Origin of the sequence: Paenibacillus jiangxiensis, assembly GCF_046098255.1 — a bacterium.
Lineage (GTDB): Bacteria > Bacillota > Bacilli > Paenibacillales > Paenibacillaceae > Paenibacillus > Paenibacillus jiagnxiensis.
Map to the genome: position 1 here is coordinate 1 of NZ_JBJURI010000020.1, position 115343 is coordinate 115343.

The window sequence follows — 115343 nt, forward strand, 5'->3', positions numbered from 1 at the left end:
CCTTTAAGTTTTTTTGTTGTTAATAACGATAGGCTTATCTTGTTATCAGAGGCAACTATTTTTGAGCTTAAAAAAATGACTGAGTGAATGAATTAAGGTTATGTAATAAGTTCTGTGCTAATAGAATAGAAAATATCCAGGAAGGTAAAGATATCCTATAAGCGACTCTGAAAATGCCTGTGATATAATTTTTTAAACAAGAAAGGTCAACCTTTAGGCTGACCTTTCTTGTTTATGTCTAAAACGATTAAACTATAGTGTATATACTGGATATTTGTGAGTATACACACGGCCTTTACAAAATAAAGTTGCTTCTTCATTTCTTCTTTTTTGCAAATTTCTATCATATGAAAATGCTTTGCTGACTAGTTTTGAACAATTATCAATTTGACTTTGCGTAAGTGGGCCAACAAAAGTTGAATATATTGGACCATAGTCAAGCATAGCTTCTACATCTTTGGTTGTTAGCACCCCAGGACCTCCATTATAAGTGAGCGAAACAAGTGCATCAAACTGAGATTGTGATAATTTATGACCTGTAGGAATATCTAATCCATTTACAGCCGATACAGCCTTTGCAGTATCACTAGAAAAAAATGTATTTGCCTGAGACTGAGTAATTGGTGAAGTATAACCTAGATTTAAAGATTTTGATAGAGCATCAGCTTGTGCTTGGGTTAGAAGAGAATCATTTGGATTACCTGTTGTATTTTTAGTATATGTTTTAGTCCTTGTAATCAAATGTCCCCATCCAACTGTTGGATACCCAGCAGGATCTCCATAAAATTTCAAGGAAAATCCCTCATGTTTTTTGATAAGGTTTGCTCCATCTGTGCCCAAATTTGCCATATTAAAAACCTCCAATGAATAATAGTTTAAATTAAACGGTCATACGTTATAGTGTTATATAACGCATCGTTACGAATCATTTACGGTCAAGATGATGCAGGGATATGAAAACTAGTGCATCGAATCCCATCGACGTATAGTTCTCTACATCAGAGGACCGTAAACCAATAATATCATATTGCGTATCGTTACGCAATATTAAAATGCGACTTTTTTCTCCCTTGCGTTCTTACATATATACCAAAACTTACAAGGAGGATTCAACTTAATGAAAAATCTCGCCCGCGGTATTTTATCTCTATGTTTAATCGGAGCATTACTTCTCTCTGCATGCGGGAAATCAGATGACACTGACACTCTTTCCAATAGCGAAGAACCTACCAACACAACAAGCCCAGCACCTTCAACCAACAATACACCAATAAACACAGAAAGTCTGATCGACCCAGCCGAGCAAGAAGCAATTAAGGACATCACAGCAGCCGATTTTAAGGAAGGTGTCTCTATTGACTTTGACAAATATAAAGGCAGATTCTTTGACGAAAACATTATCTCCAAGTTAAAGAACAATCTTGAATCGGTTGTGGAGAACAACAAAGAAAAGTTTAAAGAGAATTTGAATAAGGAGTCTTTAGAATCTATAAGAGAAGGCTTCTTTTACACAAACGAAAGCGATCAATTTATGTTCTATGATTTGGATCTTATAGAAAAAGTCGATGAACAAATTAGAGTAGGCGTGCGCTTTGCAAAAAAATCCTCAGACGGCAGTATTGAAAATCAAGGTATTACCTACTTCTTTACTAAGAACGAAGCAGGCGAATGGGGGATTGAAAATATAGATTAAAACCTAATAGAGGCGGCTCCCTCGTAAGGAGCCGCCTTGTTGTTGCTTAAGGGTCTGTCAATATTTTTGTGTAAACTCATTTAAAGTAGTCCCCCGAGGGGAATGCATCCTTATTTTTATTCAACTACTGTAATCGCAGTATGCCGGTTGATAGAGGTATCCATCAGGATATTTTTAAACCCTTTATTTTTTAATTTAACTGGTGAGTTCAAGTCGTTATGCAATTTTAAGCTGGTGAAGCAATCGATTAAGTAGATAAATGGAGTACCTTGTTAGCGGTCCAGTGACTGGAAGCATTATCGTTGCCATGAGTAAAGCATAGGGGATTAAGTCTTGCGGATCATTTAACCAACTACCAAAATCAAGGTAGCTTCTGATTACGGTTCCTACCGTATTGATAAGAAAAACGCAGATCCAAGCTATGATTACACTAATGATCCAAAGGAAGATGTTGGAAAAATGCTTTTTTGTTATGATTGCTCCAATAACAGCAAATGTTATGGCAGCGGGAATGACGGCAGAAAAAAATTTCAGGCTGGTATATCCAACCATTCCCCCGAGAAAATTAACCACAAAGGAAACAACAATTGACGCTATTGCACCAAATACCATGCCTACTATTATACGGCTGATCAACTTCATGAGTTTCCACCCCCTTCTTAGTACATGCATGACGTTCCACAATAAAAATTTCAACTAAATTATAACATTCTGGTAATACCATAAATAGTAATTTCATGGATCAAACATATAGAAACAGGGTTTTGTTTTTTCACCTGTCTACTATATGGGAAGCATATCATTTTGGGACACCCTCTTATGTTTTCGGATGGAATTGCTTCAAAAGCCTTGTTTGGTCTGTTCAAGTATAATTATGATAAAATATACAGCAAGGCTGAGCCCGTCCGCTGCGCAAACAGCCTGCCGGTTATGGATATGGGATGAAACGGGTAATGGTGAGTACATCATCTGAAAGGGGTGTGCTTATGCATATCGGCATCCTGATCTTTAACATTATCGGTTTGATTGCGCTTGTCTACGGATTTTACCGGCTTGAAAAGCGGTTTACGAGCAAAGCCGTCCTGCTCGCGCCGATCCTGATCTATATGCTCGTCACGGCGGAGGACCTGCTTGGCCTGATCGACATCAGGAATTATGTGCCCGGCACCGGGGGGCTAAGAGCTCTGATTCTGCTGTTCTGCCTGGCTTCAGCAGTGTTTTACATACTGTATATTTTTAATAAAATAGCCGAATCCGCTCATGATCATGTGAATTTGAAATCGCTGATGGTCAGAATCAGTACGGCTACGGCCTGCTGCATCATTTTTTTTACGATGATCTATACGACCGTGTACAAGCAGTTCGGGGACAGCAGCTTTTCGGGGGACGGCATCGGTGAGGATACACTAAGCCAGTTTATTTCCTTCCTTTATTTCAGTGTGGCCACCTTCACGACTGTCGGTTATGGAGATATTGCGCCAAGGGATAACACGGCGCGGCTGGTTGTCATCATGGAAGTATGCTTCAGCTTTATTACGTTAACCTATGCGCTTTCCATGTACAGCATTTTTCGTAAAATTTTCAATGGAGATAAGCAAACAGATAAAGAAGAGGATTGACGGGGATTGGAGTGACGGACGAACGATGGGGAAAAGTCAGCATATTCATCGTCCGGCTGCGGATGATATGGCAGATACGGAAGATATAGCTTTGTCTGCACGTGCCGACAACAGGGCTGCTTCACGCACGGAAACGGAGCGGCAAACGCGGATATCCCGGCGCAGTTTTCTGAAGAAGGCTGCCGCCGCTGCAGTGGGAACGGCCGCTTTGGCCGGAGGTTATGCAGCGGTGTGGGAGCCGGGAAATTTGGAAGTTACACAGTTTACAGTCCATTTACCGAGGCTCCCGGCCAGCTTTAATAATATGCGGGTGTTCCATTTTAGCGACATGCATCTGGGCTTCTTCAAGGATGAAGATGATATGCGCCGCATTGCGTCTGTGATCAGCGGGCTGCAGCCGGATATGATCTGCTTCACGGGGGATATCGTGGATGATTATGCTGAATCCATGGCTGGCTCTGTGCCGATTTTGAATTCCCTGCATGCGCCCTTGGGCAAATTCGCCATTCTCGGCAACCATGACTATCGCGGAATCCCGGAAGGTGTAGAGGCTTTATACAAGAAGACAGGTTTTACGCTGCTGAAAAATGAGCATTATGTCATTCATAAAGACGGACAAAGTATGGCGGTCGTCGGACTGGAGGATATTTTCATGAGCGCTCCCGACCCTGAGGCGGCACTGCAGGGCCTGCCTGACGGCATGTTCAAGCTGCTGCTCATGCATGAGCCGGATTATGCCGATACGGCTGTCGGCTACGGATTTGACATGCAGCTCTCGGGCCACACCCACGGAGGGCAGGTCAGAGTCCCCCTGCTGGGGGCTTTGCTGCCGCCGCCCGGGGGCCGCAAATACGTTCATGGGCTGTACAGCGTCGGAGCGGAGGCCATGCCGCTCTATGTCAGCAGAGGAGTCGGGACGACGAAGCTGCCGATCCGTGTGCTGTGCCGGCCTGAAGTCTCGCTTATAACCTTGAGAGCGGCACTCTGATCATAAGCGTTGCCCTGTCCGGCTTGAAGCCGCAGCATGGGCTGAGAAAGGGAATGATGAGGATGGGACGCGTTGCGGTTGTTTCGGATATACACGGAAATTTGGAGGCATGGAATGCCGTCGTACAGGATATTGATGACAAGGGGATAAGCCGTATCATTTGTCTCGGAGACCTGGTGGGGAAAGGGCCGAATCCGGTGGAAGTGACGGAACAGGTGCGCAGCCGGTGCGAGGTGGTCGTCCGCGGCAACTGGGATGAACTGGTCGGGACCAAACGGGATGATGACAACTTCATCTGGCATGCGCAGCTGCTCGGTCCCGAGCGTGTAGCGTATCTTGCGGGATTGCCCTTTCATCATGACCTGGTGATGAGCGGAAGACGGATCAGGCTGGTGCATGCGTCGCCACAAAGCGTATACCATCGGGTGCAGCCCTGGGACCCGGCCGAGAAACGGCTGGCGATGTTCGATCCGCTCCCGGACGAAAAAGAGAATGAAAGGTTTGAACCGGACGTTGTTGGTTATGGCGATGTGCATAATGCCTTTTTGCAGCATCTCCACGGGAAGACGCTCTTTAATACAGGAAGCGTAGGCAATCCGCTGGATTTGACGCAGGCGTCGTATTGCATTTTGGAGGGATTGCCTGGCAGCGAGGAGAATGCGCCGTTCTCCATTCAGTTCGTGCGGGTCCCTTACGATATCGAAAGGGCCGTTGCCCAGGCGGAGAAAGCCGGAGTTCCGTCTCTCGATTATTACGTTCGCGAATTGAGGACAGCCGTATATAGAGGGCTGCAGGATTAAGCATGGAATATTGCGAGGGGAGAGGAACATGCTGATCGAAGGAGGAGGCACATGCTGACGAGACAAAGCCTGCTCAGCGGGCTGCCCGAGCTTCACACGGAGCGTATAAAGCTGCGGCCGCTGGGTGTGGAGGACTACCAGCCGCTGCGGGCGCTTCTGTCGCTGCCGGACGTCATAAGATATATGAACCGGAACCGCAGACCTCCAGTGGAACGGGCAGGCCGGCTGTTCCGGCAAATCCAATCCGGCTCTTTGTCCCTCGATTCCATTCACTATGCGATCGTTCCGCAAGACACGAAACGGATGGCAGGGCTTGTTTCGTTTCAGCATTGGCATGAGAAGAAGGGGGAGGCTCAGATCGGCTATTTGCTTGATCCGGTATGCTGGGGGCAGGGCATTGCGGCAGAGGCTGCTGCAGGTCTGCTTTCCTTCGGGATAGAGAGCCTGGGGCTGAAGCGGATTGAGGGGCGCTGCCATGAGCGCAATGCCGCTTCCGCAAAGGTGCTGCTTAAGAACGGCTTTCGCTACATCCGCAGAATCGGAATACCGGGGCCACTGGATGGCGAGGATGGAGTGCTCGTCTATGAGCTGACATCTGAAGTCTATTTTGCTATGGATGATCTTAAAAAGAAAAACTAGATTTTGTTACATAAATGAAACATGGATGTAAAAAACTACTAACAGAAAGGGGGTACAATACATACATGACCCCCTTTTGAATAATATATATGCTGTTGGGACCCGGTGAACGGGTCTCCTTTTTTTGTTTGTTAGTTAAGACTGGTCTGGCTTGTTTGAATGTACGTCGATAGACGTTTTTCTTACAAAGGCACTGTCTTTTTCTTCATTTCCTTATAATATACCCACTCGGTAAAGCCGATTTCCCGCAGACGGGTGCGAACCTGCTCCCACTCATCCCCGACACGGGACGGGATATGGGCGTCAGAACCAAAGGTGACCTCCACTCCGTAATGCAGCGCCCGCTCCAGAATGGTGTCTGACGGATACCAGCCGCCCGCAAGCTTCGTTTTGCCCGAAGTGTTGATCTCGATGGCAACGCGGCATTCGGCGATTACCTTAAGGGTACTATCAATTGCTTCATCTGCCGCAATTTCCGAGAAAAGAGGATAGTTCCCTTTCATGGCGTCAATATGGCCGAGAATTTGAAACATGCCGCTGCGCGCCGATTGGGCGATCAGCTCATAATAGCCTTCCTTTACGGCTGTTTTCTGTGCCTTGGTGAGATTTTTCCAGCGGTTTTTGTTGAAAATGCTGACCCCTTCGGTGTTATGTACGGAACCGATCAGGTAATCAAAGGGGTATTTGGCCAGGGTGGAGCGGTACAGCTCCACATATTCGGGAAAGTAATCCGTCTCCAGCCCGAGCAGAACGTCGATCCGTCCCTCATACTCTTTTTTCAGCTTCAGCACTTCTTGCACATACTCCGCAAGCTGGGATTTGGCCATATAGATATACGGGAAAGCCTGATCTTCCTCACTGCAAAGATAAGGGGAGTGATCGGAAATACCGATGACCTGCAAACCTGCCTGAATACCGGCCTCGATATAATCGCGGATATTGCCGTCAGCATGGCCGCAGCGGAAGTGATGGGTATGCAGATCGAATTTCATAAGCTAAACGCCTCCTGTTTCATTCGGAACTGATAAAATGGGTTTCCGGCATCCCCTTCAGGTCGCTGATAAACTGCCGCATGGCCGAGTTCAGGTAGCGGCTTGATTTATAGATGACACCGACAGGGTGGCTGACCTCCAGCTCGCTAATCGGAATGATTTTAAGCGTTCCCGCCCGAGTTTCAGGGGTAACGGATTGCTTGGAAATAATGGCCGCCCCGAGATTGATCTCCACCATCCGCTTGATTTCCTCACTGCTGGACAATTCCATCACGACATGCGGTTCAATCCCGTATTTCTTGCATACATCATCCACGAACCGGCGTCCCACGGTGTCAGGCGAAAGCAGAATCAGCGGGATTTCCCGCAGCGATTCCATCGTGGCCGAAGAGACTTGGGAAGCAAGGGGATGACTGGGCGACACAACCAGCTCGAATGTATCATAATAAAGCACCGAAGTATTCAAATTCGGATTACGTTCAATCAGATATCCGATGCCAACGTCGATCATTCCATTCTCAACCTGCTGGTAGATTGCAGAGGAAGCCATGGATTGTATGGACGTTTTGATCAGTGGAAACTGGTCTTGAAAGTAAGAAAGCACACGTGGCAAGATCTGGATGGCAATGGAAGTTGTCGTGCCGAGCACGATATGCCCTTGCGGCGTCTCGTTCAAATCGGAAAGCTTCTGGCGAAGCTCCTCCACCACATCGAGAATCCGTTCGGCATGCTCCAGGAACACCTTGCCGCGGTCCGTCAGTGTCACAGGCTGATTGCGGTCCACCAGTAAGGTTTTGAATTCATCTTCAAGGCTTTTAATTTGCGCGGACACGGCAGGCTGTGTCAAATTCAGCAGTTCTCCCGCTTTCCGGAAGCTCATCGTTTTGGATATCGTAATCAAAGTCTCCAGTTGGCTGATGTTCATGTGGACATTCCCTCCTCTCTGTTACGCTCACTCTTTAAGAGGTAGTTCAAAAAGTCATCTTCTGATCACGAAGGAAGTCAGGAAGCGAACTCGACATCGAATCTTGAATTCAGCCGGGCCTAAGCTCATGCTTCCGAAGCATGTTTCCTGCGGAAACATTTCAGGTGCTCACGTACCCCAGTACGCTTCGCTCCTCAGTCCCTGCTTCATCCAACTCAAGCGTTTTGAAAAAACGCACTTCGGAAGCATACGCTTCGGTGCTGAGAACCTGACTTTTTGAACACACACTTTAACGGAATAGGGCAGTCTATGCTGTATTCGTTTTCTCTATATTCCTTAAATTATAGGGGATTCCCCGCAGCAGGGCAACGTAAAGAGCCTGGTTTGGCTCAGTAAGATTATGATCATCCATCCATAGACTAAAGGCCTATATTTGGTGAATCGATAAAATAATATGTACCGGAAATAGGACATTTATCACAAAAAAATAAAGCCTGCTATAACAAAACGGCCGAGATTTGACGATAAAGCAGGGAGAAGGTTACACGGCTTATCTTATACTGTTTCAACTTAAAATATATGTTTTTATTTTAAAGATCAAAGTATAATATTCCTAATTGATTTAGGACTTTGGAAGTGTGACTAAAAACCCATTGAAGAAGGGGCCGGGGATATCGTGAAGGCTGAAGTAATCAATCCGTTTCTGGAATCGGCGCGGAATGTTATTGAACAACTGATTCAAGTGTCTCCCTCAACGGGAAGTCTTGCTGTTAAAAATGTAGAGCTGATTGACGATCATATCTGGATCATGATCGGTATGACCGGACAGATGAGCGGCAACGTGATGTTTGGTCTGCATGAACAGGTCGCGCTTCGTATTGTTTCCCTGATGATGGGCGGCTTTGTATTGACGGAAATGGATGAGATGGGACAGAGCGCCATATCCGAATTGGGCAACATGATCAGCGGCAACGCAAGCACCATTTTATCCAATCAGGGCGTCACAGTGGACATTACACCGCCACAGGTTATGAAATCCGCCCATATGACAACTTTGGGCTCCTCCAAGGCTTTGAGCATTCCGTTAATGATCGACGGGGTTGGTGAACTGGATATTCAAGTTATGATCTCCTAAAATGAAAAGAAGATGTTTCTTTTGAAAAGGGGATAGCCATGAGCAGCCTGAAAGGCAAAGTTGTTTTTATTACAGGAGCTTCAAGCGGCATTGGGGCTTTATGTGCCGGTATGCTGGCCGAAAGAGGAGCCGTTCCGATCCTGACCGCCCGCTCTGAGGACAGGCTGCAGCGTCTGTCCGCAGGCTTGCAGGGCCGGCATGAATGGTTTGCGCTGGATGTAACGGATAACGAGCAGGTTGCCCATATCGTCAATCTTGTACAGAGCCGATACGGCCAAATCGATATTCTGCTGAATAACGCGGGCTATGGAAAATTTGAACGGATCACAGAGATGGACATTCCCGAGTTCGAGAATATGATGGACGTTAATTATATGGGGGCCGTGCGCTGTATCAAGGCAGTCTTGCCCGGTATGCTGGAGCACAGGTCCGGCCAGATCGTGAACGTAGCTTCCATGGCGGGCAAAATCGGGACGGCAAAGTCTGCGTCCTACACGGCAACCAAGCATGCACTGCTCGGTCTCAGCAATGCCCTCCGGCAGGAGCTGCGCGGGACAGGCATCACGGTTTCGACCATTAATCCGGGACCGATTGACACGCCGTTTTTTGATCTGGCGGATCCATCCGGCGGATATGTCGGCAGCATCCGCTGGTTCATGATGAAGCCGGAAAGAGTGGCGAAGCATATCGTCCTTGCCATGGAGAAGCAGAAGGAAGAGGTCAATCTTCCGTATTTGGCCGCGGCCGGCATCAGGCTGTATCATTTGTTCCCGCGGCTGGCCGACAGGCTGACGTACAGAATGATGAATAAGAAATAAGCGGAAGTGCTGTTGACCTGAGGCGGACCGTTTGGCTGTTCTGAGGCGCTCCGTGAACGAAGCATTCCTACAATCGCTGTTGACCCTTCGGGCCAAAGGCGAGCGCTTCGCTTTTCCGGAATTGCTTCGTCCCCTCCGCTGCTTCTGTACATATTCCATACTAAAAAGCATCACACGGAAATCGTCAGTCAAAAAGAACTTCTTGCGATTTCTGGTGTGGGGTAAAAGGTCGAGAACAGGTTCAAGTTCACCTGTTCTCGGCCTTTTGTGCCTGGCGGTATTTGGTGAATGGCGCTTATTCGCATATAATGGATATCGGAAAGAGGATTTGGCAGGCCTTTCACCTAAGGGTGGGAGGAATGTAATCTTATAGATAGATCCGTTTGAATTTACGTATAGGGGTTGGACTTGTTCATGAAATCTAATTTTGCAGCGCTGGGCGTATCCGGCGTTCTTGCCGCCAAACTGGCGGAGCACGGAATTGAGGAGCCGTCTCCCGTTCAGCAGGAAGCTATTCCGCTCATCCTGGAAGGAAGGGATGTGATAGCCCGCTCCCAGACCGGCACGGGTAAAACGCTGGCTTATCTGCTGCCGATTTTGCAAAGTATTAAGCCGGAGCTGAAAGCTACGCAGAAACTGGTGCTGGCCCCCAGTCAGGAGCTGGCCATGCAGATCGTTCGTGAAGCACAGCGCTATATGGACAGCGATATGGGGGTGCTCGGGCTGATCGGCGGAGCGGCTGTGAAGCGGCAGATTGAAAAGCTGCGCGAGCATCCGCAGCTGGTGGTAGGAACGCCGGGGCGTGTGCGGGAGCTGATCGCTCTGAAGAAGCTGAAGATGCACAACATCTCAACCATCGTGGTGGATGAAGTGGATCAGATTTTTCAGCTTGGCGATGCGGGCGAAGTGAACCAGATCATCAACAGCGCGCTGCGCGACCGGCAGCTTGTGTTCCTGTCGGCTACGGTCAGCGAGGATATTCGCGCGATGGCCAGCCGGGAGATGAAGAATGCGGCCGAGGTCGGTATTGAGCCGGAACGAGTGACGGCGGCTGGACTTGAGCATTACTATTTTGTCTGTGAGGAACGGGATAAGGCGGATATACTGCGCCGTATTGTGCGGACCTATAATCCGCGCAAGGCAATCGTATTTGTCAACATGACTGACACCATCGGGGAGCTGGAAGCAAAGTTGAATCATGTCGGGCTGAAGACAGCCGCTTTGTATGGCGACGCGGATAAAGTAACCCGTGCCACGGTGCTGTCCCAATTCCGCGCGGACAAGCTCAAGCTGCTGGTGGCGACGGATGTGGCCGCGCGCGGGCTGGATATCGAAGGGCTGGATATGGTCATTCAATTCGATCCGGCCCCGGATTCGGAGCATTACGTGCATCGTGCCGGCCGCACGGGAAGAATGGGCCGCAAGGGCACGGTCATCTCCATTATCACTGAACGGGAGCGCTTCATCATGAACAAATTCTCCCGTGATATCGGGGAGGATGTCCGCGAGCGTATGCTGCGGAATGGAATGGTGATCGAGCCGGGCCAGACGGGCGTGCGCAGAACGGCACCGGCCAAGCCTAAGACGGAGGTGTCCCGGCCGGCTGCTCCTGCTGCAGGCAGAGGCATGAAGGCAGCGCCCCGCCCTGCTGCGCGAAAAGGCGGACAGTCGCAGAACGGGCTCAAAAGCAAAAGTGAGCGGGAGCGTGACCGGAAGAATAAAGGGGCTCCAAGATGGTTGAAGGAAAAGGGGCAGAAGCCTGAGTAATAGCCATCGGAGGAATAACCGTAAACAATGGATATCCGGTGGGACCGCCGCAGGGGCGGATTGCCGGATGGAAAGAAGGGGAAGCCATGCAGAAGAATCCTGTTCTGCAAATTAGCGGACTGACGGGCGGATACAGTGCGAAGCGGCCGGTGCTGCACGATATTTCGCTGGAGGTGCAGCCCGGTGAAATGGTGGGACTCATCGGCCTGAACGGAGCCGGCAAGAGCACGACGATGAAGCATATTCTGGGGCTGATGACTCCGCAACGCGGCGAAATCCGCGTAAACGGCCATAGGAGAGAGGAGAACCCTGAACAGTATCAGGGGGCGATCGCCTTTGTACCCGAAGCGCCGGAGCTGTATCCCGAGCTGACCGTCATGGAGCATCTTGAATTTACGGCCAGAGCTTACGGAGTAAGCGAAGCGGATTTTCAGTCCAGAACAGAGCATTTGCTGGACCTGTTCCGCATGCAGGAGAAAAGCGGCAGCCTGTCGATGCACCTGTCCAAAGGGATGAGGCAGAAGGTAATGATTATGTGCGCTTTTTTGGCAGGGCCGCCGCTATATATTATTGACGAGCCGTTTCTGGGCCTTGATCCGCTTGGCATTCGCTCACTGCTTGACTTTATGGTGGAGATCAAGCGCTCCGGCTCTTCAATTCTGCTGAGCTCGCATATTTTGTCCACCATTGAAAATTATTGCGACCGTTTCATTGTGCTTCACCGGGGAGCCGTCATCGCACAGGGCACGCTTGATGAGGTTAAGGCACAGGCGGGGAAACCGGGCATTCCCCTCGAAGAAGTATTTTATTCTCTCGTTCAGGACAGGGAATAAGCATGGATTTGAAAGCACTGCGCAGGGAAAGACGGGCCGCATTCTGGGGGCAGGTGCTCCCGTATCTCGGCTACGTTATGCAAAGCGGTCTGGCGGCTTTGTTCATGGCCTTCTTGATCACCTTTGCCGCCTGGTATACTTCCTTGATCCTTCACCTTCCGCCGGACCTGCCCATCCGGTGGATCATGCTGCTGCTCGCGGTGCCCGCGGCCTGGAGCAGCTTCCGTACGTACCTGAATGACGCGGATATCGTGTTTTTGCGTCCGCAGGAATACCGGCTGCACGTATATTTCAGCGGCGCGAGAATCAGCGGAGTGGTGTATAAAATCATCGGCATGCTGCTTATGTTCATGCTGCTGTGGCCGTTGTATATCCGCAGCGATGAAGCTCCGCGGCCGCTCCTGTGGTTTCTGCTTCTGCTTGTGCTGCTGAAGCTGCTGTTCAGCTACGGTGGCTGGCAGGAGCTGCATATGGCTTCGCGGAGCGTGGCGGGCGTTTACAGGTTGCTGCGCTGGGCGCTTGCCGTCCTTACCATCGGCGCCTGGGTATGGCAGCCGCCGCTGCGCAGCCTGCCGTTCATCCTGCTGGTGGCGGCGCTGTATTACGTCGTCCTGCGCCTGCCGGCCAAGCATAAAGTCCCGTGGGAGCATCTGATTCGGGTGGAGCAGGCTCAAGCGGGACGTGTCATGCGCACTCTCGCCTGGTTCGTGGACGTACCCGCCTGGACGCAGCGGGTGACGCGGCGGCCCTGGCTGGCCTGGCTCGGCAGCCGTATTCCCTGGAGCCGGGAGGCGGCTTACCGCTACCTGCTGGTGAAGACCTTCAGCCGCACGGAGCCAGCGGGCATCGTGACCCGGCTGCTGATTCTGGGGCTGCTGCTGATCTGGATACTGAGCGGGGGCTGGGCGGGCAGCGCTGTATATCTGCTGTTCGTATTTTTAATCGGCGTACAGCTTGCCGCCCTGCGGCGGACACATCGGGATTCCCTGTGGCTGCAGCTTTATCCGATCCCGGAGAGCGCCCGCGGGAACGCCTTTCTCCGTTTTTACATGCAGATCATGCTTCCTGCAGCTGTCCTTCTATGGCTGCCGCTGCTGGCTGGCGGAGCGGGACGCTGGTCTGCCGTATGGCTTTCTCTGGCGGCAGGCCTGCTGTTGATTCTGCTGCAGCGCAGAATGCAGGCGAAGAAATGGGTCAGTGACACGGATGAAGAATAAGCAAAACAGAAAGAGGGATGTCCTTAGCCGTATGGCTGGGGAACATCCCTCTTTTTAGGTGAGCCTATGTTTTAAGTGAGTCTATGCTTTCATTAAATCCTGCACCCCTTGATAGATCAGGTTGTACAGGTCCTCCAGGGAAGTTTCTTCAATACAGGAGAAAGCAACGCGCAAATCCTGCTCGCCCAGGGCAATCGTGCCGACCCCGTACTGCTGCAGCAAATGGGTGCGCAGTGTCTCGGCATGGATCGTCTTCAGCTTCAGGCACATGAAGTAACCCGAGTTGAAAGGGTAATAGTCCCAAGCGTCATCGTACTTGCCGCTGTCAAGCAGCTTTTTGACGGTATTGGCGCGGCCCTTCATGACGGCGAATTTCTCTGCCTTCTGCTGTTCGAACTCCGGCGATTTCAACGCTTCCAGCACAAAGGTCTGCGAAGGATGCGGTCCGCTGGAAATGGTGGCACGAATAATGCCGAGCGTCTTCTGCTCCAGCGCCGACAGCACTTCGCTGCTGTCCGAAGCATAGGTGATGAAGCCGACGCGGAAGCCCCACACATACTCTTCTTTGGTGGCACCGTCCACCTTAACAGCCAGCACGCGCGGATGGATGGATGCCAGCTTGCCGAACAGCGATTCCTGCAGGGACTCCTCGAAAAACAGGCCAAAATAGGCGTCATCCGTAACCACAACCACATTGATGCCGGCTTCGGCGGCCTCGCGGACGGCGGCGACGATTTCCTCGCCTTCACGGGCTCCTGGCGTGTAGCCGGTAGGATTGTTAGGGAAGTTGAGGATCACGATGGCTTTGCCTGCATCCTTCTGTGCCAGCAGGGCGTCGCGCAGCCCCTGGCTGTTGAAGGTCATCTGCTCCGTGAACAGCGGGAAGTTGACGAGCCGTGCGTGGCGGCGGATACCGAAGGTCAGCTCGTAGTTCTCCCAGTTTTTGTCCGGATAGATCACCGCATCGCCCTCGTCAGCGAACAGATCGGCTACGACGCTCAGGCCGTGGGTTAGCGCATTGGTCACAATCGGATTTCCGAACGATTTATTGTGCAGCGAAGGATTCTCCTTCAGCATCTTCTCACGCCATGCCGTGCGCAATTCCGGTTTGCCGGCAGGCGGAGCATAAGGATACAGGTCCTTTGGATTGAAGGCCGACAGCTTTTCATGAATGACGTTAAGGTGCATCGGCCCGCCTGCTTCCGTGGCAATCCCGATTGTAGCATTGTATTTCTTGGCCAGCTTGCCCGCTTCCGCGGACTGGCTCAAAATCCCTTCCTTCGGAAAATAAATTTCCTTGCCGAGCTGGGAAAGCATATCATACACATGCTCGTTACTTGTCTGAATACTTTGGTTTAATTGCACAGCCAGTGGATTCATCCCGGTTTTCATCCTTCCAGTCATGTAAGGTTATTGCAGGAATGCGCAGGGATCGCCATCATACGGTCCGCTCTGTTTTCTGCTGCCAACATTATAGCATTTCACCGCGTTACAGTCACGGGAAAAGCTTATGAAAAACAGGAGGCGAAAATCCGGAGGTTAAGCTGTGGAATCATCTATGAAAAGGGCAGTATTGGCGCATCAAGTCCGCCGTTTCCTGATCGCGGTTTTGCCCGCGCTCTTCAAGCTGCCGGATCAGGCTTTCCCTGTCGGCTTGCTCCAGATTTTGGCCGAATTTAAACTTGGCGGTGATGGAATCCGGAACGATACGGGTTAGCGATACAGCTTTAAGCGCGACCCTGTAGCGGTCATCCTGCGGATCAATGGGAGCGTATCCGCCTTGCGGCTGCAGCTTGCTCATAAAGCTTGTGAAAATCCGTGCCTTCTCGTCCAGATCACGCACGGCTTCCGCCCGCCCGGAAGCTGTTACGCTTTTGAAGTAGGACGTAGCAGGACATGCCATTTCGGGATCGGAAAAATAGGACGGAATCAGCGCATATTCATCGGCCACGGTAAAGCTTACCACGTCGCTGCCCTGCAAATGTTTCATTTTCTCTCCGGCGTAGCTGCCGTGGAAATAAAAACAGCCGTCCACATATACAAAATTTAGCGGTGTAACACGCGGCCGCCCGTCAGGTCCGACGGTGCCCAAAAAGCCAAAGCTCATTCCCTGCAGAAAGCGGCTGATTTCCTCTTCCTCTTTCACTGTAAATTCTTTTCTTCTCATGTATGGATCCTCCTTAATGAAACTGGCGGGATATTACCCGATAACTTGTTCTTCCAGCATAATCTACAAATTGACATGTAATAAGAGCCAATTTAGAGTATTTATATTAAGCCAATTTGACTGCTGGAAGGAGTTCGGTAATTCATTATGGAGTTCATGCTGCCGTTCGATTCCTATCTGGAAAGGTACCATTATAAATATGCCGCCCTGTACCATGCCCTGCGGGACGCCATCCTTAACGGCACGCTGCAGGGAGGGGCCAGACTGCCTTCGTCGCGCTGGCTGGCGGAGCATTACGGGCTGTCCCGGGGTTCGGTTGCGGAAGCTTACGATATGCTGCTTGCCGACGGATATGTGCAGGCCGAGGTCGGGCGCGGCACGTTCGTTGCGCCAGCGGCCAGCCCGCAGCCTCGGGCCGGTCGGGAGGCAAGCATCGTGCTCTCGCCCTGGGGACAGCGGCTGATGCGGATAAAGGAGTACGCCCGACAGGAGTATGCCTCACAGGACACCGCCGTTTCACGGCTGCATGGGCCGGAACACAAGGATATGATCAGACTTGTTCCACAGGGAATGCAGCAGGAGCATTTTCCACATGAGGAGTGGAAGAGCGCGCTTTATGCCGCGGCCCGGGAAGTGGCGGAACCGGGGGCGGAAGACGGCGCGGGAGCCGCCGAGCTGCGTGAAAGTATCGCCGCCCACCTGCGCCTGACCCGCGGAATTCGCGCAGAGGCGTACGCCATCATCCTCTTCAGCGGCTCCATGCAGGGCATCGCCCTGCTGACACAGCTGCTCGTCGCGGAGGGAGAGGATGTCGTGCTGGAGCAGATCTGCTACCCGGGCATTCAGGCGGCGGTAAGATCATGCGGAGGCAGGCTGCTGCCGGCGGCACTGGACCGGGATGGCATCGTCCCCGGGAGCTGGGACTCCAGGCTGCTGTTCGTCACGCCTGCCCGCCAGTATCCGACAGGCGCCGTGCTCAGCCTGGGCAGACGCCGCGAGCTGCTCGGCTGGGCGTCCCGGCACAATGCCGTCATTATCGAGGACGATTATGACAGCGAGTTCCGGTGGGGCGGCAGGCCGTTCGAACCGCTGAAGGCTCTGGACACGGAAGAACGTGTCGTCTATATCGGCTCCTTCTCGAAGACGATGCCGGCAGGCTTCCGCCTGGGCTATGCGCTTGTGCCGCCGACTCTCGTCGGCCCGCTGCTGGAGGCCAAGCAGCTCTACGATCCGCTCCCGCCCGGATTGCTGGAGCAGCGCGCCCTTGCCCGCTTCATGGCCCGTGGCGGCTATGCGCGCCACCTGCGGCGCATGACCAGGATCTATGGAGCCAGTCATGATCATTTCCGCGAAAGCATGAGCCGCCATGCTTCCGGACTGTTCGAGCTGGAGCCGGGCGATGCCGGACTGCATATCTACGCTCGCTGGAAGCAGGACCCAGCCCGCTATCCAGCTTTTATGGAGGCCGCAGCGGCGCATGGGGTCATTCTCAGGGATATGTCAGCTTATCATCTTGCTCCTGCTTCCCCGTCCGTCAGTTTGGGATTTGCACACCTGGATGAGGAACGGCTGGAGGAGGGGGCGAGGAGGCTTGCGGCGGCATGGCAAAGCTTGAAGTAGGCCCGTTTTATTTTGTGGTATGACAGAAAAACCACCGGAAAGGAGGCAGCTCCTCCAACCGGTGGTTTTAAATACGGATGCAATTGTCCTGCTATTACTATCGTTAATAGATCGCGGTCGCCCCAGGCTCTAAATGGCGCACCCGCTGTAAATGAGCTGTAACCCGTCTGTCGTCTTCCTGAGGATATTCATACTGTAAATGTTTTGCAACATCCTGCGCGGTGCTTCTGAATAGTTTTCCCATTACAAACAGGGCGTTCCAGATATCCTCATAAACCCCGCTCGGATAAGTGCGCATAAGCAGCAGCCAGCTCTCCCGGTCCATATATTTCTCCAGATATTTTCCGTTTTTTCCTGTGCTTACAGAAAAATCGGTGTTTATACCAACCTGCCATTCCAGCATTTGTATGAGCATGGGCCTTACATACAAGTTCAGATGGTCCATTGCGTATAGTATTTCCTGTCTCCACAGCCCCTTCGCCACGTACGTGGATACCCACCAAAACTCATTGCAGCAATCCGCATAACCTTCGGCTGATGGCCGCTGAACCCGGTAATCCTCATCTGTCGGAGCCGCAAGCTCGGGGAGGGCCTGATCCTTATCCAACAGAACTATGGACAGTTTGTCGCCGCTGTTCCAAACATCCCTTTTTTCAACAGGGCATAATGTAAGATCGATCCGGTTTCCGTCCGTAAACAGCATCAGATAGGAGAAGTATCCATCCAATACGGGCTCCGGTGTTTGCATGATGATCCGGCTGCCGAAGTAATCGACCCACTGCGGATGATCAACAAAAGAGTGAATGTCTTTCACCACAAAGACAATGTCGTAATCCTGAAACACATCCTTTGGCGCATTCGGATTCGTTCGGGAACCGTTCATGCCGACTGCTCTTATCCGCTCATCATTTCTGGCAAAGCTCAGGATCAGCTCCATCATTTCTTTTTCGCTTCTCATGTTTCCGCCTCCATTTTTTGTTGTGGAGAAGTTTCATCTGGAAAAAGGAGGGGGACCGCGAATCCGGATAGCGTAAGCCCGGTCTATAGATTGTTGTTACAATTTATCCAGCAGTTTTTTCATTGAATTTCCTCCCGTATTCTGAAAAGCTGGGGACATTATCCCTGAGTGTAAAAACAGCAGCCGTGGATCACAATATGGAGCCTCTGGCTGCTGTTAGTCGAAGGTTTTTATGAAATTTTTTTGATCCTTTGTGAAAATGTATCCTCTGCGCTCATAGAGTCTGTGTGCGTGAATTCTGCTTGGATGGGACAGCAGCTTAATTCCGGAAAATCCGTTGTCTTTAGCCCAAGCTTCAAGGCTTGCAATCAATTTGCTGCCAACACCTTGATTTCTGTACTTCTCCTTCACCACAAACCCCAAAATATTGATCAAGGAATCAGAAAAAAGCAGCTCATAGGGGCTTCCGTGAATGTAACCAATAACCTCGTTATGATATTCGCCGACTAAAATCATATCATCGGTACTGCGGGTAATTCGCTCGATCCGTTCTTTCACCCGATCTTCAGAAAAAGAAGCCAGTCTGGGATTGAAGTCTTGATTTAACAAATAGATATGAGGATAATCTGCTATTCTTATTTTTCTTATGATCAACTCTTTGATATACAAGCACCTCAATTCACGATTAGATCGATGAACCTGAATTTATTATAGATGCAGTTTGATGTTCCCGGCAACCGGCCTTGAAAGTGAGTGAGAGCTTCACTTCCGAGGGGTTGCGGTTAACGCTTACTATGCCTGCTTGGGCTATATTCACAAGCAAGAGGCCAGGAACGGGGAAAGCTTGTCTTTGTTCCTGGCCTTTTTCAGGCGAGATATGCGTGCGAAGCAGAGGGGCCTAAGACCCGGGCTTGTCCGATTTAAAATGGCCGAGCGCTTCGCCCATTTTCACCCTGTCTCCCTGATGCAGGGAAGGATTGGGGGAAAAGGTGCCGCTCTCCGTTAGCAGCACAACCGTGGAACCAAACTCGAAATAAGCCAGTTCGTCGCCGGCCGTCCAGGCATTGGCGTCTTCGTCGCTGTAGCGGATGCTGCTTACATTCATGGCGCCGACCTTCACCAGGGCAATTTCCCCGTATTCGTGGGAAATATATGCGATTTTGCGTTCATTGCGGCTTAACACGGTTCGCATATGGGTGAGTCCGAATTCATTTACCGGATACACCTTACCCTTTACATGCTCTTTTTCAACCAGATTTCCCGTAACCGGGGCGTGAATCCTGTGATAATCCGTTGGGCTCAGGTACAGCACAAATGCGTGTCCGTGCGTATATTTCTCAAGACGAGGCGAGAAATTTAGCAGTTCTTCCAAGGTGTAATCCTGACCTTTGACATTCAGCAGCGTACCGGCAGTGACCTCGCCGTTATACGTGATCAATGCATCAACAGGACTGACCATAACATCCTGAGCCGTATGTACCGGTCTTGCGCCTGCCTTCAGCCTGCGTGTAAAAAAAGCATTCAGCGAAGGATACTGCCGCCAGTCCTGCTCGGCCTCCTCCGCTGCAATTTGATAGACTCGGATAAATGTAGGGATCATACGCCGGCTGGCACCGCTTTGAGCGAAAGCTCCCATCAACCGGCAGACCCATTTGCGGGATGAGAGCTCTGTCATCAGCCGCAGCCACCGTTTTGCCATTACTGCTCCCCCTTGTAATTGTTCAGGGCCTTACGAACCGAATCGTGTCCGGCCGCTCTGCATTATATTGACATATTACGTGATGTAAATCAATATGGCAGGTTGTGGGGGAGCTGTGCGCCTTGATCCAGCAGCCAGCGCGCGTAGCCCATGGGATGGGTGTAGGACATTTTCCATTCATGAAGCATACCGGCCTGTTCAAAACCGTAACGCAAATCGCGCCCGTTGCATTCAATGAAGTAGAGCTCACCCTTCGCCGTGATTCCGACGTCAAGCCCCACATCGGCAAGGTGCGGAAGCTTTTCAGCCAGCGCTTCAGCGAGCTCAAGGGCAAAGCTTCTAAGCCTGCTGGTCAGCGTCCGGGTATCGAAGTCGGGAAGGGCGGAGGAAAGCGTTTCAGCAACCGAAGCTACCGAGCCGCCCTGCGCCACATTGGAGACAAATGTATAGGGCGGCGCGATTTTGGCGAACATGCCGGTCAAATGCCAGCCTCCGCCGTAGCTGCGCTGCACTGTGATGCGAATGTCGAACGGCCGCCCTTCCCGGGCTGCCAGCGGAATGGTCTGCTGAATGATGTAAGGCTCTCTTTTTGTTATTTTACCCACTCTATGGATCGCTTCGTGCGTGCCTAGATATTTTGTCACCCAGTTTTGCTTTCCTGTCCTTGATTGTCTGTTCTGTTTATATTGAAGCTTCCATAAGCTACCGCTCTTCTGCAATCGCATAATGCCTTTGCCGACACTGCCGAAGCAGGGTTTTATGATAAGGTCCTCATATTGTCCCATCATCTGCTGCAGAGTGGTCCGTCTGAGCGGCAAACTTGCTGGCACATGGGTGCTCAGCTCCGGATGCCGGGACAGTATTGTGTGAATATCCCACTTGCTGAAACGGGTCTGCAGATTGTAAATCCGGACACCGTTCTTCCACAGAGCCGCCAGCTTCCGCCTGCTTGCCCGGCCGCTGTGTATGGCGCGGTTGTGAATTACGGAAGGCAGCGGGATCACCGCTCGGGTGAAGCGGCCATTATATAAGATATATGCGATGCATTCGTTTGCGGAAGGGTTGATGTCCTTCAGGCGCAGATAACATGGAACCACCCCGTAGCGGCCACCGGCTTCTTCATAGTTCATCAGCCATTCATGACCCGTTCGTCCTGTTGGAATTTTGCCGTATGCGGCAGAGCTCAGTAATATACCGGCGTACTCGAGGGGCATGGCCAATCCTCCTTGTCAGGCACAGTATTGAACAATGGCATTATATGTGCCGCTTGACCGAAGGGACTGGACAACCGCCTGAACTTGTGGCGGATGACATGAATTAGGCCGGAACCCGTACTCCGGAGAAGAAGCTGTATATGATGATATTCAATGCTGCATAAGCCGATTGAGAAAGGGTGTGAGCTCCAGTGTATCCTCCCAGACTGGCTATCGTGACACCGGGGTCCTTTGTCATTCCTTCATCCCGGAGCAGTTCTGTTGAACGTGTGATCGAACATACGATTCCCCCGGTGGCTGATCCGCAGTGGACGCGGATTTATGGAATCCGGGGAGAAGGGCTGCCTGCCCGGGGCAAGCTGAACCGTATACCGTGCATCCGCTTTCCGCGTGGAAAAAGATACATTCCCTCGGTCATCAAGGCTTTGAAGAGATGGCCCGCACAGCTCGCGGATGTACACAACCGGCCTTTCGCCGCTTACAGGATCAAGAAGGCATGTCCCCGTATGCCCGTTATTTTGACGCTTCATTCCACCACCTTTATGCGTCCTCCTTATATGATTCCCGGCAAGGAGAGCATGCTGCTTGCGCCGCTCGACCGGATCGTGGTAAACAGCGAGTATGTCAAACAGGCCATCATCAGTAGAGTGCCGCAGGCGGCGGAGAAGATAATGATCAATTACCCGGGCGTTCGGATAGACCATTTTCGGCAGCGGTGGACTGCGGAAGGCGAAGCGGCGCGCACAGCTGGATTGAACAAGGCAGGTTGGCATAACAGGAGAATTCTTCTGTACGTAGGCAGGCTGGTACCGGGCAAGGGGGTGCACCGTCTGCTTGAGGCGCTGCCGCGGATTATTGCCTCCTGTCCGGATGTGCTTCTGCTAGTGGTCGGAAGCGCTTTTTACGGCAGCCGCCGTTCCACGGCGTATACAAGGAAGCTGCGGGTGCAGGCAGTGAACGTAAAAGACCATGTGCGTTTTATCCCTTATACTCCCCATGAGGAGCTGGCAGGCTTGTATCAGCTTGCCGATATTGTCGTTGTGCCTTCGCTGCGGGACGAGGCCTTCGGTCTGGTCAATCTGGAAGCGATGGCGGCAGCGGTGCCTGTGGTGGCAGCGCGTACGGGAGGAATTCCGGAGGTGGTAAAGGACGGTATTACGGGTATGCTGATCTCGCCCGAACGGATAGAGCAGGAGCTTGCCGAGGCGGTGATACGCCTGCTGCAGGAGCCGATGACAAGAAGGCGGATGGGGCTTGCGGGATTGAGGGAAGCGAAGGGCCGCTTTTTGTGGGAGCACTCTTCACGGCGGTGGGCGGAAATCATCGAACAGGTAGCCCGTAAATGAACGGAAGCGAACAAATGCGGCCTGTAAGCCTGGATGTCCTTTATCGGAACCGAAGGTACAGGCCGTTATTTTTTCTAGAACAATATTAGCGGACCGGGATACCGCTATTTATGAAAATATACGTAATATTTTGAAAATAACGGATACCCGGTCCGCAACGATGTCAACTGCGGATGGCCTTACCCTGTAGATTAATGGACGCCAACCGCATCGAATGCCAGACCGACAGAGGTGGCCTCGGCGGAGCCTGCCCCGTACAGATCAACGGCGGATTGCACGAGGGCATCACGTGCGGCTGCGAAGTTGGACGTTGGCGTCAAATAATAGACAAAGGCGTTATAGTAGATTTTCACAGCCTTGTCGCGTCCGATCCCGGGCACAGTCACACCATGGTGCGTTCCGCCTGCAGCCGTCAAATAGTACGCTTTGTTAACAATGCCGCTGTTCGTGTGAACACCGCCGTTATCCGCCGTGCCTCTATAGCGGTCATCATAATGGTCGGGCTGATCATACAGCGCAGGATTGGCCAATGATCTTAGCGCATCTCCGGGAATTCCGGGGGTGTAAACATCATCGCCAATCAGCCAGTTCGCGCGCTGGACATCATTGCCGATAATATCGGAGAATGCTTCGTTAAGCGCTCCGGGCTCGTTAAGATACTCCAGGCTTGAGGTGAATTCGGTCACTCCATGGGTCAGCTCATGGCCGACAACGTCTGGATCGCCGGACAGCTGCCGGAATTGCACCCCGTCGCCGTCACCATAAGCCATGCCTACACCGTTCCAGCCCGCGTTATTATAACGGCTGCCATAATGGACTGTGGAGCGGATTTGGTAGCCGTTGCCGTCCAGACTGTCGCGGTTGAATTTGTCGAGATAGTAATCGTAAACTTTGGCGGCGTAAGCATGGGCATCGACCGCCGCGGCATCTGTCCAGACATTATCCGCATCTGTTAACAATGTGCCGGGCCAGGTATATCTGCTGTTCGCGGTATAGGTTACGATTCCGTTCCCCCTGGTCGTATCTCTTAGCTGATAGGTGCTGCCGGACTGGGTTGTCGTGAATGTTTTGGAATCGCCAAGCACGCCTGTTCCTCTGCCTGTAGCCATGCCCAGGATATCGTATTGGAACACAATGCTGCCGTCCTGAGCATCGACGAAGTAGCGAGTGCGAAGCAAGACAGGCTCAATCAGGTTTACCTCTGTCATATATACCAGCCGGGCAGTATCCCCTTCCGGATAAATATAGAGCTCCGCTTTAGGCTCGGCTGCATGTTCACCCAGCACAGAGTCGGAGAGCGAAATCCGGTCTTCCTCAAGGCTGTTTACCGCGTATACGTCATCCGTTACCTTGGCATTGTCCAGCTCTTTGGCAATACGGGAAGCAGCTTCCTGCTCCGCAATATAAACGGCATCCGTAGCGCTGATTTTCGGGGTTGTGCCGCCGGGGATGGTTTGATAGCTTTCGGCGATTGCGGCACCGAGAAGAGAGGTGACCTGTTCCTCCTTGTCCAAATGTACGGTCTGCACCGCTCCGTAGACCGGGATATCGTCGATATACTGCTGCAGGCGGTAATGCAGCAAGCCGTTGCTGTCCTTTTCACGTTTGACAATTCTCAGCTGTTTCTGCACACTCTGGCTGCTCAAGCCGAGTGTTTTGGAGCTTTTCTGCAAAAAGTTCAATACTTTCTGGTCATTGGGGCCTAGAGCCGGCGCCTTTGCGACCTCTGTTACAAACTTTGGCGTTAACTCCACAGGACTGCTGTCCGAGGGATCAGCGCCTGCACCCGAGGCAAGTACACCAAAAAGCAGCGTGCCTCCTGCCAGGAGCGTTCCCGTTTTTTTCATCCGCATTTCATCCACTCTCCCATAAACAGATTTTTAGATGTGCTGGAAATTGTCTTTCCGGCATCAGGGGTCTGGTAGCCGGTGGAAAGAAAAGCATCGTTAGCAGGATCAGGAAGCAAGCTGATTTGAAGTAGAGTCATAGAGGAAAAGTCATTTTGCATAAGCAGAGTTGTTAAGCAGAAGTAAGAAGATAGAGGTTGTACAAGTCAGATGGGCAGTCCTCCCTTCGCGATAGGGTTGATGCGCAGCAGGGGTGCAAAAGGACAGGGGTTGGTATACATAAAAGTTATTATTTGTAAGTCCTTCGAATCTGAAATTGATATTATCACAGAGTCATAGATTCGAGAAGAGGTTTTTTGAGATTTTTCTCTGAAATCCGCTGAAATATGGCAAGCTTTTTGTACAAGGAACTTTGATAGAGTAGGACAAATGCCGTTGCATGGCACTGACGGGCTTCATAAAATGCTGAAGGCTTGCAGCGTTGATGCAAGGGAGGACGAGAGACCAATGAAGAGAACGCAACGGAGGTTTATTCGAACAAAAAAATCCGCACCGGCAAAGCTTAACGGCAGGAGTCTGCCCCGCCGGGTGGAACGTCCCCTGGTATCCGTTATCATCCCTGCGATGAATGAAAGCCGAACGATCGGCAGAGTCGTTCATGAGGCTGGCCGAGTCAGCAATCCTGTGGAGGTCATTGTCGTGGACAACGGGTCGGAGGATAACTCCGCTGCGCTGGCTGCAGCGGCCGGAGCCAAAGTAATCCGGTATGCCGAGCCGCTTGGCCATGATGTAGGTCGCAGGATTGGGGCCGAGGCGGCTGCAGGGGAGATCCTTCTCTTTCTTGATGCGGATATGGTCATTCCGGCTGCTGAACTGCAGCCCTTTATTGAAACCGTCCTGCAGGGAGCCGATATAGCGCTGAACAGTTACAGCGGACCTGTGGACCGGAATCCGGTTCATCGGGTTGTAGAAGCGAAATTTATGCTGAACATTCTGTTAGGCCGCCCTGATTTAAAGGGATCCTCCTTAATGGCTGTGCCTCATGCGCTGAGCCGCAAAGCAGCTCAAATGGTTGGAAAAGCCTTGGGCCAGCCTCCGCTTGCTCATGCCATGGCTGTCGCCGCGGGTTTGAATGTCAGAACGGCAGCAGGTGTTCATGTAGGGAAATTAAACGCCAAAAGATGGAACGGCAGCAGCCATGACCCCTTGGAGGATGTTGTGCTGGAGGATCACGCGCAGGCGATCCGCTGGTTAACCAGTCAGCTGGGCCCCCGTGCCGGATTCAGTGATCTAGGGCGAAGACGCAATGCCGTTGGAGGGGGGGCGTCATGATTCGGGGGAACAGAAAATCCGGTTCCAGGCTGCAGCGCCGATCGATCCGCCGGGTGCGGACAAAGGGCATGCGGAAGGTTCGGCCGGCTTCGGCACAGGCTCCGTTAAAAAGAAGCAGGAACGGGTATCCGGCTGCCGCCACCCCTTTTGTCTTAAACAGAACGGCAGCAGCCGTTGTAGCAGCCTGCAACGAAGAGGCTACGATTGCCGATGTGCTGTATGAGCTTAAACGGCTCCCTTTGCAGGAGATTATCGTTGTGCTGAATGGTTGCAGTGACGAAACATACCGCAGGGCGCTTGAAATTCCGGGGATTCGGATCGTGAGCATCCCTGAAAAGCTTGGATATGACGTGGGACGGGGGGTTGGCGCTCGTCTGAGCACGGCGGACTGCATTTTATTCGTGGACGGCGACATGGTGATTCCCGCAGAGGAGCTTTATCCGTTTCTGTCGGCCATCGATCATGGGTACGATGTGGCGCTCAATCATTTGACTCCGCTGCTGCCGCCGTTCAAAAGGCAGGACATTGTGACCCGCTGCAAGGGGTTCCTGAACAGGCTGTTGAAACGCCCCGACTTGGGAAGCGACTCCATGACGGCTGTTCCTCATGCTCTTTCCCGCCGCGGCCTGGAGGAGATCGGGACGGAGACGCTTGCCGTACCGCCGCTAGCCCAGGCAGCTGCAATGTTAAAAGGGATGAAGATTGCCCCTGCCCATACAGTAGATGTGCTTACCCGTAACAGAAGGCGCGATTCATTAAACGAGGGTAAAGGAAATCCGGTGGAAGCGCTGATTGTGGGAGACCATGCCGAAGCCATAGCTTATGTGCTCTCCATGACGGGGAGAGGCAGGCTTCCGGTATCGCAATCCATGACCCGGGTTGAACTCGCAAGAAGGAGGAATGGGCTATTCCGTTGACCAGCATTATTATTCCGACTTACAACGGCCTGCATTTGCTGCAGCCGTGCGTGGAGGCAATCCGTGCTTTTACGGACACCCCTTATGAAATCATTGTTGTTGACAACGGTTCGAGCGATGGAACATGGGCTTATTGTGAAAAAGAGCGGCTCATCAGCATTTGGAATCCTGACAACAGCGGTTATGCCGCCGCCTGTAATTTAGGATTAAAGCTGGCGTCGGGGGATCATCTGCTTCTGATGAACAACGATGTGACCGTTATGCCGGGCTGGCTGAACAATTTGCATACCGCGCTGCACAGCAGCGAGCGGATCGGAATGGTAGGGCCTGTCACCAATTATGCAAGTGGCATTCAGAAGGTGGAGACCGGGGCGGACAGCATGGAGGCCTTTATGCGGTATGCCACGGACAACAACCGCAGCGACCCGTCCCGCTGGATGGAAACGGAAAGGCTTGTAGGCCTCTGCCTTTTATTCCGCAGAGAGCTGCTGCAGCGGGTGGGGTATCTGGATGAGCTCTTCAGCGGAGGCCATTATGAAGATGATGACTACTGCTTCAGAATTCGGGCGCATGGATTCCGCTTGCTTGTATGCGGCGATTGCTTTGTCCACCATCAGGGAAGCGCAAGTTTCAATTTAATGGCGGAGGAAGAGCTGAAGGCACTGATACAACGCAATTTTCAACGGTTTGTGGATAAATGGCAGGTGGATCCCGGACATTTTATCGAAAAACCTGCCGGAACCATACAACCCGTGCTCAGGCGGGATAAAGAGGGAGTGAAGTTATGAAGGGGGTTATTTTGGCAGGAGGCAAGGGTACGCGACTGCTCCCGCTGACTTCAATCGTCAACAAGCATCTGCTTCCGGTAGGCAAATATCCGATGATTTTGTATGGGATTGAACGCTTGAGGCAAGCGGGCGTTACGGAAATTATGCTGGTTATAGGCACACAATCAGCCGGACTGTATACCGAGCTGCTCGGCAGCGGAAGCAGATATGGTGTGGAAATCACGTATCGAATTCAGGAAGAAGCGGGCGGGATAGCCGAGGCGTTGATGCTGGCCAAAGGTTTTTTCAAGCCACAGGAGAGATTTATCGTCCTGCTCGGGGATAACCTTTTTACGGATGACTTGCTGCCGGTTATACAACGTTACCAGCAACAGCAGCCAGGGAGCGCAAGAATTTTGCTTAAAGAAGTTGAGGATGCACGAAGATACGGGGTCCCTGTATTTCACTCGGACAACCCGCACAAGATTGAGCGAATTGAGGAGAAGCCGGAGCATCCGCAATCCTCCTGCTGTGTCACCGGCATTTATTTATACGACACTTCCGTGTTCGAGATCATTCAGCAAATCAACCCGTCTGCCAGAGGAGAACTTGAAATTACGGATGTGAACAACCGCTATGCTGCCGTGAATCGTTTGGAATACGACATCCTGCAGGGCTATTGGGGCGATGCCGGAACCTTTGAGTCCTTAACCGAGGCAGGATTGCATATGGTGAACAAACAGATTTGAGGAACCGTCAAGCGGTCCCGGTCTGGCCGAATAGGCGCTTGTTTATGAACCAGGAGCCCTGATTTTGAATAGGTATGTATAGACGTCAGCACTGATTCTCTGCAGGGTGAACGACGATTCGGAATTGGGGTACCCGGACAAGGGGGGACTTATGGAACAAAAGGTTGACGAAATACTGCTGCACGTATCCCAATCCCAGCAGCAGCTGACCAGACTCCTGGAAACGGAAAGGCATGTTGCCGTCCGCATGGCGCAAATTATTCACAATTTGCCTGACGAGGATCCGGAGTTCGGCAATTTGAGCGGGCTGATGGACAACTCGTCCGAGGTGAACAAAAGTGTGATTGCTTACCTGAATGGTCTCGCCGATCTGCAGGAGTCCATGGCAGAGCTGCTGGAAAGGGTAATGAAGGAATTAAACGGACAGGACGAGGAGTAGATGTGAACCGGGCGGTGATGAAAGCATGAGCAGAGAACAGGCCATGATGCATATGCTGGAATCCGCTGCGAAAATGCAGTGGGATATCGCTATGATTCTGGAGGCCAAAACGGTTGAAGCTGAGAAAGCCCGCAACTGGATTATCAATCATGTCGGAACTCAGGCTTTCGAGCAGCACGAGGACCAGCTTAAAAAACCGCTGGAAATCCACGAGCAGCTGGTAGAAATGCTGGAGGGGCTGACCCGTGTGCAGACAGGGCTTTGCAATAACATGAAGGCGCTGCTGGATTCTGACGGTGGCTCCGGGGGCGGCGGCATGGGAGGAATGTTTGGCGGCGCCATGAGCGGGGAAGATTTCGATACATGAACCGGGGAAACGAGCAGGAGGTAAAGCTTTCTCTTCTGGAATCGATTGCTGTTAGCCAGCAGGCTGTAGCAAGGATGATGAACAGCGTATCGGATATCATCCCGCATTCGGGCATGTCCGCCAAGAGTCTGGAGGAGACGCTTCGTCTTCTGACGTCTTACCAGGAACAGATTACCCGTATGATCGCAGGGATCCCGCTGAATCGGCGGCTGGAGGGAAGCCCTGGCTTGCCGTGGATGAACAGCATGGAAGGCTTATACGCCCCTGTATCTGACCGGCATGCAAGGGAAGGAGGGACCGAATGAAACCGAAACCTGGCATCAGGAAGAAAACACGCAAAAAAAGAGTGGGTTACGGCAAACCCCTTTTAAAGAGAAGGCGCGTCCGCAAGCTGAAAGCGAGAAAAAGAGGACTGGTCCGGCGTAAACGGACGCCAAGGCAAGCGAGAAAACGGCGCATCCTTCGTCATAAGCGGCATGTCCGGCCGCGGGATTTTACCGTTCCGGTTAAAGCTCCTCATAGTCCTGCTCCGGCGCCGGAAGTTGACCCGCAGGCAGTGGGGCCCGGTACGGTGCTGCCGAATGATGGCACGGCCTTCAATAAAGGATATGAGGATGCTTACGAGGAAGGCTTTAATCAGGGCTTTTCAAAAGGTTACGAAGAGGGCAACAGCCTGGCCAATCAGGCATAGGCACCCCCCGCCAGTACAGGCGTACAGAAGAAACGGCAGACGCTGCAAGCAAATGCTTGCGGCTGTCTGCCGTTTCTATTTTTGATATCAAAAATATTAGCTTTGCCGCCTTATATTCCTGTTTTTGTTAAAAAAACTACTGTTGACGGCGTTTTGTCTCTTGATCATAGGCGGATTAAGAGAGGGCAATCGCCGCTTTTTCCCATACGGAGGCAGCCGTCCATGATGTATTTGACCCCGCGGCATATATAGATTAAGAGACGGAAGTCGAGTCTACAAAAAGACAGGTGATGCTGGTGGCGATAAGCCGAGAGCTAAAAATGACAAGCAGTATATTCCGAATCGGATACAAAGAAGGACGAAGAATGGGGGGATGCGAGGCGATGGTGGAGCGCACTCCGGTGAATCCGCAGCTGGTGGATTGCCGGGTGCTTTTTATCCCGCAAGGCTTTCCGGCCGTAGACAGCGGGGTGGCGAGGGCGCTTCAGCGATGTGCCAAGGAGTGCATGGTAGGAACAGCGGAAACCATGTTTGAGTCGGCAGCGGCCTTCCGTCCTGATCTGATGCTGGTAATGAACGGGCTGCATGTGTTCCCGCCGAATCATCTGGAGCAGGTAGAGCAGGTAAAGGCACTCGGCATCCGAACAGGGATCTGGTTTGCGGATGACCCTTACTTTACAGAAGACACTTCCGCCATCGCGCTTCATTATGATGTTGTATTTACCCACGAACTGTCCTGTGTCTCGTTTTACCGGTCGCTTGGCGCTGAAAATGTTCACTACATGCCGCTTGGGGTGGATGAACAAATTTTTCATCCACGTCGGGTTGATTTCCGGTATGATATCTGCTTTATAGGGAACGCCTTCTGGAACAGAGTGGAGCTGTTTGATCAGCTTGCGCCTTTTCTGGCGGATAAAAAGGTGATTATTGTAGGAGGACATTGGGACCGTCTTAAGCGAACCGATCTTCTCGGAAAATTTATCCATAATCGCTGGATGGAGCCGACGGAAACGGTGAATTATTACAATGCTTCGAAGATCGTGATTAATCTTCACCGCCCCAGCGAAATGGGCATGGATAACAGGAACACCTACCGGCAGCCGGCGATGTCGATCAATCCGCGAACCTACGAGATCAGCGCGTGCGGGACACTGCAGTTGACCGATGTACGGGATGACTTAACGAGTCATTACCACCCCGGCTACGATCTTGAGACGTTTGCGAACGCGGATGAATTAAAGGCCAAAATGGCCTACTACCTGAGATTCGGCAGACAGCGCGAGTATATTGCCTGGCGGGGCGTGTATACGACACGCCGAAATCATACCTATACTAGCAGGTTACCGAAGCTGCTGAACATCGCCTTGAGTTAGAGCCGGAATCCCAACGAACAGGAGTGAACTGCATGGAAGAGCAGCAACCGGTAAATGTAAATTCATTGGCTGCGGCTGTCTCCTACAACAAAGGTCGTGAACGTGGGGCGCATGCCGGCTATGAAGAAGGATATCTCAGGGGGAGAGCGAATGCCGTTGCGGCCCGAATCGAAGCAAAGTTTCCAAAACGCCCGCTTCACATTTTGTACGTGTCCTCCGGCAAGCAGTATCCTTATTCACCGATTGATCAGGCGATTCATGCAACGCTGCAGGACATGGTGCATCAGGTGACGCTTGCGGATCCGCGCCAGCAGGTTGCCGATATCGCAGCACAACTCAAACCTGACCTGGTATTGGTGCTGGATGGAATGGAGCTGCCGGTAAATCAGGTGGATGAAATTCGTAAAAAAGGAATACGGACCGCGGTATGGCTGACAGACGATCCCTACTATACCGATATTACAGCCAAAATGGCCCCCCATTTTGATGATATCTTCACGCTGGAGATGAATTGTATTGATCTTTACCGCAAGTTGGGCTGCTCCTCTGTGCACTATTTACCCTTTGCAGCTTACAGGAGCCATTACTTACCTTTGACAGCCCCGTCCATCGTGCGGAGGGATGTTAACTTCACAGGGTCTGCATACTGGAGCCGCGTCTACTTCATGAACCCCATCATGCCGCAGTTGATGTCCTACAATACGGGAATTAACGGCCTCTGGTGGGACCGGATCGAGAACTACCAAATGTACGCCGATAGAATTGAGGTCAATAAATGGCATGATCCGGAAGAGACGAATCAGGTTTACAACGGCACCAAAATTGTCATTAACTTGCATCGCTCACATTTGGATGATTCCGTGAACAATAATTCAAATTTGAAAATTCCGGCGGCTTCTCCCAATCCGAGAAGTTTTGAAATTTGCGCGGCTTCAGCCTTTCAGCTCACGGATGCGCGGGACGACATGGCTCGTTTCTATAAGGCGGGAAATGAGATCGAAACCTATACCACACCACAGGAGCTGATAGAGAAGGTCGAATACTATCTCACGCATGAGAAGGAGCGCCAGGAGATTGCGCTGAGAGGCCTCGAACGGACCTTGAAGGAGCATACGTATGCCCACAGGCTTCATCAGATGCTGTCCATCCTGTTTCCATAATGAAGACGCTGAATTGAAGCTGGAGAAAGGAGGCCGATGGCAATTAAACCCCGTATGATGCTGTTCAGCCATGTCAGTAACGCCTTTACAATCACGGGCGCCGAAAGGCTGCTCCTGCGCTTCTGTCAGGAAATGTCCGCTTATTTTGAATGTGTGCTGGTCGCACCGGATGAAGGGAAAATCACGGCGGAAGCGAGGAAAAGGGGAATCGCTGTCGAGGTTCAAATCTTTCCGCTGATCTACAACATGTACACACCATATGAGGGATTGGAGCATGAGGTTGAGAAGTTAAAAGATGATCCTTATTTTGAGAAAATTGTTAACTTGATCAAAGCTGTTCGGCCCGATTTGATTTTGACAAATACCTGTGTGAATGTCCTGCCTGCTATTGCAGCAAAAGCTCTTGGGATTCCGGTTGTGTGGAAGATCACGGAAATGATCAGAATCAATGCGCATACCGCTGAAGCGGTTCGGCTGATCGATCGATACAGCGACTGGGTCATCGGGATATCGAATACGGTGCTCATCCCTCTAAGGCAAGGATTGGCGGAAGAAAAAACAAGCGTGATCGAGCCCTCGCGAAGCATTACCGCGGCGGATCTGGAAAAGTTGAGCGTTGTCAGAGAGAAGAAAAGAGCTCAGTTGGGGCTGAAGGGTTCCCATTTTTGTGTAGGATATATCTCTTCATTTATTTACGAGGCCAAGGGTCTGCTGCACTTTGTTGAAATGGCCATAAAGCTGTGCAAAATCTATCCCCAGTGCCGGTTCTGGATTATCGGAAAACCGTCCGACTCCGTCTATTATTCACAGTGCATTGCGATGATCCGGAAATCAAGGTATAGCAAAAGGTTTGTGCTGACTGCTTTTGAAGACTCCCTTACGGCGGTGTACGGCGTGATGGATGCTGTAGTGGTGCCGAGCATGGTGGAAGAAGGCTTCGGACTTACCGCACTTGAGGGGCTGATGTATGGCAGACCGGTCGTTGCCTTCGCCCAGGGCGGATTGGCCGAGTTGATGCACCAGACGGGCAATGCGGAATTCCTGGTTGAGCCCGGGAACAGCGATGGCCTGGTGGCTCGCGTGTCCCGATTTATCAATAACCCGGAGGAATGCAGAGCGATTGGCTGGCGGAACCGGCAGGAGGCAGACCGGATTTACGGGCTTGAGGCTTATCAAGTCAAATTAAGAGGTACAGTTGAGCGCTGGATGAACGAACGGCCGGAATGGTTTTCTCCGCAGCGGTCAGAAGGGGAGGCTGAGATCATCCCGGGGGGACACGGTCCTCCGCCGGAGGCAGAAGAGCCCCCGCTGATTGCAGAGGGGCAGGGAGCTGAACCATCCCCTGATACTGCTATGAGGAAACGGCGTACCGGAGGTCCGGCACGTCCCCGCAGGAGAGTACGGTTAATCCTCCGCATCACCCGGCGTGGCAAAAAAAGGAACCGTCTTTCGGCCAGGCGCCATCGCAGGCTTCCCAAGCGGATCAAGGGCGGAAGACGCAAACTGAGACTTACAAGGAGGCGCAGAATGAAAACCGGCTCAGCCGGCTCACGCAGAAAGGGTGCTGGGAGATGAAAATACTGACGATTCTGGGTACAAGGCCTGAAATTATCCGTCTCAGCCTGGTTATTCGGAAATTAGACCGATGGGCTGGGAAGCATGTGCTCGTGCACACCGGGCAGAACTACACCGAAAGTCTGAGCGGGCAGTTCTTTCGTGAGTTGGGCCTTCGCACCCCGGATTATGTGCTGCAGGAGAAAGCGGGAAGCCTTGGCTCACAATTGTCCGCCATGTTCTCTCAGATGGAGGAGATCTTGCTGCGGGAGCAGCCGGACCGTGTTCTGCTGCTGGGAGATACGAACAGCGCGTTATGCGCTGTGCTGGCCGAACGGCTGGGCTTTCCCGTGGTGCATATGGAAGCCGGGAACCGCTGCTTCGACCTGGATGTGCCCGAGGAGAAGAACAGAAGGGTCATCGACGCCATATCGAGCATCAATATGCCTTACACGGAGCAAAGCAAACAGCACCTGCTTCGCGAAGGTTTTCCCGTGCAGCGGATTGTCCTCACGGGGAATCCGATAAATGAAGTCATGAAGCACTACGAGCCCCAAATCAATGGCAGCGATATATTGACAAAGCTGGGACTCTCCAAGAACGACTATTTTCTGGTTACTGCACACCGTGCGGAAAATGTGGATCATGCTCCTCATCTCAAGGCGATTCTGGAGGGGCTACACAGGGTTGCAGAAAGGTTCGGACAGCGAATCATCTGCAGCCTTCATCCCCGCACGGCCGCAAGAATTGCAGCCGCTCCGGACATCAGCCTGCATCCGCTAATTGAGTTGCATGAGCCATTCGGTTTCTTCGATTTTGTTCATCTGGAGCGTCATGCGCGGTGTGCGCTGACCGATAGCGGAACCGTGCAGGAGGAGTGCTGTATTCTGCAGGTGCCGACGGTCACGATGCGCCGGACGACAGAAAGGCCGGAAACGGTGGATTGCGGCAGCAATATCGTGTCAGGTCTTGACGGACCTGCCATCGAACGTGCTGCGGTGCTGATGACGGAGATGAACAAAGGCTGGCAGTGTCCAGCCGGATACCTGGCCGAAGATGTTTCCGATAAAGTGGTCAAATATTTGCTTGGGGGGAAAAAGCATGTTTAAAAATAAACGAATTCTGGTAACTGGTGGCACGGGTTCCTGGGGGTATGAGCTGGTTGCGCAGCTGCTGCAGTTTGAGCCGCGTGAGATCATCGTGTTCTCTCGTGGTGAGTCAAGCCAGGTTGCGATGAACAGGCACTTCGAGGACAGCCGGCTCAGCTTCTGTATCGGCGATATCCGGGACAGAGAAGCCCTGATGGCGGCCTGCCAGGGAGTGGATTATGTCTATCACCTGGCGGCGTTAAAGCATGTGCCTGTATGTGAAGATCAGCCCTACGAAGCTCTTAAAACGAACGTTGTAGGCACGCAGAACGTAATCGAGGCAGCGCTGGCCAATAAGGTGGAAAAGGTCATCTACATTTCAACCGACAAAGCGGCCAACCCCTCGAACTTCTATGGAATGACCAAAGCCATCGGCGAAAAGCTGATTGTCTATGCCAACCTGCTTAACGGCCCGACCAAATTTGTCACGGTACGGGGCGGCAATGTGCTTGGCACCAACGGAAGCGTCGTTCATCTGTTCAAAAGCCAGATTCGCCAGAAAGGTGTTATATCCATCACTGATATGAATATGACCCGTTTCTTTTTTACACTGCGTGATGCCATATCTCTTCTCTTCAAGGCTTCCATCGAGAGTGTGGGGGGAGAAATCTTTGTCATTACCATGCCGACGTGCAGGATCATTGATCTGGCTCAGGTGTTAATTGAAGATTCGGGTGTGGAGAATGTTCAAATTGTTGAAAAAGGAGTGCGCCCTGGCGAGAAAATTCATGAAATTCTGATGAGCGATTTCGAAAGTCTGACAACCGTTGTGTACGATGACCAGTATCTGGTTATCCTGCCTACGCTGAATATACCGGGTCTTAAAGAGCGTTATCAGCATTGCCCTCCGGTCACGTTCAGCAGCTTCAGTTCAGAGCATAATTTGATGTCCAAAGAAGAGATTCGGGCCATTCTGCGGCAGGGAGGCTTTCTCCAATGAACATTCTCGTTTTTGGCGGAAACGGAATGGCCGGGCATATGCTGGTTCAATATTTCAGACAGCAGGAAGAGCATCGCGTATATTATACGACACGCGACCCGGGAGATCCGGATGGCCTGCTGCTGGATGCCTCGGATTTCGGCATGGTGGAGTCCATCATTCAGACCGTACGTCCGTCTGTCATTATTAACGCGGTAGGCGTACTAAACCAGTTTGCTGAGAAAGACAAGGTAAGAGCCTACGAGATCAACGGCATTCTGCCGAATCGGCTGCGTAAAGCAGCCGATCTCGTCGGTGCGAAGCTTGTTCATATCAGCTCGGATTGTGTGTTCTCCGGCACCCGCGGAGGATACAAAGAACGGGATCGGCCGAATGGAACCAGTGTCTACGCAGTAACGAAGGCACTTGGAGAAGTTGTAGAGGGCGGGCATCTGACGATACGGACATCCATTATCGGTCCGGAAATCCGGGAAGGCGGCATTGGCCTGTTTCAATGGTTTATGCAGCAAAAAGGCGAAGTTACCGGATACCGGCAGGTCATGTGGAACGGAGTGACTACACTTGAGCTGGCCAAGGCCATAGATGCCTTCATGAAGCAGGGGCTGTCCGGCCTCGTTCACCTGGCATGCCCGCAGCCAGTGAGCAAGCATGATCTGCTGCAGCTGATGCAGCAAATTTGGGACAAAAAAGATGTGACCATTATTCCTGTGGATGTCCCTGTACAGGACCGGACGCTGCGGTCTACGCGCCGGGACATGAAATATGTTGTTCCCGACTATCGCGAAATGCTGGAGGAATTACATTCATGGATAAGAAATTCCCAAAAAAGCCAGTCATCCTCATTACAGGTGCTTCCGGATTTACTGGCATAAACGCTTGTCTTCATTTTGCTTCGATCGGAATGAACGTGGCGGGACTCGTTCGCGAGTCCCGGGCCCAACCCGAAGGCTTGGATAATGTAGTCTATTTCCAGTGCGATCTCTTGGATCATCAGCATCTGCGGGAGCTTGTTGCCAGTCTCAAGCCGGATTATGTCCTTCACCTTGGCGGCAAAAATGCGGTGTCCGAATCCTGGGAGCATCCTGTTCGCTTTATGGAAGCCAATGTGATGGGGACGGTATATCTGCTTGATGCGCTGCGTCAGCTTCCACAATGCAGAATTCTGGTGGCCGGGTCCAGGATAAAGGCTCCGCTCGATGCGCCTGAGCGAGTTATCCACCCCTACGGTCTCAGCAAAGGGCTGCAGCAGGCTGCAGCCCGGTCCTGGGCCGCGCTCTTCAAGCAGGAGGTCGTGACGGCGGAGTCCTCTAATCTGATCGGTCCTGGTCCATCCACCGGATTTTGCGCTCTGCTGGCCCGCCATATTGTCCGTTCCGAGCGGAATGGCTCCGCAGGTCCTTTCCGTGTCTCTTCACGAAAGGCGGTCCGCGATTTCCTGGATGTCCGCGATGCGCTGCGGGCTTATCAGCTACTGCTGGAGCAGGGAGAGAGCGGGAAAGTCTATCCGGTATGCTCGGGAACGGAACAAGAGCTTGGCACCGTGGTCGATCACATGCTTTCCCTGTCTGGAAGCGGTCGACAGGCTGAAATCGAATGGGGGCAGAACGAGGAAGCAGCCCCAGGACAGCCGCAGCGGGCGGAGTGGCTTGAGGCTGGGGGCTGGAGCCCGTCCATTCCACTACACCAATCGCTGGCCGATTGCCTGGATTATTTTCGAAACAGAGAGGAAGGAGAGATATGACATCCAGACCGAAGGTATCGATCATTATTCCGTTTTATAACTGCAATTACGTTGAGCAGGCTTTGGATAGTGCATTGAATCAGAGTTATTGGCCGATTGAAGTGATCCTTGTGGACGACGGGTCGACAAGTCATAAGGAGAGGGTGTCGCCTTACCTCCAATATATTCACTATCTTGGCAAGCCTAACGGCGGCACAGCCAGCGCATTAAACCACGGAATTCGCCATGCAACCGGAGATTATATCGCCTGGCTAAGCTCTGATGACATCTTCCACCCCGATAAAATCAATAAACAGGTTCATTTTATGCTTCAATTTAATTCATTCATCTCCCATACCAATTTTAATTACATCGATGGCCATGGCGGATTATCTCAGCCGCGTGCGGGCGAGCCGTTTCTCTCCACCCGGCAATTTCTGGAGTGCTTTGCCACGGCCAACCCGGTGAACGGATGTACAGTCATGTTCAAAAAGGAGCTGTTTGATCGTATTGGCTTGTTCGATGAGTCCCTTCCTTACACGCATGACCTGGATATGTGGTACCGTGTTCTGCTCGGAGGTCACTTCACCATGTACCTGGATCAGGCTTTGACGAATTACCGCGTGCATAGCAATATGGGCACACGACTGCACTCGGATAAGATCAAACTGGAATATGAGCAGGTACAGTCCCGTTACCAACCCCGCTTTCAGGAAATGCTGCGCCGCATTTGCGCATGATTTTTCCTAAGCAGGTCAGGTTGTCTTACAGACAGGAGGGTGGCCTATTGAATATTTTGCTGGCAACGTTCTGGGGGATTCCCCATTTGGGCGGGGTCTGGCCGTTTATGCTTCAGATCAAGCACGGACTGGAGCAGTTCGGTCATACCGTCGATCTGTTTGGGAAATCGCCGGACGGTACCAAATATCATTTTGTCAACCAGGGGAAGGAACTGGGAAAGGAATTCATCCTGCCTGTACTGGAAAGAAGGCTTAATGAGACTGAGGCTCCTCTGCTGCATGTTGATTCCTGGGTTCGAACAGCCGAACTGGACCGATACTGCATGGAGCTGTCCGCGGCTTATTTCGGGCTGGATCATTACGATCTGATTCATACACAGGATATCCTCTCAACGCTTGTAATGAGTAGGGTGAAAAGAAAACGTACGCCCTTGGTTGCCACCATCCATGGCTCGGTTGCAAGGGAGTTCATGCTTGAATTTCAGGACCGGGAGTTGCCGATGTGGAAATACTACTGGGCTTTGGAGCATTATGGCGCTGCTGCCGCAGATGTAACGATAACTCCAAGCAACTGGTTAAAGAACATTCTTGTACAGGATTTTGAGGTTCCCGATCAGAAGATCAGCACCATCCAGAACGGTCTGGACTTCGATAAATTCTGGTCCGACTGCGCCAAAGGCACCGATATAACCGCTCCTCCCGGAAAAAAGGTTATTATTTGTCCTGCCCGTCTGACGTATATCAAGGGCTTGAGTTTCCTCATGTCTGCTCTGCAGCTGCTGAAGCAGCGCCGTAGCGACTGGGTGTGCTGGATCGCAGGAGACGGGGACAAGAAGGAGGAACTGACGCAGGAGGCGTTGGCGGCGGGAATTGGTGAAGATGTCATTTTTCTCGGGCATCGGGAGGATGTTCCAGCCTTGCTTCAGCAGGCTGATATCATTGTGCTTCCCAGCATTCAGGATAACATGCCTTTTTCGGTGATGGAAGCTCAAGTTTCGGGATTGCCCGCTGTGGTGTCGGATGCCGGGGGGCTCCCGGAAATGGTTCAGCATGAAGTCACAGGCCTCGTCTCATCTGTAGGGGATGTCAATGCGTTAGCCTCTCATCTTGAATATCTACTGGCTCATGATGAAGTTCGTGCCAGTATGGGAGCGGCAGCAAAAGTGTGGGGAACAGAACATTGGTCAATGGATCTGATGATCGGAAGATATCTTTCAGCTTATCAGAGGGCTTCAGCCAGATGCTGAGTCGTCAGAATACGAGCGAGGGACATGCGAAGGGAAAGGGAGGAACGTCATGAGAGTTCAGGTGATCAGTGATTTATACAACAGGATCTTTGCTGTTCAGCAGTCACACCCGGATCTGTATGTAGAATATAGCATCTGGAACAGGATCAATATGGGACTTCCAGAAGAGTATACCTTGCCCGATCATAGAATTCTGTCAGTTATGCTGGAAGATCGTAAATAACATTGCCTTTACCGCCCGCTTTCAGGAAATCTTGCGCCGCATTTGCGTTTGATTTTTCCTGAGCGGGTCGGTGTGATCTTACGGACAGGGAGTGTGATGATCTATTGAATATTTTACTGGCAACGTATTGGCCGATTCCCCACGTGGGAGGGGTTTGGCCATTTATGGAGCAGATCAAGCACAGACTGGAGCAGCTCGGGCATACCGTCGATCTGTTTGGAAATGGGCCGGAGAATCCTAAGTATCATATTGTCAACCAGGGGAGGGAACTGGACAAGAAGTTCATCTTTCCTGTGCTGGAAAGAAAGCTTAGTAAGACGGCGGTTCCCCCGCTGCATATGGATTCCTGGGTTAGCATAGCCGAGCTGGACCGGTACTGCATGGAGTTGTCCGCAGCTTATTTCGGGTTGCAGCATTACGACATTATTCATACACAGGAAGTTATCTCAACGCTTGCCATGAGCAGGGTGAAAAGCAAACATACCGCCTTGGTTGCCAACATCCATGGCTCGCTTGCAAGAGAAGTCATGCTTTTGCTGGGACTGGATCAGGATCCCGGATACCGGGAATCGCCAGCGTGGAAATATTATTGGGCTATGGAGCATTACGGAGCTCTTGCCGCGGATGTAACGATAACTTCAACCAACTGGATGAAGAACATTCTTGTGCAGGATTTTGCGGTTCCCGAGCAGCAAATCAGCACCTTCCAATACGGTCTGGACACCGATCGATTCTGGTCCGTCTCCGCCCAAGGCACCGATATAGCTACTCCTCCCGGAAAAAAAGTTATTATTTGTCCTGCCCGTTTGGTGCATATTAAAGGGCTGCATTTTCTCATCTCCGCTCTGCAACTGCTGAAGCAGCGCCGAAGTGATTGGGTGTGCTGGATCGCAGGGGACGGGGACAAGCGAGAGGAACTGATACAGCAGGCGTTTGCGGCGGGAGTCGGTGAAGATGTCATTTTTCTCGGGAATCGGGGGGATGTTCCTGCCCTGCTTCAGCAGGCTGATATCTTTGTGCATCCCAGCATTCAGGATAACATGCCTTTTTCAGTGATGGAGGCCCAGGTATCGGGATTGCCCGCTGTGGTGTCCGATGCCGGAGGGCTGCCGGAAATGGTCCAGCATGAAGTTACAGGTCTTGTCTCATCCGTCGGGGATCTAAAAACGTTAGCCTCCCATCTTGAGTTCCTTCTGGCTCACGATGAAGTTCGTACCAGAATGGGAGCGGCGGCAAGAGCGTGGGGGACAGAGCATTGGTCAATGGATCAAATGATCGGAAGATATCTTCAGGTATATCAAAGGGTGTCAGAGCAGGCATAAGGGACAGGCGAAGCAAAAGGTAGGAAAGGGAACAATACTGCGCCGCAATTGCGTTGGATTTTTCCTGAGCGGGCCAGGTTATCTTTCAGACAGGAGTGACGATCATTGAATATTTTACTGGCAACGTTCTGGCCGATTCCCCTTCTGGGCGGGGTTTGGCCCTTCATGCTTCAGATCAAGCACGGACTGGAGCAGCGCGGGCATACCGTTGATCTGTTAGGGAATGCGTCGGATGGCACCAAATATCATATTGTCAACCAGGGGAGGGAACTGAGGAAGGAATTCCTCCTTCCGATGCTGGAAAGAAATCTTAATGATAAGGTTGCTTCTCCGCTGAATGTGGATGCCTGGATCCACCATGCCGAGCTGGACCGGTACTGTATGGAACTATCCGCGGCCTATTTCGGGATCGACCATTACGACCTTATTCATACACAGGATGTCGTCTCAACACTTGCCATGAGCAGGGTGAAAAGAAAACATGTACCCTTAGTTGCCAATATCCACGGTTCGCTTGCAAAGGAAGTCATGCTTGGGCATCAGGACCGGGAGTCGCCGATGTGGAAATATTACTGGGCTATGGAGCATTACGGAGCTACTGCCGCGGATGTAACGATAACTTCGACCAACTGGATGAGAAACATTCTTGTGCAGGAGTTCGAGGTTCCCGAACAGCAAATCAGCACCTTCCCATACGGCCTGGATACCGATCACTTCTGGTCTGTCTCCGCCCAAGGCACCGATGTAGCCGCTCCTCCCGGAAAAAAGGTTATTATTTGTCCTGCCCGTCTGACGTATATCAAGGGCCTGAGTTACCTTATAGCCGCCCTGCAGCTGCTGAAGCGGCGCCGTAGCGACTGGGTGTGCTGGATCGCAGGGGACGGGGAGAAGAAAGAGGAACTGATCCAGGAGGCCTTTGCGGCCGGAATCGGTGAAGATATCGTGTTTCTCGGGCATCGGAAGGATGTTCCTGCTTTACTTCAACAGGCTGATATCTTCGTGCATCCCAGTATTCAGGATAACATGCCTTTTTCGGTGATGGAGGCCCAGGTATCGGGATTGCCCGCTGCGGTGTCCAATGCCGGGGGGCTCCCGGAAATGGTTCAGCATGAAGTTACAGGTTTTGTCTCATCCGTGGGGGATATAAAAACGTTAGCCTCCCATCTTGAGTATCTTCTTGCTGATGATGAAGTACGTGCCAGAATGGGAGCTGCGGCTAAAGCGTGGGGGACAGAACATTGGTCAAAGGATCTTATGATCGGAAGGTATCTTCAGGTTTATCAGCAGACTTCAGAGAAGGTGAAAGAAAAAGGAGGAGTACGATGAGGGTTCAAGTGATTAGCGATTTATACAACAGGATATTCGCTGTCGAGCAGTCACATCCGGATCTGTATGTGGAATACAGCATCTGGAACAAAATCAATATGGGGCTACCTGAAGAGTATACCTTGCCCGATCAGAGGATTCTGTCGGTTTTGCTGGAAGAACGCAAATAACATAACCGTTTGCTAATAGGGACACTTGACTGCACCTGGATAAAATTAAACCTTTCAGACAGGGAGTGAGGGTTTATTGAATATTTTGCTGGCAATGTACTGGCCGATCCCCCATTTAGGCGGGGTCTGGCCGTTTATGCTGCAGATGAAGCGCGAACTGGAGCAGCTTGGGCATACCGTCGACCTGTTTGGGAATACACCGGATCGTTCTAAATATCATATGGTCAACCAGGGGAGGGAACTGAGCAAGGATCTCGTCTTTCCTGTGCTGGAAAGAAAGCTTAATGAGACGGCAGCTCCCCTGTTGCAGATGGATTCCTGGGTGCGCCACCTTGAGCTTGACCGGCACTGTATGGAGCTGTCCGCGGCTTATTTCGGATTGGACCATTACGATATCATTCATACGCAGGATATCATCTCAACGCTTGCCATGAGCAGAGTGAAAAGCAAGCATACAGCCCTGGTTGCCACCATCCACGGCTCGCTTGCCAGAGAATACATGTTTTGGCAGCAGGATCCCGGATACCGGGAATCGCCGGTGTGGAAATATTACTGGGCTTTGGAGCATGATGGAGCTGCAGCCGCGGATGTAACCATAACTCCTACTAATTGGTTGAAGAATATTCTTGTGCAGGATTTTGCGGTTCCCGAACAGCAAGTCAGCACTATCCCAAACGGCTTGGACACCGATCAATTCCGGTCCGTTTGCGCCCAAGGCACCGATATAACCTCTCCTTATGGAAAAAAGGTGATGATTTGTCCTGCCCGACTGGTGCATATTAAAGGGTTGCATTTCCTCATCTCCGCTCTGCAGCTGCTGAAGCAGCGCCGGAGCGACTGGGTATGCTGGATCGCAGGGGAAGGGGACAAGAAGGAGGAGCTAGTGCAGCAGGCGTTGGCGGCGGGAATCGGTGAAGATGTTGTGTTCCTCGGACAGCGCGAGGATGTTCCTGCCTTGCTGCAGCAGGCAGATATCTTTGTACACCCAAGCATTCAGGACAACATGCCTTTTTCGGTGATGGAGGCTCAAGTTTCGGGGCTGCCGGCTGTAGTGTCCAATGCCGGGGGGCTGCCGGAAATGGTTCAGCATGAAATTACGGGTCTCGTCTCTGATGTAGGAGACGTAAATACATTAGCCTCCCATCTTGAGTTTCTTCTGGCACATGATGAAGTTCGTGCCCATCTGGGGGAGACGGCTAAAGTGTGGGGGACAGAACATTGGTCATTGGATCGCATGATCGGGAGGTACCTTAAGGCTTATCAGCGGGCATCTTTCAGAAAGGGAGTGAAGGGCAATTGAATATTTTGATGGCAACGTACTGGCCGATTCCCCATTTGGGCGGGGTCTGGCCGTTCATGCTGCAGGTCAAGCGCGGATTGGAGCGACTCGGGCATACCGTCGATCTGTTTGGGAATGGGCCGGATACTCCTAAATATCATATTGTCAACCAGCAGAGGGAACTGAGCAAGGAGTTCATACTTCCCATGCTGGAAAGAAAGCTTAATGAGAATGTGGCTCCCCTGCTGAATATGGATCCCTGGGTTCGCAGTGTCGAGCTGGACCGGTACTGTATGGAGCTGTCCGCGGCTTATTTTGGGCTGGAACATTATGATGTTATTCATGCACAGGATGTTATCTCAGCGCTTGCATTGAGCCGGGTGAAAAGCAAACATACAGCCTTGGTTGCCAACATTCATGGCTCACTTGCAAGCGAAGTTATGCTTTTATTGCAACGGAATCAGGACCCCAGATACCGGGAAACGCCGGTGTGGAAATACTACTGGGCTCTGGAGCATTACGGGTCTGCTGCCGCGGATGTAACGATAACTTCGACCACTTGGATGAAGAACATTCTTATGCAGAATTTCGTGGTTCCCGAACAGCAAATCAGCACCTTCCAATACGGTCTGGACACCGACCAATTCTGGTCTGTCAGTGCCCGAGGCACCGATCTGGCCGCTCCTCCCGGAAAAAAAGTGATTATTTGTCCTGCACGTCTGGTTTATATTAAAGGGCTTCATTTCCTCATATCCGCCCTGCAGCTCCTGAAGCAGCACCGCAGCGACTGGGTGTGCTGGATCATAGGGGAAGGGGACAAGAAAGAGGAGCTGATGAAACAGGCAATTCGTGCCGGAGTCAGTGGGGATGTTATGTTTCTCGGCCATCGGACGGATATTCCGGCTCTGCTGCAGCAGGCAGATATCTTTGTACACCCAAGCATTCAGGATAACCAGCCTTTTTCAGTGATGGAGGCCCAGGTATCAGGATTGCCTGTTGTTGTTTCCAATGCGGGAGGGCTGCCGGAAATGGTCCAGCACGAAGTGACAGGCCTTGTCTCATCCGTGGGGGATGTAAATATGTTAGCCTCCCACCTTGAGCATCTTCTGGCTCATGATGAATTTCGTACCAGTATGGGAGCTGCGGCTAAAGCGTGGGGGGCAGAGCATTGGTCAATGGATCAAATGATCGGCAATCTTGTTAAGGTTTATCGGAAGGCACTTTGGCCAAGCAAATGATTCTGACTACACATCTCTGAACTGAATGATTTGATTAGAAGGGGGCTATTCCTTAAGTCATTGAAAATGGCTTATGGCAGCCCCATTCGTATGATTAGGATCAGATCTTCATGCCATGAAAAATGCACCCCCTATCATTCATCGGTAGGGGGTGCAGTTCATATTTCAGAGTATGGTTCTTGGCCTTACGAAATTATTCAAAAACCGTAAAGTCCCTGTTCGTATGACTAGCAATAATCGTACTGCCTTTCATAAGCTCTACGAGGACAAGCAGGGTATCCTTATTCCGAGTATTCGACACAACTTGCAGGATGAATGGATTTCCGTATGTGGAAATATTTTTGAGCATGAATAAAGACGGGTAATCATTCTGAGTCTTCAAGTTGCGGAGCTCACGCAGCAGCAGGCCGTCGGGGCTGTCTACCTCCACCAGAACGTCAGTTTGGTATAAACCACAGTTCTGGATGGTTATTTGTATGGCGTCAATTTCTTGGCTTGGACAATGAATATGCTGTTCGGTGGACAAGCGGAACACAGACATAGGTAAAGCCTCCTTTTTTAGTTGGCTGATTTCATTATATGGAGGAAAAGAGATGACGGCTTGGACGATTGCCTTTTTTGGAATAATCCTGTATTGGTCCATACTCTTTGTCGAAATCATGCATTTAATGAATTATCAAATGATGAGGAGGAAAGCCGGAAGTTGTTCATTCCTTCGAAATGAAAATAGATTAGGATGGTGAGATCAGTGAAGGCTGTCGTAACCGGAGGAGCCGGATTTATCGGGACCCATCTTGTTCATGCCCTGACTGATTCCGGATATGAGGTGCACGTGCTGGATAACCTTTCAACCGGAAGTACTGCGGGGCTGGATACAAGAGCAGAGTTTCATCAAGTTGATATCCGCAGTGTCGAGGCCGGAGAGATCGTCAAGCGGGAACGGCCCGATGTTGTCTTTCATCTGGCTGCCCAGGCCGATGTACAGTATTCCATCCGGCAGCCATTTCAGGATGCCGATGTTAATATTATGGGCACGATCCGCATGCTGGATGCCTGCCGGGAGGCGGGAAGCAAACTGGTCTTTTCCTCTACAGCAGGGGTGTATGGCGAGCTGCAGAAAGAACGGATCAAGGAGGATGACCCCACCGTTCCAATCTCCGGCTACGGCCAATCCAAGCTGGGAGCGGAGAGTTACATCCGTTTATTTCACCGCCTTTATGGCGTAGATTATACCATTTTGCGCTACAGCAACGTATACGGACCGGGACAAGGAGTAAAAGGCGAGGGCGGGGTAGTAGCCCTGTTCATGGATCGGCTGATCAAAGGGGAGTCTCTGCAGATTTATGGGGACGGCGAACAGACGAGGGATTTTATTTATGTAAAAGATGTAGTCCGAGCCAATATAGCTGCTGCCCGTAAATCCTGTCAAAGTACGGTCCATGTCAGCACAGGCCGCACTTCTACGATTAACGGTCTTGCTTCCTATCTGCTTGGCCTGCACGGCGGAGGCTTGGCACCTGCTCACACACCGGCCAAAATGGGAGACATCAGGCACAGCTGTCTGGATAATACCAAAGCCACGCGGCTGCTTGGCTGGGAACCAGCCTACAGTATTGAAACCGGGCTAAAGCAGACCTACGCTAGTTGGCTGAACAATGTAGGATGACACTCATTTGGACAAGCAGCCCTCCGGTGACTCAAGGAGGGCTGCTGCAGGTTACCGGCCCGTTAACCCCTAGTCGGCTAATCCCAATGAATGGAGCATGGAGCGGAAGGAGTGGACATACGAATCGGGGCTCAGCAGTTCGGCGACCGTATCCCTTCCCTGCTGGCGGATATACTCGCGCAGTGCATGATTCGTTATCAATTCTGCTCCTTCTGCTGCCGCTTGATCAAGATCCCCATGCGCATAAAATTTCCCCGTTTCATTATGTCTGATCAAGGTGCGTACCCCGTGTGAGTCGGTGCTAAGCACCGGGCAGCGGCAGGCCATAGCCTCTGCTACTGCATATCCAAAACCCTCGAGCAGGGAAGTGGAGAGCAGAAAACCTCCAGAATCGCCGATCATGGAGTAATAATAAGGCATTTTATGATGCGGGATATTGTTCAATCTTTCAATAACATTGGATAAGCCATGGGTATTAAGCAAGTACTCGAACTGATTCCTGTCATCCAGCTGTGAAAGGGTATCGTCATAAAACATCCACAACCCCAGATTGGGGAATTGCTGCTGCAGCAACAATGAAATATCCAGAAAATGTCTCCAATTTTTGTTGGGCTCAAGCCTTCCGATCCAGGCCACAACCGGATCGGAAAGGGGGATGTTTGGTGTATAGTGGATTGTAGATGTGTCGAGCACATTCGGAAAAGAGAAAAGCTTGAGCGATGGACATAGTCTGGTGAACAGTTCAACAAGATACGAGGTTGTCGGCATAAGCACCCCGTTGCAGCAGTTATACAGGATCGGCGCGGCCGAGCTCACCGTATTTTCAGCCTCTTCCATAGTTGAAAATCCCTGCGATTCATAAATGAGCACACCGTTATAGCCCGATTGGCGCAGTTTGGTCAGCAAATGATAATCCGTAGCAATTATGACAGCATCATATTGGTTGGAATGAACAATCTTCAGAAGCTCATTATCGTCTGAGGCGACAAAAACAGGGATGTCATTTTTCATAAGATTTTGCTTGCCGGTACCGATTTGGTAATACAGCAGGTGACATTCAATTCCGCTGCGTGCGAGTACAGTGCAGCGCTGGCGATTCAGTGTGTCCATTCCCCCACTTGATACAAAAAAGGTGAACAATATTTTAATTGTCATTCTCTCCTTTCCCGGAGGCATGTAAAGAAGCAGCGGTTAAGGCTTCATCATGACCCGGATCAGCTCATTTCGCTCGGTACTTCCATTCCGACATAGTTACTCGCCATAACCTCATCTAAGCACAGCGCCCCCACCCCACGTCGGCTTTAGACATAGCCAAAATGCCTGGTCAAGGTTTCGATACAGGCTTCCCACTGCTGCTAATACATATATTCACGTCCCAGAAAATGCGTGTACGATCACCCTCCGAATATTCCCGAAATGATAAAAGCTTCACCCGAGAGAACCATTACGGCTATTCGGAGGGAGGCTTTACATTGCGGAAATACAGGAGACAAAAATATTAGACAATGGACTCGTATGCGTGGGCGCTCATTTCAACAGCTTCTGTCATACATGCCCGATTGTCCACCGACTGTACAGTAAGACAATAGATCTGTCCCTCAGGAATGTGCCCCGAGTCCTCAAAAGAGAGTCTGACTATCCTGCGCTCGTAGCAGGACTCCTGTATCCACCGTAATACCGGACCGACAGAGCTGACGTGGATTGGCAATACCTGTGACAGCTGGTTGAACAATGCCGGGTGAAAAAGTGAATAAATAAACAGCCCTCCGGCGCCGGAGGGCTGTTGCAGGTTAGAAGAGTGTGATATGAACCTTTCAGTCAACCAACCCCTACCGAGTGCAGCATGGAGCGGAAGGAATGAACATAAGAATCCACATTCAGCAGTGTGGCGACAATGTCCCTTCCCTGCCCGCGGATATGTTGGCGCAGTTCAAAATTCGTGAGCAAATCCGCTCCTTCCGCCGCGGCCTGATCAAGATTCCCGTGCGCATAAAATTTCCCAGTTTCATTATGTCTGATAAAGGCTCGTACTCCGTCGGAATCCGTGCTAAGCACCGGGCAGCGGCAGATGATAGCCTCTGCCGCGGCATATCCGAAACCTTCCAGCAGGGATGTGGATAGCAGAAAGCCTCCGGAATCGCCGATCATGGAGTAATAATGAGGCATCCTGTGATGCGGGATATTGCTCAACCGTTCCAGTATATTGGATAATTCATAGACGTTGACCCAATGCTCGAATTGATCCCTGTCCTCCGGCTGCGAAAGGGTATCATCATAAAACATCCACAGCTTCAGGCTGGGGAATCGCTGCCGCAGCAATAAGGAAATGGTCAAAAAATGCTTCCAGTTCTTGTTCGGCTCAAGCCTTCCGACCCAGGATACAACTGGATTAGAAGGGGGGATGTTCGGCACATAATGGAATGAGGACGTGTCGAGCACATTCGGAATAGAAAACAGCCTGAGCTCGGGGCATATTCTGGTGAACAGTTCAACAAGATAGGCGGTTGTGGGCACAAGCACTCCATCACAGCAGCTTTGCAGGACCGGCGCTGCCGAAGTTACAGTAATTTCAGCCTCTTCCCTGCTCCCGAAGCCCTGTGATTCATAAATAAGAGCGCCGCCATATCCCGCTTGGCGAAGCTTGGGAAGCAAATGAAAATCCGTGGCGACTATAATGGCATCGTAGAGATGGTGCTGAACAATATTCAGAATGTCGCTGTCACTCGAGGCGATAAAAAAAGGGATGTCGTTTTTTTGCATCAGATTTTGCACGCCTGCGCCGGTCTGGTAATACAGCAAGTGGCATTCAATTCCGCTGTGCGTAAGCACTGTGCAGCGCTGGCGATTCAGTGTCTCCACTCCGCCGCTTGGCACAAAGAAGGTGAACAGTATTTTAATTGCCGCTCTCTCCTTTCCCGGAGGCATGAAAAGAAAATGGTAGATAATAAGTATATTCATGTCCCAAATCATGCGTGCAGAACATCTCTTTCTAACTTTGTCTGCCGCTTTCAAGCGGCGTGTCAGGATTCCTCCTTTGTGACTGGCTGAGAATTGCTGAGCAGATCCAGCAGCAGCTTGCGGTTATGCAGCACAGACGGATCAGAAGGAATGTATTCTGCGGCCTTTTCGTTATGTTCATGGGAGCGGACATAATCCCCCAGCTTGTAATGGCAAATGCACAGCTGTATGTGAGGCACCCACGTCCAGTAAGCATCCTGAAAAAAACCCATCGTTTCGGGGCGCTTGATCTCTGTCGCAAGGGTATACCAGCGGGCTGCCTTGGCTACCTCGTTTCGCTCCATATGATATCTGCCCATACGGCAGCAGAGCTCCGCACGGGGGCTGTCATATTTCAGGCTGTTCAGGCCAGCTTCCACGCTCATCTCTTTTTGTCCCAGCATCTCATAACAGCTGGCCATTTTATCACAAGCCGCGATGGCGTCCTCATCCCAGCATGCATTGGTATCCAGAAATAGCTGATAGTTTTCGGCAGCCTGTTGGTACATGCCGTTATCCCGGAGCTCATTGGCATAATAGTACCGGTCACGGGGGGGCAGAGGATGGCCCAGAGCAATTTGTTTTTCATAGATATCAAGATTTCTGCGAGGATTTCCAGACTTGAGGTGTTTATGTTTATGTGTTACGGCGATGTCTGCGTGATAAATAGGGCCTGCGACGGCCAGATACTCGTGTACAGCGCCGACCCAACGGAATCCGGCCGAACGTTTAACAAGTCTGTTTCTGCGGTAGCTAAGGGTAACATTTCCATGACCGTCGAACCCGACATTGTAGATCATGGAGACCGACTGATATTGAGGATCGAGAGAATGTTTCAGCTCCTTCAGCTTGCGGGCGTCCTCCTCCTCAAAAACATCGTCCGCATCAAGCCACAAAATATATTCCTTTGTGGCTTGATCAAAAGCGTAATTGCGGGCTTCGGCGAAATGGTCTGTCCACGTAAAGGGAAAAATACGGTCTGTATACTGACGGCAAATTTCAGACGTCCGATCCTGCGATCCCGTATCCACAATGTTGATTTCGTCCACGATGTCTTGCACGGAACGAAGGCAGGCTTCAATGGTATGTTCTTCGTCCTTAACGATCATGCACAGGCTGATGGTAATCAAATTCATCTCTCCTCGTATAGTATTTCTTGAAGGTTTATCTCCTGAAACAGCATGAGCCTGCCGCTTAAGCGGCAGGCTTGGCTGCATGAAGAAAGGATTCTATCCGATGTCGCCGGTTGGCCCAGTTTCGCCCTTTCGATACTCCTATTAAATGCAGCTGGTGAGGAACATGGAACGTACAATTGAGGGAGGAAAATGGTGTGAAGTTTCAGTTCACATTTTGGACACATTTTTTTAAGCTTCTATTAAAGGGACTTTAAGCTTGGTTTATACCTGCAGCACTACGATAAATTCATACTGAGTTAATTGGGAACTTCATTTTGACGAACTGGCGTCAGGCTGACATCCATGATGCCGCATACTGCACAGAAAGGATGGGGTGAATGCTTGAAGTAAATCAATTAAGCAAAAGGTTTGAAGGGGGACGCGGTGTCGGAGAACTGAGCTTCTCCATGCAGCGGGGAGAGATCGTCGGTTTTCTCGGGCCGAATGGAGCAGGCAAAACGACCTCCATGCGGTTGATTACAGGTTATTTGCAGCCGACAAAGGGACAGGTTCTGCTTGACAGCATGTCGGTGCACGATCAGGGGCGCAGGGCGCGCTCGCGCATCGGTTATTTGCCAGAAAATCCGCCGCTCTATCATGACATGACCGTTTCCGGCTATTTGAGCTTTGTAGCAAGATTGCGGGATGTGCCGGCCAGGGAGCAGAAGGCCAGAATCAGCGAAATGATCAGCAGGCTCGGATTAAACGGGCGAGAGCGCCAGCTGGTACGCAGCCTGTCCAAAGGCTACAAGCAGAGGCTGGGACTGGCTGGGTCCATCATTCACAAGCCTGATCTGCTCGTACTGGATGAGCCTACTTCCGGTCTGGATCCCAATCAGATTCTGGAAATCCGCCAGCTGATCCGTGAGCTGGGAGAGCAACATACGGTGCTGCTTAGCACGCATATCCTGCCTGAGGTGAGCACATTGTGCAACCGGGTGATCATTATTAATCAGGGCAAGCTTGTATTGGATGACGCGCCTGATTCCATCGGCGGCAGAGGAGATGGGCCGTTTAAGGTGGCGGTTGAGCTGAAGGGTGAAGAGAGCCGTATTCAAAGCGTGTTCAGTGAATGGGAGCATGCAAGCGCGGAAATGTTAAAAGATAACCCGGAAACGGATGTTCAAGGAACAGTCCGTCTTCGTCTGACAGGGCGCTCAACTGAGGATTTCCGTGAGCCGCTGTTTTATCTGCTGTCGGAAGCCGGTATTCCTGTATTGGAAATGAAAAAAGAGAATATGAGTCTGGAGCAGATTTTCCAAAAGCTGACGACCAGTGAAGCATCTGCCGAGCTTGCGCCGGTTGACGGGAAGGAGGCTCAGGAATGAAGAGAATGCTTGCCATCTGCCGGAAAGAGCTTCATGCTTATTTTTGGACCCCGGCCTCTTATTTTATATTGGCTGTATACACGCTCATTTCCGGTCTGTTTTTTTATACAAGCTTTGTGTTTTATCAGCCCAGCATCGTAGACTACAGACTTGTGCTTGGAGATACACTTTCTCTGCTCATGTTTGTCATTCCGCTGCTGACGATGAGGCTGATGGCAGAGGAATTTCGTCAGGGAACGGACGAGCTGCTGCTGACATCGCCGGCCAGTGCCACGGAAATTATTTTTGGCAAGTATCTGGCTTCTCTGATCATGATGGCTGCGCTTGTTTTGCTGAGCTTGCTCTACCCGGTCATTATGTCCTATTTCGGCAATCTTGATTACAATACCGTTTTTACTTCAGCACTGGGTTTGTTTCTGCTTGGAGCGGGCATGATGGCGGTCGGGCTGTTTGCATCCACGCTGTCTCAGCACCAGATGGTGGCCGCTGTTTCGGGAATTATTCTGCTGGTGGGCCTGTGGATGCTGGATTCCTTCGGAAGCGGTAACGAGCTGCGGGAATGGCTTGAGCCCTTTTCGCTGTCCGCACGTTTTGACGGCTTTATCAAAGGGCTTATCAACGGCTCGGATGTTCTCTTTTATATTACGCTTGCCGTTCTGTTCCTGCTGCTCAGCATACAGGTTGTCGAACGGAAAAGGTGGAGGTGATCGGCATGAAAAAGTGGTTAAGCCGGACCAACAGCCTGATCCTGTCGGCGGCTCTTATCGGCATCTTTATTTTGCTGACGCTGTTTCTGCGCTCTGTGAGCGGTTTTCAGATGGACCTGTCGGCAGGCAAGCAGTATACTCTGTCAGACCAGACACTTACTGCATTGAAGAACCTTGGCGGGGATGTGCGTGTCATTGCTTTTACGGTAGGCTCATCGGCCAATCAGCGTTTGAACCAGGATGTTTCGGATATGCTGGATGAATATAAAAAGCACAGCAGCAAGTTGAAAATCGAACAGTATGACTTGAACCAGGAGCCGACGCTGGCGCAGCAGTACGGGGTTTCTTCCGCATCCATTGTGCTGGAGCAGGGGGAGCAGCGGCGGACAATTGATATCGGAACACTTTTCAGGGCTGTCGATCAGGAAGGCAACTATGAATTTTCCGGTGAGGAACAGCTGACTTCGTCTTTGATGACGTTATCTTCTGACGAAAAGCACAAGGTGGCTTTCCTTACGGGGCATGAAGAAATTCCGCTGTCGAGCATGACAAGCCTGAGCTCTGCGCTTCAGCAAAGCAATGTCAACGCGGAAGAAGTGCAGCTTAACCGGGACGGCGCAGTGCCTAAGGATGCGGAAGTGCTGGCGATTATAGGTCCGCAGCGTGATATCAGTGCCACAGAGTTAAAAGCGATCCGCACCTATCTCGGCAATGGGGGCAAGCTGCTGCTGGCGCTCGGTTTTAATCAGGATATGTCTTCTGCTTGGAAAAATCTTGATGCCCTGGCTTCCGACTACGGAGTAAGCGATCTTCATGCTGTAACCGTGGACAACAAGCAGACCAGCACCCTGGGGCCGCTGTGGGTCGTTCCCAGTTTTGGCGATCATGATATTACACGCAAGCTGGCCGAATCCAATCTGTTTCCCATGCTATCGCTGTCCATTGGCGTCAAAGCGGGGGAGCAGTCCAAATGGCAACTGACATCTCTGTTACAGTCTTCGGATGACAGCTATGCGGAGACCAATATACAGGGACTGTTAAATAACGAAACTGTGTATAACGAGGGGCAGGACACGAAGGGGCCCGTTGATTTGGGGTTCGCGGCGGATACGAAGGAAGGCAAACCGAAAGCGGTCATTTTGGGCACTTCCTCGCTGTTTAGCGATGCGGAATTTATGAATGGCGGGAACCGGGATTTTGCGCTGAATACCTTCAATTATTTGCAGGAACAATCGAATGATCTCACCATCCGGCCCCGTCAGCAGCAAAATTACGAGGTTGCCTACTTGACGCCTGTTCAGGCGAGAAGTGTTTTCATGATCGCGGTTGCTGTTATTCCTCTGCTGTTTGCCGCAGTGGGCCTGCTTCTGTGGTGGAGGAGACGAAAAGCATGAGAAAATGGATGCCTACGCTGGTGTTGGTGCTCATTTTTGCCGCCGGTGTCGTGTATGCCAGCAGCCAAAATTTTTTTCGCGAATCCGATCCGGTGCCGCAAAAGCTGGTTTCAGTCAACCGTGATTCCGTAACCGGTATCAGGATCGAACAGACGCGCAGCGAGCCCGTAGAATTGATCAAGCAAAACGGCAAGTGGGTTATGAAGCTGCCTCATGCGTACCCGTTGAACAGCTATGCCATTGATAACTGGTTGAACGCGCTGGAAGCGGCCACGGCTGGTGATGTCATTGAAGAGCAGCCCAAGGATCCCGGGAAATACGGTATTGGCGGCGAGAATGGCTGGAACATCACCGTAACGGGAAGTGACGGTAACGCGCATAAGCTGGCGGTGGGAAGCATACTGCCAGCGGGCGGCTCATCTTATGTTCAACTGGAGAGCGGGGCGGTCAGTTCCGTCTCGCAGGATAGCTTGTCAGGCTTGCAGTTAAGCGAAACCGAATTTACCGATACCATCCCTTTTGAATGGGACATGGATCATTTGTCGTCGTTGGAGTGGGAAGGCACATCATCCTCCTGGGTACTGAAACGCGGGGAGTCCGGCCAGGACTGGACTCTCAACGGAAAGAAAATCAAGGAGGAGGATACCTCGTCATTATCAGACAAGCTAATTAATATGGCCACGTCTGAACAGCTTCGCAGCGCATATGAGCTCCAAAACGAATCCCACCGTTTTACATTGACCGTAACATTGAACGACGGCAAGGCCCCCGAAGTGTATCAGGGCTGGATAACTTCTGACCAGACGGACACGGTATGGATTATACCGCCTGACAGCAACTGGGCTTACGCGATTTCTGCCGCCAATGTTGAAGAAATAGAGCAGGCCGCCAAATCTATCAACCCCGCCGATTCCAAACCCGAGTCAGGATCGGATTCAGGCAAGTAATATTTTTTTGCAGTAGCATTTCATCTTACAATTTGTCAAATGATAAAACGATGTTGTCTTAATAAACTTCGAAGCACATGCTTCTAAAACCGCAAGAAAAACTTACGCTATACACAGTCTACCTTATTTGAAAGTCGATAGACGTTACGAATTACAAAAAGCCGAGAACGGGAATCAGCTGTTCTCGGCCTTTTTTTAAAAACCTATAACCCCCTTTCGGGCGGCGATTTCTTCTTTTTGCATGAAGCAGGGGATAGGGGATATGCACGCAGCAGCGGAGAGAACGAAGCAATTCCGGATAAAGCGTCAGCGTCCGCCTTTGGCCCGAAGGGTCAACAGCGGTTGGAGGAATGCTTCATTCGCGGAGCGTCTTCGGAGCGTCCTGAGAAAATCCCCCGTATACACGAGAAAAATCGCCGTCATCCCATCCAGAACATCTCAGGATAATCCCCAATTCCGGCGCGCATCCTATAGCCTGTCTCACATACTAACTTCATGGAGGATGAACTGATGCCTGGAGCAAAAAAAGTAATCACATTGTCCGTGTCGGCTGCTTTGATTGCCAGTATGTTCGGGATTGCAGGATGCGGCTACCGTGATAACGGCAACGGCGTTCGTACCCAAAACATTCGTTATGGCGTGACGGATACGAACCGAGTCAACCGGTTTGGCGTCAATTCCACCGATATGAGGAACCGTCTGAACCCAAATGCTGTCGGTAATCGGAATTTGGACAACATGCGGTACAGTGCGGAGCTGTCCCGGCGTATTTCGGAAATGAAGGGCATCCGCAACGCTACAGTGCTGGTGAATGATAACAGTGCCTATGTAGCCGTTTCTCAGGAAGGGCAGCGCGGTACGAACACATCGATGCGGGAACGGGCGACGGATCTGGGAAATATGGGCGTTCGCAGTATTACGGGCACAACGGGTACAACAGGTATAACTGGTACAACGGGGACAAGGGCTCCATATACCACTAGTGGAATCGCTCCTGGATTGACTGGCAACAACTACGGTACTGCTCCGCGCCGGTCTGTAGCTGACGACAACGGATTAAACGGAACTTCCGGTACAGGCACTCTCGGTCTTATGCGTGGAATGGTAAATAATACAAACCGTAACGGTTACAATGGCATAATGAATGGAACGGATACCGGTGCTTATACGGGAAGAAATACTACAGGAATAAGACCTTACAGTACAGGAATTGGTACTGACGGTAGAGGCTTGGGCACAGCTACGGGTAGAGGCACAACAACGGGTACAGGTACCGCTTTGCCAAGCAGTGTACGAAACAAAGTGGCTAACAAAGTTAAACAGTACGCCCCCCATATTCAGAAGGTCTACGTTTCCAATGATCCTGATTTTGTGACACGTATGGGCGGTTATGCGCGTGATTTGGGGAATGGACATCCTTTTAGCAGGATGAGTCATGATTTCCGGATGTTGACAGATCGTCTTTTCCCGACGGGAACAACCGGCACGGATGGATTTGGCCCAAGACCGGGAACCATCAACCGTGGAAATTCCACACTTAGCGGCAATCGGTAACTATTTGCAAACGCATCTGAACTAACAAGCCGCGTTCCATGAAGGACGCGGCTTGGCTGCGCTCCTTTAAATCAAAAATTTTTGTGTAGAAAATGTTGAGCAATAACAGCTACAATATATATCGTTGCTATTTATCTGATAACATATGGGAAGTATACAAACACATACAAGAAAGAACGGTGACTTCAATACCAGACAAGAAGGAGGCTGAAAAATATGCGCAGACTGCTGCCATATCTGCTCATCTTGCTTGGAGGACTGATCATCATCACTCCCAAGCTATTGGAGTGGAAGGAAGATCATGAGCAGAATGAACTAATGCAGATGACTGAGCAATGGGAAGCCCCGCAGCAAAACGCCGGGCAGAATTCGTCCTTAACCGCTGAATTCCAGCGGGCATCCCGCCTTCTGGCGGAAGCGGAAACAGCTGAATCCACTCCCACTGTTCAGCCCGAGCTGCTGAATAGTGTGGATGGAGAGACCCCCATTGCGGTCATTGAGATTCCGGTTATCGGAGTCAAGCTTCCCGTACTGGAAGGAGCGACTCAGGAAAACATGCGCCATGCCGCCGTACATATGTCCGGAACCGCGGCTCCTGGAGCTGCAGGGAATGCGGCAATCGCAGCTCATCGGGCAAGAACGGAAGGGCGGCTTTTCAACAGGCTGGATGAAGTGAAAACTGGCGATCCCATCTCGATCACCACCCCGTCAGGCAAGTTTGTTTACACGGTCGATCAGATTAAAATCGTGGAACCAACCGATCTATCCGTTCTGTCCAATAGGGGAGAGGAGTCGATTTTGACGCTGATCACCTGCACTCCCGGGGGAGAGCAGCGCTTGATCGTTCAAGCCAAGTTGCAGCCCTAAAACATATTTTAGCCGATTAGCTCAAAATAATGCAGGGTGCCTGTAAGCCATTATGGCCACAGGCACCCTGCTCTTTTTTTAAGAAGTTTCTGAACCGAAGTAGCAGATTTCATTTATATTTCCTGAATGAACCCCGTCTATCCCTCTGGTGATAAAAAAATTATAAGCTTTGCGGCGGCAGCGGCTTGCCCTGAATCCAGACAGACTTTAGGTCCAAATCAGGTCCCAGGAAGAGAACGTCAGCCTGCTTGCCCGCCTCAAGCGACCCTGTCCGCTTGTCGATTCCGATGGACATCGCCGGGTTCAAGCTTGCGGCAAGAGACGCTTCGGTGATACTCAGGCCGACCTTCTGCACAAGAAAGCGGAAGCCTTCAATCATCGTTAAAGTACTGCCCGCAAGCGTGACTCCATCCTCCAGACGCGCAACCCCTCCCTGTACGATGACAGGAAGATCTCCGATCGTGTAATGACCGTCCTCAAGACCGGCAGCGGACATCGCATCAGTAATGAGGATCAGGTTATGATCCCGCTTTAATCTGGCCAATACCGCAACGGCTGCCGGATGCACATGAATGCCGTCCGCGATCACTTCCGCTTCGATGCGCTGGTCATACATGACGGCTCCAACCACGCCAGGTTTGCGGTGATGAAGGGGCGTCATTGCGTTGAAGGTATGCACGGCATGGCGCAGCCCCGCTTCCACCGCGGCTTCCACCTCCTCAAAGGAGGCATCGGTATGTCCCAACGCAGGAGTAATATCATGATCCCTGAGCCATGAAATCAGTTCCAAAGCCCCATCCCTTTCCGGAGCGAGCGTAAGCTGCTTGATTAAACCCGGATAACTGCTTTGCCATTCCTGAGCCCAGCTTACATTGGGAGCCGCGATATGCTCCGGATTTTGCGCTCCCGGCCATTTTGGACTGATAAACGGCCCTTCAAGGTGAACTCCTGCAAGCTGCGCGTAATCCGAGCCTCTGGAGATGTATGCGTTCACCTCAGCCAACACGTGCTCAATGCGGTCTTTAGGCGCGGTCATCGTTGTTGCCAGCATGGAAGTGGTTCCTTGCGAAGCATGAAAGGAGGTGATCCGATCCAGCGCATCCTGGCTTGCATCCATAAAATCAGCGCCGTTTCCACCATGTACATGGATATCGATAAAGCCCGGCAGGAGATAACCGCTTCGCGTCTCGCTCTGTACGGCTTCCTTTTTCAGCGCTGCCGGGATTTCCGCTGCGTCTCCCACATACTGCAGGATGCCGTCCTGCATCACAAGCGCTCCATCTTCGATGATTCCTGCGGGCGTGACGACAGACCCGTATAATATTTCGGGTTGATTGTTGTTTTTGGTGCTCATGACATCAATCTCCCTGCTTCACGGTCGAGCAGAACGACCACATTCGGGTGGCATTGCAGTAGGGAAGCGGGACATTCGGTCGTAATAGGGCCGGTCAGCGCACGGTGAATAATCTCCGCTTTATCCGCCCCGCGTGCTACCAGCAGGATTTGCTTGGCCTTCAGTATGGATGCGACACCCATCGTAACGGCTTGAGCAGGGACTTCAGCAATGGACGAGAAAAAGCGGGCGTTCGCCTGGCGAGTCCGTTCCACCAGATCCACAACATGTGTGCCTCCAACCAGACTTGGCCCAGGCTCATTAAAACCGATATGTCCGTTATGCCCGATGCCAAGCAGCTGCAGGTCCACAGGACCGATTTCGTCAATCAGCCGGTCATAAGCTGCGCATTCTGCTTCAAGATCAGCCGCATTGCCGTCAGGCACATGGGTATTGTCCGGATGGATATCCACGTTGTTAAACAGATGATGATTCATGAAGGTGCGGTAGCTTTCGGAATGGCCTTCCGGGAGACCCACATATTCATCGAGATTGACGGTTGACGCCTGCGCAAAGCTTACAAGGCCGCGCCGGTGCATGTCGGTCAGGTGGCGGTAAATGCCGACAGGCGAGCTGCCCGTGGCAAGCCCAAGCACCGCGCGCGGTTTGCTTTGCAGCAGACTGGCGATAATGCCGGCCCCCGTGGAATTCAGGTCGGTTTCATGATCAAAGGTGCAGATGTTCATTACAAATTCTCCTCCTTTTTGTTGCGGATGGTTCGCACGTTGCGGTAGGACTGCTCAAGCTTTGGAATATATCGGTTAAAGCCAGCGCTTACCATTCCGGTGAACAATATATCTATGACATGAAGCTGAGCGATGCGGGACGCCATATCCCCCCTGCGCATGCCTTCTTCCAAAGAAGAGGAGAACAGCGGGATATCAGCGATGCCTGCCAGCGTATTGCTGCCATAAGAAGTGAGCGACATCGTAAATGCGCCGTTTGCTTTGGCGAGCCGCAACGCATCGATCGTCTCAGGCGTTTCACCGGAGTAGGATACGGCCAAGGCCACATCTCCGGGACCGAGCGAAGAAGCGGATGTAATTTGCATATGGGAGTCGGGAAATGCCGTACTGTTGGCCCCGATCCGGATCAGCTTCTGGTAGAAATCCTGCGCCACAATGGAGGAAGTCGCCATGCCGTAAAGGTCGATCCTGCCTGCACTGCAGAGCAGCTGTACCGCCTGCTCCAGCCGTTCCAAATCAAGCAGGCGGGTTGTATCGGTGATGGAAGTGATATGGTTGGCCTCAATCGCCTGTACGATCATCGAAAGCGGGTTGCCGGCCACAATGTCCTGATAAGTGGCATCTGCCGCAGGCTGGCTGATTTCGGCGGCCAGCTTCATTTTAAAATCGGGATAACCCTTGAAATGAAGGGATTTGCAAAAGCGGGTTACCGTCGCGGGACTGACACCGCCCTCTTCAGCCAGCTCTTTGATGCCAAGCCTTATGACTGAACCGGGTGATGCCAAAATCGTTTCGGCAAGCCTGCGTTCCTGCAGGGGAAGGGCGGCCAGCTCCCTTTGCAGCGTCTTCAAAATGGCGGACAAGGGGTCATCACCTCTTTCTTATTGAAAATTATTTTTATTTTAAATTCATTTTATGAGAAAAATATTTTCATAACCATCATAAGAAATTACAGCGTCAAAATCAACAGGAGGAGCAAAAAATGATGAACTTCTGTTTTATATGACAAATTATTACATTTTACGCTATTGACGAATGCCCTTTGGGAGGAGCTATAATTGTATATAGTTCCATGTATGGAATTAGAAGGAGAATTCTATCTGTTTTTTGTGCTGTTATTTTATCTTTGCCATGCTTATGACTTGCCGGGCGGATCATCCAGAGAAGCTCGCCTGCGCCCCGCCCCTCGTTTGCCGGCCGTCCGGCCGCCAAAGAAAAGGAGGAGGAATCGAAATGCAGAGCCAAGTAATCCGTATGATCAGTGAAGTGAAGGAAGACCCGGAACTCGCCGGGAAGCTGGATGGCACCTCGGATATTATTCATGACGCAGGCCTGGATTCCCTGCAGCTGGTGCACTTTATGCTGAAGATTGAAGATGAATTTGACGTGGAAATCGATTTTGACGATTTTGAACTGGAATACTTGAGTTCGATTGATGCCTTCTGCGGTTATATCCGCGAAATGAAGGAAAACTCCGGATTTGCGGAGACAACGGAAATCGGGACAGTATGACGGAATGACGCGTTAAAGCTCCATCAAATCGATAAGCGAGGTGCATAACCATGCAGCCGAAAAGCAACGTATTGATTGACAAACAGGCGTTCAAGCTGATTAAAAGAAATTTGAAAAATGCTTCGGTTTCCTACCGCAACTCCGTAAAGGACCCTTCCTTCAGAACGGACATGCCCCATACGATCGGCATCAAACTGACCAACCGCTGTAATCTCCGCTGTACCCACTGCTTTGAATGGAATGAGGACGGATATCACCACCAGATGGACAAGGAAGAACAGAATATGGATCTGGACCCCGCGCTGCTCAGACAAATTTTACAGGAGACGAAGGAGGTCAAATCCCGTTTGTATATGTGGGGCGGAGAACCGATGTTTCACCGCCGTTTTGATGAAATTTTGGACGTGCTGGCCGAAGACCGGCGGGAGATGACGTTTTGCACGAATGGTCTGCTGATCGACAAGCATCTGGACCGGATTCTGGACTTATCGGAAAATCTGGAACTGCTGATCGCCATCGAGGGCTTTGAGCGGGAGCATGATCTGATCCGCGGCAAAGGCACCTTCAAGAAAACGATGGCGCAAATGCAGCGGCTGATCGAGCTTCGCGACCAAGGCCTGTATAAAGGCAGAGTAACCGTGCATGCGGTCATTAATGACAACATGATCGGACGGATGTTCGAATTCCTCGAAATGTTCGAAAGCATGAAGCTGGATCTCGTTCTGCTTACATTCCCATGGTATATCTCCAAAGAGACTTCACTCAAGATGGACGACTATTTTTCCCGTAACTTCTCCTGGCTGCGCGAGCTTGAGGAAAACAATATCAGCAGCTGGCATGCCTTTAAATACAAAATCAATCCGGACAATATCGATCCGCTCATGCAGGAGCTTCGCCGTATCAATGAGCGTGTATGGAATATCCGAGTCCGTTATCAGCCTGGCCTCGAATTCGAGGAAATCGGCAAATTCATTCATGGCGAAGAAATGGTCAGCCGCTGCTCATCGCGCTGTCTTGCCCTGAATTCACGCACAGACATTTTGCCGGACGGAAAAGTCATGCCCTGCAAGTTTTTCAGCGAGTTTACGATCGGAAGCCTGCGGGAGCACAGTCTGAAGGAAATCTGGGAATCCGACAAATATGAAAAGACCCGGTCCATCATCAACGAAAACGGACTTACGCCTGTCTGCTCCAAATGCAGTGTGCTTTATCTCCATGGAGCCGGATCGCTGAAATATATTTGAGCAGCAGCCGAACCGGCAGCGCAGCTGTTAAAAGGAGATGCACATGATGGATTTTGCTTCGGATGTGAATTTGTTGACGGCGCTTTCAACCGACCGCAGTCAGCATGTGTTCGTCTGGCTGTTCAATATTGGCGCCGAGGAAGTATGGCATCCCGGTTCACGGGCAGTTGCCGATCCGGCGGAGCAGACTGTGGTGAACCGGATGGAGGAAATGAATCTGCTGCTTTGCCGCAGTCAGGATATTATCGTGCTGAGGCAGCAGCCGCAGCTACATTTTCTGGAGATGCTGCAGCAAATGGGATTCGCCATTCCCCGGATCGAGGTGCCGGAGTCTTCCGACCCGCTGACGCCCATTACCGAGCTGGTGCTTGCCGATGAAGGGCTGCTGCAGCGGCTGCAGACGGCATCGGAAGAAGCGGGCGGCGCTTATCTGGTGCCATATGCTGTCACGTGGAAGGAAGAGGAGGTTGCGGCACGCTGTTCCCTGAGCTTGCTCGGAGCGGACTCGGGTATGTGCGCGCGCGTGAATGACAAGATTTTCAGCCGCCGTATGGCAGAACAGCTGGGCTTTCTGGTGACGGAGGGTGCCGTATGCAGGAATGAAACGGAGGTTCAGGAGGCGTGCGGCCGCATCGCGACGGAAGCCGCGTGCCCCGTCCGGTTTATTATCAAGCAGCCGCACGGAGCCTCCGGCAAAGGCATGCTTCTTGTCGAGGATTTGTCCCGGCTGAATGCCGTTGTGAATGTGATGAAGCGCTTTGCCGGACGCAATTCTCTTGCAGACGGCTGGTTGGTGGAACGCTGGTATGCCAAAAAGCTGGATCTGAATTACCAGATTTATATCAGCCCTGAAGGCGAAGTGACCCTATTCTCGCTGAAGGTGCAGCAGCTTGCAGGAACGGTGTATACCGGCTCCCGCATGCCTGCGGACTTGGACAAGGGGCTGGAAAGGGAGATCAGACGCTGCGCGGAACAGCTTGGCGCCGCCCTGTTTGCCGCCGGTTATTCCGGGATTGCGTCCATTGACGGTTTTGTGGATGAGGACGGTCAGCTCTTTCCGGTGATTGAAATCAACGGCAGGTTTACATTATCGACCTATATTTCGTTTGTATTCACCGTGCTTGGAGAACGCAAGTTTTTGTCCCGTTATTACCGCGTTGTCTCTGCCGAGCCGCTAACGTATGAAGCCCTATGCGTGCTGCTCCGGGAAAGCGGGCTGCTGTACGGACCCGAACGCCGGGAAGGGGTGATTGTGTACACGGCGGGCACCCTTTCCGCAGCCCGTCTGAAGCAGGGATTCATCAACCGCATTTTTACGCTGATCGCCGCGGACAGCTGGGAGGAGGCCGAGGACTACGCACGACGGGTGGAGCATGCGTTCAACGCTCTGCAGCAGGTACAAATCCTGAACTCATGAAAGGTATGAAAATAGACAGTCTTGTTCAGTTAAGAAGGTTCTGATAAGAAGGTTCTGAACCTACCAAGGAATGGAGGAGTCTGGATGGAGACAGGTGTGAGCATCGTACTGCCCTTGTTGGAAAGGGTGCTGAAGCTGCCAGAAGGCGAGCTGGCCGGGATGGAGGCGGACCGGGATTTGCGGAGCTTGGGACTGAATTCGCTGTCCGCCGTTGAATTGATTGTGGAATTGGAGAACGAGCTCAACATTATCATTGATGACGATGATCTGCTGCTGGACAATCTGTCCACTCTGAACGAGATTGAACAGTTGCTGGGCAGATATGTATAAGGCCGGGACAGATTTACACGGACAATCCGTGTCGGGAACAGGCCGGGTAGGCAAGCATTGCCTTTATTCTTCTCTGTGCGGCCTGCTGCTGCGCAGAGGCATTGCAGCCGCCGAGGCCGATTTGTTCATGCTGGCGGGCAGCATGAACGCGGAATATGAGGGAGAGCTGCGTCCGTTTGGTCCGGGAACCTTCGCGAATCAGCTGCGCAGAATCACCGCCTCCGGAGGTCCTGCCATCCGGGTTGAAACCTGGGATCCGCAGGACAGCGGTCCGCACAAGCTGCTGAAGGTATTGCATAACGGGTATGGCACGATGCTGCATGTATCCAGCGCGGCCTTGACGTATCACGAAATTTACGTTATCAACCGCGCACGCGGACATGTGGTCGAGCTGCACAGCCTGGATGAAGAATCACGGACTGTCCATGTATCGGACAGCTTCCTGCTGGACTCATCAGGCCAGGCGTTTCAATACACGGGGGCTGCCCGCCTTGACGATCTGCTGGGCGGAGTGCTGGATTATGCCTGGCTGGCGCTCCCGCCAGCCGCGCTTTCGCCAGCCAGGATGTATCGAGCATGCGCCCAACATATCCGGGATTATCTGACAGGCCGGAGCGACGAGCCCCGGTTCCGAAAAGGGGATGCGGCTTATCGCGCCTTTATTGCGGATTTTCAACTGTTGACCGATATGAACGACCAGGAATTCCGGTACCACTGTGGAGAGATTTATTATCAGCTGCGGATCGGCACTGCGCTTACCCTGGCGGATTATCTCCAGGATTATACCCAGCTTCATCAGGATGCGCTGGGGCCGGGAGCGCATTTAATTGCCGACGGGGCCGCTGAGCTTTATGCCGGCTGGCACCGCCTGAATCTGCAAATTTACAAGACAGGCCTGCAGCTTGGCAGACACCGTGTGCAGACGCTGATCAGCCGCGCGAACGAGCTGGCCGATCAGCAGTACCGGCTGCTAGAACAGCTTCTGCCGCTTGCGGAAGCCGCTGCACAACATTAAGGAGGGAAACGTTTTGCCGGTGATTACACTGAACCGATTGTCGAAAACATTTACGTACTACAAAAAAGAACCGGGTGTTCGCAAATCGCTGCAAAATCTGTTCCGCAGGGAAAAGCTGGCCAAGGAAGCCGTCAAGGACATCAGCTTTACCGTCAGGGAGGGCGAAATGGTCGGTTTTCTCGGGCCGAACGGGGCGGGCAAAACGACAACTCTGAAAATGCTGTCAGGCATTCTGCATCCGAGCAGCGGCGAAGCTTCCGTGCTGGGATTCACCCCCTGGAAAAGGCAGAAGGAATTCAAAAGGCAGTTCTCCATTGTTATGGGGCAAAAAAATCAGCTGTGGTGGGATTTGCCCGCAAGCGAATCCTTTGCGCTGAACAAGCTGATTTACGAAATCGGCGACCATGAATTCCGCGCTTCACTGGATGAATTGGTCACGCTGCTTGATGTGGAAGAGCAGCTGCATGTGCAGGTGCGGCGGCTGTCGCTTGGGGAGCGCATGAAAATGGAGCTGATTGCCGCACTGCTGCACCGGCCGAAGGTGATTTTACTGGATGAGCCGACCATCGGTCTGGATATGGTATCCCAGCGCCGGATCCGGGAATTCTTCAAGGCGTATAACCGGCAGCACCGGACGACGGTGCTGCTGACCAGCCATTACATGAAGGATATCGAGGATTTATGCACAAGGGCGATCATTATTAGCGGCGGAAGCCTTGTCTATGACGGGGACCTGAAGAGCGTCAATGAGCGGCTGGGCGCCCGCAAGCTGCTCAAGGTCCGTCTGGCCGAGCCGGTAGCCCAGAAGCAGCTCGCGGGTCTGGGCAGCGTCCGCTCGAGCAGCCAACTGGAGGCTGTATTTGAGGTGGATGCGGAAGACACGCTCGGATGGTCGAAAAAGGTGCTTGATGCGCTGCCTGTCGTGGATTTTACCATTGAGGATGTCCCGCTGGAGGAAGGCATTGAAAATCTGTACAACGAAGGCAGATGGGCCGATGCGAAATAATCCGCTCGAAAATAACAAGTATGTCAAAGTATTTCTACTTGGCATGCAGAACGAGATGGAGTACAGGACGAACTATTGGCTGCAGCTTTTTTCCTTCACCCTGCCGTTAATGACACAGGTATTTCTCTGGCTTGCCGTCTTCGGCTCTTCGGGCGAACGGCGGCTACTTGGTTATACGCTGGAGGAAATGCTTATTTATGTGGTGATGGCAGCGGTCACCGGCAGGCTGATTTCGGCCGGATTTGAATACGAGATTGCGGCGGATATCAAGGAGGGCGGCCTTGGCAAATTTCTTGTGCAGCCTGTTCATTATTTTGCCTATCGTTTTTTTCGGTTTGCCGGCGGCAAAGCGGTGCAGAGCACGGTCATTTGGGCAGGCGCTGTCTGTACGCTGGCCGGGCTCAGTCTGTGGGGTGGCACTGACTTTTCAATTACGCATCTTTTGCTGTATATGCTGACTCTGCCCGGAGCGCTGCTGCTGAATTTTCTCGTCTATTATACCCTCAGCGGCATGGCTTTCTGGATTACGGAATCCACGGGGCTGTTCTATACGCTGTCCCTCGTCATTTATGTCGCGAGCGGAACCGTCTTCCCGCTGACTATTTTCGGGGAGGCGGTGGGCAGGCTGCTGAGCCTGCTGCCATTTGCTTATACGGTGTTTTTTCCTGTGAATGCGATCACCGGAAAGCTGGAAGGTCCCCTCATTGCGGCTGGAATCGGGGTACAGGTTTTCTGGATTGCCGTCCTTTTTATTCTTTCGGGCGTTGTATGGCGCGCGGGTGTCAGACGCTTTGTGTCAGTGGGAGGGTAAAATGAGCAATTTACTGTGGACCTGTATCCGCTATGCCAGGCTGTATGGGCGGTTCATCAAATTTTCCGTCATGTCGCAAATGGAATACCGGATCAATTTTATCACCGCATTTCTCGTGGAGACGGCTTACCTGCTGATCAAGCTGCTCTATGCCTCGGTCCCTTACCGGACAGGCACGGACATCAACGGATGGTCCCCGGATGCGGTGCTCCTGTATATCGGGGTGTTTACGATCATGAGCGGCCTGTACAGCGGGCTTTTTTACAGTAATTTTACCGGGCTGCCGGCCAAAATCCGCACAGGCTCGCTGGATGTGCTGATGACCCAGCCGGTCTCCCTGCAGTTTATTGTCACCCTGCGGCAGTTCGATCTTGGCTACACCATTCCCAATGTCGTGGGGGGAGGCATCATGGCAGTCATCGGCTGGCATCGTCTGCAGCTGCCGTTCACCTGGGACGCGATTGGCGGTTTTATCCTGCTGCTGGCTGTCGGTGTGCTTACCGCTTATTCCGTCTTTCTGCTGCCGCAAATGCTGGGTTTCTGGACCATTCGCACGAATGGGGTAACGGAATTGTCGAACAGCCTGTTTGAAACAAATTACGTGCCGATGTCGGTATATAGCAATCTTATTCAGAGGGTCGGCATTTTTGTGCTGCCGGTATTCGTCATCTGCAATTTTCCGCCGATGTTTGTGCTGGGCATGATGAATGGCAGCCTGCTGTTGTGGGCTGTATTGGCTCCGCTTTGGCTTCTGCTGGTCGTGCGATTGCTCTGGCAGTTTGCGCTGCGCGGTTATACGAGCGCCAGTCAATGACTGGACAGGGAAAGGAGCAGCATTCTATTTTTCGGGGAGGAAGAGTGAATGGCATCGGATGTACCTGCGTTGAAGCGCCTATATATGGGAACTTTTGAGGCTGAATCTTATTGGAAAGATCCGGATACGGCTTCCCTGCCCGCTCTGCCGGACCGATCCGGCGCGGCAATTGTCGCCGCGATGGATGAGCTGCTGTTTTGCTTCTGTGGACAGAGGGATGTGCTGCTTACCCGATATGCCATGTCCCCTGTACACAGGCAGTATATATCCGGGTTCGGCTTCATGCCTGCTGTAAATGAGCATGATCTGTACAGAGGCGAACCCGCCAATGCGGATTCCACCGCTTCCGTTTTTGAACTGCTTTGCAGGCGCCGGGAAGACGGTTGGCCGGGGCTGCCGGAATTGCGGGATTGTCTGCTCGCCCCGTTTGCGTACCTTCCATACACGGAGGAGGCGGCAAAAGCGTGGGGCATCCGCCTTCATCAGCCGTCTCTTGAGACGATCCGCAAAGTGAATGCCAAGACATACTCCTCCATGTTGAAAAAGCGCTTTGGGCTGAGTAATCCCGGTTTGATCGTTACAAGCGCAGCTGAATTGGAGCAGGAAGGGCGGAAGCTGCTGATCGAAGGCACTTTTCTGGTAAAGGACGATTTTGGCGTGTCCGGCAAAGGCAATCTGCACATCACTTCCCTGCAGATGCTGGGGCGGATCGTAGCGTATCTGGGGCAGCAGGAGCGGAAGGGAAAGAGGGTTTGTTTCATATTGGAGCCTTTCCTGGAGAAAGAGCGGGATTTTTCCTGCCAATTTGTCGTTTCCGAGGCTGGGGAGGTCGATATTCTCTCCGTGCAGCTGCTGGCCAATTCGAGCTTTTCCTACAGGGAGTCGCTGCTGCCTGATCCGGGATTCATGGAGATGCTTGAAGAAAAGGGTTATTTTTCGCTGATGAAGGCGGTCGGAAGGCAGCTGTGGGCGGACGGTTATTTTGGGGATGTGTGTGTGGATTCGATGACCCTCAGGGACGGACGTCTTGAGGAAATTGTAGAGATCAACGCACGGCGTTCCATGAGCCTGATCAAGCACCGCATTGATTTGCTCCTGGCAGAACGGTCGCTGCGCGGCAGCATGACCAATTATACGCTGTCCCATCAGGGGACGCTGCCGTACGAGGATCTGCTGGACAAGCTGGAGCAAGCGAAGCTGCTTTTCACGGACAGCCGTGAAGAAGGAGTGATGCCTCTCTCGGCTAACACGCTTTATGTGAATACAGGAGGAAGGAATGCGGCCAGTCTGGACAAAGATGACCATAGAGACGCAAGCACGGGACGAAAAGGAAAAGGGCGGCTCTACCTGGCATTGATCGCTGAGAATCAGGACAGAAAGGCGCAGTTGACACAGCAACTGGAGCGTTTTTTTGCTGAAAACCGGTTTGCTGTACTCAATTAGCTGATCATGTGTGAAAGGAATTTTATTTTTTGAAATAGCTGGGGGGAAGGGAAATGAAGGTTACGATATTATGCTCCGGTTTCGGATTGGGATTCTATACGCCCGGATTGCTGATTGAAGCGGGGCTGTGCAGGCTTGGCATCGGGACAGCCGTTCATGTATTCGAGAATGTGCTGCCGGAATCCGCCCGTACCAAGGTGGATCAGAATCGTAAAGCCTATCATGACAACTTCAAGATTGCGCTGATGTCACAAAAAATCCCGCAGGATATGAGCGAATCCATCGATCCGGAAGCGCTGGAGCAGCTTCTGTCCCTATGGTGCGAGGAAGACCGCCGCCATTTTATTTGTCTGTCAGGCCACTGGATATACGTCCTGGAGGAATACCGGTCCCGGCGGAGCGGGGTTCCTCTTCACATCGAGCTGCTATACATGGATTCTACGCCGTCCCCGTCCTGGAAAAATGTTGCGCGGCACCGGCCGCGCTTTGCTGAAGGTTGCGGTCAGCTTACTCTGTTTGACCGCGCCTCAGGCAGCATAAACTGCTATATCGATGTCCCTGTTCCCTTTGTATCCTACAAGGAGCGGGAGCATCGGCTGTTCATTCACGGCGGAGGCTGGGGCATGGGCACCTATCGTGACAAGCTGGACGAGCTGGCAGCCGCCGGCTATGGGCTGGATATCATGCTGTATAACGATGATGCTCCTGACCAGAGCGGCAGCAGCAGATATTACCGGATGGATCCGCAGTGGCGGACATGGCAGGCGGGAGCGAATGGCAGACATATCTTTCCTCCTTTTGCCGAAGTTCATCCCGGTAAAGAAACCCTATACCGCAATCAGGAGGAATATCATCTGTTGTATGTACGGCAGCGTCGGATGAAAGCCATTGTCAGCAAGCCCGGAGGGGGCACCATGACCGATTCATTTGCATCCGCGACGCCGCTGATCATGCTGGAGCCTTTCGGCGCGCATGAGAAGGACAATGCGGACCTGTGGGAAGAGCTTGGATTCGGCATCCGTTACGAGCGCTGGATTTCGGAATACGGTGGCGGTGCGGACATTCTGGAGAAGATGCATACGGCCATGCTGGAAACGAAAAAGCGGACTCCGGAATGCGCGGGACTGCTGGCGCGGCGCCTTGGCCTGTACCCCGTGCAGACCGTCCCCAGTATGGAGGAGGGGAGCCGATGAACACTGCCGCCGCATTTGCGCCGCCCTTCCCGGTTGGAAAGTCCGTCCGGTTTGGCGTCATTGGCTGCTCGTCCATCGTGCCGCGCGCGCTGCTTGAGCCTGCCCGCTATGTTGAGTATTCGGCTGTTGTGGCCGTTGCGAACCGGACTGTCGCCAAAGCCGAGTTGATGGCGGAGCAGTACGGCATCGGCACAGTGCACCGGACCCCTGCAGAGTTATTAAATGACAGTGAGGTGGATGCCGCATATATTGCGCTCAGCAACGACCTGCATGCCGAATGGATTGCAAAGGCGCTGAACGCCGGCAAACACGTGCTGGTCGAAAAGCCGCTGTGCCTGCACACAGATGAACTGGACCTGATTGAGTCGGCATTGCGGGCGGACGGGCCACTCTTGCTGGAAGGGGTAATGGTCAGGCATCATCCATGGCAGGACAAGCTCCGTGCCATGATAAACGACCACAGCTTCGGCAGGCTGCGCTCGGTGGAAACCAGTCTGTGCATCCCGGCCAAAAACGGGCACAAAGACAACTACCGCAGCCGTCCGGAGCAGGGAGGGGGCTGCTTCAGGGATCTCGGTGTTTACTGGCTGCAGTTTCTGCAGACGCTGGTTGGGCTGGACGGGGCTGACTTTCAGGGGCAATCCTCCTTCGACGGGCCAGGGGGCTGCGACTGGACCTTTCAGGCGCAGGCGGAGTACCCGGAAGGCTTGAAGGCGGCGGTCTTATGCTCCTTCGAGCGTCCATACCGCTGCTCCCACACCCTGACCTTCGACGATGCAGTCGTTTCCCTGAATGATTGCTTCCGCGCCAACCTTGGATTTTATAAAATGACGCTGCGTATTCGTCGATCCGGCGGGCTGCCCGCTAAAGCCGAATTCAGGCCCATGAATTATTATGTGAATCAGCTCGATTGCTTTTGCCGGATCGTCCGCGGGACGGCCGTGCCCGTCCCTTTCCAGGAATCGGCGGAACGGATCAGGCTGCTGGATTCCATTTATCAATCGGCCCGACAGAGCAGGGTGAAGTGAAGGGAGAGGTTTTCGTGAATTTAACGGATGATCAGCTGTTTTCCTTAATCCGGAGCCACAGGACCCCGTTCTTTCTGTATGACGGAGATGCCCTCTGCTCCCATGTGAGCAGCATACTCGCCCGCTTGCATCCGTCGATCAAGCTGCATTATGCGCTGAAAGCGAACGGGAATGTCAGCATCGCTGCGCTGCTCCGCTCCCTTGGCTGCGGGGCGGAGATTGCCTCGTCAGGAGAGCTGTATACAGCTCTTAAAGCAGGCTATGAACCGGAGGATATCATTTTTGCCGGACCGGGGAAAACGGAATCCGAGCTGAATGAAGCTGCAGAGACAGGAATCGGGTGTATCAATGTTGAATCGGTCCGCGAGCTAAGGCTGCTGGAAAAAGCGGCGGCGCGCAGCGGTGTCCGTGTGCGGGCAGCCGTCCGTATCAATCCTGACGCGGATGTATCCGGGGCGACGATTAAAATGGGCGGGGCAGCCCGCCCGTTTGGTGTGGATGAATCCCAGCTGGACGTTTTCTTTGCAGCTTTGCGGGAATGCGGGCATATTCAATTTCAGGGCATCCAGATTTATACGGGCACCCAGATGCTGAAGGCGGAGGAGATTATTGGATCGTTTGCGAATACCGTCAGGCTTGCCGGAGAGATTGGCGAGAAATACAGCCTGCCTATTCATAGCATTAATCTGGGCGGCGGCTTTGGCATTCCTTATTTTGCTCATGAACAGCCGCTCGATATGGATCAGGTGCTCCAGCACCTCAACAGACTGGCGGCAGAGGCGGTGCAGCGTATGCCCGGCGTTCGTCTGATCATCGAGAGCGGAAGGTATCTGGTTGCTTGTTCCGGAATGTATGTGACAAAGGTGCTGTATACGAAAACGTCCAAGGGAGAAAAGTTTGCCGTCACGGACGGAGGCATGAACCATTACGCTTCGGCAGCTTTCCGGGGCCGCAGGCTGCGCGATAATTTTCCAGTGAAGGTGTTCAGTGCACACAAGAAACAGCAGGACGTGGATAAAGCCGGAGAGACCGGACAGCAGGAAGAGGAGGTCACCGTAGTCGGCCCGCTTTGCACTCCCGAGGATTGTCTTGTACGGAAAGCGAAGCTGCCGCCTATCAGGGAAGATGACTACATCGGCATCCCCAATGCGGGTGCATACGGACTCAGCTACAGCCCTGTTGATTTTCTCGGCCATCCGACTCCGGCAGAGCTGCTCGCAGCCGGCGGGCAGGTATATGTGATCCGGGAACACGGCAACCGTACGGATGCCCTGCGCCATCAGCGTCTGATTATGCCAAAGACGCTCCAGCAGATATAAACAAGAATGTATGTTCTTTATTTAGCCCATAAATATCCCCTTTTTTTCAGCCCGCGCCGGTACGGCAGCGGGTTTTTTGCGCATAGGCAGCCTCCCTTGCCCATTTTTCTTCTCATACAGAACCAACCCTGTCATCATTACATAAAATATGTTGACTGTATCCCTTAACCTTGTTACACCACATAAACCCGGGCAAGGAGGGGTGAACTTGAAGGGTAGCGACCATAAGAGCAAATTTTTGTTAACTCACCGTGAACGTGAAGTATTTGAACTGCTGGTGCAGGACAAGACGACACGTGACATAGCTGGCCAGCTATTCATTAGCGAGAAGACGGTGCGTAATCATATCTCCAATGTCATGCAGAAGCTGAATGTTAAGGGTCGTTCACAAGCGGTCGTAGAGCTAATTAAGCTCGGAGAGCTTAAAATCTAGATACTTACGCCTTAAAGTAGAGGCATGCCCCTCTCTCCCTATCCTTTTGTAAGGATAAGTGGGAGAGGGGGTTGTTTTTTTCTCGCACCAGCCGTTCTCTGGAATTACGGGACGGCTGTTTTTTTGTTTTAGAGTAAAAAATGTATTTCCGAATAATCCAAGGTTAAGATATAATAACGTAAGTGCTTTGATTTCATGGGAATATATCCCTCACCCCCTTATAAATAGGGGAACTCATTGATGTTTTTTCACGTTTGTAGTACATTAGCAGAGAATCCAAAGGAGGCTTCTAATGTACGGTAATAGACAAGAGGATACATTATACATCATGACATACACCTTGAACAGTGGCATCAAGGGCACTGTGCCTTTGTCTAATCAACAGATCCGAGAATGGATGGATTGTTACCGAAACGGGCGCAAGTTCGTCACCGAGATCGGTAAAGAATTCTTCGGGCTGCATTCGGAGCTGGTTGCCGATTTTAAGGTGCATAATGCCCATTCAAGCTATCAGGAAGTACTTGCTCCTGTACAGCAGCAGCATGACCACAGTATGAAGCAGTTATCGAACGCTTATAAAGCTTCAGAGATTCTCATCAAAATCGACTGCAAATGCGGAACGGCCTACGTCACGGAATCACCCTTCAAGAGAACGAAATGGTACTGCACGAAATGCAGGGAAATCGTATTCCTGGACAGCAAAAAAGGAATGGTTGAGACATCCAGGGGCGAAGCTTACTACATGACCAATAAATACTTTGTGGAACGGGGAACAACTGGCTGAGCCGGTTGTTTTTTGTTTGTGAATCTTTGTCAGCATTTTGGAGATACTATGATTCCCCAAGCAACCGAAATTCTTAGGTGACAATGAAGACCTTTTTGTGATTAAATGTTTCTAAAACCGATTTTAAACAGATAACAAATGACTTCTCTCCGAAGTCGGAATGTAGGGTGCATAACGGTGGAGAAATGGTGGAAAAGGAAAAAAAACAATAAAGGCAATAAAATCAGATACGCGGGTTCAAGATATGTTTACGACTGGAACGATGTTAAAGAGGTGCTGAGCCTCGCCCTTCTTTTGGGAGCGTTAATCGGCTGGCCGGTTTTCAGTCTCATTTTTTGGATGCTTGGTCATTCTTTTTTAGGCCCGGTATCGCTGATTTGTTCGATATTGGGGGCATACGTCTTGTACAGAGGTCTCACGAAATGAAAAAAACGTTATCTCCAACCAAAATGTGAAAGGCATCCCGGAGCACATCATGCTTAGGGATGCCTTATTTGTACTGTGATTACAGCGCTTTTAAATACTCTACAATCGTCAGCAGGCCTTTATCGAAGTTTTCCAGATGAAAATGCTCGTTTGGTGCATGCAGATTCTCATCTGGCAGGCCGAAGCCCATAAGCACGACCGGCGCTGCCAGCACGCGGGAGAACGTTTCAACAATCGGAATGGAGCCCCCGTCCTTGGTGAACACGGCCCGTGTTCCGTATACACGTTCAAAGGCGTCAGCCGCTGACTGCAGCATTGGATGGGAAGGATCGATATTAAACGCGTTTGCTTTTTCACCCTGAATCACCTCAAGACGGGCCCCGGGCTGAATATGCTCATGCAGGTGACGTTCGATTTTATCAAGAATATCCTGCGGATTTTGCCGGGCTACGAGACGGCATGTAATTTTCGCGTGGGCTTCCTTCGGGATGACGGTTTTGGTGCCTTCTCCCTGGAAGCCGCCGTATACACCATTCAGCTCAAGCGTAGGCCGGGCCCCGACACGCTCCACGAAGCTGTAGTCACCCTCGCCATAAAGGGTATCAAGCCCGAGATCGGTGCGCAGTTTTTCCTCATTAAGATCCTGCTTGGCAAACTCCGCCTTCATGGCAGGAGAGAGCGATTCAACATCATCATAAAAGCCTGCTACACTGACCTCTCCTTTGTCATTATGAAGGGAAGCGAGCAGGGACACCATGGCATGCAGCGCGTTGGGCACACCGCCTCCGAAGGAGCCGGAATGCAAATCGGTATTTGCCGTATGTACTGCCACTTCAAGCGAGCAAAGGCCGCGCAGCCCAGTGCAGATGGCAGGTTTTCCTTTTTCAATCAGGGCGGTATCCGAAATCAGCACCGCATCCGCAGCCAAATGTCCTGCACCGTCAGAAAGGTAGGCGAGCAGGTTGGGGCTGGAAATTTCCTCTTCTCCTTCAATGAAGAATTTAATGTTGACCGGAAGCTGCCCCTCCTGGCGCAAAATGGCCTCGACCGCCTTGATATGCATGAAGACCTGACCTTTGTCATCGGTTGCCCCGCGCGCATAGATTTTGTTGTCACGGATCGAAGGTTCGAATGGAGGCGTCTCCCACAGATGAAGCGGATCCACGGGCTGCACGTCGTAATGTCCGTATACGAGCAGCGTCGGCTTGCCCGGAGCATGCAGATGATCGGCGTAAACGAGCGGATGCCCTTTCGTCGGGATTATCTCAACATTCTCCAGGCCTGCCTGTGTCAGTTTGTCAGCCAGCCAGGAAGCAGCCTGGTTAACGTCTTCTTTATGCTCCGACAGTGCGGAAATGCTGGGGATGGAAAGCCATTGCTTCAGCTCGTCCAGATGTTTTTCCCTGTTTTGTTCAAAATAAACGGAGTAGTTCATCGTCGTTATCCTCCTAAAATAGTTGTTAAGTTATATAGTACTACGTTTTGCACAGATCGCAAAAACAGGTTGGGGAGATAGGTGCGGGAACATAAGAAAAACGTCTATCGACGTACATTCAAAGAAGACAGACCGCATTTAGCAGTAGTTTTTCTTGTGATTCCAGGAAGCTTATACCAAGAAGTTTATACTTTCTGGAATCTTAGGAAAAAGGGGCAGTCCCGGGTCAGTAAGACCTTATGGGACGCCCCTTGGTTTAGGTCATACGGTCTGAGGATCAGACGCGAATGTCCAGCTTGCCGCCCAAATTCGGCTGCACGCTCTTTTCCATCATTTGTATCATGGCCTGTCCCTGTGTTTCAGCCATCTCCTTGGACATGCTCAAAACCTTGAAGCCTGCATTCAGCTTCAAGCTGCTTTGGCTGAGCGCCATAGACGTGGATCCGATATCCATATTCTCCCCTCCTTGGACCGTTCTCATCTTTATTATCGGCAGAAGGAAGAATTAGAATAATTCAAGCTGCTCCGGATCCTCGTCTGTGTCCCGGTCCAGACGTGCGGGAAAAGGCTTGGGGTCCATGCCCATCAGCGTCATCAGCTGCTTCGCGTTAGCGGCCGCGTCCCCGCCCGAGTTATTGTTGAAAATGACGCACACCTCCTGGCTCTGGCGGCCAAGCTCCAAAATGATGTCTTTCCACTCCAGCAGCTCCTGCTCGTTGTAGCGGTAAAGGTAGCGAATTTCCCGCCAGTTGGGTGCACCGCTCTGATTCCAGCCTTCAAGATTGCGGCCGTGCATTCTTACAATGGTCAGGCCTTCATCCGTCGCATGAGGAACGGCCGGCACGGAACCAACACCGGCCTGAGGCTCGTCACATACGCTGTGGCTCCAGCCCTCCCGGCGCATGAAGCTGAGCGTCCGTTCCCTGAATTCAGGAGCGAACCAGCTTTGATGACGGAATTCCAGAATGCAGGGAAGGTTCTTCATTCTCTGTTTGGCCGAGCGGAGAATCTGTACATTTTCCCTCGTACAATCAAACCAGGGCGGGAACTGGAACAGAATTCCCTTCAGCTTGCCGGCCCGGGTCAAGGGTTCGACGGAGCCCAGAAACGCGTTGTACATATCCTCCTCAGTCACAAAAAAGGGAGTTTTTCCTCGTGTATGTCCTGTCATGCCCTGATACGCCTTCACGATAAAGGAAAAGTGCTCTGGAGTCTCCTCAGCCCAGCGTTCCATCCGCTCGGCCGGCTGTACCGCGTAAAAAGAGCTGTCCATTTCCACGACGGAAAAGTGGGAGGCATATACGTGCAGCTTGCCCGCAGGTTTGGTGCCGTATGGATACAAATCGTCATGATCTCCCCAGCCCGTAAGTCCGATCCGGATCACTAGCGGATCACTTCCTTCCTGCTGTTCAGGTAGTAGATGATGCTCTATCTCTGCTGTCTGCAGTCATTGTAGCATGAAAAGGATTGAAATGATGAGCAAAGGCCATTATCATGAGCGTGTGCACGAATGACGGAAGGGAATTACTGTAACGGCGAGAAATAGATAGCAGAGAATATCCGATATACGATTAGATCCCGATCGTTACAGGAGGAGAAGAAGATGAAGCTGCCCGAATGGACCCGTTTTGAAGAGGAAGGAATTATTCAGGTGAAAATTACGATGGCTTTTCCACTGCGGTGGGTTAACAGCTATATTGTGCCTGGGGACGAAGGCATAACGGTTGTGGATCCCGGACCGCATACGCCATCGGCCGTGGAGGACTGGGAGCGGGTATTCGATGAGCTGAACTGGTCAGCAGAGGATATCACCCGCATCTTTATCACCCACCATCATCCCGATCACTATGGATTGGCGGGATGGCTTCAGGAGCGAAGCGGGGCGCCGGTGCTGATGTCGGCCAGGAGCCAGCAGGCAGCGCGTTTCATGTGGGGGGAAGAAGGCGGGACAGAGGAGAGGCTTATCCGTTTCTTTCATACTCATGGACTGCCCCAGGAGCTGTCAGAGCCGATGCGGGAGCATTTGCTCGGATCGTACAAAGAGGTTTTGCCCCAGCCGGCAGTTACCAGTGTAAATGAAGGAGACAGCTTTCAGATGGGTGGCAGGCTGTGGGAGCCGATCATGACGGGCGGACATGCGCCTGGCCATCTGTCGCTGTATCAGCGTGACAGTGGAATTATGATGTGCGGTGACGCTGTACTGGCGCAAATTTCTCCCAATGTAAGCCTGCTGCCCGGGGGCGATGAGCACCCCCTTACAGCTTACATGGACGGATTGCAGAAGCTGGGACAATATGAGGTGCGTCAAGCCTTCCCGGGGCACCGTCATCCGTTCGGTCATTTCAGGGACCGTACTGTTCATCTCCTTGAGCATCATGAAGAAAGGCTGGACCGGTTTGCGCAGCTGCTGGATGAAAAACCGCGCAGCGCTTATGAGCTGTGCCTTGCCATGTTCGGGGACAAGCTCACCGTCCATCAGCTGCGTTTTGCGCTCTCTGAAACGCTGGCTCACCTTGATGAACTGATGGCAAGGGGGCAGGCCGAGGAGCAGGCGAGCACACAAAGCACAGCATATGCTGCCATTTCTAACCGGTAGAGCTGTGTTAAAGAGTAACGGAAGCAGAAGAGGCTCAAGCCAATTGGTTATGATTGACTTGAGCTGAGGCTCTCTCAGTATGGTTTTCCACTCAAAGCCCTATACAGACTTCGAGTATACATAAAAGCCGCTGCGCTGCTCCCAGCCGTTCGCTGACCAGAAGCGCTTGCCCGTTTCATTGTCGCTGATCACGAAAATATGGCATTTGTCTATTCCTTCCCGCCTCAGCGCCTCCAGCGCATGCTCCACAAGCCGGGCGGCAATACCGCGGCCGCGGCAGTCCGGGTTCACCGCCAGGTGGTACATATACCCTCTGCGGCCGTCATGTCCGGACAGAAGGGTGCCTGCAATGCGTCCCTCAATAGCGCATACAAAGCTGAGTCCGCGGTTGCGCTCCAGATACCGCCCCAGCTGCTTGGGGGAATCCGCTTCGCTGACCGCCAGACCCTCTACACTGTGCCATAGCTCCAGCGCCTCGTCATAATCATCCATGGACATGCTGCGAATCAGAAGTTCCTCTCCCATCGATTTTCCTCCTCACTCGGGGGCGCTGCCGTCTCCCACGCTTTCTTCACCCAAGGACTTCTCCCTTTCGGCCTGCTTGCGGTGGGCAATACGGCTGCTGGCGGAGGCGGCGACCGCGCCTACGATATCGTCCAGGAAGGTATGGATCGGTTCGTCGTTCTTGTCGTTCAGCCTTTCAAGCACACCCGGCTTCAACTTATCCACATAGCCGTAGTTGGTAAAACCGATACTCCCGTATACGTTCACGATTGAGAAAGCCAGGATTTCATCAACCCCGTACAAGCTTTCATCATTTTCGATCATTTCCTGCAGTGGTGAAATCAGCGCGCCCTGCTCAGCAAGAATATCCAGCTGAATTCCGGTAAGGACCGCATTTTGCACCTCCCGCTTGCTGAGCACCTTCTCAACGTTATGGACACACTCTTCCATCGTGAGGTCCGGGTAATATTTCTTCTGCAGCAGCATGACCAGCTCTGCGATCTCGTCAACGGTTACGCCGCGTTTATGCAGCCACTCTTTTGTAGCGTCCGCCACTTTTTTGCTGTTCAGGCTGTAAGGAATTTTCTCGGGATTCAACATAATCACCTCTCGCTATGATGTCTTGTACAGTATAACCAATCCTCCCATGATTTCCTTGCCGCTGATCCGGTAATGTACAACGATAGATATTTTTCTTACGCATGTTTTGCGGAGGGGCTCGTATACATATTAGTACAAACTGAACAAAATTGTTAGGAAGGAGCTTCAACGATGAGGGGTAAACCATCATGGCGGACAGGATCCGCCGTCTGTATCCTGTCGTCTGTGCTGCTGCTGAGCGCTTGCGGGGATTGGAGCACGGGTGCTGAGTCTATCGATCCGCCTCCTGCTGCCGTGGAAGAGGCCATGCTCGCAGCGGCGGAATCTCACGGGAAAGAGGCTGTTGCAGGAACAAAGCTTGAGGAAGTTTACCTTCAGGACACCAATGGATTCCTGGTGCCAGTGTCGCTCCCTGTTCCGGGAGGCAGCGCTGAGGTGAACGCCAAAGCGGCTCTTGAAATGCTGGTTAACGGCGGACCCTATGCAGGAACCCTTCCCGATGGTTTTGCAGGCGTTCTTCCACAAGGAACCGAAGTGCAGAGCGTAACCATTGACAAGAATGGAAAGCTGGCCGTCATCGAATTTACAAAGCCTTTTACGGAATATAAGGAAGCGGACGAACGAAAAATTGTAGAGGCCGTGACTTGGACACTGACGGAGCAGCCCGATATACAAAATGTGCAAATTTGGGTGGACGGACAGAAGCTGAGCGAGATGCCGAAGGGCGGAATGCCGCTGGACCACCTCCTGACGCGGGGAATTGGCATCAACCTGCAATTGGGGCAGGGGGCTTCCTATACATCCTCCAGGCCTGTTACAGTATACTTTTCTTCCTCTTCTCCCGCCGGTATTCAGTATTACGTTCCTGTGACGAGACTTGTCCCGCCTGGCGAGGATAAGATGAAGGCATCTCTGGAAGAGTTGATCCGCGGCCCGCGACCGGAGGATGGTCTGAATCAGGTGATGACTTCGGAGACGGTGCTTAAATCCGTGGAACAATCTCCGGAAGGCATAGTAAAAGTATCCATGGAGGATGATATGTTTGCGCAAGGCGAGGTGGTGCCGGCCGAATTTTTACAGTCCGTCGTCCTGACGGCCTCCGACAATGCGGGCAACAGCTCCGCCAAAGTGCAAATTGTGCTGAACGGTGAAACCAACGTGCTTGGCGAGGACAATATAAACTATGGCAAGCCCGCGGCCAAACCGCAGCATATCAATGAAATTCCCATTTGATCGCACCGTACATCCACCTGCGGCATCTATCTTTGGATTTTTCAAAACTCCTCTGGTAAAATAGGGTGAATATACAGGACGCAATTACGTAGGAGGCACTTACATGAGAACTAACGGCCGGAACGGCGATGAGCTGCGCCCGATGAATTTGACTACGGGTGTTAATAAATATGCGGAGGGTTCCGTCTTCATTGAAGTCGGGGACACCAAGGTGATCTGCACCGCGAGTGTGGAAGAAAGGGTTCCTCCCTTTATGAAAGGCCAGGGCAGGGGCTGGGTAACCGCAGAGTACTCCATGCTGCCGCGGGCGACGCATACCCGCAACCAGAGAGAAGCGGCCCGCGGCAAGCTGGGCGGCCGGACGATGGAAATCCAGCGGCTGATCGGCAGGGCGCTCCGTTCGGTGGTTGACCTGCACGCGCTGGGCGAGCGGACAGTCACCCTGGATTGTGATGTGATTCAGGCGGACGGCGGAACACGCACGACTTCAATCACGGGCTCATTCGTAGCCATGGCGATCGCAATCAATAAAATAGCCGAGCAGCACAAGCTGCAGCGCTTCCCGATTACGGATTTTCTGGCGTCTGTCAGCGTGGGCGTGGTAGGAGGGCAGCCTCTTCTTGATTTGAACTATGAAGAGGATTCAAAAGCCAAGGTGGATATGAATCTGGTCATGACGGGCGGCGGAAAATTTGTCGAGCTTCAGGGGACCGGAGAGGAAAGTCCTTTTGACCGCAAGGAGCTTGATCTGATGCTTTCGCTTGGCGAGCAGGGCATTCTGCAAATGATTGAGCGGCAAAAGGAAGTGCTTGGACCGATCGCGCTCAAGATAGGCACAGGCCAGGCGGGGGTGCGGGCCTGATGCGGCTTGAGCAATCCGTGGTTGTAGTAGCCACCAGAAACAAAGGCAAGATCCGCGAGTTTGCGCATGCTTTCGCCCCATTCGGCAAGCAGGTTAAGAGCATGTACGACTATCCGGAGCTGCCGGATATCGTTGAAGACGGGAAAACCTTTGCGGAGAATGCTTTCAAGAAGGCAAAGGCTGTTGGAGATGCGCTCAGGCTGCCTGTGCTTGCGGACGATTCGGGCCTGTGCGTGGATGCGCTGAACGGGGAGCCAGGCGTCTATTCGGCACGCTTTGCCGGCGAAGGCGCCAGCGACCAGGAGAACAACCTCAAGCTGCTGGATATGCTTGAATCCAGGCAGCTCGGGGATGATACGGAGCAGCCTCTGCTGAGTCCCGCCCGTTTTGTGTGCGCCTTGATTTTGTACGATCCCGCGTCGGGGGAGACTCTTGAAACGGAAGGCAGCGTCGAAGGCTGGATTACCTCGGACACCGCCGGCAGCGGCGGTTTCGGCTATGATCCGCTGTTCTATTTGTCGGAGTATGGTAAAACGATGGCAGAGCTGACGCTGGAGGAGAAGCAGGCGATCAGCCACCGCGGAGCGGCGCTGCGGCAGCTGGCTGCCAAGCTCGAGAAGCAGCTGTAGCTTTGAATGCACCAGTGTAACCCGGTTCCATGAAATGGAGCCGGGTTTTTCGCGTTTAAATCAGCGGATCGCTACACGATAGGTCTTCAGCCAATGATTCACCTGCACGAGATAGGCGAATAGCTGTGGGCCGGACATCAGCTGCCCGAACCACGGCAGATTTGAAGAGGCGTCGGGCGAGTCGGCAATCTCCCGGATGCGCTTGGCATCAATCAAGGAGAGGATGGGAGAAGAGGCATCGGCAAGCATGTCGAGCGCCTGCTGTCTCACGGTGTGCAGATAAGCCGGATTATGGGTTTTCGGATAAGGGCTCTTTTTGCGGTAAAGCACGTCATCCGGCAATACACCTTCCAGCGCCTTGCGCAGTAGGCCCTTCTCGCGTCCTCCGGTGACTTTGATTTCCCACGGAATATTCCATACATATTGAACGAGTCGGTGATCGCAGTATGGAACCCGGACTTCCAGTCCCACGCCCATGCTCATCCGGTCTTTACGGTCCAGCAGCGTAGGCATGAAGCGGGTAATGTTCAGATATGACATGACTCTCATTTGGGCTGCCTTGCCGGTCTCTCCCGCCAACTTCGGCACCTCGCCGACGGCTTCGGCGTAGCGGTCATTCAGGTACTCGATTGGCCTGATCCATTCCCTGACCTCAGAATTCAGCAGGCTTGCCCGCAGCTCCGGTGCCACAGCCCACGGAAAGGTTCCGGAGTTGAGCATCTCGTCCCGGTGGAACCATGGATATCCCCCGAACACCTCGTCGGCTGCTTCACCGGAAATTGCGACGGTTGCGTGTTTTTTGATCTCCCGGCAGAACAGATAGAGCGAGGAGTCCACATCCGTCATTCCCGGCAGATCACGCGCTTCGGTCGATGCATTAAGCGCTTCAACCACTTCGTGCGTATCAAACTCGATCCAATGGTGGTTGGTGCCAAGCTCCTCAGCCATGCGTCTGATCCACGGTCCGTCAGCCCCAGGCTGAAAGGAGTGCTCTTTGAAATGCTTGTCATTATCGACATAATCCACAGAGAACGTATCGATGATCCCTTGCTCCGTCCTTGTATAATAGCTGACGGCAAGCGCGGATAATGCGCTGGAATCGAGCCCGCCTGAGAGCAGGGAGCAAACGGGCACATCGGAGGCGAGCTGGCGTTCGAGCGTATCCTGCAGCAGCTCCCGTACCCGGAGAGCGGTCTGTTCGGTATCGTCCTCGTGAGCAATGCTTTCCAGCTTCCAGAAGGCGCGGATTTTCGTTCCGCTTCGGTCATGAATCAGCGTATGCCCGGGACGGAGCTCACGGATGGAGGCGTAAACTCCGTGCCCGGGAGTACGTGCTGGCCCGATGATGAAGATCTCGGCAAGGCCGTCTGCATGTACGACAGGCTCAACTTCGGGATGCTTGAGCAGCGCTTTGGGCTCGGAGCCGAAGATGAGACCGTCCTGGATTTCACTGTAAAACAGCGGTTTGACTCCCAGACGGTCCCTCGCCATGAAAACATGCTGTCTTTTTTCATCCCACACCCCAAAAGCAAAAATACCGTTCAGCCGGTCGACACAATCTGGCCCCCACTCGATGTAGGAAGCAAGCAGCACCTCCGTGTCGCATTTAGTTAAAAAGTCGTGTCCCCTCTGCCGAAGCTCTATTTTAAGCTCGGGGGCATTGTACAGTTCCCCGTTATATACCAGCGTGTACGTATAGTCATCCCGTTTGCGGATCATGGGCTGCGCTCCGTTCTCGGGATCCATGACGCTGAGACGCCGGTGTCCGAAGGCGCACGGATTGGATATCCACGTTCCCGCCGCATCCGGCCCCCGATGGGACAATGTACGCGTCATGTCGGACAGCAATTCCGATTGTACCGTTAAATCCTTATTCCACTGTATAAATCCAGTAATTCCGCACATGTAGGTTCATCCCTTCCTTGTCTTCCTGGTCTCGCTTTATACACTGCAGGGAGTTCCTCCCCGGCCGCAAAAGTATAAACAAACATATGCCGGATGAAGGCATAAAATGTCTGTCCTTACCGAAAACTACAAACATAGAACGGCTGGCGGCTGACACGGACAAGCCCATGCTTCCGAAGTGAGTTTTGTACGAAGTCGATTTAAGAAGTAACGCTCACAAAACTTTTAGGAGGATGCGTATGTATACGATTAAAGATGCAAAAATTCGGAGATTTACCGAGATGGACGGTGTGCGCTGCGCGGAAATCGAGGTGAATTCGGCGAGCGTGGAGGATACGGACTTGCTTGTATATCTTGCTCCTGCCGAAGGAGAGCAGGGTTACAGGATGCTGAGCATGATTCGCAATGACGCGGATATGGAGCTCGACTGGTACGACAATAATCTTCATTCCGCTTTCGAGGAAGTGACGGATGTCGTATTCCGCGATGCAGACGGGAAGGATTTGCATGAGAAGCGGGGACGATTCACACGCGAGTTGCTGTCCCACGGCAAGATGGACAGCGAGCTGGCTGCAGAGTTCGGGAAATGAAGCTGCCATGCTGCAGCGGCATGCTTCGGCTGGTGATTCTGTTCCGCCGCAACCCGCTGCGGTTCATGAAAGGCGGAGGCGGATCCCGCGGTCCGGGCGGGAATGCAGGGTAAAAAGTAAAATGCCCCAAAAGCAGCGGCTTGATGGCCGAATTTTAGGGCATTTTTCATAAAATCAAGCATATTCACGCAATGACTGAATGCCCTTGTAGATGTTGTATACAAACACCACAAGATAGACTATGCCAAACAGGAGGAGAAAGGTGACAAATAACCCCGGTCTTTGCGAAGATATTAGAAAGCATAAACGTCCTGGAATAATCCTCCTAATATCGCAAGAAAAACTTCCGCTAAACGCGGTCTGTCTTCTGTGAATTACGTCGATAGACGTTTTTCTTATACGAGCGAGTAAAGCAGCGGAATGACGGCCAGCACGGGAAAGAAATGCGAGAAAAGCGCGCGCTTGGCATGACTTTGCACGTAGTTATCCCTGACAGCGATCCATACGATGACCGGAAACAGGAAGGGTGCGAAAAAAATGCTGAAATAACAGAGCGAGGATAAAAGGTTCCTCATGACAGACACTCCTTTCGTTTCCATACTTACGATCCAGGTGCAGTGTTGCAGAATCCCGGCGAAAGATTAATTTAAAAAACCTCTTCCCATACCACCGTGAAATATGTTATACTCATTAATGCACTGTCATACATAACCTTTAAGTCCCAGTAGCTCAGCTGGATAGAGCAACGGCCTTCTAAGCCGTCGGTCGGGGGTTCGAATCCCTCCTGGGACGTAAAAAAGAAGCTTCCTTCGGGAAGCTTTTTTTACGTTCGAAGCCAGCAGATTGGTTTGGCTCGCAATCTCCGTAATCAGGCTTACAATATTGCCGATTTCCTGGGTTTTATCTCCAGGGCATGGACGACGCCGGCTGTATGGCTGACGGTATTATGGATCATATTCATATGTTCAACCGTTTGAATGACTACGTTGTTGCCGTTCAGTGCCTTTTTATTCGCCTCGACAGTTAATTGGGAAACTGATTGGAGGGAACGACGATAACCTTCCCGTCCTGGCTGATAATCGGGCTGTTTACAAACGATTGCCCTTTACTTTGGATAGCGTTGCTGTACCAGCGCGTTCTCTCGGATCAAAGCCTTCCGCGAAGGTCTGCTGGGGAGAATTCAGAAGCACGCCGTCCGTTGTTGCAAACTGGACATGGTCATCAAACCGGAAACCTGCTTGTTTACAGATTCAACCGTTTGCTGGGTATTGCTCAAGATTTGTGCTGTTACATCGTCTTTGGCCGTTTGATACGATAACCAGCCCAGAATTGCGGGCGGCAGAAGCAAGATGGCCACAAAGGCTATACGCAGTCGGCCATTAATGGTCAAGTGTGTAAAACTTTTCAACTGTAATGATGGTTTATTAGATTGTCCTATCGTGAACAAGGTCCAGGAAGAGCTGTGGGGAGAAGGACCATACCCGCCGCGCACGATCATTGAGGTGGACCGTCTGAACCAGGACGACATCGTGGAAGTGGAAGGCACCTTCTATGCACCAGTAAAAGGGAATAAATAATTTACCCAGTGAAATCCAAGCACAAGCAGGAGCTCTCGACAGAGGGCTCTTTTTCAGCTTTATAGGGACGGGCTAGCAACTTTGCTATAGATATATCCTATCATGGTCATTTGTTTTATATATTTTTGCGATCAAAAGAAGCGTGACATAATTAAAGATAACAGGACACTTATGGAGGAGGGGTTTGGATGACATCGAATGTGTGGCAGCCGGATTTTTACGATACGAAGCTTGGATTTGTGGCCCAATATGGAAAAGAGGTTGTGAAACTGCTTGCTCCTGAGCCGGGAGAGCGCATTCTGGATCTGGGCTGCGGAACAGGGGAGCTGAGCAATGAAATTGCCAGTCAGGGAGCGAAAGTCATTGGACTGGATTATTCTTCTGAAATGATTGCTAAGGCGAAGGCCAAATACCCTGCATTGGACTTTGTCGTGGGTCATGCGCAAAATTTGACATTTGATGAACCGTTTGATGCGGTATTTTCCAATGCTGCCCTGCATTGGGTGCCGGAGGCGGAGGAGACGGCGGCATGTATATGGAATGCGCTGAAGCCGGGCGGGCGATTTGTGGCCGAATTTGGCGGCAAAGGAAATGTTGGAGAAATTGTAAAAGCGATATCCGAGGTGATCACCGACGATTTCGGCAGGGACGCAGACAAGCTCAATCCCTGGTACTTCCCCTCGATCGGCGAGTATGCCTCTTTGCTGGAGCGTCAGGGCTTCCGTGTACTGTTTGCTTCTCATTTTGATCGTCCGACTCCGTTAGCGGATGCGGAACACGGGATTTTTCACTGGCTGGCCGGATTTGCCGGGAACTCATTCCTAGCTTCTTTCGGGGAAGACGAAAAACAGCATATCTATGAAAAAATCGCTGAACGCGTCAAACAGAGCCTGTTTCAGGACGGTGTATGGATCGCAGACTACAAACGAATCAGAATAGCCGCAGCTAAGCCAGCCTAATTTGCCCAAAAGCCGGATGTTTGGTTAATATGGAGTTGAAATACATATCTGAAAGGAGTGCATATCGGTGAAATTCAGAAAGTTAGGGAGAACCGGGCTGGAAGTGTCGGTCGTCGGTGTAGGGACCTGGCAGTTCGGGGGAGAATGGGGCCTGAATTATACCCAGGCTGAAGCTGATGCGATTCTGGATAAGGCGGCTGAACTTCATATCAATCTGATCGACACGGCGGAATGTTATGGGGATCATTTGTCGGAATCGTTTATCGGGGATTATCTTAGCAGACGCAAACGGGAAGAGTGGATTGTGGCGACCAAGTTTGGGCACCGTTTTCACGACCTGTTCAGCCGGACGGATGCCTTTAAGCCGGAGGAAGTACTGGTTCAACTGGACGCATCGCTGAAAGCGCTCCGTACGGATTATGTGGATCTGTATCAGTTTCACTCGGGTCCTGACCAGGTTTTCGATCATGATGACTTGTGGACGCTGCTGGATAAGCAGGTTCAGGCCGGGAAAATCAGACATCTGGGTATTTCCATTGGAAGCAATGACAATCTCCATCAGACAGCGCAGGCGACCAAGGTCAATGCGGACGTGATTCAGGTGGTGTACAACCGATTGGACAGGGTACCGGAGCAGAGGGTTTTTCCTTCCTGTGAGGAGCAGAATCTCGGTGTGCTGGCACGTGTGCCGCTCGCCAGTGGATACTTGAGCGGGAAATATAAGCCAGGCGCTGAGTTTCAGCAAAATGATGTGCGGAACAATCATGATGTTGAGCAGCGTAATGAAAAGCTGAGACTCGTAGAGGAGATCCGGCGGAACGAGGTGCCGGAAGGTGTGCGGATGGCCGAGTGGGCCTTGGCCTGGTGTCTGCAGCATCCTGCCGTTACGAGTGTTATCCCGGGATGCAAAACCCCCGAGCAGGTCGAATCGAATGCGCGTGCGGCTGATCTGGAGCTGCCGGTTGAAAAGGCTTGACAATGTGATACTGCCTAATGTAATTTTATAGAAAAATTATGAAGGAAATATTCAAAGGTGTTGAACGGGACCATATGCTCCGATTCGGCTGCCGACAGAGAAGAAACCCTTGGCTGTAAGGTTTCGCGGCACGGTCGTACGCATCCTATCCCGCTAGCCGCTCATTTGCCGGGTCGTTCCGTTATCGACATGAGAAGCGCATGTTTTATGTAAATTCTTAAGCCCGCGCAGAATAAGGGTGGTACCACGACGCATTCGTCCCTTGACGAATGCGTCTTTTTGCATTTGGGCAGGGTGGGGGTTCCCCGTAACTCAAGCATACAAAAAAACGCTTATGGCTAACGGATTTCATTCCGTTTTTGCCTTGAGCGAAGCGAAAGGAATGGGTATAAAGATGAGACAGACCCAGATTGCTGTTCCTACATGGAGAGAAGCTCCTGCTGATGCGGAATCTGCAGGACATCGTTATCTGCTGCGGAGCGGTATGATCCGGCAGCTGGCGGCGGGGGTGTACACCTATCTGCCATTGGGCTTTCGCGTATTGTCTAAAATCTCCGCCATTATTCGTCAAGAGCTTAGTCATGCAGGAGCACAGGAGATGCTAATGCCTGCACTGCAGCCCGCGGAGCTTTGGAAAACTTCTGGGAGATACGAAGTGTACGGACCTGAGCTAATCCGGCTTAAAGACAGGCATCATCGCGAGTTTGCGCTTGGACCAACTCATGAGGAAGTGATCACCTCACTGATCAAGCAGGAGATTTCATCATACAGACAGCTGCCTGTGGCGTTTTTTCAAATTCAAACGAAATTCCGTGACGAGCTTCGTCCACGGTCTGGGCTGCTGCGCGGCCGGGAGTTTTTGATGATGGATGCATACTCTTTTCACAACGATTACGAGAGCCTCGATGCCTTCTACGAAGTGATGCATGCAGCCTATGAGCGCATTCTTAGCCGCTTCGGCCTGGAATACCGGGGAGTGGAGGCGGATGCCGGAGCCATAGGTGGAGAGGGCGGTTCCCATGAGTTTATCGCCTTTTCGGGCATCGGTGAAGATACGATTGCAGTCTGCGGCAGCTGTGGATACGCGGCCAATTTGGAAAAGGCTGAGGTACGTTTGCGTTTGACTCAAAACGGGACTGAACCTGCCGGGATTAATGCGGAATATGCTGTGCCGGAGAGATTCCACACGCCGGGTTTGCGCACAATTGAAGAGCTTTCGGCAGCCTGCAGGGAGCCGGCTTCTTCATTTATCAAAACCATTCTGTTTAACGCAGATGGAGCGGCGGTTGCCGTGCTGGTCAGAGGAGACCGGGAGGTCAACGAGATTAAGGTTAAGAATGCCTTGGGAGCGCAGGAGCTTCGTTTGGCCGATAGTGGGGAGGTCGTGGACTGGACCGGAGCATCATCCGGTTTTTCAGGGCCTGTTGGCCTCAGCCTGCTGTTTCTTGTAGATCAGGAAGTAGCGCTTATGAGCCAGGGCATCGTCGGAGCCAACGAGACGGATTACCATCTGCGCGGTGTCCGGCCGGGGAGGGATTTCAGTCTGGAGCGGACGGGCGATTACCGCAATGCGGCTAAAGGCGATGCATGCCCCCGCTGTAACGGCGAATTGTCGATGCAGCGCGGGATTGAAGTGGGGCATATTTTCAAGCTGGGGGATAAATATACTGCTGCATTTAACGCTCAAGTGCTGCAGGCAGACGGACAAAGCCTGACTCCTGTTGCGGGCTGCTATGGCATCGGTGTGTCGAGGCTCATGGCTGCGGTGGCAGAACAGTGTTATGACGAACACGGGCTCATCTGGCCGGAGGAAATTGCTCCTTTCCGGGTTCATATTATCCCTGTGTCTGCAAAGGATACGCTGCAGATGCAGACAGCGGAAAAGCTGTATCAGGATTTAATTGGATCAGGTGTCGAGGTGCTGCTGGATGACCGCGAAGAGCGTCCGGGGGTCAAGTTCAATGATGCCGATCTGTTTGGGATTCCTTGGAGAATTATCGTGGGCAAAAGGGCTGGCGAGGGTTATGTTGAAGTGAAGCAGCGAGGGATGCAGGAGTCTAATATGGTGTCGTTAGAAGAAGCAGTAAGGCGGGTTGCTGGAGTAACCACAAAACTTTTCTAACGCTTGGCCTCTAAACGGTTGCGACAACCGTTTATTGGTCCCAAGAACGTTGGCCGACTGCGAAGTAGCGCTATCGAAACTAATGCTCCGATGAACCCAATGGAGTTCTCATCCCAGACGTAAAAAGCTCCCCGAAGGGGAGCAATGTGTAAGGTCCCAGTCGGGATACGGCCCTAACGGGCCGACTGCGAAGTAGCGCTATCGAAGCGTATGCTCCGACGAACCCCACTGGGGTTCTCATCCCCGGACATAAAAAAACTCCCCGGAGGGGAGTTTTTCATTTACGTCCCAGGAGGGATTCGAACCCCCGACCGACGGCTTAGAAGGCCGTTGCTCTATCCAGCTGAGCTACTGGGACATAAAATTTCAAGCGAAGATTAATATACCATATTAGAAGGAGGTTTGCAACCGTTAATTATAATTAAAATCAGTCACCTGCCCGATTCATCATACATAGTACACCATATACGTTTTTTTGCTTCTATAAAAGGGTATGTTAGAATAACGGCAAATATGTTAGGCGGACAAGTTGGACATAAGCTTCCGTTTCTCATATAATCTAACATCATTTATGCTTTCGGTTGAAAGGGGGTGCCTTTATAAAGGACTCCAGTGCTGCCAAATCGGCAAATAACATTGTATTGTTTCCCCGAACGCTGGATTATTACCAGATTCAGCTTACGGTGATGCTCGAAAATGAACGTTATGGGGAAGCCATGCGGCTACTGCAATTTTTGCTGCAATGTCAGGGTCAGGAACAAAAGCATTACGACGAGTGGGACGCCCTATTGCAGTGGCTTGAAGCGGCCTTTCCTCAATATATGAATCAGGGACCCGAGACGGCAGAGCCCGATGATGAAGACATCAGCGAGGACGAAATCGCAAGAAGGCATCTTCGCTCCAAGCTTGAACAGGACGCAGGCTACGGAGAGAAGCTTCTCCGCATGGCTATGAACGAGCCTTTATCGGAGCAAACCATGCTTGCTCTTGAACAGCTGTCCTATCTCGACCAGCCGGAGATCGACGAGGCGCTCATCCGCTGGCTGAAGGAAGCCAAATTGCATCCCTTGCTGCAGTTCCGGGTAATTCAGACACTGCGCAAGCGTGGGCATGAGGGCACCATCACCTTTAACAGGGGAGATATGAAGGCAGAGATCGAAGTGGAGAGCGTGCCTCTCCAGCCGAGCGAATTCCCGGAGCCCATCATTCGCATTCTGGAACGGGTGGCGGATCAGACCGAAGTGCACGAGCCCGCGCTTTTCTACTTTGCCCAGGAATTGTGGTCCCAATTTGTGATGGCCGTGTATGGAACGGACGACTATCGGTCTATGCTTACAGATGACGACAGCTTACTGGATATTTGGGCGGCTGCGCTGCATCAGGCCGTTGCGGAGACGCTGTCCGGCGGAGACGAGGAAGAGGGAATAAGAGTCATGTATGGCATCACGGATACGATGCGTTTCCGTTACGAACAGGCATACCGGTCCGTGAAACAGTTTGTTGCGGCAGGCATGAGCGGCTTGTGACAGGCCGGAAACGTTTTCCTTATTCAGGCCCAAGGGTTTCCCCTTGAAAAAGATAGTAATGTTGTTTATACTAGAGTGGTTATTTTGTGCGTGTTTTTAACATCTTTCCGAGAGAAGTCCCCTTCCTCTGCAGGTAGGGGATGAAGCTTGGTTAGGCGAAGCCTAAATGCACTTGTCTGTTGGTATGAAGCGCGCGTTTTCCTGGTCTAATGTTTGTGTGATATGATAGGAATATACGTTCTGATTAAGGCGGTGATCCTTCGTGAAAATCACATATCCATTTCGCCTCTAGCCGGCCCCGCACAGGAAGAACTCATGATTCGAACGTTGAACTTGTGCTGGACGCTGTACAATCAGGCCAAACGGAAAGTCGCGAACATTCACCAGAAAGTGGCGCGGCAGCGAAAAGATTTCTTGCACAAGTCATCGCATCGCATCATTCAGGGACATGACCTGATTGTGGTGAGAGCAGCTGAAAGTGAAGAACATGCTCCAACCGCCGGCTGTCCAAAAGCATCTCGGATGCCGGATGGCGAACGTTCATTACGTATCTGTCGTATAAAGCGGCAAGACAGGGGAAGCGACTCGTATAAGTGCCCGCCCACGGCACATTGCAAACCTGCATATGCGGTGCGGATGTTCCCAAAACATTGACAATCCGGCTTCATGGATGCGAAGAATGCGGGCTGGTGCAGGACAGAGAACATCGTCTCGGCCCAGTCATTTTGCAGCGGGCTTTGAACATCGTAGCGTGATGGACTGAATACCGTAGGGAGGGTTTGCCCCGAACGGGATGCGTACCGCATCAAACGCTTGTGGAGATCCAGTCAGACCTTTCCAACAGAAAGGCAGCGATCATCGAAACAAGAAGCCCCCGCCTCCTCAGGTGGTGGGAACATTCACACGTGACTATAAGTGAGATTTTGTTGGAGGGGAAAGCATAAAATGAAAGCAACTTGGGAGAAAATAGAGAAGAACCTCGGGGTTCTTGAAGTTGAAGTGGATGCAGAACGCGTATCCGCTGCGCTTGACAAAGCTTTTAATAAAGTGGTTAAACAAATCAACGTACCGGGCTTCCGCAAAGGCAAAGTGCCTCGGCCGATTTTCGAAGCACGCTTTGGTATAGAGAGCCTGTATCAGGATGCCATCGATATCCTGCTTCCAGAAGCTTACGGTGAAGCGGTTGACCAAACCGACATCTTCCCTGTGGATCGTCCGGATGTGGAAATCGATCAATTCTCCAAAGGCCAGTCCTTTAAATTCAAAGCGAAAGTAACGGTTAAACCGGAAGCTGAGCTTGGCGAATACAAAGGCCTCGAAGTACCAGCAGTCAAGGCTGAAGTTACCGATGAGGAAGTAGCGGCAGAGCTGGAGCGTCTGCAGCAGCGCCATGCCGAACTGATTGTCGTGGAAGACGGAGCGGCACAATCCGGCGATACCACAGTGATCGATTTCGACGGATACGTGGATGGCGTGCAATTTGAAGGCGGACAGGCTGAGCGCTACTCTCTGGAGCTGGGCTCCAACACATTTATTCCTGGCTTCGAGGAACAGGTAGTCGGCATGAGCACAGGTGATTTCAAGGACGTGGAAGTCACTTTCCCTGAAAACTACCATTCTGCAGAGCTAGCTGGTAAAAAGGCTGTCTTCAAAGTCAAAGTTCATGAGATCAAGCGCAAGCAGCTTCCTGAGCTGGATGACGAGTTTGCCAAAGATGTGAGCGAATTCGACACGCTTGACGAATATAAGGAAGATTTGAAGAAACAGCTGCAAGCCCGCAAGGAGAACGAAGTGAAAGCTGCCCGCGAGAACGCAGTGGTAGAAAAAGCAGCCGAGAATGCAACGGTTGAAATTCCGGAAGCCATGATCAACAACGAAGTTCAAAACATGGTTCGTGATTTCGAGAATCGTCTGCGCAGCCAGGGCATGAACATGGAAATGTTCCTCAGCTTCTCAGGCCAGACCCAAGAAGATCTGGAAAACCAAATGAAGGATGACGCCGAGAAGCGCGTACGCAACAACTTGGTGCTTGAGCAAATTGCCAAAGCTGAGAACGTCGAAGTTTCCGAAGAGGAAATCAACGATGAGCTGAAGGTGATGGCTGATACCTACAAGCGTTCCGTTGAGGAAATTCGCAGCATTCTTGAAAGCAACGGTTCCCTTGGAAACCTGCGTGAGGAAATTGCGGTGCGCAAAACGATCAGCTTCCTCGTGGACAACAGCAAGGAAGTTGAGGCTCCTGCAGCCGAGTAATCTTTTTTATAAGCAGATCGAGCATACACTTTTGTGAATATATTATAAGGCACGCGGTTACCCATACTCGTGCCTTATTTTTTCCTTGCAGAACCCATTTTCAGGGGATATAAGTAACAAAATGGCTCGGTTTGGCGTGTACTGAAAAATAGATGTATTAAGTTTTTGCAACATTACATATATTATTAAAATTATCAGCATACAGAAGGCGTCATGCCCGAAGTGTCTGAAAATTTGCACATACATAAGAAACATGTTTAAATATGATAAGGTTCGGCGGAAATGACATCGGACCCGCAACATGTTAGAATATTTGCATGGTATATCCGTTTCAAAACCGGTTCTTCCGTTTTAATTGGCATTAAGCAAACTTACTTTATTTACCAAAGGAAAAGAGGTTGGTCACGATGAGTCTCGTACCTATGGTTGTGGAACAAACAAGTCGGGGGGAACGTTCCTACGACATTTACTCGCGTCTGCTCAAGGACCGCATTATATTCCTCGGCGGGCCGATCGATGACGATGTCGCCAATCTCGTCATTGCACAGCTTCTGTTTCTGGCTGCAGAGGATCCGGAGAAGGATATTTCTTTGTATATCAATTCCCCAGGCGGTTCTGTAACTGCCGGTATGGGTATATATGATACAATGCAATTTATTAAGCCGGACGTTTCGACGATTTGTGTAGGAATGGCAGCAAGTATGGGTTCGCTTCTGCTTACCGCGGGTGCTCCGGGCAAGAGATATGCCCTCAGCAACAGTGAGGTTATGATTCATCAGCCGCTTGGAGGAATTCAGGGTCAGGCATCGGATATTCAGATTCATGCGGATTGGATCATCAAAACCCGTCAGAAGCTCAACCAGATTTATGTGAAAACGACGGGTCAGCCTCTCGAAAAAATCGAACGTGATACTGACCGTGACTTCTTTATGGATGCGGAAGAGACAAAGGCTTACGGCATCATAGACCAAATTCTCACGAAGCCGATCAATTTGTAAAGGGGTGGCCCTATGTTTAAATTTAATGATGAAAAAGGACAGCTGAAATGCTCATTCTGCGGCAAGTCTCAGGAGCAGGTGCGCAAGCTGGTAGCTGGTCCCGGCGTATATATATGTGATGAGTGCATCGAGCTGTGCACTGAAATTGTGGAAGAGGAACTGGGTCATGAAGAAGAACTGGACCTGAAGGATATTCCGAAGCCAAAAGAAATCCGTGATATTCTCGATCAATACGTTATCGGACAGGAACAAGCCAAAAAGTCGCTTTCCGTAGCGGTTTACAACCATTACAAGCGCATCAACACCCAAAGCAAAATCGAGGATGTTGAACTGACGAAGAGCAATATTATGCTGCTCGGACCTACAGGCTCGGGTAAAACCTTGTTGGCGCAAACGATGGCTAAAATCCTTAACGTGCCTTTTGCCATTGCCGACGCTACATCCTTAACGGAAGCAGGCTATGTTGGTGAAGATGTGGAGAACATTCTCCTGAAGCTGATCCAGGCAGCCGATTACGATGTGGAGAAGGCTGAACGCGGTATTATCTACATTGATGAAATCGACAAGGTTGCGCGCAAATCCGAGAACCCTTCGATTACACGCGACGTTTCCGGAGAAGGTGTTCAGCAGGCTCTGCTTAAAATTTTGGAAGGAACGGTTGCATCTGTACCGCCGCAAGGCGGGCGCAAGCATCCGCACCAAGAATTCATCCAAATTGATACAACAAACATTCTGTTTATCGTGGGCGGTGCCTTCGACGGACTGGAGCAAATGATCAAACGCCGGATCGGTAAAAAGGTCATTGGCTTCAACGCCTCCTCCGAGCAAAAAGATCTTAAGCCGGGCGAGTACCTTCAGCTCGTGCTGCCTGAGGATCTGCTGAAATTCGGACTGATTCCGGAGTTTGTAGGGCGCTTGCCTGTCATCTCCACATTGGAGCCGCTTGATGAGGCAACTCTGGTAAGAATCCTTTCCGAACCGAAGAATGCCTTGACCAAGCAGTATCAGAAGCTGCTCGAAATGGATAATGTCAAACTGGAATTCACGCAGGATGCGCTTCAGGAGATTGCCCGCGAGGCGATCAAACGCAACACAGGCGCCCGCGGTCTGCGTGCGATCATCGAAGGCATCATGCTGGATGTGATGTACGAAGTGCCTTCACGTGACGATATCACCTCCTGCATCATTAATGAGCAGGTTGTGCGGGAGAAGGTTGCACCTGAACTGCACAGCAATAACGACAAGAACAAGAAGCAAGAAGAGAGCGCCTGAGCATCGAATCTTCGCGATCTCTAATACATGAACTGCCAGCCTCCACTTCCCACTCTTCCGCAAGGACGGTGCGGGGGTGGAGCTTTGGCATTATGGGAGAGATATGACCATGTTTTTAAGACAAGACACACGTCCCGTTAAAGTTGGAAACTTGACGATTGGCGGAAGCAACGAAGTCATCATTCAAAGCATGTGTACGACCAAGACGGCAGATGTAAAGGCCACCGTCGCGGAAATTTTGCGTCTGGAAGAAGCTGGCTGTCAGATCGTCAGAGTGACGGTCAATAATGAAGAGGCCGCAGCCGCGATCAAAGAAATCAAAAAGCAAATTCATATCCCGCTCGTTGCGGATATTCATTTCAACTATAAACTTGCACTGATGGCGATCGAAAACGGTATCGATAAAGTCCGTATTAATCCTGGCAATATCGGCCGCCGCGAGAAGGTCGAAGCGGTCGTTAAAGCCTGCAAGGAAAGAGGAATCCCGATCCGGATCGGCGTCAACGCCGGTTCTCTGGAGCAGCATCTGCTCGATAAATACGGTTATCCGACGCCGGATGCCATGGTGGAGAGCGCTTTGTACCATATCGGTATTCTGGAAGAGTTGGATTTCCACGATATTATCGTTTCGCTCAAAGCTTCTGATGTGCCAATGGCCATCTCGGCCTACATGAAAGCGGCAGAAATCATTAAGTACCCTCTGCATCTTGGCATTACTGAAGCAGGCACGCTGTTCAGTGGGACGATAAAAAGCTCCGCAGGTATGGGTGCGCTTCTATCGGCCGGCATCGGTTCGACGATGCGCATCTCACTGAGCGCCGATCCGGTGGAGGAAGTAAAGGTTGCCCGTGAGCTGCTTAAAACCTTCGGCTTAATTTCGAACGCAGCCACACTGATTTCCTGCCCGACTTGCGGACGCCTCGATATCGACCTGTTCTCCATTGCGAATGAGGTAGAGGAATATATCGCGAAGGTGAAGGTACCGATTAAGGTTTCCGTGCTCGGCTGTGCCGTTAACGGTCCGGGAGAGGCGAAAGAGGCGGATATCGGCATTGCCGGTGCGCGCGGTGAAGGTCTTCTGTTCCGTTATGGACAGATGATCCGCAAGGTGCCGGAAGCAGAGATGGTTGCCGAGTTGAAAAAGGAAATTGACCACATTGTCAAAGTGTATGAAGAAACCGGGGAAATACCGGGCCGCAAGGAGCGTCATGCTCCAACCGTGTAATTGATATAGGTATTTATTATGCGCCGGGCAGGTGATTTTGATATCATCGCCCGGTTTTTGTATTTTCGTTCTGCCGCTTTTGTGAATTCTTTCGTCCATATCCGTTTAGCCGCCCACGAAAAGGAAATACTGAGTTGCATAGAACCCCGCCGCTTGTGCGGTGAAGGGAGAAACGGAGGCTTAAAAATGGATTGGACGATGATTGTAATTATTGTACAGCTGTTCTTTGGAATTGTAATCGGGCTGTACTTCCTGAATCTGCTGCGCAGCCAGAAAACGAACCGCAGTGCCGTGGACAGGGAATCGCGCAAAGAGCTGGATAAGTTGAGAAAGTTGAGATCGGTGACACTGACCAAACCGCTGGCGGAGAAGACTCGTCCCGCATCAATAGAGGATATCGTAGGGCAGAAGGACGGATTGCGTGCGCTCAAGGCTGCGCTGTGCAGCGCCAACCCGCAGCATGTTATTATTTATGGTCCTCCTGGTGTCGGCAAAACAGCAGCGGCGCGCGTAGTGCTTGAAGAAGCAAAGAAGAACCCGCTGTCTCCTTTCAAGGGCGACGCCAAGTTTACTGAAATCGACGCAACGACGGCCCGTTTTGATGAACGCGGCATTGCCGATCCCCTGATCGGCTCCGTGCATGATCCGATTTACCAAGGTGCGGGAGCAATGGGGGTGGCAGGCATTCCGCAGCCCAAACCGGGCGCTGTTACGAAAGCGCATGGAGGTATTCTGTTTATTGATGAGATCGGCGAACTGCACCCGACGCAAATGAACAAGCTGCTGAAAGTGCTGGAAGACCGTAAAGTATTTTTGGAAAGTGCGTACTATAATTCGGAGGATACACATACACCTGCATATATCCACGATATTTTCCAGAACGGGCTGCCGGCTGATTTCCGTATGGTGGGTGCTACGACACGCTCACCTCATGAGCTGCCGCCAGCGCTTCGTTCGAGATGCATGGAAATCTATTTTCGTTCACTGCTGCCTGAAGAGATCGGGCAGATTGCGGAGGATGCGATCAGCAAGCTGGGCTTCGGAGACTGTCCGGAAGCGGTCCAGGCCGTACAGCGTTATGCTACAAACGGCAGGGAAGCTGTAAATATGATCCAGCTCGCAGCAGGGCTGGCCTTGACGGAGAAAAGAGACAGGCTGGAAGCAGACGAGGTGGAATGGGTTGCAAACAGCAGTCAGCTTCAGCCTCGTCCAGAGCGTAAAATTCCGAACGGTCCGCAGGTCGGTTTCGTAAATGGCTTGGCTGTATACGGGCCCAATCTGGGCATGCTGCTGGAAATTGAGGTGACGGCTGCACCATCTGCCAAAGGGCAGGGCGGTTTTAATATTACCGGGGTCGTAGAGGAAGAGGAAATCGGCGGAGGCTCCAGGACGCTCAAGCGTAAGAGCATGGCCAAAGGCTCGGTTGAAAATGTGCTGACTGTTCTGCGCGCCTGTGGGCTGCGTCCGCAGGATTATGATCTCCATATTAACTTTCCAGGGGGTACGCCTGTGGATGGCCCTTCGGCCGGGATGGCGATGGCTGTGGCAGTCGCATCGGCGATTCGCGGCATTCCGGTAGATCATGAACTTGCAATGACGGGTGAAGTCAGCATTCATGGACGCATCAAGCCTATCGGAGGTGTTCTGGCCAAGGTGGAAGCTGCTCTGCAGGCCGGTGCCAAGCGGGTGCTCATCCCAGCCGATAACTGGCAGAACGGCTTTGATAAACTGGAGGATATTGAAGTCATCCCCGTGCAGTCCATTCATGAGGCTTTCAGACGAATCTTCGGGGAAGAATGGGAGGAAACAGCGGAGGTTCGTATTTCTCCTGATACGTTTACGCCCGCTCAATCTCCTTATTTGCAGGCAGATGGATCCGGTCAGGGAAGCACCGTGTAAAATTGGCTCGCGGAATAAAGCACCTTCATTGGTTTTTCCATGGAACATTTGATAAAATATGAACTATCCCTATCAGAGTAAGCTATGTAAGCGGAACCGCTATCTTATAACCGGTGCATGCAACTTGCTGAACCTGTGAACCATTTGGAGGTGCGAAAGCGATGGGACCAAGCAAAATGAAAGGCCGTCGTTTTCCATTGCTGCCTTTAAGAGGACTTCTTGTCTACCCGAGTATGGTTCTGCATCTCGATGTGGGCCGGGACAAATCGGTCAAGGCTTTGGAAAAAGCGATGGTTGAAGACAACTTGATTCTTCTGTGTTCCCAATCGGAAGTGAACATTGAGGAACCTACACAAGAGGATATATTCAGAATAGGCACGATTGCCAAGGTACGGCAGATGCTGAAGCTGCCCAACGGTACAATACGTGTGCTCGTCGAGGGGCTCGAACGGGCTGAAATTATTCAGTATATGGACAACGAGGAATATTACGAGGTTCATGCCCGCGAGTTGCATGAAGACGAAACGCTGCATCCGGAGACGGACGCTCTGATGCGGACCGTCCTGAATCAGTTCGAGCATTATATTAATCTGTCCAAGAAGGTGACGCCCGAGACGCTTGCCGCGGTCTCTGATATTGAGGAGCCGGGAAGATTGGCCGATGTCATCACAAGCCATCTCTCCCTCAAAATCAAAGACAAGCAAGAAATTCTGGAAACCGTCGACGTCCGCAAGCGCCTCGAAAAGCTGCTCGATATTTTGAACAATGAGCGCGAGGTGCTTGAGCTGGAGCGCAAGATCAGCCAGCGGGTCAAAAAGCAGATGGAAAAGACCCAGAAGGAATACTACCTGCGCGAGCAAATGAAGGCGATACAGAAGGAATTGGGCGAGAAGGAAGGACGGGCCGGAGAGGTCGAGGAGCTCCGCAGTCAGATGGAAGGGCTGAAGCTTCCGGAAAAGGTCCGGGAGAAGGTTGAAAAGGAGATCGACCGGCTCGAAAAAACACCGGCAAGCTCGGCGGAGGGGGGAGTCATCCGCAACTATGTGGATTGGCTGCTCAGTCTGCCGTGGAGCAACGCGACAGACGATGACTTGGATATCGCCAAGGCTGAAGAAATTCTGGACGCCGATCACTACGGACTGGAGAAGCCGAAGGAGAGGGTTCTTGAATATTTGGCGGTGCGCAAGCTTGTAAAAACGATGAAGGGACCTATTCTTTGTCTCGTCGGACCGCCGGGTGTCGGCAAGACGTCGCTGGTCCGCTCTATTGCCAAAGCGCTGGGGCGCGAATTCGTGCGCATCTCACTTGGCGGCGTACGCGACGAAGCGGAAATCCGCGGGCACAGACGCACCTATGTAGGAGCCATGCCTGGCCGCATCATTCAGGGCATGAAAACGGCGGGAACGATCAATCCTGTCTTTTTGCTGGATGAAATCGATAAAATGGCATCCGATTTTCGCGGCGATCCATCCGCGGCTCTGCTGGAGGTGCTTGATCCGGAGCAGAACAATACGTTCAGCGACCATTTCGTGGAGCTGCCGTTTGACCTGTCCAACGTGATGTTTGTCACGACAGCCAATGCGGTTCACAACATCCCGCGCCCGTTGCTGGACCGGATGGAGATGCTGAATATTCCGGGTTATACAGAGCTGGAGAAGCTCCAGATTGCCGGACGTTATCTCCTGCCAAAGCAGAAGCGGGAGCATGGCCTTACAGACGAACAGATTACGGTGGAGGAAGACACCCTGCTTAAAGTCATTCGTGAATATACGCGCGAATCCGGGGTGCGGAATCTGGAGCAGCAGATGGCTTCCCTGTGCCGCAAGGCAGCTAAATCGGTAGTGTCAGGCGCGGAGGACCATATCGTCATCACCCCGGATAACCTGAAGGATTACCTTGGCATTCCGCGGTTCCGCTATGGCATTGCGGAGCTGGAGGATCAGGTCGGAACCGTAACGGGGCTCGCTTGGACGGAGGTCGGCGGGGAAACGCTCACGATCGAGGTTACGGTGGTACCGGGAACGGGCAAGCTGATTTTGACGGGCAAGCTGGGCGATGTGATGAAAGAATCCGCTCAGGCGGCTTTCAGCTACACACGCTCGAAAGCGTCCGAGCTTGGCATCAAGCCGGATTTTTATGAAAAGAACGATATCCATATCCATATCCCTGAAGGGGCGATTCCCAAAGACGGCCCTTCGGCGGGAATTACGATCGCCACGGCCCTTGTATCTGCCCTGACCAATCGGCATGTATCCAAAAGCGTTGCGATGACCGGCGAAATCACTTTGCGGGGAAGAGTGCTGCCGATTGGCGGACTCAAGGAAAAATCACTGGCGGCACACCGTGCGGGCTACAAAAAAATACTGCTCCCCAAGGATAATGAACGCGACCTGCGGGACATTCCCGACAGCATCAAGGAAGAAGTTGAATTTGTGCCTGTAGCGCATATGGATCAGGTGCTGCGGCACGCGCTGGTGGAGCAGACCGGGTTGCAATAGAGAGGAAACGCTAAACATGAAGGTAACAAAATCCGAATTTATTATCAGTGCTGTCCGGCCGGACCAATATCCTGCCGATGACCTGCCGGAGGTTGCTCTGGCAGGCCGCTCCAATGTAGGGAAATCCTCCTTGATCAACAGGATGATCAACCGCAAAAATCTGGCAAGAACGAGTTCTACACCAGGCAAAACCCAGCAGCTTAATTACTACCGCATCAATGACGAGCTGTATTTTGTGGATTTTCCGGGCTACGGGTTTGCGAAGGTGTCCAAATCATTGCGGCAGGCCTTCGGGGAGATGATTGAAACCTACCTTACGCAGCGTGAGACGTTAAAGCTGGTGCTGCAAATGGTGGATCTTCGCCACCCGCCCTCGAAGGAGGACCGGTTGATGCATGAGTGGCTGAAGCATTACAATTTGCCTTTATGTGTTGTCGGCACCAAAGCGGACAAAATTCCGCGCACCCGAAGAGATAAGCATATTAAGGTGATCAAGCAGGAGCTGGGCATCGGCCCTGGTGACTTATTTATTCCGTTTTCATCCGAGGAAGGCTTGGGCAGGGAAGAGTTATGGACAGTTATCTCCCAATACACGGGAGTAGGACAAGAACTGAATAAAGCAGCAGATATTAAAGAATAAGGAGCGCCCACGGGTGCTTCTTTTTTTGTTAAGGTTTCCGTTAACGGTCTGGCTTGTTGACTTTAATGTGAAGCAGTACATGATTTTACGAAAATTAAGGTGGGAAAGTGAGTAATCCGGGGGAAATAAGAGGATAAATAACGGCTAAATACGGTTTATTCTCGTTTTTGCAGTTATTTCATATTTGAACCGTAGAGAAAACTGAAGAAGGGATGGTGTATAATATTCGTGTATAGTTGTAAAGCGTGTATCGCCGTATGAACCCGCAGGGTGTGCGGCAGTCGGCCTGAAGAGCATTCGCGCCTCTGTGGCATGGGGAGTCGAAAAGGCTGTCAGGAAAGAATTGAGGAGATTTTTATGGCTCAGCGGTTAGCCACAGAGTATGTTAACGCCATTTTAACATTGTCCGAAGTTCAAATGGAACAATTTTTGCGTGCAGCGGAGGACCCTCTTGTGAACAGCCGGATCAGAGTGCTGGACAATGGCGGGCATGAAATTGTGCTGGAGGATGCTGCGGGAGAAGAAGTTCATTTGCCTTTTGGCCTGGAAAAAGGCATGTATGTCTGTGAATTGACTTGCCGCTTGGTGAATCAGCCTTTGACGAATATGATCAGAAAGCTGTTTGTGCGCTTTAAGGGCGAAGGCATCGTAAACCGGGTGTATCATGGTTTTACGATGATTTACACCTATCATCAGGGTTCCGTCCGCCGAATTGTGGAAAAGACGGACAGCGGCTGCAAACTTGTATATGAGTATAAAAATACACTGCAGGAGCTGCAGAACAAATTTTTGACCCGGGACGTTGAACGTGAAATCAGCAGAGTATACGATGAAATAAACGGTTTACTGGATGTGCGCATTCAGACCCGGGACCAGGAACGGATCGGGGAAATTGATAAAAGGCTGCGCATTCTCAGCACTGCGCTGTTTACGCTTGAGGCATAACCTGGCTATGACCGAAAGACAAGAGCTTTCCTTCTGAAACAATAGAAGGCAGGCTCTTTTTGTATTTATTTTTAGGGTAATGCATGTTTATTTACAGGCTTGTTTGGTGACGGCTGAAGCGCAAATTTTAAAATGTAAACTTTCTGGAAAAACTATTGCATTTGCTCAGTATAGGTGTTATTTTTATTCTCGTTGAAACGAATATAGGAACCAGGATTCACTCAGGACATTAAATGTTGCGAGAGATTATTCCCTCGGGAAGTGAATGACGTAGGTCCTAGCGGATGAAATTTTTGTGAACATTTTATTCCTAGGAAGGGGGAACCGAAAGATGGAATATTCAACTTTCGGAAGACACGTTGCTGTTGACGCTTGGGGAGTCAGCTTTAAGATGCTGAATGATGCGGAATTCCTGCAGACGCAGCTGGTGGAAGCGGCCGAGGCTTGCGGAGCAACAGTACTGTCCGTGCAATCGAAGCAGTTTGAACCACAAGGTGCAACAGTGCTTGTGATGCTGTCGGAAAGTCATCTCTCCATTCACACGTATCCTGAGAGAGGCTTTGCTGCGATTGATTGTTACACTTGCGGTGAGACCGTGGATCCACAATTGGCCATTGATTACCTGGTATCCGTATTGAAGCCGACGAAGACCTATGCCAAGAAGCTGGTCCGCGGACTTGGGGAACTGAAGGTCGAGACCCCGGAAATCCAGCGCGCTGAATTGGTGTAACTATAAATAACATGATGCATATACAATAACCATGGATGAGCTCTGTGGTTATTTTTGTTTGGCAGATTAGAAAATTAAGGAATAGCCAATACCGGACATGCTTACACTAATTTAGGGCAGACGGGATCTTCATAAAGATTTCATATTAATCCCTCTTTGCAGGGCATTCTCTGTGATATAATTAACATAGTTTGAAGCAGGATAGGATGTTATCATTTTAGGATTAGAAGGCAGGTGAACTTGCAATGCACATCCTCGTTGTAGGGCTAAACTATCGCACGGCGCCGGTGGAGATCCGTGAACGTTTTACATTTGCGGAAAAGGATTTGCCGGAGGCGTTGAAACAGCTGAAGCTAACCAAGAGTGTATTGGAAGGCGTTATAGTCGCAACCTGCAATAGAACCGAGATCTATGTCGTTGTAGACCGTCTGCATATGTGCGGATTTTATATACGGAATTTCATGGAGCAATGGTTCGGAATATCCAGGGATGACTTCACGCAGTATTTATATATTTATGAAGATGAGCAGGCCGTCCGTCACCTGTTTCGGGTAGCCTGCGGCCTTGATTCCATGGTGATCGGAGAGACGCAAATTCTGGGTCAGGTCAAGCAGGCGTTCCTTCAGGCCCAGGAGCAGAAGGCAACCGCCACATGGTTTAATATGCTGTTTAAGCAGGCGGTTACGCTTGGCAAAAGGGCGCATTCCGAAACTTCGATCGGGGAGAGCGCCGTGTCCGTGAGCTATGCCGCCGTGGAGCTGGGCAAACGGATATTCGGTAATTTTGCCGGTAAAAAAGTGCTGATTCTCGGTGCGGGCAAAATGAGCGAGCTGACCGTAAAGCACCTGTACGCAGGCGGAGCGGCCGAGGTCATTGTCGCGAACCGGACATTGGAGAAGGCGCAGGAGCTTGCCGCCCAATTTAGCGGCACGCCGTGCACGCTGGAGCAGGCTTCCGAACGGCTTGCCGATGTGGACATCGTGATCAGCTCCACGGGAGCGAAGAGCTATGTGCTGAACAGCGAAACGGTGCGCGGACAGATGAAGCGCCGCCAGTCACGGCCGCTCTTTATGATCGATATTGCCGTGCCAAGGGATATTGATCCGTCCGTCGGCGAAGTGGACAACGTGTTTCTGTATGATATCGACGACCTGGAAGGTATTGTCGAAACCAATCTGGAAATGCGCCGTGCGGAAGCAGCCAAAATTGAAGTCATGATGGAGTCGGAGATGGAGCAGTTCTACCAATGGCTGAAAACCCTGGGAGTCCGTCCGGTCATCCGCGCGCTGCAGGAGAAGGCTTCTTCCATTCATGAAGAGACACTGACCAGCCTGTTCAACAGGCTGCCTGATCTAGACGAGCATCAGCGGAAAGTGATCAGCAAACTGACCAAAAGCATGCTGAATCAAATGGTGCATGATCCGATTAACCGGATCAAGGAAATGGCCGTAGAAAAGCAGGGCAACGAAGCTTTGGAGATTTTCACGGAAATCTTCGCCCTGGAGGATCGACTGGAGGAAGCAGCCCAGAAGGTGGAGCAGAGCCATGAACAGGCTTTGCGCAAGCCTGAAGCTGCCGCAAAGAGAGGCTCCAAATCATCCGATTCCATACCGGTGTCTTATGCGCCGGTCGGTCTGTGAGGCAGGTGATCGGCTGTGCTGCCGGGCAGCGGTGTCTATGACGCCTTGATTTATATTTACGCCCTGAGCCTACTGTTCGTATTCTCGGATTGCATTCGACGCAATGCGAGTGCCAAACGGATAGGCACAGGGCTTCTTGTCGTCGTGCTGGTGTTTCAGGTCGTATTTATGGGGATCAGAACTTGGGTTGAGGGGCATCTTCCATTTCTGATCACCTATGATTTTTTGTTTTTGTTCGCTTTTATCCTTGTCATTATATCCTTGATCATGAGCAGGTATCAGCGTCTGGAGTTTACGGTCTTCCTGCTGAATCTGATCGGCTTCAGCGTCATCGTGCTGAACAAGCTGTGGTTTCAGCCGGCCGACAACCCGCTGGCCAGCTGGCAAACGGTGCATGGGCTGCTGATTCTGCATATTGCACTGGCTAATTTGGGCTTTGCGGCTTTGACGGTTGCCGCGGTTTTTTCTTTGATGTATCTGTTTCTCCATCGCAGGTTGAAAGCCAAAAAATGGACTGAAACGACACGCAGGCTGCCAAGCCTGGAGGTGCTGGACCGCTATACGCATAAAGCGATGCTTATCGGAACGCCGCTGCTGGCTGTTTCCGTGCTCATTGCCGCGATATCGATTATCGCGGAGGGAAGATGGGGGCTGCTGCTCGATTTGAAGGTGCTCGCTACAGCCGCGTCCATGTGTGTATATGTCATTTATCTGGTCAGCAAGCGTTCCAACCAGCATTCCGGCCTGGTTATGGCCCAATGGGCGCTTGTAGGTTATGCTTTTCTGATCATGAATTTTCTTGCGAATTCGTGGTCTGCATTTCATCAATGGACGGGAGAGTGAGAGAGCATGGTACGGCATTTGGTCCCTGTTATGCTGCGGTGTGATGGGAAAAGCTGCTGTATCGTAGGCGGTGGTCCAGTGGCGGAACGGAAGGCAACGGGGCTGCTGAACAGCGGCGCGGCGCTTACAGTCATCAGTCCCTCCATAACCCATGGCCTGCAGGCCATGCTGGAAAACAATCAGCTCCGCTGGATCAAACGCCCTTATTGCGAGGGGGATCTACAGGGAGCATTTCTTGTATATGCAGCTACGGATGATCCGGAAGTCAACCAAGCGGTAATGCGTGAAGCGCGCGGCAGGGGTATACTGGTAAATGTAGCAGATCATTCGGAAAAGGGAGATTTTATTACGCCTGGTGTGGTAAGGCGGGGCAGACTCGTTTTGAGCGTCTCAACCTCAGGGGTGGGACCCTCCGTATCCGCAGAGATTACCTCAAAGCTTGAAGAGATCTTCGGCTTAGAATATGAGGCCTATTTGGATTTTATGTTTGAAATGAGAAAACGCGTCAAAGGCAGAGTGCCTGATCCTGTTGTCCGGGCCCGTGTGCTCGGAAGGCTGGCGCACAGCGGCGTATTGGAACAGATCCGCGGCGGCCGGTTCACGGAATGGACGGAGCCTGAGATGGACAGATGGATTGCCGAGAACCAGGAGGGATAGACATGCGAACGATAGTGGTAGGGAGCAGACAAAGCGCGCTTGCGCTTACACAGACCGGTTACGTTATAGAGGATCTGAAGGCGCTCTGCGCCCGGCATGGGATCGAGATGGACTTTGAAATTCGTAAGATTGTAACAAAAGGCGACCGGATTCTTGACGTAACCCTGTCCAAGGTGGGCGGCAAGGGGCTGTTTGTGAAAGAAATTGAACAGGCGATGCTGGGCCGCGAAATCGATATGGCTGTCCACAGTATGAAGGATATGCCTTCCGAGCTCCCTGAAGGATTAGTGAATGGTGCCGTGCCGCGCAGAGTCGATCACCGCGATTGCCTGGTATCGAAGTCTGGGAAAGGGCTCATAGAGCTCCCGCATGGCGCGAAGGTTGGCACAAGCAGCCTGCGCCGTTCCAGCCAGCTCCAGTCGCTTCGCCCTGACCTGGTTCTTGAGCCGCTGCGCGGCAACATCGACTCCAGGCTCCGCAAGTTGGAGACGGAAGGGTTTGACGCGATTATTCTGGCTGCAGCAGGGCTGCAACGGATGGGCTGGCAGGACCGCATTACGGAGTACATATCGGAGGATGTCTGCCTGCCTGCGGTCGGGCAGGGAGCGCTTGGTATTGAATGCCGCGGAGATGACAAGGAGCTCCTGGAGCTGCTTTCTTTGTATAATCACGAAGCTACTGCAGTGACGGTAGCAGCGGAACGGCGTTTCCTGGGCGAATTGAACGGAGGCTGCCAGGTTCCCATCGGTGCCCATGCCGTGCTGGAGGAATCCGGGGTCATCCGGCTGACCGGGATGGTTGGCTCCCCGGATGGGGCGGTTATTCTTAAAGATACGCTTGCCGGCAAGGATCCGCAGCAGCTGGGAGAGCAGGTTGCGGCAAGCCTGAAAGCCAAGGGAGCAGAACAGATTCTGTCAGAAGTAAGGGGATGACGTGATGGCGGGAAAGGTTTATTTAGTAGGGGCAGGACCCGGCGATGCGCGGTTGATTACAGTGAAGGGCTGGCAGTGCATACAGAAGGGCGACGTTGTCGTTTATGACCGTCTTGCCAGCCCGCGGCTGCTGGGGTTGATGAAGCCTGGAGCCGAGAAGATCTATGTCGGCAAGCTTCCGGACCGCCATACGATGAAGCAGGAGGATATCAACCGCCTGCTGGTCGATTTGGCGCTGGAAGGGAAAACGGTCATTCGTCTCAAGGGCGGCGATCCGACCATTTTCGGCAGAGTCGGCGAGGAGGCAGAACTGCTGAGACAGCATGGCATTCCTTATGAAATCGTACCAGGCATTACTTCTGCCATCAGTGTGCCGGCTTATGCCGGTATCCCGGTCACCCATCGGGACATGGCCTCATCACTCTCGATTATTACAGGGCACGAAAGTCCCGACAAGCTGGATCGGAGCATTCATTGGGACAAGGTGACGAATGCGACCGGCACGCTGATTTTCCTGATGGGAGTAGCGAAGATCGGATATATCAGCGAACAGCTCATCAGGCATGGCCGCTCTCCTGAAACGCCGATCGCTCTTATCCGCTGGGGAACACGCGCCGAGCAGGAAACGCTGGTGGGCACACTCGCGGATATTGAAGCCAGAGTGAAGGAAGCGGGCTTTGAGCCTCCGGCGGTAATCGTTGTCGGCGAAGTGGTCCGCCAGCGTGAGCAGTTGAAGTGGGCGGAAGACATGCCGCTCTTCGGTAAACGCATTCTCGTCACCCGCGCCCGCAGCCAGGCAAGCACACTAGTGCAGCGTATCGAGGATCTGGGTGGAGAGCCGTATGAATTTCCGGTGCTGGAGACCCGCCTGCCGCAGAGGGAAGAACAGTACGAGCAAATACGTGAGGCATTGACCCGTCTGCATGAGTTTGACTGGGTTTTCTTTACGAGCGTAAATGGAGTAGAGTATTTCTTCCAGCATCTGGAGCGGGAAGGGAAGGATATACGTTCATTGTATAAGGCGCGCATTACGGCTGTCGGGCCTGCTACCTGTACGGAACTTCGAAGCCGCGGCGTGGCGGCTGAACAGCCGACAGGCCACTTTCAGGCCGAGGGACTGCTGGAGGCGTACGGCCAGGAGTTGAAGGCAGGCCAGAAAGTTTTGCTGCCGCGCGGCAATCTGGCGCGTGCCTGGCTTCCTGAGCGGCTGCGTGAGCTGGGGCTGGAGGTAACCGAAGCCAGCCTGTATGAAACGGTGTTGGCCGATGTGCGGGACGATGAACTGATCTCCCTGCTGGAGCAGGGGGCCGTGCATGCCATTACGTTTACCAGTTCCTCGACCGTCACCTATTTTATAAGAGCACTGCGGCAGATGGGCATCGAGAATCCCCCTGATTTGCTGAAAGATGTCATGATTGCCGTCATCGGTCCTGTCACCGGAAAGACGGCGGAAGAAGAAGGACTGAAGGTCGGGCTCATGGCGGAGGAAGCAACGATAGACAGTCTGGTTAACGCGCTTTGCGTCTGGAATAAACGGCCAGAATAAGAGGCGAAAGGCAGGAGTATGGCTTTCCAACCTGCCTTTGGCCGATATTAAATTGTTGGGAGTGTTTATGCATGAATTTATCTTTTACAAGGCATCGCCGTCTTCGCCAATCCGCAGCCATTCGCAGCATGGTGCGGGAAACGGTTCTGACGTCGGCTGATTTCATTCAGCCGATTTACGTCACCTATGGCGAGGGAGTCAAGCATGAAATCAAATCTATGCCCGGAGTGTACCGTTTCTCGCTGGACATGCTCGAAGAGGAGCTGCAGGAGATCGTGTCGCTGAACATTCCGGCTGTTCTCCTGTTCGGTATCCCTGAGTCGAAAGACAGCGTAGGATCGTCCGCCTATGCGGAGAATGGTATCGTACAGGAGGCCATCCGGCTGATCAAGTCACGGTATCCGGATTTGGTGGTGGTCGCTGACACCTGTCTGTGCGAGTTCACCGATCATGGCCACTGCGGCATGGTGCATACCTACGAGCGGGACGGAGAGCTGTGCGGAGATGTATTGAACGACGAATCGCTGGAGCTGCATGTGAAGACGGCAGTATCCCAGGCGCAGGCAGGTGCGGACATTATTGCCCCTTCCAATATGATGGACGGTTTTGTGCAGGCGATCCGCGGCGGGCTGGATGAAGCGGGCTTCAGTCACATTCCGATTATGTCTTATTCCGTAAAATATGCGTCCGCCTTTTACGGGCCTTTCCGTGAAGCGGCTGATTCCGCTCCGCAGTTCGGAGACCGGAAGACTTACCAAATGGACCCTGCCAACGCCCGTGAGGCGCTGCGCGAAGCGGAATCGGACGTGCTGGAAGGCGCAGACATGCTGATGGTCAAACCGTCGCTTTCCTACCTTGATGTGATGCGTACCCTCAAGGACCAGTTTGATCTTCCGCTTGTCGCCTACAACGTCAGCGGCGAATATGCGATGGTCAAGGCGGCGGCCCTGAACGGATGGATCGACGAAAAGGCGATGGTTCTGGAAATTCTGACAAGCATGAAGCGTGCGGGCGCGGACATGATTATTACGTATTCAGGCAAGGATGCGGCAAAATGGCTGCGGGAGGGAGGACGATAAGATGAGCGAGCAAACCAAGGTTCGGGCGGATGAGCGGTCACGGACTGCTTTTGAAGAAGCAAAGCAGTATATCCCCGGCGGAGTGAACAGTCCTGTGCGGGCGTTCAAGTCTGTCGGAATAACACCGATCTATATTGACCGCGGAGAAGGCTCCCGTGTATATGATATTGACGGCAATTCCTTTATCGATTATGTCGGTTCATGGGGACCGCTTATTATGGGCCACGCGCATCCCGACGTCATCAGCGCTCTGCAGGAGGCTGTCGTAAAAGGGACAAGTTTTGGCGCTCCAACGCTGATCGAAACGGAAATGGCGAAGCTCGTCTGCGAGCGCGTCCCTTCCATCGACATTGTGCGCATGGTGAATTCGGGGACGGAAGCAACCATGAGTGCCATTCGCCTCGCACGCGGGTATACGGGGCGCAGCAAAATTTTGAAATTTGAAGGCTCATATCACGGTCACGCCGACAGCCTGCTGATCAAGGCCGGCTCCGGCGTAGCCACCCTTGGTCTTCCGGACAGTCCGGGTGTGCCCGAGGGGGTTGCAAGCAACACGATTACTGTACCGTATAACGACCTGAAGTCAGTTCAGCTTGCATTTGAGAAATTCGGCGAGGAAATCGCAGCTGTCATCGTGGAGCCTGTGGCTGGCAATATGGGCGTCGTTCCGCCGCAGCCGGGATTCCTGGAAGGACTCCGTAAAGTGACAAAGGAGCACGGCAGCCTGCTTATTTTTGACGAGGTGATGACCGGCTTCCGGGTAGGACTTCACTCAGCACAGGGACGCTTCGGCGTGACGCCGGATCTGACCTGCCTCGGCAAAGTTATCGGTGGAGGACTTCCTGTGGGAGCGTACGGCGGACGCAGAGAAATCATGGAGCGGATAGCTCCTACCGGTCCGGTGTATCAGGCGGGCACGCTCAGCGGGAACCCGCTCGCCATGATCGCCGGCTACACGACGCTTAAGCTGCTGACACCGGAGGTGTATGACCGGCTTGAACAGCTGGCAGCGAGACTGCAGGCCGGTTTTGAACGCAATGCCAGAGAAACGGGAATCCCTGTAACGATTAACAGGGTCGGTTCGATGGTATGCCCGTTCTTCACGGACGGTCAGGTCGTGAACTATGATACGGCGAAGAGCAGCAATCTTGACCATTTCCGCCGTTATTTCGCAGGTATGGTCAATCACGGAGTCAGTGTGGCGCCGTCGCAGTATGAAGGCATGTTTGTTTCGGGCGTGCACACCGATGAAGATATCGATGCGACAATTGAAGCAAACTATTATGCTTTAAAGCAGCTATGAGCTGGCGTGGCAACTGGACCAGGAGAGGCGTCTGGCTTGAGGTTGCTCCGGGTAAAGAAGTGACGGGCAGCGAGCAGAAGGAAGAGGCCGCCGACCGGTGGCTTCTGAAGGTGTTCGGCCTGCCAGAGAAGCTGTGGCGAAGAATGCGACATGAGAAGCAAATCCGGCTGGCCGGGGACCGGTTAAGGCTCGCTCTTTTTCCGGCAAGGGAGCTTGGCATCGAACCGAAGTGGTATGAGCTGACCGTTTTGTATGAGGATGATTTTTGCCTTGTGGTGCATAAGCCGGCCGGTATGGCCGTTCACCCTGACTCCTCCGCTTCCGGCGAGCCTCTTACGCTAAACCATGCCGTGGCGGCTTATTATGAGATGAACGGCATCGATGCGGCGGTCAGGCATGTGCATCGTTTGGACAATGACACGACAGGTCCCGTATTGTATGCCAAAAATGAATTTGCCCTGCTTAAGCTGGACGAACAGATGAGAGACAAGCAGATCGGACGTCGCTATGCTGCGCTCGTGGCCGGCAGGGTGTCTCCGGGGCTGCGCACGATTGATCTGCCGATCGGGAAGGACCGGCATGACAAGCAGCGGAGGCGTGTATCGCCATCCGGCCAGACGGCCGTAACCCATGTGGAGCTTGGAGAGCATATGGGTACAGCGAGTTTTGTGTATTTAACGCTTGAGACCGGACGCACACACCAAATTCGCGTGCATCTCAGCCATGAAGGGCATCCTCTGCTCGGCGACGTGCTGTACGGGGGGCGCAGAAGCGATTTTGCCAGACAAGCGCTGCATGGGGAGTCGCTGTCTTTCAAGCATCCCTTGACGAAGGAAAGAATTCGGGTCGCCGATCCGTGGCCGGACGATTTCCAGGCGCTGTATGACCGGCTGAAAAATAAATAACCGCTGTATTTAAAGAGAGCATGTTTTCTTTAACCAGTGCCGGATGGCGCTGCAGGAGAGAGTGCTCTTTCTTTTTGCTGATTGCCGGCTTTTAAAGTGCAAGTTCAAAAAGTCAGGTTTTCAGCACCGAAGCGTATGCTTCCGAAGTGCGTTTTTTAAACGCTTGAGTTGGATGAAGCTAGGGCCTGAGGAGCGGAGCGTATTTGGGTACGTGAGCACCTGAAATGTTTCCGCAGGAAACATGCTTCGGAAGCATCTGCTTAGTCCCGGCTGAATTCAAGATTCGATGTCGAGTCCGCTTCCTGACTTACTTCGTGATCAAAAGATGACTTTTTGAACTACCTCTTAAATGTAGGCATGCCATCCTTTTTGGCGCATATACATAACCCGAGAAGAGGAGCATGGGGTCTCCGTGCCGCAATAGCGGAAGCGGAAGCTGCCGAAAGGAGGATGCCGTCTATGGATAACCGGTCCTACGGTTTGCGTTTTGATATTTATGAACGTGTCCATTTAACGGAGGATGTTGCAGGGATTGCCGAGCTTGAAGAAATTGAACTGGTTCCGCGCATTCAGGTGGTGACTCAGGAGGAGCATGCCGCACTGCGCGGTCATTTACAGCTGCAAGGCATATACAGGGGAGAGGAAGATGAAATCAGGGAGCTGTATCACCAAATCCCGGTTGAAATCACCATTCCTATGAACCGTGTTACCAGGCTTGAAGATATTTCGATGGAAATAGAAAACTTTGATGTGGATCTGCTGTCCTTGCGGAGCTTGAATATCACGGGCGTATTGACGCTGTACGGAGTTGACGGCACACAGACGGAGGAAGCGCCGGGTTGGGGGGATGACAGCTACACGGCTGTTCATACTCCAGCATCGGAAGAGGAATACAAGGAGCGTTCCGAGGAGGATTTTGAGCAGGAACAGCAGTATGAGCAGCAGTATCAGCAACAACAGTACCAGCAGCATTACCAACAGCAATACCAACAACAGCAGTACCAACAGCAGTATCAGCAACAGCAATATCAACAACAGCAATATCAATATCAACAGCAACAGTATGAGCATCAGTCTGAACTGCAGCGAGAGCAAGAGCAGGCCGTCAATGAAGAGCCGGTGCAGACATTCTGGGTTCCCCCGTCGGAAGCAGCGCAGCCGCAGGCAGCCGAGGATCATACGCTTGCAGAAGTCATTCGCAATGAGGACCAGGAAATTGCGGATTATACCAGCGGCAATCCAGTAGTCTGGGAACTGGAGCCTGAGCGGGAAGAAACGGTGAAGGCAGTGGCCCGTGAACCGGAGTCTGTCCCTGAACAGGAACCTGTTGAAGTGTTCAAGCAAGAAATCCCGGCCGAGGATGAACGGCCGGAAGAGCAGATTTCTTTTGCTGAGCCTTCTGTTACGACATCGTCAGATACACCGGCGGAGGAGAAGAAAGAGCCGAAGGTAGCATTTGGAAGCAAGAAGGAAAAGGGGGCCGTAGAGGCCGAAGCTGTACCTTTTTCTTCGTTGATTACTCAGCGTCCTGCCAGAGAAGCTGAGCTTGCATATGATGAAAGCACGGATCTGTCTGTCTCTGAAGAAGGCGATGAGCCGCGGACGGAAAACGGGAAATGGAAAACTCTTTTTCAGCATGGATTTCAGGAGGAAAACCAGTTCCGCAAGGTCAGACTGTGCATTGTTCAACGTGAGGAGACACTGGAAACGATTGCTGAACGGTACGAGCTGAGCGCACGGGAACTGCAGATGCATAACCGGCTAAGCGAACAGAATGTAGAAGAAGGCCAGGTATTGTATATTCCATGATTGCTTGAAGCCCCGGACAGCCTGCCGCATGATTAGTGGCGGGCTGTTGGTATGTAAAGGGGAATACAGGGTTATGCTAAGGAATATATGTCGGAAATTGTGCGCTTCGACGGTTGACTAAGAAGGTCAGGCAAGTTATTATGTGGTATATCAGTTTAGGGAACCATAGAGCTTATATGAGAGACAT

General features: G+C 51.9%; 111 protein-coding genes, 2 tRNA genes, 1 pseudogene and 1 other annotated feature (1 of these 115 running past the window's edge). Of the genes and pseudogenes, 87 read left to right on the forward strand and 27 right to left on the reverse strand.

Going from position 1 to position 115343, the window contains the following annotated elements; all coding sequences use genetic code 11:
* Positions 1 to 252 precede the first annotated feature (252 nt).
* Positions 253 to 849 carry a lysozyme gene (locus ACI1P2_RS18635; protein WP_355321387.1) on the reverse strand — a complete coding sequence of 199 codons (597 nt, stop codon included), beginning with the start codon at positions 847 to 849 and terminating at the stop codon, positions 253 to 255.
* 268 nt (positions 850 to 1117) lie between these two features.
* On the opposite strand from ACI1P2_RS18635, the gene ACI1P2_RS18640 reads away from it, so the two are divergent.
* Positions 1118 to 1693, forward strand: a complete 576-nt coding sequence (locus tag ACI1P2_RS18640) for a hypothetical protein (protein WP_355321389.1) — start codon at positions 1118 to 1120, stop codon at positions 1691 to 1693.
* Positions 1694 to 1909: 216 nt separating this feature from the next.
* On the opposite strand, the gene ACI1P2_RS18645 is transcribed toward ACI1P2_RS18640, so the two are convergent.
* Positions 1910 to 2335 carry a hypothetical protein gene (locus ACI1P2_RS18645; protein ID WP_355321391.1) on the reverse strand — a complete coding sequence of 142 codons (426 nt, stop codon included), beginning with the start codon at positions 2333 to 2335 and terminating at the stop codon, positions 1910 to 1912.
* Positions 2336 to 2634: 299 nt separating this feature from the next.
* Here ACI1P2_RS18645 and ACI1P2_RS18650 point away from each other — a divergent pair, with 299 nt between their 5' ends.
* The 4 genes from ACI1P2_RS18650 to ACI1P2_RS18665 all read left to right on the forward strand — a co-directional run bounded on the left by ACI1P2_RS18650 (position 2635) and on the right by ACI1P2_RS18665 (position 5739).
* Complete coding sequence (locus ACI1P2_RS18650) at positions 2635 to 3312, forward strand: potassium channel family protein (protein ID WP_408976268.1); 678 nt, start codon at positions 2635 to 2637, stop codon at positions 3310 to 3312.
* A 25-nt stretch (positions 3313 to 3337) separates the two neighbouring features.
* Complete coding sequence (locus ACI1P2_RS18655) at positions 3338 to 4300, forward strand: metallophosphoesterase (RefSeq protein WP_355321395.1); 963 nt, start codon at positions 3338 to 3340, stop codon at positions 4298 to 4300.
* 62 nt (positions 4301 to 4362) lie between these two features.
* Entirely contained in the window at positions 4363 to 5100 is a 738-nt protein-coding gene (locus ACI1P2_RS18660; protein ID WP_355321633.1) for a metallophosphoesterase family protein, read from the forward strand.
* Between the two features lie 51 nt (positions 5101 to 5151).
* Entirely contained in the window at positions 5152 to 5739 is a 588-nt protein-coding gene (locus tag ACI1P2_RS18665; RefSeq protein WP_355321397.1) for a GNAT family N-acetyltransferase, read from the forward strand.
* 182 nt (positions 5740 to 5921) lie between these two features.
* Here the strand turns inward: ACI1P2_RS18665 and ACI1P2_RS18670 are convergent, their stop codons facing one another.
* Positions 5922 to 6731, reverse strand: a complete 810-nt coding sequence (locus ACI1P2_RS18670; protein WP_355321399.1) for a histidinol-phosphatase — start codon at positions 6729 to 6731, stop codon at positions 5922 to 5924.
* A gap of 19 nt (positions 6732 to 6750) precedes the next feature.
* Entirely contained in the window at positions 6751 to 7656 is a 906-nt protein-coding gene (locus ACI1P2_RS18675) for a LysR family transcriptional regulator (protein WP_355321401.1), read from the reverse strand.
* 676 nt (positions 7657 to 8332) lie between these two features.
* Here ACI1P2_RS18675 and ACI1P2_RS18680 point away from each other — a divergent pair.
* From ACI1P2_RS18680 to ACI1P2_RS18700, 5 genes are all read left to right on the forward strand, one after another.
* Complete coding sequence (locus ACI1P2_RS18680) at positions 8333 to 8791, forward strand: chemotaxis protein CheX (protein ID WP_355321403.1); 459 nt, start codon at positions 8333 to 8335, stop codon at positions 8789 to 8791.
* Between the two features lie 38 nt (positions 8792 to 8829).
* Positions 8830 to 9609, forward strand: coding sequence for an SDR family NAD(P)-dependent oxidoreductase (locus tag ACI1P2_RS18685; RefSeq protein WP_355321405.1), 780 nt, complete (start codon positions 8830 to 8832; stop codon positions 9607 to 9609).
* A 414-nt stretch (positions 9610 to 10023) separates the two neighbouring features.
* Positions 10024 to 11376, forward strand: coding sequence for a DEAD/DEAH box helicase (locus ACI1P2_RS18690; protein WP_355321407.1), 1353 nt, complete (start codon positions 10024 to 10026; stop codon positions 11374 to 11376).
* 86 nt (positions 11377 to 11462) lie between these two features.
* Positions 11463 to 12209: an ABC transporter ATP-binding protein gene (locus ACI1P2_RS18695; RefSeq protein WP_355321409.1), complete on the forward strand. Its 747-nt coding sequence runs from the start codon at positions 11463 to 11465 to the stop codon at positions 12207 to 12209.
* Positions 12210 to 12211: 2 nt separating this feature from the next.
* Positions 12212 to 13426, forward strand: coding sequence for an ABC transporter permease (locus ACI1P2_RS18700; RefSeq protein WP_355321411.1), 1215 nt, complete (start codon positions 12212 to 12214; stop codon positions 13424 to 13426).
* Positions 13427 to 13507: 81 nt separating this feature from the next.
* Here ACI1P2_RS18700 and ACI1P2_RS18705 read toward each other — a convergent pair whose 3' ends face one another.
* Both ACI1P2_RS18705 and ACI1P2_RS18710 read right to left on the reverse strand, forming a co-directional pair.
* Entirely contained in the window at positions 13508 to 14806 is a 1299-nt protein-coding gene (locus ACI1P2_RS18705) for an aminotransferase class I/II-fold pyridoxal phosphate-dependent enzyme (protein WP_355321413.1), read from the reverse strand.
* A 172-nt stretch (positions 14807 to 14978) separates the two neighbouring features.
* Complete coding sequence (locus ACI1P2_RS18710; protein ID WP_355321415.1) at positions 14979 to 15593, reverse strand: pyridoxamine 5'-phosphate oxidase family protein; 615 nt, start codon at positions 15591 to 15593, stop codon at positions 14979 to 14981.
* A 147-nt stretch (positions 15594 to 15740) separates the two neighbouring features.
* On the opposite strand from ACI1P2_RS18710, the gene pdxR reads away from it, so the two are divergent.
* Entirely contained in the window at positions 15741 to 17213 is a 1473-nt protein-coding gene (pdxR, locus tag ACI1P2_RS18715) for a MocR-like pyridoxine biosynthesis transcription factor PdxR (RefSeq protein WP_355321417.1), read from the forward strand.
* 103 nt (positions 17214 to 17316) lie between these two features.
* Here pdxR and ACI1P2_RS18720 read toward each other — a convergent pair whose 3' ends face one another.
* The 4 genes from ACI1P2_RS18720 to ACI1P2_RS18735 all read right to left on the reverse strand — a co-directional run bounded on the left by ACI1P2_RS18720 (position 17317) and on the right by ACI1P2_RS18735 (position 21084).
* A complete protein-coding gene (locus ACI1P2_RS18720) occupies positions 17317 to 18171 on the reverse strand; it encodes an aminoglycoside 6-adenylyltransferase (protein WP_355321419.1) in 855 nt (284 codons plus the stop codon).
* A gap of 216 nt (positions 18172 to 18387) precedes the next feature.
* Positions 18388 to 18834 (reverse strand): GNAT family N-acetyltransferase, encoded by a 447-nt coding sequence (locus tag ACI1P2_RS18725; protein WP_355321635.1) that lies wholly within the window; start codon positions 18832 to 18834, stop codon positions 18388 to 18390.
* 235 nt (positions 18835 to 19069) lie between these two features.
* The gene (gene asd / locus ACI1P2_RS18730; RefSeq protein ID WP_355321421.1) at positions 19070 to 19870 is read right to left on the reverse strand and encodes an archaetidylserine decarboxylase; all 801 of its coding nucleotides are present in this window, start codon (positions 19868 to 19870) and stop codon (positions 19070 to 19072) included.
* Between the two features lie 89 nt (positions 19871 to 19959).
* Entirely contained in the window at positions 19960 to 21084 is a 1125-nt protein-coding gene (locus ACI1P2_RS18735; RefSeq protein ID WP_355321423.1) for a YheC/YheD family endospore coat-associated protein, read from the reverse strand.
* A 191-nt stretch (positions 21085 to 21275) separates the two neighbouring features.
* Here ACI1P2_RS18735 and ACI1P2_RS18740 point away from each other — a divergent pair, with 191 nt between their 5' ends.
* Positions 21276 to 22430: a glycosyltransferase family 4 protein gene (locus tag ACI1P2_RS18740; RefSeq protein WP_355321425.1), complete on the forward strand. Its 1155-nt coding sequence runs from the start codon at positions 21276 to 21278 to the stop codon at positions 22428 to 22430.
* Between the two features lie 191 nt (positions 22431 to 22621).
* Here the strand turns inward: ACI1P2_RS18740 and ACI1P2_RS18745 are convergent, their stop codons facing one another.
* Positions 22622 to 24283: a M4 family metallopeptidase gene (locus tag ACI1P2_RS18745; protein ID WP_408976269.1), complete on the reverse strand. Its 1662-nt coding sequence runs from the start codon at positions 24281 to 24283 to the stop codon at positions 22622 to 22624.
* A 501-nt stretch (positions 24284 to 24784) separates the two neighbouring features.
* Here ACI1P2_RS18745 and ACI1P2_RS18750 point away from each other — a divergent pair.
* The 23 genes from ACI1P2_RS18750 to ACI1P2_RS18860 all read left to right on the forward strand — a co-directional run bounded on the left by ACI1P2_RS18750 (position 24785) and on the right by ACI1P2_RS18860 (position 44979).
* On the forward strand, positions 24785 to 25609 hold the full coding sequence (locus ACI1P2_RS18750) for a glycosyltransferase family 2 protein (protein ID WP_355321427.1): 825 nt from the start codon (positions 24785 to 24787) through the stop codon (positions 25607 to 25609).
* Entirely contained in the window at positions 25606 to 26526 is a 921-nt protein-coding gene (locus tag ACI1P2_RS18755; RefSeq protein ID WP_355321429.1) for a glycosyltransferase family 2 protein, read from the forward strand. Before ACI1P2_RS18750 ends, ACI1P2_RS18755 begins: the two co-directional genes overlap by 4 nt.
* Positions 26517 to 27314, forward strand: a complete 798-nt coding sequence (locus ACI1P2_RS18760) for a glycosyltransferase family 2 protein (protein WP_355321639.1) — start codon at positions 26517 to 26519, stop codon at positions 27312 to 27314. The genes ACI1P2_RS18755 and ACI1P2_RS18760 overlap by 10 nt, the downstream gene beginning before the upstream one ends.
* Positions 27311 to 28042, forward strand: a complete 732-nt coding sequence (locus tag ACI1P2_RS18765; RefSeq protein WP_355321431.1) for a sugar phosphate nucleotidyltransferase — start codon at positions 27311 to 27313, stop codon at positions 28040 to 28042. Before ACI1P2_RS18760 ends, ACI1P2_RS18765 begins: the two co-directional genes overlap by 4 nt.
* 151 nt (positions 28043 to 28193) lie before the next feature.
* Positions 28194 to 28481 (forward strand): nucleoside-diphosphate sugar epimerase, encoded by a 288-nt coding sequence (locus ACI1P2_RS18770; protein WP_355321433.1) that lies wholly within the window; start codon positions 28194 to 28196, stop codon positions 28479 to 28481.
* A 25-nt stretch (positions 28482 to 28506) separates the two neighbouring features.
* Entirely contained in the window at positions 28507 to 28848 is a 342-nt protein-coding gene (locus tag ACI1P2_RS18775; RefSeq protein ID WP_355321435.1) for a restriction endonuclease subunit S, read from the forward strand.
* Positions 28845 to 29153 (forward strand): hypothetical protein, encoded by a 309-nt coding sequence (locus ACI1P2_RS18780; RefSeq protein WP_355321437.1) that lies wholly within the window; start codon positions 28845 to 28847, stop codon positions 29151 to 29153. Before ACI1P2_RS18775 ends, ACI1P2_RS18780 begins: the two co-directional genes overlap by 4 nt.
* On the forward strand, positions 29150 to 29539 hold the full coding sequence (locus tag ACI1P2_RS18785) for a FliH/SctL family protein (RefSeq protein WP_355321439.1): 390 nt from the start codon (positions 29150 to 29152) through the stop codon (positions 29537 to 29539). Before ACI1P2_RS18780 ends, ACI1P2_RS18785 begins: the two co-directional genes overlap by 4 nt.
* A gap of 320 nt (positions 29540 to 29859) precedes the next feature.
* The gene (locus tag ACI1P2_RS18790; protein WP_355321441.1) at positions 29860 to 30912 is read left to right on the forward strand and encodes a CgeB family protein; all 1053 of its coding nucleotides are present in this window, start codon (positions 29860 to 29862) and stop codon (positions 30910 to 30912) included.
* 32 nt (positions 30913 to 30944) lie between these two features.
* Complete coding sequence (locus tag ACI1P2_RS18795) at positions 30945 to 32072, forward strand: CgeB family protein (RefSeq protein WP_355321443.1); 1128 nt, start codon at positions 30945 to 30947, stop codon at positions 32070 to 32072.
* A gap of 36 nt (positions 32073 to 32108) precedes the next feature.
* Positions 32109 to 33647 (forward strand): glycosyltransferase, encoded by a 1539-nt coding sequence (locus ACI1P2_RS18800; protein ID WP_355321445.1) that lies wholly within the window; start codon positions 32109 to 32111, stop codon positions 33645 to 33647.
* The gene (wecB, locus tag ACI1P2_RS18805) at positions 33644 to 34735 is read left to right on the forward strand and encodes a non-hydrolyzing UDP-N-acetylglucosamine 2-epimerase (protein WP_355321447.1); all 1092 of its coding nucleotides are present in this window, start codon (positions 33644 to 33646) and stop codon (positions 34733 to 34735) included. Before ACI1P2_RS18800 ends, wecB begins: the two co-directional genes overlap by 4 nt.
* Complete coding sequence (locus tag ACI1P2_RS18810) at positions 34728 to 35714, forward strand: polysaccharide biosynthesis protein (protein ID WP_355321449.1); 987 nt, start codon at positions 34728 to 34730, stop codon at positions 35712 to 35714. The genes wecB and ACI1P2_RS18810 overlap by 8 nt, the downstream gene beginning before the upstream one ends.
* On the forward strand, positions 35711 to 36586 hold the full coding sequence (locus ACI1P2_RS18815; protein WP_355321451.1) for an SDR family oxidoreductase: 876 nt from the start codon (positions 35711 to 35713) through the stop codon (positions 36584 to 36586). Before ACI1P2_RS18810 ends, ACI1P2_RS18815 begins: the two co-directional genes overlap by 4 nt.
* The gene (locus tag ACI1P2_RS18820; protein WP_355321453.1) at positions 36520 to 37455 is read left to right on the forward strand and encodes an NAD-dependent epimerase/dehydratase family protein; all 936 of its coding nucleotides are present in this window, start codon (positions 36520 to 36522) and stop codon (positions 37453 to 37455) included. Before ACI1P2_RS18815 ends, ACI1P2_RS18820 begins: the two co-directional genes overlap by 67 nt.
* Positions 37452 to 38174: a glycosyltransferase gene (locus ACI1P2_RS18825; RefSeq protein WP_355321455.1), complete on the forward strand. Its 723-nt coding sequence runs from the start codon at positions 37452 to 37454 to the stop codon at positions 38172 to 38174. The genes ACI1P2_RS18820 and ACI1P2_RS18825 overlap by 4 nt, the downstream gene beginning before the upstream one ends.
* A gap of 47 nt (positions 38175 to 38221) precedes the next feature.
* Positions 38222 to 39421: a glycosyltransferase family 4 protein gene (locus ACI1P2_RS18830; RefSeq protein WP_355321457.1), complete on the forward strand. Its 1200-nt coding sequence runs from the start codon at positions 38222 to 38224 to the stop codon at positions 39419 to 39421.
* 49 nt (positions 39422 to 39470) lie between these two features.
* Positions 39471 to 39644 (forward strand): hypothetical protein, encoded by a 174-nt coding sequence (locus tag ACI1P2_RS18835; RefSeq protein ID WP_355321459.1) that lies wholly within the window; start codon positions 39471 to 39473, stop codon positions 39642 to 39644.
* Positions 39645 to 39748: 104 nt separating this feature from the next.
* Positions 39749 to 40966, forward strand: a complete 1218-nt coding sequence (locus ACI1P2_RS18840; protein ID WP_355321461.1) for a glycosyltransferase family 4 protein — start codon at positions 39749 to 39751, stop codon at positions 40964 to 40966.
* A 105-nt stretch (positions 40967 to 41071) separates the two neighbouring features.
* Positions 41072 to 42292: a glycosyltransferase family 4 protein gene (locus ACI1P2_RS18845; RefSeq protein WP_355321463.1), complete on the forward strand. Its 1221-nt coding sequence runs from the start codon at positions 41072 to 41074 to the stop codon at positions 42290 to 42292.
* Entirely contained in the window at positions 42289 to 42462 is a 174-nt protein-coding gene (locus ACI1P2_RS18850; protein ID WP_355321465.1) for a hypothetical protein, read from the forward strand. The genes ACI1P2_RS18845 and ACI1P2_RS18850 overlap by 4 nt, the downstream gene beginning before the upstream one ends.
* Before the next feature lie 76 nt (positions 42463 to 42538).
* Positions 42539 to 43762 carry a glycosyltransferase family 4 protein gene (locus ACI1P2_RS18855; protein ID WP_355321467.1) on the forward strand — a complete coding sequence of 408 codons (1224 nt, stop codon included), beginning with the start codon at positions 42539 to 42541 and terminating at the stop codon, positions 43760 to 43762.
* Positions 43759 to 44979 (forward strand): glycosyltransferase family 4 protein, encoded by a 1221-nt coding sequence (locus tag ACI1P2_RS18860; RefSeq protein ID WP_355321469.1) that lies wholly within the window; start codon positions 43759 to 43761, stop codon positions 44977 to 44979. The genes ACI1P2_RS18855 and ACI1P2_RS18860 overlap by 4 nt, the downstream gene beginning before the upstream one ends.
* A 193-nt stretch (positions 44980 to 45172) precedes the next feature.
* Here ACI1P2_RS18860 and ACI1P2_RS18865 read toward each other — a convergent pair whose 3' ends face one another.
* On the reverse strand, positions 45173 to 45520 hold the full coding sequence (locus ACI1P2_RS18865) for a hypothetical protein (protein WP_355321471.1): 348 nt from the start codon (positions 45518 to 45520) through the stop codon (positions 45173 to 45175).
* A 207-nt stretch (positions 45521 to 45727) separates the two neighbouring features.
* Here ACI1P2_RS18865 and ACI1P2_RS18870 point away from each other — a divergent pair, with 207 nt between their 5' ends.
* On the forward strand, positions 45728 to 46645 hold the full coding sequence (locus ACI1P2_RS18870) for an NAD-dependent epimerase/dehydratase family protein (RefSeq protein WP_355321473.1): 918 nt from the start codon (positions 45728 to 45730) through the stop codon (positions 46643 to 46645).
* Positions 46646 to 46714: 69 nt separating this feature from the next.
* Here the strand turns inward: ACI1P2_RS18870 and ACI1P2_RS18875 are convergent, their stop codons facing one another.
* The 3 genes from ACI1P2_RS18875 to ACI1P2_RS18885 form a co-directional block, all read right to left on the reverse strand.
* On the reverse strand, positions 46715 to 47755 hold the full coding sequence (locus ACI1P2_RS18875) for a glycosyltransferase family 4 protein (protein WP_408976270.1): 1041 nt from the start codon (positions 47753 to 47755) through the stop codon (positions 46715 to 46717).
* A gap of 708 nt (positions 47756 to 48463) precedes the next feature.
* Positions 48464 to 49603: a glycosyltransferase family 4 protein gene (locus tag ACI1P2_RS18880; RefSeq protein WP_408976271.1), complete on the reverse strand. Its 1140-nt coding sequence runs from the start codon at positions 49601 to 49603 to the stop codon at positions 48464 to 48466.
* Between the two features lie 62 nt (positions 49604 to 49665).
* Positions 49666 to 50772 carry a tetratricopeptide repeat-containing glycosyltransferase family 2 protein gene (locus tag ACI1P2_RS18885; RefSeq protein ID WP_355321479.1) on the reverse strand — a complete coding sequence of 369 codons (1107 nt, stop codon included), beginning with the start codon at positions 50770 to 50772 and terminating at the stop codon, positions 49666 to 49668.
* Between the two features lie 383 nt (positions 50773 to 51155).
* Between ACI1P2_RS18885 and ACI1P2_RS18890 the strand changes: the two genes are divergently transcribed.
* The 6 genes from ACI1P2_RS18890 to ACI1P2_RS18915 all read left to right on the forward strand — a co-directional run bounded on the left by ACI1P2_RS18890 (position 51156) and on the right by ACI1P2_RS18915 (position 57614).
* A complete protein-coding gene (locus ACI1P2_RS18890) occupies positions 51156 to 52145 on the forward strand; it encodes an ABC transporter ATP-binding protein (protein WP_355321481.1) in 990 nt (329 codons plus the stop codon).
* Positions 52142 to 52852 carry an ABC transporter permease subunit gene (locus ACI1P2_RS18895; RefSeq protein WP_355321483.1) on the forward strand — a complete coding sequence of 237 codons (711 nt, stop codon included), beginning with the start codon at positions 52142 to 52144 and terminating at the stop codon, positions 52850 to 52852. Before ACI1P2_RS18890 ends, ACI1P2_RS18895 begins: the two co-directional genes overlap by 4 nt.
* A 5-nt stretch (positions 52853 to 52857) precedes the next feature.
* Complete coding sequence (locus ACI1P2_RS18900) at positions 52858 to 54246, forward strand: GldG family protein (RefSeq protein ID WP_355321485.1); 1389 nt, start codon at positions 52858 to 52860, stop codon at positions 54244 to 54246.
* Complete coding sequence (locus ACI1P2_RS18905; protein WP_355321487.1) at positions 54243 to 55193, forward strand: DUF4340 domain-containing protein; 951 nt, start codon at positions 54243 to 54245, stop codon at positions 55191 to 55193. The genes ACI1P2_RS18900 and ACI1P2_RS18905 overlap by 4 nt, the downstream gene beginning before the upstream one ends.
* Before the next feature lie 510 nt (positions 55194 to 55703).
* Positions 55704 to 56747: a YhcN/YlaJ family sporulation lipoprotein gene (locus ACI1P2_RS18910; RefSeq protein ID WP_355321488.1), complete on the forward strand. Its 1044-nt coding sequence runs from the start codon at positions 55704 to 55706 to the stop codon at positions 56745 to 56747.
* Between the two features lie 216 nt (positions 56748 to 56963).
* A complete protein-coding gene (locus tag ACI1P2_RS18915) occupies positions 56964 to 57614 on the forward strand; it encodes a sortase (protein ID WP_355321490.1) in 651 nt (216 codons plus the stop codon).
* A 160-nt stretch (positions 57615 to 57774) separates the two neighbouring features.
* Here the strand turns inward: ACI1P2_RS18915 and nagA are convergent, their stop codons facing one another.
* The 3 genes from nagA to ACI1P2_RS18930 are packed head-to-tail and all read right to left on the reverse strand — an operon-like array spanning position 57775 to position 60556.
* Complete coding sequence (nagA, locus tag ACI1P2_RS18920; protein ID WP_355321492.1) at positions 57775 to 58968, reverse strand: N-acetylglucosamine-6-phosphate deacetylase; 1194 nt, start codon at positions 58966 to 58968, stop codon at positions 57775 to 57777.
* Complete coding sequence (gene nagB, locus ACI1P2_RS18925; RefSeq protein WP_355321494.1) at positions 58965 to 59693, reverse strand: glucosamine-6-phosphate deaminase; 729 nt, start codon at positions 59691 to 59693, stop codon at positions 58965 to 58967. The genes nagA and nagB overlap by 4 nt, the downstream gene beginning before the upstream one ends.
* Entirely contained in the window at positions 59693 to 60556 is an 864-nt protein-coding gene (locus ACI1P2_RS18930; protein WP_355321496.1) for a MurR/RpiR family transcriptional regulator, read from the reverse strand. The genes nagB and ACI1P2_RS18930 overlap by 1 nt, the downstream gene beginning before the upstream one ends.
* A gap of 370 nt (positions 60557 to 60926) precedes the next feature.
* Between ACI1P2_RS18930 and ACI1P2_RS18935 the strand changes: the two genes are divergently transcribed.
* The 15 genes from ACI1P2_RS18935 (at position 60927) to ACI1P2_RS19005 (ending at position 74468) form a co-directional block, all read left to right on the forward strand.
* Entirely contained in the window at positions 60927 to 61205 is a 279-nt protein-coding gene (locus ACI1P2_RS18935) for a phosphopantetheine-binding protein (protein WP_355321498.1), read from the forward strand.
* Between the two features lie 50 nt (positions 61206 to 61255).
* Positions 61256 to 62449: a radical SAM/SPASM domain-containing protein gene (locus tag ACI1P2_RS18940; RefSeq protein ID WP_355321500.1), complete on the forward strand. Its 1194-nt coding sequence runs from the start codon at positions 61256 to 61258 to the stop codon at positions 62447 to 62449.
* Positions 62450 to 62495: 46 nt separating this feature from the next.
* Positions 62496 to 63866 (forward strand): peptide ligase PGM1-related protein, encoded by a 1371-nt coding sequence (locus tag ACI1P2_RS18945; RefSeq protein ID WP_355321502.1) that lies wholly within the window; start codon positions 62496 to 62498, stop codon positions 63864 to 63866.
* An 84-nt stretch (positions 63867 to 63950) separates the two neighbouring features.
* Complete coding sequence (locus ACI1P2_RS18950) at positions 63951 to 64196, forward strand: acyl carrier protein (protein WP_355321504.1); 246 nt, start codon at positions 63951 to 63953, stop codon at positions 64194 to 64196.
* Entirely contained in the window at positions 64189 to 65211 is a 1023-nt protein-coding gene (locus ACI1P2_RS18955; RefSeq protein WP_408976272.1) for a BtrH N-terminal domain-containing protein, read from the forward strand. Before ACI1P2_RS18950 ends, ACI1P2_RS18955 begins: the two co-directional genes overlap by 8 nt.
* A gap of 13 nt (positions 65212 to 65224) precedes the next feature.
* The gene (locus ACI1P2_RS18960; protein WP_355321508.1) at positions 65225 to 66217 is read left to right on the forward strand and encodes an ABC transporter ATP-binding protein; all 993 of its coding nucleotides are present in this window, start codon (positions 65225 to 65227) and stop codon (positions 66215 to 66217) included.
* A complete protein-coding gene (locus ACI1P2_RS18965) occupies positions 66174 to 67028 on the forward strand; it encodes an ABC transporter permease (protein WP_355321510.1) in 855 nt (284 codons plus the stop codon). Before ACI1P2_RS18960 ends, ACI1P2_RS18965 begins: the two co-directional genes overlap by 44 nt.
* Position 67029: 1 nt before the next feature.
* Complete coding sequence (locus tag ACI1P2_RS18970) at positions 67030 to 67842, forward strand: ABC transporter permease (protein WP_355321512.1); 813 nt, start codon at positions 67030 to 67032, stop codon at positions 67840 to 67842.
* Positions 67843 to 67890: 48 nt separating this feature from the next.
* Complete coding sequence (locus ACI1P2_RS18975) at positions 67891 to 69285, forward strand: hypothetical protein (protein WP_355321513.1); 1395 nt, start codon at positions 67891 to 67893, stop codon at positions 69283 to 69285.
* Positions 69286 to 69338: 53 nt separating this feature from the next.
* Positions 69339 to 70478 (forward strand): UDP-glucuronosyltransferase, encoded by a 1140-nt coding sequence (locus ACI1P2_RS18980; protein WP_355321515.1) that lies wholly within the window; start codon positions 69339 to 69341, stop codon positions 70476 to 70478.
* A complete protein-coding gene (locus tag ACI1P2_RS18985; protein WP_355321517.1) occupies positions 70475 to 71506 on the forward strand; it encodes a Gfo/Idh/MocA family protein in 1032 nt (343 codons plus the stop codon). Before ACI1P2_RS18980 ends, ACI1P2_RS18985 begins: the two co-directional genes overlap by 4 nt.
* A 14-nt stretch (positions 71507 to 71520) precedes the next feature.
* Positions 71521 to 72825 carry a type III PLP-dependent enzyme gene (locus ACI1P2_RS18990; RefSeq protein ID WP_355321519.1) on the forward strand — a complete coding sequence of 435 codons (1305 nt, stop codon included), beginning with the start codon at positions 71521 to 71523 and terminating at the stop codon, positions 72823 to 72825.
* Positions 72826 to 73033: 208 nt separating this feature from the next.
* The gene (locus ACI1P2_RS18995) at positions 73034 to 73258 is read left to right on the forward strand and encodes a helix-turn-helix domain-containing protein (RefSeq protein ID WP_018885466.1); all 225 of its coding nucleotides are present in this window, start codon (positions 73034 to 73036) and stop codon (positions 73256 to 73258) included.
* A 292-nt stretch (positions 73259 to 73550) separates the two neighbouring features.
* Entirely contained in the window at positions 73551 to 74042 is a 492-nt protein-coding gene (locus tag ACI1P2_RS19000; RefSeq protein WP_355321521.1) for a hypothetical protein, read from the forward strand.
* A 177-nt stretch (positions 74043 to 74219) separates the two neighbouring features.
* Positions 74220 to 74468, forward strand: coding sequence for a hypothetical protein (locus ACI1P2_RS19005; RefSeq protein WP_355321523.1), 249 nt, complete (start codon positions 74220 to 74222; stop codon positions 74466 to 74468).
* A gap of 79 nt (positions 74469 to 74547) precedes the next feature.
* Here ACI1P2_RS19005 and ACI1P2_RS19010 read toward each other — a convergent pair whose 3' ends face one another.
* From ACI1P2_RS19010 to ACI1P2_RS19020, 3 genes are all read right to left on the reverse strand, one after another.
* A complete protein-coding gene (locus ACI1P2_RS19010; protein ID WP_355321525.1) occupies positions 74548 to 75903 on the reverse strand; it encodes a dipeptidase in 1356 nt (451 codons plus the stop codon).
* A 277-nt stretch (positions 75904 to 76180) separates the two neighbouring features.
* Positions 76181 to 76357, reverse strand: coding sequence for a YjfB family protein (locus tag ACI1P2_RS19015; RefSeq protein ID WP_355321527.1), 177 nt, complete (start codon positions 76355 to 76357; stop codon positions 76181 to 76183).
* A 51-nt stretch (positions 76358 to 76408) separates the two neighbouring features.
* The gene (locus ACI1P2_RS19020; protein ID WP_355321529.1) at positions 76409 to 77287 is read right to left on the reverse strand and encodes a DUF72 domain-containing protein; all 879 of its coding nucleotides are present in this window, start codon (positions 77285 to 77287) and stop codon (positions 76409 to 76411) included.
* A gap of 219 nt (positions 77288 to 77506) precedes the next feature.
* Here ACI1P2_RS19020 and ACI1P2_RS19025 point away from each other — a divergent pair, with 219 nt between their 5' ends.
* A complete protein-coding gene (locus ACI1P2_RS19025) occupies positions 77507 to 78499 on the forward strand; it encodes an MBL fold metallo-hydrolase (RefSeq protein ID WP_355321531.1) in 993 nt (330 codons plus the stop codon).
* Between the two features lie 99 nt (positions 78500 to 78598).
* Here ACI1P2_RS19025 and ACI1P2_RS19030 read toward each other — a convergent pair whose 3' ends face one another.
* Together ACI1P2_RS19030 and ACI1P2_RS19035 are read right to left on the reverse strand one after the other, a co-directional pair.
* A complete protein-coding gene (locus ACI1P2_RS19030; protein ID WP_355321533.1) occupies positions 78599 to 79024 on the reverse strand; it encodes a GNAT family N-acetyltransferase in 426 nt (141 codons plus the stop codon).
* Positions 79025 to 79036: 12 nt separating this feature from the next.
* On the reverse strand, positions 79037 to 79603 hold the full coding sequence (locus tag ACI1P2_RS19035; protein WP_408976275.1) for a phosphatidylglycerophosphatase A family protein: 567 nt from the start codon (positions 79601 to 79603) through the stop codon (positions 79037 to 79039).
* 171 nt (positions 79604 to 79774) lie between these two features.
* On the opposite strand from ACI1P2_RS19035, the gene ACI1P2_RS19040 reads away from it, so the two are divergent.
* From ACI1P2_RS19040 to ACI1P2_RS19050, 3 genes are all read left to right on the forward strand, one after another.
* A complete protein-coding gene (locus ACI1P2_RS19040) occupies positions 79775 to 80836 on the forward strand; it encodes a GerMN domain-containing protein (RefSeq protein WP_355321535.1) in 1062 nt (353 codons plus the stop codon).
* A 103-nt stretch (positions 80837 to 80939) separates the two neighbouring features.
* Complete coding sequence (gene rph, locus ACI1P2_RS19045) at positions 80940 to 81698, forward strand: ribonuclease PH (RefSeq protein WP_355321537.1); 759 nt, start codon at positions 80940 to 80942, stop codon at positions 81696 to 81698.
* Complete coding sequence (locus tag ACI1P2_RS19050; RefSeq protein WP_355321539.1) at positions 81698 to 82327, forward strand: XTP/dITP diphosphatase; 630 nt, start codon at positions 81698 to 81700, stop codon at positions 82325 to 82327. Before rph ends, ACI1P2_RS19050 begins: the two co-directional genes overlap by 1 nt.
* 60 nt (positions 82328 to 82387) lie before the next feature.
* Here ACI1P2_RS19050 and asnB read toward each other — a convergent pair whose 3' ends face one another.
* A complete protein-coding gene (gene asnB / locus ACI1P2_RS19055; RefSeq protein ID WP_355321541.1) occupies positions 82388 to 84232 on the reverse strand; it encodes an asparagine synthase (glutamine-hydrolyzing) in 1845 nt (614 codons plus the stop codon).
* 239 nt (positions 84233 to 84471) lie between these two features.
* Between asnB and ACI1P2_RS19060 the strand changes: the two genes are divergently transcribed.
* Complete coding sequence (locus tag ACI1P2_RS19060) at positions 84472 to 84822, forward strand: hypothetical protein (protein ID WP_355321543.1); 351 nt, start codon at positions 84472 to 84474, stop codon at positions 84820 to 84822.
* A 174-nt stretch (positions 84823 to 84996) separates the two neighbouring features.
* Here the strand turns inward: ACI1P2_RS19060 and ACI1P2_RS31485 are convergent.
* Positions 84997 to 85083: pseudogene (locus ACI1P2_RS31485) on the reverse strand (DUF4870 domain-containing protein); the annotation flags it as partial.
* A gap of 134 nt (positions 85084 to 85217) precedes the next feature.
* A complete protein-coding gene (locus tag ACI1P2_RS19065) occupies positions 85218 to 85397 on the reverse strand; it encodes a DUF4870 domain-containing protein (RefSeq protein WP_408976273.1) in 180 nt (59 codons plus the stop codon).
* Between the two features lie 143 nt (positions 85398 to 85540).
* Here ACI1P2_RS19065 and ACI1P2_RS19070 point away from each other — a divergent pair.
* From ACI1P2_RS19070 to ACI1P2_RS19090, 5 genes are all read left to right on the forward strand, one after another.
* Positions 85541 to 85614 (forward strand) — tRNA-Arg (locus ACI1P2_RS19070).
* Positions 85615 to 86261: 647 nt separating this feature from the next.
* Positions 86262 to 86399, forward strand: a complete 138-nt coding sequence (locus ACI1P2_RS19075) for a RidA family protein (RefSeq protein WP_355321545.1) — start codon at positions 86262 to 86264, stop codon at positions 86397 to 86399.
* A gap of 188 nt (positions 86400 to 86587) precedes the next feature.
* Positions 86588 to 87358, forward strand: a complete 771-nt coding sequence (locus ACI1P2_RS19080) for a methyltransferase domain-containing protein (RefSeq protein ID WP_355321547.1) — start codon at positions 86588 to 86590, stop codon at positions 87356 to 87358.
* Between the two features lie 67 nt (positions 87359 to 87425).
* A complete protein-coding gene (locus tag ACI1P2_RS19085) occupies positions 87426 to 88334 on the forward strand; it encodes an aldo/keto reductase (RefSeq protein WP_355321549.1) in 909 nt (302 codons plus the stop codon).
* Between the two features lie 394 nt (positions 88335 to 88728).
* Positions 88729 to 90456: a proline--tRNA ligase gene (locus ACI1P2_RS19090; protein WP_355321643.1), complete on the forward strand. Its 1728-nt coding sequence runs from the start codon at positions 88729 to 88731 to the stop codon at positions 90454 to 90456.
* A gap of 284 nt (positions 90457 to 90740) precedes the next feature.
* On the opposite strand, the gene ACI1P2_RS19095 is transcribed toward ACI1P2_RS19090, so the two are convergent.
* A tRNA-Arg gene (locus ACI1P2_RS19095) sits at positions 90741 to 90814 on the reverse strand.
* A 328-nt stretch (positions 90815 to 91142) separates the two neighbouring features.
* Here ACI1P2_RS19095 and ACI1P2_RS19100 point away from each other — a divergent pair.
* The 20 genes from ACI1P2_RS19100 (at position 91143) to ACI1P2_RS19195 (ending at position 115156) form a co-directional block, all read left to right on the forward strand.
* The gene (locus ACI1P2_RS19100) at positions 91143 to 91982 is read left to right on the forward strand and encodes a hypothetical protein (protein ID WP_355321645.1); all 840 of its coding nucleotides are present in this window, start codon (positions 91143 to 91145) and stop codon (positions 91980 to 91982) included.
* Positions 91983 to 92297: 315 nt separating this feature from the next.
* Entirely contained in the window at positions 92298 to 92636 is a 339-nt protein-coding gene (locus ACI1P2_RS19105; protein ID WP_355321551.1) for a transposase, read from the forward strand.
* A 291-nt stretch (positions 92637 to 92927) separates the two neighbouring features.
* A complete protein-coding gene (gene tig / locus ACI1P2_RS19110) occupies positions 92928 to 94235 on the forward strand; it encodes a trigger factor (protein WP_355321553.1) in 1308 nt (435 codons plus the stop codon).
* Between the two features lie 407 nt (positions 94236 to 94642).
* Positions 94643 to 95233 carry an ATP-dependent Clp endopeptidase proteolytic subunit ClpP gene (gene clpP, locus ACI1P2_RS19115; protein WP_355321555.1) on the forward strand — a complete coding sequence of 197 codons (591 nt, stop codon included), beginning with the start codon at positions 94643 to 94645 and terminating at the stop codon, positions 95231 to 95233.
* A gap of 12 nt (positions 95234 to 95245) precedes the next feature.
* Positions 95246 to 96505 carry an ATP-dependent protease ATP-binding subunit ClpX gene (gene clpX, locus ACI1P2_RS19120; protein WP_355321557.1) on the forward strand — a complete coding sequence of 420 codons (1260 nt, stop codon included), beginning with the start codon at positions 95246 to 95248 and terminating at the stop codon, positions 96503 to 96505.
* A 109-nt stretch (positions 96506 to 96614) separates the two neighbouring features.
* Entirely contained in the window at positions 96615 to 97730 is a 1116-nt protein-coding gene (gene ispG, locus ACI1P2_RS19125; protein WP_355321559.1) for a flavodoxin-dependent (E)-4-hydroxy-3-methylbut-2-enyl-diphosphate synthase, read from the forward strand.
* Positions 97731 to 97916: 186 nt separating this feature from the next.
* Positions 97917 to 99629, forward strand: a complete 1713-nt coding sequence (gene lonB / locus ACI1P2_RS19130; protein ID WP_355321561.1) for an ATP-dependent protease LonB — start codon at positions 97917 to 97919, stop codon at positions 99627 to 99629.
* A 161-nt stretch (positions 99630 to 99790) separates the two neighbouring features.
* A complete protein-coding gene (gene lon / locus ACI1P2_RS19135; protein ID WP_355321563.1) occupies positions 99791 to 102127 on the forward strand; it encodes an endopeptidase La in 2337 nt (778 codons plus the stop codon).
* A 16-nt stretch (positions 102128 to 102143) separates the two neighbouring features.
* Positions 102144 to 102767 carry a ribosome biogenesis GTP-binding protein YihA/YsxC gene (gene yihA, locus ACI1P2_RS19140; protein ID WP_355321565.1) on the forward strand — a complete coding sequence of 208 codons (624 nt, stop codon included), beginning with the start codon at positions 102144 to 102146 and terminating at the stop codon, positions 102765 to 102767.
* 357 nt (positions 102768 to 103124) lie between these two features.
* Complete coding sequence (locus tag ACI1P2_RS19145) at positions 103125 to 103712, forward strand: non-ribosomal peptide synthetase module (RefSeq protein ID WP_355321567.1); 588 nt, start codon at positions 103125 to 103127, stop codon at positions 103710 to 103712.
* Between the two features lie 331 nt (positions 103713 to 104043).
* Positions 104044 to 104442: an adenosylmethionine decarboxylase gene (speD, locus tag ACI1P2_RS19150; RefSeq protein ID WP_355321569.1), complete on the forward strand. Its 399-nt coding sequence runs from the start codon at positions 104044 to 104046 to the stop codon at positions 104440 to 104442.
* A gap of 245 nt (positions 104443 to 104687) precedes the next feature.
* Positions 104688 to 106082: a glutamyl-tRNA reductase gene (gene hemA / locus ACI1P2_RS19155; RefSeq protein ID WP_355321571.1), complete on the forward strand. Its 1395-nt coding sequence runs from the start codon at positions 104688 to 104690 to the stop codon at positions 106080 to 106082.
* Positions 106083 to 106097: 15 nt separating this feature from the next.
* Positions 106098 to 106925: a cytochrome c biogenesis protein CcsA gene (ccsA, locus tag ACI1P2_RS19160; RefSeq protein WP_355321573.1), complete on the forward strand. Its 828-nt coding sequence runs from the start codon at positions 106098 to 106100 to the stop codon at positions 106923 to 106925.
* 6 nt (positions 106926 to 106931) lie between these two features.
* Positions 106932 to 107582 (forward strand): precorrin-2 dehydrogenase/sirohydrochlorin ferrochelatase family protein, encoded by a 651-nt coding sequence (locus tag ACI1P2_RS19165; RefSeq protein WP_355321575.1) that lies wholly within the window; start codon positions 106932 to 106934, stop codon positions 107580 to 107582.
* Between the two features lie 2 nt (positions 107583 to 107584).
* On the forward strand, positions 107585 to 108514 hold the full coding sequence (gene hemC / locus ACI1P2_RS19170) for a hydroxymethylbilane synthase (RefSeq protein WP_355321577.1): 930 nt from the start codon (positions 107585 to 107587) through the stop codon (positions 108512 to 108514).
* Positions 108515 to 108518: 4 nt separating this feature from the next.
* Positions 108519 to 110060: a uroporphyrinogen-III C-methyltransferase gene (cobA, locus tag ACI1P2_RS19175; RefSeq protein WP_355321579.1), complete on the forward strand. Its 1542-nt coding sequence runs from the start codon at positions 108519 to 108521 to the stop codon at positions 110058 to 110060.
* Positions 110061 to 110131: 71 nt separating this feature from the next.
* Complete coding sequence (gene hemB, locus ACI1P2_RS19180) at positions 110132 to 111139, forward strand: porphobilinogen synthase (RefSeq protein WP_355321581.1); 1008 nt, start codon at positions 110132 to 110134, stop codon at positions 111137 to 111139.
* Position 111140: 1 nt separating this feature from the next.
* Entirely contained in the window at positions 111141 to 112442 is a 1302-nt protein-coding gene (hemL, locus tag ACI1P2_RS19185; RefSeq protein ID WP_355321583.1) for a glutamate-1-semialdehyde 2,1-aminomutase, read from the forward strand.
* Positions 112439 to 113347, forward strand: coding sequence for an RluA family pseudouridine synthase (locus ACI1P2_RS19190; protein WP_355321585.1), 909 nt, complete (start codon positions 112439 to 112441; stop codon positions 113345 to 113347). Before hemL ends, ACI1P2_RS19190 begins: the two co-directional genes overlap by 4 nt.
* 459 nt (positions 113348 to 113806) lie before the next feature.
* On the forward strand, positions 113807 to 115156 hold the full coding sequence (locus ACI1P2_RS19195) for a LysM peptidoglycan-binding domain-containing protein (RefSeq protein ID WP_355321587.1): 1350 nt from the start codon (positions 113807 to 113809) through the stop codon (positions 115154 to 115156).
* A 177-nt stretch (positions 115157 to 115333) separates the two neighbouring features.
* Positions 115334 to 115343, forward strand: a binding site (T-box leader) (it continues 250 nt past the right edge of the window).

Bases quoted from the DNA above. Each gene is read 5' to 3' on its own strand.
- ACI1P2_RS18660 (WP_355321633.1), top strand. From the start codon at position 4,363: ATGGGACGCGTTGCGGTTGTTTCGGATATACACGGAAATTTGGAGGCA.
- ACI1P2_RS18815 (WP_355321451.1), top strand. From the start codon at position 35,711: ATGAACATTCTCGTTTTTGGCGGAAACGGAATGGCCGGGCATATGCTG.
- wecB (WP_355321447.1), top strand. From the start codon at position 33,644: ATGAAAATACTGACGATTCTGGGTACAAGGCCTGAAATTATCCGTCTC.
- ACI1P2_RS19065 (WP_408976273.1), bottom strand. From the start codon at position 85,397: ATGAGGAACCTTTTATCCTCGCTCTGTTATTTCAGCATTTTTTTCGCA.
- rph (WP_355321537.1), top strand. From the start codon at position 80,940: ATGAGAACTAACGGCCGGAACGGCGATGAGCTGCGCCCGATGAATTTG.
- yihA (WP_355321565.1), top strand. From the start codon at position 102,144: ATGAAGGTAACAAAATCCGAATTTATTATCAGTGCTGTCCGGCCGGAC.
- ACI1P2_RS18975 (WP_355321513.1), top strand. From the start codon at position 67,891: ATGGCATCGGATGTACCTGCGTTGAAGCGCCTATATATGGGAACTTTT.
- ACI1P2_RS18770 (WP_355321433.1), top strand. From the start codon at position 28,194: ATGGAACAAAAGGTTGACGAAATACTGCTGCACGTATCCCAATCCCAG.
- ACI1P2_RS19090 (WP_355321643.1), top strand. From the start codon at position 88,729: ATGAGACAGACCCAGATTGCTGTTCCTACATGGAGAGAAGCTCCTGCT.
- ACI1P2_RS18640 (WP_355321389.1), top strand. From the start codon at position 1,118: ATGAAAAATCTCGCCCGCGGTATTTTATCTCTATGTTTAATCGGAGCA.
- ACI1P2_RS18780 (WP_355321437.1), top strand. From the start codon at position 28,845: ATGAACCGGGGAAACGAGCAGGAGGTAAAGCTTTCTCTTCTGGAATCG.
- tig (WP_355321553.1), top strand. From the start codon at position 92,928: ATGAAAGCAACTTGGGAGAAAATAGAGAAGAACCTCGGGGTTCTTGAA.
- ACI1P2_RS19165 (WP_355321575.1), top strand. From the start codon at position 106,932: ATGGTACGGCATTTGGTCCCTGTTATGCTGCGGTGTGATGGGAAAAGC.
- ACI1P2_RS18705 (WP_355321413.1), bottom strand. From the start codon at position 14,806: ATGAATCCACTGGCTGTGCAATTAAACCAAAGTATTCAGACAAGTAAC.
- ACI1P2_RS18890 (WP_355321481.1), top strand. From the start codon at position 51,156: ATGCTTGAAGTAAATCAATTAAGCAAAAGGTTTGAAGGGGGACGCGGT.
- ACI1P2_RS18710 (WP_355321415.1), bottom strand. From the start codon at position 15,593: ATGAGAAGAAAAGAATTTACAGTGAAAGAGGAAGAGGAAATCAGCCGC.
- ACI1P2_RS18695 (WP_355321409.1), top strand. From the start codon at position 11,463: ATGCAGAAGAATCCTGTTCTGCAAATTAGCGGACTGACGGGCGGATAC.
- hemB (WP_355321581.1), top strand. From the start codon at position 110,132: ATGAATTTATCTTTTACAAGGCATCGCCGTCTTCGCCAATCCGCAGCC.
- ACI1P2_RS18675 (WP_355321401.1), bottom strand. From the start codon at position 7,656: ATGAACATCAGCCAACTGGAGACTTTGATTACGATATCCAAAACGATG.
- ACI1P2_RS18980 (WP_355321515.1), top strand. From the start codon at position 69,339: ATGAAGGTTACGATATTATGCTCCGGTTTCGGATTGGGATTCTATACG.
- ACI1P2_RS19195 (WP_355321587.1), top strand. From the start codon at position 113,807: ATGGATAACCGGTCCTACGGTTTGCGTTTTGATATTTATGAACGTGTC.
- ACI1P2_RS18665 (WP_355321397.1), top strand. From the start codon at position 5,152: ATGCTGACGAGACAAAGCCTGCTCAGCGGGCTGCCCGAGCTTCACACG.
- ACI1P2_RS18765 (WP_355321431.1), top strand. From the start codon at position 27,311: ATGAAGGGGGTTATTTTGGCAGGAGGCAAGGGTACGCGACTGCTCCCG.
- ACI1P2_RS18775 (WP_355321435.1), top strand. From the start codon at position 28,507: ATGAGCAGAGAACAGGCCATGATGCATATGCTGGAATCCGCTGCGAAA.
- ACI1P2_RS18690 (WP_355321407.1), top strand. From the start codon at position 10,024: ATGAAATCTAATTTTGCAGCGCTGGGCGTATCCGGCGTTCTTGCCGCC.
- ACI1P2_RS19060 (WP_355321543.1), top strand. From the start codon at position 84,472: ATGTATACGATTAAAGATGCAAAAATTCGGAGATTTACCGAGATGGAC.
- ACI1P2_RS18880 (WP_408976271.1), bottom strand. From the start codon at position 49,603: ATGAATATACTTATTATCTACCATTTTCTTTTCATGCCTCCGGGAAAG.
- ACI1P2_RS18720 (WP_355321419.1), bottom strand. From the start codon at position 18,171: ATGAGAAGCGAAAAAGAAATGATGGAGCTGATCCTGAGCTTTGCCAGA.
- ACI1P2_RS18795 (WP_355321443.1), top strand. From the start codon at position 30,945: ATGGAAGAGCAGCAACCGGTAAATGTAAATTCATTGGCTGCGGCTGTC.
- ACI1P2_RS19100 (WP_355321645.1), top strand. From the start codon at position 91,143: ATGCTCGAAAATGAACGTTATGGGGAAGCCATGCGGCTACTGCAATTT.
- nagB (WP_355321494.1), bottom strand. From the start codon at position 59,693: ATGAACATCTGCACCTTTGATCATGAAACCGACCTGAATTCCACGGGG.
- lonB (WP_355321561.1), top strand. From the start codon at position 97,917: ATGGATTGGACGATGATTGTAATTATTGTACAGCTGTTCTTTGGAATT.
- speD (WP_355321569.1), top strand. From the start codon at position 104,044: ATGGAATATTCAACTTTCGGAAGACACGTTGCTGTTGACGCTTGGGGA.
- asd (WP_355321421.1), bottom strand. From the start codon at position 19,870: ATGGCAAAACGGTGGCTGCGGCTGATGACAGAGCTCTCATCCCGCAAA.
- ACI1P2_RS19040 (WP_355321535.1), top strand. From the start codon at position 79,775: ATGAGGGGTAAACCATCATGGCGGACAGGATCCGCCGTCTGTATCCTG.
- ACI1P2_RS18850 (WP_355321465.1), top strand. From the start codon at position 42,289: ATGAGGGTTCAAGTGATTAGCGATTTATACAACAGGATATTCGCTGTC.
- ACI1P2_RS18800 (WP_355321445.1), top strand. From the start codon at position 32,109: ATGGCAATTAAACCCCGTATGATGCTGTTCAGCCATGTCAGTAACGCC.
- ACI1P2_RS18915 (WP_355321490.1), top strand. From the start codon at position 56,964: ATGCGCAGACTGCTGCCATATCTGCTCATCTTGCTTGGAGGACTGATC.
- ACI1P2_RS19010 (WP_355321525.1), bottom strand. From the start codon at position 75,903: ATGAACTACTCCGTTTATTTTGAACAAAACAGGGAAAAACATCTGGAC.
- ACI1P2_RS18900 (WP_355321485.1), top strand. From the start codon at position 52,858: ATGAAAAAGTGGTTAAGCCGGACCAACAGCCTGATCCTGTCGGCGGCT.
- ACI1P2_RS18670 (WP_355321399.1), bottom strand. From the start codon at position 6,731: ATGAAATTCGATCTGCATACCCATCACTTCCGCTGCGGCCATGCTGAC.
- lon (WP_355321563.1), top strand. From the start codon at position 99,791: ATGGGACCAAGCAAAATGAAAGGCCGTCGTTTTCCATTGCTGCCTTTA.
- ACI1P2_RS18650 (WP_408976268.1), top strand. From the start codon at position 2,635: ATGAAACGGGTAATGGTGAGTACATCATCTGAAAGGGGTGTGCTTATG.
- ACI1P2_RS18745 (WP_408976269.1), bottom strand. From the start codon at position 24,283: ATGCGGATGAAAAAAACGGGAACGCTCCTGGCAGGAGGCACGCTGCTT.
- nagA (WP_355321492.1), bottom strand. From the start codon at position 58,968: ATGAGCACCAAAAACAACAATCAACCCGAAATATTATACGGGTCTGTC.
- clpP (WP_355321555.1), top strand. From the start codon at position 94,643: ATGAGTCTCGTACCTATGGTTGTGGAACAAACAAGTCGGGGGGAACGT.
- ACI1P2_RS18905 (WP_355321487.1), top strand. From the start codon at position 54,243: ATGAGAAAATGGATGCCTACGCTGGTGTTGGTGCTCATTTTTGCCGCC.
- ACI1P2_RS18875 (WP_408976270.1), bottom strand. From the start codon at position 47,755: ATGGACACACTGAATCGCCAGCGCTGCACTGTACTCGCACGCAGCGGA.
- asnB (WP_355321541.1), bottom strand. From the start codon at position 84,232: ATGTGCGGAATTACTGGATTTATACAGTGGAATAAGGATTTAACGGTA.
- ACI1P2_RS18790 (WP_355321441.1), top strand. From the start codon at position 29,860: ATGACAAGCAGTATATTCCGAATCGGATACAAAGAAGGACGAAGAATG.
- ACI1P2_RS18945 (WP_355321502.1), top strand. From the start codon at position 62,496: ATGGATTTTGCTTCGGATGTGAATTTGTTGACGGCGCTTTCAACCGAC.
- ACI1P2_RS18735 (WP_355321423.1), bottom strand. From the start codon at position 21,084: ATGCCCCTCGAGTACGCCGGTATATTACTGAGCTCTGCCGCATACGGC.
- ACI1P2_RS18785 (WP_355321439.1), top strand. From the start codon at position 29,150: ATGAAACCGAAACCTGGCATCAGGAAGAAAACACGCAAAAAAAGAGTG.
- ACI1P2_RS19015 (WP_355321527.1), bottom strand. From the start codon at position 76,357: ATGGATATCGGATCCACGTCTATGGCGCTCAGCCAAAGCAGCTTGAAG.
- ACI1P2_RS18645 (WP_355321391.1), bottom strand. From the start codon at position 2,335: ATGAAGTTGATCAGCCGTATAATAGTAGGCATGGTATTTGGTGCAATA.
- ACI1P2_RS18970 (WP_355321512.1), top strand. From the start codon at position 67,030: ATGAGCAATTTACTGTGGACCTGTATCCGCTATGCCAGGCTGTATGGG.
- ACI1P2_RS18700 (WP_355321411.1), top strand. From the start codon at position 12,212: ATGGATTTGAAAGCACTGCGCAGGGAAAGACGGGCCGCATTCTGGGGG.
- hemA (WP_355321571.1), top strand. From the start codon at position 104,688: ATGCACATCCTCGTTGTAGGGCTAAACTATCGCACGGCGCCGGTGGAG.
- pdxR (WP_355321417.1), top strand. From the start codon at position 15,741: ATGGAGTTCATGCTGCCGTTCGATTCCTATCTGGAAAGGTACCATTAT.
- ACI1P2_RS19000 (WP_355321521.1), top strand. From the start codon at position 73,551: ATGTACGGTAATAGACAAGAGGATACATTATACATCATGACATACACC.
- ACI1P2_RS19025 (WP_355321531.1), top strand. From the start codon at position 77,507: ATGAAGCTGCCCGAATGGACCCGTTTTGAAGAGGAAGGAATTATTCAG.
- ACI1P2_RS18635 (WP_355321387.1), bottom strand. From the start codon at position 849: ATGGCAAATTTGGGCACAGATGGAGCAAACCTTATCAAAAAACATGAG.
- ACI1P2_RS19030 (WP_355321533.1), bottom strand. From the start codon at position 79,024: ATGGGAGAGGAACTTCTGATTCGCAGCATGTCCATGGATGATTATGAC.
- clpX (WP_355321557.1), top strand. From the start codon at position 95,246: ATGTTTAAATTTAATGATGAAAAAGGACAGCTGAAATGCTCATTCTGC.
- hemC (WP_355321577.1), top strand. From the start codon at position 107,585: ATGCGAACGATAGTGGTAGGGAGCAGACAAAGCGCGCTTGCGCTTACA.
- ACI1P2_RS19190 (WP_355321585.1), top strand. From the start codon at position 112,439: ATGAGCTGGCGTGGCAACTGGACCAGGAGAGGCGTCTGGCTTGAGGTT.
- ispG (WP_355321559.1), top strand. From the start codon at position 96,615: ATGTTTTTAAGACAAGACACACGTCCCGTTAAAGTTGGAAACTTGACG.
- ACI1P2_RS18950 (WP_355321504.1), top strand. From the start codon at position 63,951: ATGGAGACAGGTGTGAGCATCGTACTGCCCTTGTTGGAAAGGGTGCTG.
- ACI1P2_RS19050 (WP_355321539.1), top strand. From the start codon at position 81,698: ATGCGGCTTGAGCAATCCGTGGTTGTAGTAGCCACCAGAAACAAAGGC.
- ACI1P2_RS18825 (WP_355321455.1), top strand. From the start codon at position 37,452: ATGACATCCAGACCGAAGGTATCGATCATTATTCCGTTTTATAACTGC.
- ACI1P2_RS19080 (WP_355321547.1), top strand. From the start codon at position 86,588: ATGACATCGAATGTGTGGCAGCCGGATTTTTACGATACGAAGCTTGGA.
- ACI1P2_RS19035 (WP_408976275.1), bottom strand. From the start codon at position 79,603: ATGTTGAATCCCGAGAAAATTCCTTACAGCCTGAACAGCAAAAAAGTG.
- ACI1P2_RS18810 (WP_355321449.1), top strand. From the start codon at position 34,728: ATGTTTAAAAATAAACGAATTCTGGTAACTGGTGGCACGGGTTCCTGG.
- ACI1P2_RS18985 (WP_355321517.1), top strand. From the start codon at position 70,475: ATGAACACTGCCGCCGCATTTGCGCCGCCCTTCCCGGTTGGAAAGTCC.
- ACI1P2_RS18910 (WP_355321488.1), top strand. From the start codon at position 55,704: ATGCCTGGAGCAAAAAAAGTAATCACATTGTCCGTGTCGGCTGCTTTG.
- ACI1P2_RS18895 (WP_355321483.1), top strand. From the start codon at position 52,142: ATGAAGAGAATGCTTGCCATCTGCCGGAAAGAGCTTCATGCTTATTTT.
- ACI1P2_RS18755 (WP_355321429.1), top strand. From the start codon at position 25,606: ATGATTCGGGGGAACAGAAAATCCGGTTCCAGGCTGCAGCGCCGATCG.
- ACI1P2_RS18955 (WP_408976272.1), top strand. From the start codon at position 64,189: ATGTATAAGGCCGGGACAGATTTACACGGACAATCCGTGTCGGGAACA.
- hemL (WP_355321583.1), top strand. From the start codon at position 111,141: ATGAGCGAGCAAACCAAGGTTCGGGCGGATGAGCGGTCACGGACTGCT.
- ACI1P2_RS19145 (WP_355321567.1), top strand. From the start codon at position 103,125: ATGGCTCAGCGGTTAGCCACAGAGTATGTTAACGCCATTTTAACATTG.
- ACI1P2_RS18865 (WP_355321471.1), bottom strand. From the start codon at position 45,520: ATGTCTGTGTTCCGCTTGTCCACCGAACAGCATATTCATTGTCCAAGC.
- cobA (WP_355321579.1), top strand. From the start codon at position 108,519: ATGGCGGGAAAGGTTTATTTAGTAGGGGCAGGACCCGGCGATGCGCGG.
- ACI1P2_RS19105 (WP_355321551.1), top strand. From the start codon at position 92,298: ATGATTCGAACGTTGAACTTGTGCTGGACGCTGTACAATCAGGCCAAA.
- ACI1P2_RS18935 (WP_355321498.1), top strand. From the start codon at position 60,927: ATGCAGAGCCAAGTAATCCGTATGATCAGTGAAGTGAAGGAAGACCCG.
- ACI1P2_RS18820 (WP_355321453.1), top strand. From the start codon at position 36,520: ATGGATAAGAAATTCCCAAAAAAGCCAGTCATCCTCATTACAGGTGCT.
- ACI1P2_RS18835 (WP_355321459.1), top strand. From the start codon at position 39,471: ATGAGAGTTCAGGTGATCAGTGATTTATACAACAGGATCTTTGCTGTT.
- ACI1P2_RS18940 (WP_355321500.1), top strand. From the start codon at position 61,256: ATGCAGCCGAAAAGCAACGTATTGATTGACAAACAGGCGTTCAAGCTG.
- ACI1P2_RS18685 (WP_355321405.1), top strand. From the start codon at position 8,830: ATGAGCAGCCTGAAAGGCAAAGTTGTTTTTATTACAGGAGCTTCAAGC.
- ACI1P2_RS18655 (WP_355321395.1), top strand. From the start codon at position 3,338: ATGGGGAAAAGTCAGCATATTCATCGTCCGGCTGCGGATGATATGGCA.
- ACI1P2_RS18750 (WP_355321427.1), top strand. From the start codon at position 24,785: ATGAAGAGAACGCAACGGAGGTTTATTCGAACAAAAAAATCCGCACCG.